General features: G+C 61.6%; 105 protein-coding genes, 3 tRNA genes and 2 rRNA genes. 71 read left to right on the top strand and 39 right to left on the bottom strand.

Features of this window, described 5'->3' with window-relative positions:
- From RID42_10360 to RID42_10415, 12 genes are all read left to right on the top strand, one after another.
- A 23S ribosomal RNA gene (locus RID42_10360) occupies window positions 1-396 on the top strand; the annotation flags it as partial.
- Window positions 397-484: 88 nt separating this feature from the next.
- Window positions 485-599, top strand: a 5S ribosomal RNA gene (rrf, locus tag RID42_10365).
- A gap of 81 nt (window positions 600-680) precedes the next feature.
- Window positions 681-757, top strand: a tRNA-Met gene (locus RID42_10370).
- Between the two features lie 310 nt (window positions 758-1,067).
- Window positions 1,068-1,352, top strand: a complete 285-nt coding sequence (locus RID42_10375; protein ID MEQ8248070.1) for a hypothetical protein — start codon at window positions 1,068-1,070, stop codon at window positions 1,350-1,352.
- A gap of 106 nt (window positions 1,353-1,458) precedes the next feature.
- Window positions 1,459-2,517, top strand: coding sequence for an ABC transporter substrate-binding protein (locus RID42_10380; protein MEQ8248071.1), 1,059 nt, complete (start codon window positions 1,459-1,461; stop codon window positions 2,515-2,517).
- Between the two features lie 101 nt (window positions 2,518-2,618).
- Complete coding sequence (locus tag RID42_10385; protein MEQ8248072.1) at window positions 2,619-3,962, top strand: isochorismatase family cysteine hydrolase; 1,344 nt, start codon at window positions 2,619-2,621, stop codon at window positions 3,960-3,962.
- Between the two features lie 4 nt (window positions 3,963-3,966).
- Window positions 3,967-4,833 carry an ABC transporter permease gene (locus RID42_10390; protein ID MEQ8248073.1) on the top strand — a complete coding sequence of 289 codons (867 nt, stop codon included), beginning with the start codon at window positions 3,967-3,969 and terminating at the stop codon, window positions 4,831-4,833.
- Complete coding sequence (locus RID42_10395; protein MEQ8248074.1) at window positions 4,830-5,609, top strand: ABC transporter permease; 780 nt, start codon at window positions 4,830-4,832, stop codon at window positions 5,607-5,609. Before RID42_10390 ends, RID42_10395 begins: the two co-directional genes overlap by 4 nt.
- A 3-nt stretch (window positions 5,610-5,612) precedes the next feature.
- The gene (locus tag RID42_10400; GenBank protein ID MEQ8248075.1) at window positions 5,613-6,695 is read left to right on the top strand and encodes an ABC transporter ATP-binding protein; all 1,083 of its coding nucleotides are present in this window, start codon (window positions 5,613-5,615) and stop codon (window positions 6,693-6,695) included.
- Window positions 6,696-6,732: 37 nt separating this feature from the next.
- Window positions 6,733-7,797 (top strand): ABC transporter substrate-binding protein, encoded by a 1,065-nt coding sequence (locus RID42_10405; GenBank protein ID MEQ8248076.1) that lies wholly within the window; start codon window positions 6,733-6,735, stop codon window positions 7,795-7,797.
- 66 nt (window positions 7,798-7,863) lie between these two features.
- Complete coding sequence (locus RID42_10410) at window positions 7,864-8,997, top strand: serine hydrolase domain-containing protein (protein MEQ8248077.1); 1,134 nt, start codon at window positions 7,864-7,866, stop codon at window positions 8,995-8,997.
- 1 nt (window position 8,998) lies between these two features.
- The gene (locus RID42_10415; GenBank protein ID MEQ8248078.1) at window positions 8,999-10,141 is read left to right on the top strand and encodes a serine hydrolase domain-containing protein; all 1,143 of its coding nucleotides are present in this window, start codon (window positions 8,999-9,001) and stop codon (window positions 10,139-10,141) included.
- Window positions 10,142-10,183: 42 nt separating this feature from the next.
- Here RID42_10415 and RID42_10420 read toward each other — a convergent pair whose 3' ends face one another.
- Both RID42_10420 and RID42_10425 read right to left on the bottom strand, forming a co-directional pair.
- Complete coding sequence (locus tag RID42_10420) at window positions 10,184-10,612, bottom strand: nuclear transport factor 2 family protein (protein ID MEQ8248079.1); 429 nt, start codon at window positions 10,610-10,612, stop codon at window positions 10,184-10,186.
- Window positions 10,613-10,925: 313 nt separating this feature from the next.
- A complete protein-coding gene (locus tag RID42_10425) occupies window positions 10,926-11,621 on the bottom strand; it encodes a cyclic nucleotide-binding domain-containing protein (protein ID MEQ8248080.1) in 696 nt (231 codons plus the stop codon).
- Window positions 11,622-11,858: 237 nt separating this feature from the next.
- On the opposite strand from RID42_10425, the gene RID42_10430 reads away from it, so the two are divergent.
- The 6 genes from RID42_10430 (at window position 11,859) to RID42_10455 (ending at window position 22,108) form a co-directional block, all read left to right on the top strand.
- A complete protein-coding gene (locus RID42_10430) occupies window positions 11,859-14,597 on the top strand; it encodes an MFS transporter (GenBank protein MEQ8248081.1) in 2,739 nt (912 codons plus the stop codon).
- Between the two features lie 2 nt (window positions 14,598-14,599).
- A complete protein-coding gene (locus tag RID42_10435; GenBank protein MEQ8248082.1) occupies window positions 14,600-18,355 on the top strand; it encodes a nitrate reductase subunit alpha in 3,756 nt (1,251 codons plus the stop codon).
- Window positions 18,352-19,872: a nitrate reductase subunit beta gene (gene narH / locus RID42_10440; GenBank protein MEQ8248083.1), complete on the top strand. Its 1,521-nt coding sequence runs from the start codon at window positions 18,352-18,354 to the stop codon at window positions 19,870-19,872. The genes RID42_10435 and narH overlap by 4 nt, the downstream gene beginning before the upstream one ends.
- Window positions 19,869-20,594: a nitrate reductase molybdenum cofactor assembly chaperone gene (gene narJ / locus RID42_10445; protein ID MEQ8248084.1), complete on the top strand. Its 726-nt coding sequence runs from the start codon at window positions 19,869-19,871 to the stop codon at window positions 20,592-20,594. Before narH ends, narJ begins: the two co-directional genes overlap by 4 nt.
- A complete protein-coding gene (narI, locus tag RID42_10450; protein MEQ8248085.1) occupies window positions 20,587-21,306 on the top strand; it encodes a respiratory nitrate reductase subunit gamma in 720 nt (239 codons plus the stop codon). Before narJ ends, narI begins: the two co-directional genes overlap by 8 nt.
- 217 nt (window positions 21,307-21,523) lie before the next feature.
- A complete protein-coding gene (locus tag RID42_10455; GenBank protein ID MEQ8248086.1) occupies window positions 21,524-22,108 on the top strand; it encodes a hemerythrin domain-containing protein in 585 nt (194 codons plus the stop codon).
- Between the two features lie 71 nt (window positions 22,109-22,179).
- On the opposite strand, the gene RID42_10460 is transcribed toward RID42_10455, so the two are convergent.
- The 5 genes from RID42_10460 to RID42_10480 form a co-directional block, all read right to left on the bottom strand.
- Complete coding sequence (locus tag RID42_10460) at window positions 22,180-23,214, bottom strand: universal stress protein (GenBank protein ID MEQ8248087.1); 1,035 nt, start codon at window positions 23,212-23,214, stop codon at window positions 22,180-22,182.
- On the bottom strand, window positions 23,211-24,929 hold the full coding sequence (locus RID42_10465) for a cation:proton antiporter (protein MEQ8248088.1): 1,719 nt from the start codon (window positions 24,927-24,929) through the stop codon (window positions 23,211-23,213). Before RID42_10465 ends, RID42_10460 begins: the two co-directional genes overlap by 4 nt.
- Before the next feature lie 223 nt (window positions 24,930-25,152).
- Window positions 25,153-25,338, bottom strand: a complete 186-nt coding sequence (locus RID42_10470) for a helix-turn-helix domain-containing protein (protein ID MEQ8248089.1) — start codon at window positions 25,336-25,338, stop codon at window positions 25,153-25,155.
- Window positions 25,339-25,589: 251 nt separating this feature from the next.
- Window positions 25,590-26,744, bottom strand: a complete 1,155-nt coding sequence (locus tag RID42_10475) for a M14-type cytosolic carboxypeptidase (GenBank protein ID MEQ8248090.1) — start codon at window positions 26,742-26,744, stop codon at window positions 25,590-25,592.
- A 14-nt stretch (window positions 26,745-26,758) separates the two neighbouring features.
- A complete protein-coding gene (locus RID42_10480; protein MEQ8248091.1) occupies window positions 26,759-27,595 on the bottom strand; it encodes an alpha/beta hydrolase in 837 nt (278 codons plus the stop codon).
- Between the two features lie 144 nt (window positions 27,596-27,739).
- On the opposite strand from RID42_10480, the gene RID42_10485 reads away from it, so the two are divergent.
- The 7 genes from RID42_10485 to RID42_10515 are packed head-to-tail and all read left to right on the top strand — an operon-like array spanning window position 27,740 to window position 38,619.
- Window positions 27,740-29,371, top strand: coding sequence for an ABC transporter substrate-binding protein (locus tag RID42_10485; protein MEQ8248092.1), 1,632 nt, complete (start codon window positions 27,740-27,742; stop codon window positions 29,369-29,371).
- Between the two features lie 18 nt (window positions 29,372-29,389).
- Entirely contained in the window at window positions 29,390-30,400 is a 1,011-nt protein-coding gene (locus tag RID42_10490; GenBank protein ID MEQ8248093.1) for an ABC transporter permease, read from the top strand.
- A gap of 3 nt (window positions 30,401-30,403) precedes the next feature.
- Complete coding sequence (locus tag RID42_10495; protein MEQ8248094.1) at window positions 30,404-31,270, top strand: ABC transporter permease; 867 nt, start codon at window positions 30,404-30,406, stop codon at window positions 31,268-31,270.
- Complete coding sequence (locus tag RID42_10500; GenBank protein ID MEQ8248095.1) at window positions 31,267-33,243, top strand: ABC transporter ATP-binding protein; 1,977 nt, start codon at window positions 31,267-31,269, stop codon at window positions 33,241-33,243. The genes RID42_10495 and RID42_10500 overlap by 4 nt, the downstream gene beginning before the upstream one ends.
- Window positions 33,244-33,245: 2 nt before the next feature.
- Window positions 33,246-35,291: a hydantoinase/oxoprolinase family protein gene (locus RID42_10505; protein ID MEQ8248096.1), complete on the top strand. Its 2,046-nt coding sequence runs from the start codon at window positions 33,246-33,248 to the stop codon at window positions 35,289-35,291.
- A 9-nt stretch (window positions 35,292-35,300) separates the two neighbouring features.
- The gene (locus tag RID42_10510; GenBank protein MEQ8248097.1) at window positions 35,301-36,965 is read left to right on the top strand and encodes a hydantoinase B/oxoprolinase family protein; all 1,665 of its coding nucleotides are present in this window, start codon (window positions 35,301-35,303) and stop codon (window positions 36,963-36,965) included.
- On the top strand, window positions 36,952-38,619 hold the full coding sequence (locus RID42_10515) for a hydantoinase B/oxoprolinase family protein (GenBank protein ID MEQ8248098.1): 1,668 nt from the start codon (window positions 36,952-36,954) through the stop codon (window positions 38,617-38,619). Before RID42_10510 ends, RID42_10515 begins: the two co-directional genes overlap by 14 nt.
- Window positions 38,620-38,623: 4 nt before the next feature.
- Here the strand turns inward: RID42_10515 and RID42_10520 are convergent, their stop codons facing one another.
- Window positions 38,624-40,045, bottom strand: a complete 1,422-nt coding sequence (locus RID42_10520; protein ID MEQ8248099.1) for a M20/M25/M40 family metallo-hydrolase — start codon at window positions 40,043-40,045, stop codon at window positions 38,624-38,626.
- A gap of 150 nt (window positions 40,046-40,195) precedes the next feature.
- Here RID42_10520 and dctP point away from each other — a divergent pair, with 150 nt between their 5' ends.
- The 4 genes from dctP to RID42_10540 all read left to right on the top strand — a co-directional run bounded on the left by dctP (window position 40,196) and on the right by RID42_10540 (window position 44,507).
- Window positions 40,196-41,314 (top strand): TRAP transporter substrate-binding protein DctP, encoded by a 1,119-nt coding sequence (dctP, locus tag RID42_10525; protein MEQ8248100.1) that lies wholly within the window; start codon window positions 40,196-40,198, stop codon window positions 41,312-41,314.
- Window positions 41,315-41,378: 64 nt separating this feature from the next.
- Entirely contained in the window at window positions 41,379-41,939 is a 561-nt protein-coding gene (locus RID42_10530; GenBank protein MEQ8248101.1) for a TRAP transporter small permease, read from the top strand.
- Window positions 41,940-41,996: 57 nt separating this feature from the next.
- On the top strand, window positions 41,997-43,289 hold the full coding sequence (locus RID42_10535) for a TRAP transporter large permease (GenBank protein MEQ8248102.1): 1,293 nt from the start codon (window positions 41,997-41,999) through the stop codon (window positions 43,287-43,289).
- Between the two features lie 75 nt (window positions 43,290-43,364).
- Window positions 43,365-44,507 (top strand): class I SAM-dependent methyltransferase, encoded by a 1,143-nt coding sequence (locus RID42_10540; protein ID MEQ8248103.1) that lies wholly within the window; start codon window positions 43,365-43,367, stop codon window positions 44,505-44,507.
- 34 nt (window positions 44,508-44,541) lie between these two features.
- On the opposite strand, the gene RID42_10545 is transcribed toward RID42_10540, so the two are convergent.
- Complete coding sequence (locus tag RID42_10545; GenBank protein MEQ8248104.1) at window positions 44,542-45,726, bottom strand: class I SAM-dependent methyltransferase; 1,185 nt, start codon at window positions 45,724-45,726, stop codon at window positions 44,542-44,544.
- A 103-nt stretch (window positions 45,727-45,829) separates the two neighbouring features.
- On the opposite strand from RID42_10545, the gene RID42_10550 reads away from it, so the two are divergent.
- Together RID42_10550 and RID42_10555 are read left to right on the top strand one after the other, a co-directional pair.
- A complete protein-coding gene (locus RID42_10550) occupies window positions 45,830-47,437 on the top strand; it encodes a choline dehydrogenase (protein MEQ8248105.1) in 1,608 nt (535 codons plus the stop codon).
- Window positions 47,438-48,042: 605 nt separating this feature from the next.
- Window positions 48,043-49,449 carry a DEAD/DEAH box helicase gene (locus tag RID42_10555; GenBank protein ID MEQ8248106.1) on the top strand — a complete coding sequence of 469 codons (1,407 nt, stop codon included), beginning with the start codon at window positions 48,043-48,045 and terminating at the stop codon, window positions 49,447-49,449.
- Between the two features lie 181 nt (window positions 49,450-49,630).
- On the opposite strand, the gene RID42_10560 is transcribed toward RID42_10555, so the two are convergent.
- Window positions 49,631-50,455: an acetoacetate decarboxylase family protein gene (locus RID42_10560; protein MEQ8248107.1), complete on the bottom strand. Its 825-nt coding sequence runs from the start codon at window positions 50,453-50,455 to the stop codon at window positions 49,631-49,633.
- A 107-nt stretch (window positions 50,456-50,562) separates the two neighbouring features.
- Between RID42_10560 and RID42_10565 the strand changes: the two genes are divergently transcribed.
- The 11 genes from RID42_10565 to RID42_10615 all read left to right on the top strand — a co-directional run bounded on the left by RID42_10565 (window position 50,563) and on the right by RID42_10615 (window position 63,869).
- The gene (locus RID42_10565; protein MEQ8248108.1) at window positions 50,563-52,533 is read left to right on the top strand and encodes an FAD-dependent oxidoreductase; all 1,971 of its coding nucleotides are present in this window, start codon (window positions 50,563-50,565) and stop codon (window positions 52,531-52,533) included.
- Window positions 52,530-54,149, top strand: a complete 1,620-nt coding sequence (locus RID42_10570; protein MEQ8248109.1) for a choline dehydrogenase — start codon at window positions 52,530-52,532, stop codon at window positions 54,147-54,149. The genes RID42_10565 and RID42_10570 overlap by 4 nt, the downstream gene beginning before the upstream one ends.
- A 4-nt stretch (window positions 54,150-54,153) precedes the next feature.
- Window positions 54,154-55,194 (top strand): TauD/TfdA family dioxygenase, encoded by a 1,041-nt coding sequence (locus RID42_10575; protein ID MEQ8248110.1) that lies wholly within the window; start codon window positions 54,154-54,156, stop codon window positions 55,192-55,194.
- Complete coding sequence (locus RID42_10580) at window positions 55,191-55,907, top strand: DUF2848 family protein (protein MEQ8248111.1); 717 nt, start codon at window positions 55,191-55,193, stop codon at window positions 55,905-55,907. Before RID42_10575 ends, RID42_10580 begins: the two co-directional genes overlap by 4 nt.
- A gap of 22 nt (window positions 55,908-55,929) precedes the next feature.
- On the top strand, window positions 55,930-56,538 hold the full coding sequence (locus tag RID42_10585) for a hypothetical protein (GenBank protein MEQ8248112.1): 609 nt from the start codon (window positions 55,930-55,932) through the stop codon (window positions 56,536-56,538).
- 96 nt (window positions 56,539-56,634) lie between these two features.
- Entirely contained in the window at window positions 56,635-58,197 is a 1,563-nt protein-coding gene (locus RID42_10590; GenBank protein MEQ8248113.1) for an ABC transporter substrate-binding protein, read from the top strand.
- A gap of 82 nt (window positions 58,198-58,279) precedes the next feature.
- Entirely contained in the window at window positions 58,280-59,293 is a 1,014-nt protein-coding gene (locus tag RID42_10595) for an ABC transporter permease (protein ID MEQ8248114.1), read from the top strand.
- A complete protein-coding gene (locus tag RID42_10600; GenBank protein ID MEQ8248115.1) occupies window positions 59,293-60,192 on the top strand; it encodes an ABC transporter permease in 900 nt (299 codons plus the stop codon). The genes RID42_10595 and RID42_10600 overlap by 1 nt, the downstream gene beginning before the upstream one ends.
- Window positions 60,189-61,184, top strand: coding sequence for an ABC transporter ATP-binding protein (locus tag RID42_10605; protein MEQ8248116.1), 996 nt, complete (start codon window positions 60,189-60,191; stop codon window positions 61,182-61,184). The genes RID42_10600 and RID42_10605 overlap by 4 nt, the downstream gene beginning before the upstream one ends.
- On the top strand, window positions 61,181-62,161 hold the full coding sequence (locus tag RID42_10610) for an ABC transporter ATP-binding protein (GenBank protein MEQ8248117.1): 981 nt from the start codon (window positions 61,181-61,183) through the stop codon (window positions 62,159-62,161). Before RID42_10605 ends, RID42_10610 begins: the two co-directional genes overlap by 4 nt.
- Before the next feature lie 118 nt (window positions 62,162-62,279).
- Entirely contained in the window at window positions 62,280-63,869 is a 1,590-nt protein-coding gene (locus RID42_10615) for an FAD-binding oxidoreductase (protein ID MEQ8248118.1), read from the top strand.
- 40 nt (window positions 63,870-63,909) lie between these two features.
- Here RID42_10615 and RID42_10620 read toward each other — a convergent pair whose 3' ends face one another.
- Window positions 63,910-64,527 (bottom strand): glutathione S-transferase family protein, encoded by a 618-nt coding sequence (locus RID42_10620; GenBank protein MEQ8248119.1) that lies wholly within the window; start codon window positions 64,525-64,527, stop codon window positions 63,910-63,912.
- Window positions 64,528-64,634: 107 nt separating this feature from the next.
- Window positions 64,635-66,296, bottom strand: a complete 1,662-nt coding sequence (locus RID42_10625) for a thiamine pyrophosphate-binding protein (protein MEQ8248120.1) — start codon at window positions 66,294-66,296, stop codon at window positions 64,635-64,637.
- A gap of 227 nt (window positions 66,297-66,523) precedes the next feature.
- Here RID42_10625 and ccoN point away from each other — a divergent pair, with 227 nt between their 5' ends.
- From ccoN to ccoS, 8 genes are read left to right on the top strand one after another with little or no spacing between them, the layout of a single operon-like run.
- A complete protein-coding gene (ccoN, locus tag RID42_10630; protein MEQ8248121.1) occupies window positions 66,524-68,089 on the top strand; it encodes a cytochrome-c oxidase, cbb3-type subunit I in 1,566 nt (521 codons plus the stop codon).
- 9 nt (window positions 68,090-68,098) lie between these two features.
- The gene (ccoO, locus tag RID42_10635; GenBank protein MEQ8248122.1) at window positions 68,099-68,830 is read left to right on the top strand and encodes a cytochrome-c oxidase, cbb3-type subunit II; all 732 of its coding nucleotides are present in this window, start codon (window positions 68,099-68,101) and stop codon (window positions 68,828-68,830) included.
- A gap of 7 nt (window positions 68,831-68,837) precedes the next feature.
- On the top strand, window positions 68,838-68,993 hold the full coding sequence (locus tag RID42_10640) for a cbb3-type cytochrome c oxidase subunit 3 (GenBank protein MEQ8248123.1): 156 nt from the start codon (window positions 68,838-68,840) through the stop codon (window positions 68,991-68,993).
- Window positions 68,994-68,995: 2 nt separating this feature from the next.
- Window positions 68,996-69,856 carry a cytochrome-c oxidase, cbb3-type subunit III gene (gene ccoP / locus RID42_10645; protein MEQ8248124.1) on the top strand — a complete coding sequence of 287 codons (861 nt, stop codon included), beginning with the start codon at window positions 68,996-68,998 and terminating at the stop codon, window positions 69,854-69,856.
- A 9-nt stretch (window positions 69,857-69,865) separates the two neighbouring features.
- Window positions 69,866-71,371: a cytochrome c oxidase accessory protein CcoG gene (gene ccoG / locus RID42_10650; GenBank protein ID MEQ8248125.1), complete on the top strand. Its 1,506-nt coding sequence runs from the start codon at window positions 69,866-69,868 to the stop codon at window positions 71,369-71,371.
- Window positions 71,372-71,381: 10 nt separating this feature from the next.
- Window positions 71,382-71,846 carry a FixH family protein gene (locus RID42_10655; GenBank protein ID MEQ8248126.1) on the top strand — a complete coding sequence of 155 codons (465 nt, stop codon included), beginning with the start codon at window positions 71,382-71,384 and terminating at the stop codon, window positions 71,844-71,846.
- The gene (locus tag RID42_10660) at window positions 71,846-74,062 is read left to right on the top strand and encodes a heavy metal translocating P-type ATPase (GenBank protein ID MEQ8248127.1); all 2,217 of its coding nucleotides are present in this window, start codon (window positions 71,846-71,848) and stop codon (window positions 74,060-74,062) included. Before RID42_10655 ends, RID42_10660 begins: the two co-directional genes overlap by 1 nt.
- Window positions 74,059-74,217, top strand: a complete 159-nt coding sequence (gene ccoS / locus RID42_10665) for a cbb3-type cytochrome oxidase assembly protein CcoS (GenBank protein ID MEQ8248128.1) — start codon at window positions 74,059-74,061, stop codon at window positions 74,215-74,217. The genes RID42_10660 and ccoS overlap by 4 nt, the downstream gene beginning before the upstream one ends.
- On the opposite strand, the gene RID42_10670 is transcribed toward ccoS, so the two are convergent.
- A complete protein-coding gene (locus tag RID42_10670; GenBank protein ID MEQ8248129.1) occupies window positions 74,214-74,984 on the bottom strand; it encodes a DUF2189 domain-containing protein in 771 nt (256 codons plus the stop codon). The genes ccoS and RID42_10670 overlap by 4 nt on opposite strands.
- Before the next feature lie 118 nt (window positions 74,985-75,102).
- Between RID42_10670 and RID42_10675 the strand changes: the two genes are divergently transcribed.
- On the top strand, window positions 75,103-75,765 hold the full coding sequence (locus RID42_10675) for a glutathione S-transferase N-terminal domain-containing protein (protein MEQ8248130.1): 663 nt from the start codon (window positions 75,103-75,105) through the stop codon (window positions 75,763-75,765).
- Here RID42_10675 and RID42_10680 read toward each other — a convergent pair.
- Entirely contained in the window at window positions 75,762-76,940 is a 1,179-nt protein-coding gene (locus tag RID42_10680) for an alanine--glyoxylate aminotransferase family protein (GenBank protein ID MEQ8248131.1), read from the bottom strand. The two genes, RID42_10675 and RID42_10680, sit on opposite strands and share 4 nt — an antisense overlap.
- Window positions 76,941-77,234: 294 nt before the next feature.
- On the opposite strand from RID42_10680, the gene RID42_10685 reads away from it, so the two are divergent.
- Window positions 77,235-78,089, top strand: a complete 855-nt coding sequence (locus RID42_10685) for an alpha/beta hydrolase (GenBank protein MEQ8248132.1) — start codon at window positions 77,235-77,237, stop codon at window positions 78,087-78,089.
- A 27-nt stretch (window positions 78,090-78,116) separates the two neighbouring features.
- Here RID42_10685 and RID42_10690 read toward each other — a convergent pair whose 3' ends face one another.
- The 4 genes from RID42_10690 to RID42_10705 form a co-directional block, all read right to left on the bottom strand.
- Window positions 78,117-78,956, bottom strand: a complete 840-nt coding sequence (locus RID42_10690) for a DUF4437 domain-containing protein (GenBank protein MEQ8248133.1) — start codon at window positions 78,954-78,956, stop codon at window positions 78,117-78,119.
- Entirely contained in the window at window positions 78,953-79,786 is an 834-nt protein-coding gene (locus RID42_10695; GenBank protein MEQ8248134.1) for a DUF4437 domain-containing protein, read from the bottom strand. The genes RID42_10690 and RID42_10695 overlap by 4 nt, the downstream gene beginning before the upstream one ends.
- A gap of 96 nt (window positions 79,787-79,882) precedes the next feature.
- Window positions 79,883-80,074: a hypothetical protein gene (locus RID42_10700; GenBank protein ID MEQ8248135.1), complete on the bottom strand. Its 192-nt coding sequence runs from the start codon at window positions 80,072-80,074 to the stop codon at window positions 79,883-79,885.
- The gene (locus RID42_10705; protein ID MEQ8248136.1) at window positions 80,059-80,715 is read right to left on the bottom strand and encodes an alpha/beta fold hydrolase; all 657 of its coding nucleotides are present in this window, start codon (window positions 80,713-80,715) and stop codon (window positions 80,059-80,061) included. Before RID42_10705 ends, RID42_10700 begins: the two co-directional genes overlap by 16 nt.
- A 92-nt stretch (window positions 80,716-80,807) precedes the next feature.
- On the opposite strand from RID42_10705, the gene RID42_10710 reads away from it, so the two are divergent.
- Window positions 80,808-80,884 (top strand) — tRNA-Pro (locus RID42_10710).
- A gap of 71 nt (window positions 80,885-80,955) precedes the next feature.
- Here the strand turns inward: RID42_10710 and RID42_10715 are convergent.
- Genes RID42_10715 through RID42_10730 form a run of 4 tightly spaced genes read right to left on the bottom strand, consistent with a single transcriptional unit; the run spans window position 80,956 to window position 84,657 of the window.
- Window positions 80,956-81,303: a hypothetical protein gene (locus RID42_10715; GenBank protein ID MEQ8248137.1), complete on the bottom strand. Its 348-nt coding sequence runs from the start codon at window positions 81,301-81,303 to the stop codon at window positions 80,956-80,958.
- A 23-nt stretch (window positions 81,304-81,326) separates the two neighbouring features.
- Window positions 81,327-81,944 (bottom strand): hypothetical protein, encoded by a 618-nt coding sequence (locus tag RID42_10720; GenBank protein ID MEQ8248138.1) that lies wholly within the window; start codon window positions 81,942-81,944, stop codon window positions 81,327-81,329.
- 8 nt (window positions 81,945-81,952) lie between these two features.
- The gene (locus tag RID42_10725; GenBank protein ID MEQ8248139.1) at window positions 81,953-84,196 is read right to left on the bottom strand and encodes a molybdopterin-dependent oxidoreductase; all 2,244 of its coding nucleotides are present in this window, start codon (window positions 84,194-84,196) and stop codon (window positions 81,953-81,955) included.
- 2 nt (window positions 84,197-84,198) lie between these two features.
- Window positions 84,199-84,657 (bottom strand): (2Fe-2S)-binding protein, encoded by a 459-nt coding sequence (locus RID42_10730; GenBank protein MEQ8248140.1) that lies wholly within the window; start codon window positions 84,655-84,657, stop codon window positions 84,199-84,201.
- Between the two features lie 210 nt (window positions 84,658-84,867).
- Between RID42_10730 and RID42_10735 the strand changes: the two genes are divergently transcribed.
- Window positions 84,868-85,881 (top strand): AraC family transcriptional regulator ligand-binding domain-containing protein, encoded by a 1,014-nt coding sequence (locus RID42_10735; GenBank protein ID MEQ8248141.1) that lies wholly within the window; start codon window positions 84,868-84,870, stop codon window positions 85,879-85,881.
- On the opposite strand, the gene RID42_10740 is transcribed toward RID42_10735, so the two are convergent.
- Window positions 85,865-85,987 carry a hypothetical protein gene (locus RID42_10740; protein ID MEQ8248142.1) on the bottom strand — a complete coding sequence of 41 codons (123 nt, stop codon included), beginning with the start codon at window positions 85,985-85,987 and terminating at the stop codon, window positions 85,865-85,867. The two genes, RID42_10735 and RID42_10740, sit on opposite strands and share 17 nt — an antisense overlap.
- A 156-nt stretch (window positions 85,988-86,143) precedes the next feature.
- On the opposite strand from RID42_10740, the gene RID42_10745 reads away from it, so the two are divergent.
- Together RID42_10745 and RID42_10750 are read left to right on the top strand one after the other, a co-directional pair.
- Entirely contained in the window at window positions 86,144-87,913 is a 1,770-nt protein-coding gene (locus RID42_10745) for a gamma-glutamyltransferase family protein (GenBank protein ID MEQ8248143.1), read from the top strand.
- A 112-nt stretch (window positions 87,914-88,025) separates the two neighbouring features.
- On the top strand, window positions 88,026-88,442 hold the full coding sequence (locus RID42_10750) for a VOC family protein (GenBank protein MEQ8248144.1): 417 nt from the start codon (window positions 88,026-88,028) through the stop codon (window positions 88,440-88,442).
- Here the strand turns inward: RID42_10750 and RID42_10755 are convergent.
- Together RID42_10755 and RID42_10760 are read right to left on the bottom strand one after the other, a co-directional pair.
- Window positions 88,439-89,221, bottom strand: coding sequence for an SDR family oxidoreductase (locus tag RID42_10755; protein ID MEQ8248145.1), 783 nt, complete (start codon window positions 89,219-89,221; stop codon window positions 88,439-88,441). The two genes, RID42_10750 and RID42_10755, sit on opposite strands and share 4 nt — an antisense overlap.
- A gap of 100 nt (window positions 89,222-89,321) precedes the next feature.
- The gene (locus RID42_10760) at window positions 89,322-89,588 is read right to left on the bottom strand and encodes a hypothetical protein (protein ID MEQ8248146.1); all 267 of its coding nucleotides are present in this window, start codon (window positions 89,586-89,588) and stop codon (window positions 89,322-89,324) included.
- 122 nt (window positions 89,589-89,710) lie between these two features.
- Here RID42_10760 and RID42_10765 point away from each other — a divergent pair, with 122 nt between their 5' ends.
- From RID42_10765 to RID42_10785, 5 genes are all read left to right on the top strand, one after another.
- Window positions 89,711-90,004 carry an ETC complex I subunit gene (locus tag RID42_10765; protein MEQ8248147.1) on the top strand — a complete coding sequence of 98 codons (294 nt, stop codon included), beginning with the start codon at window positions 89,711-89,713 and terminating at the stop codon, window positions 90,002-90,004.
- A gap of 104 nt (window positions 90,005-90,108) precedes the next feature.
- Complete coding sequence (locus RID42_10770) at window positions 90,109-91,242, top strand: class I SAM-dependent methyltransferase (protein MEQ8248148.1); 1,134 nt, start codon at window positions 90,109-90,111, stop codon at window positions 91,240-91,242.
- Window positions 91,243-91,484: 242 nt separating this feature from the next.
- Window positions 91,485-91,561 (top strand) — tRNA-Arg (locus tag RID42_10775).
- Between the two features lie 310 nt (window positions 91,562-91,871).
- On the top strand, window positions 91,872-92,852 hold the full coding sequence (locus tag RID42_10780; GenBank protein ID MEQ8248149.1) for a sensor domain-containing diguanylate cyclase: 981 nt from the start codon (window positions 91,872-91,874) through the stop codon (window positions 92,850-92,852).
- A gap of 73 nt (window positions 92,853-92,925) precedes the next feature.
- Window positions 92,926-93,687 carry an N-acyl homoserine lactonase family protein gene (locus RID42_10785; protein MEQ8248150.1) on the top strand — a complete coding sequence of 254 codons (762 nt, stop codon included), beginning with the start codon at window positions 92,926-92,928 and terminating at the stop codon, window positions 93,685-93,687.
- Between the two features lie 208 nt (window positions 93,688-93,895).
- Here the strand turns inward: RID42_10785 and RID42_10790 are convergent, their stop codons facing one another.
- From RID42_10790 to RID42_10805, 4 genes are all read right to left on the bottom strand, one after another.
- Window positions 93,896-94,561, bottom strand: coding sequence for a glutathione S-transferase family protein (locus RID42_10790; protein ID MEQ8248151.1), 666 nt, complete (start codon window positions 94,559-94,561; stop codon window positions 93,896-93,898).
- 18 nt (window positions 94,562-94,579) lie between these two features.
- Entirely contained in the window at window positions 94,580-95,446 is an 867-nt protein-coding gene (locus RID42_10795) for a TauD/TfdA family dioxygenase (protein MEQ8248152.1), read from the bottom strand.
- Between the two features lie 193 nt (window positions 95,447-95,639).
- Window positions 95,640-96,119 (bottom strand): hypothetical protein, encoded by a 480-nt coding sequence (locus RID42_10800; GenBank protein ID MEQ8248153.1) that lies wholly within the window; start codon window positions 96,117-96,119, stop codon window positions 95,640-95,642.
- 167 nt (window positions 96,120-96,286) lie between these two features.
- The gene (locus RID42_10805; protein MEQ8248154.1) at window positions 96,287-97,468 is read right to left on the bottom strand and encodes a class I SAM-dependent methyltransferase; all 1,182 of its coding nucleotides are present in this window, start codon (window positions 97,466-97,468) and stop codon (window positions 96,287-96,289) included.
- Window positions 97,469-97,744: 276 nt separating this feature from the next.
- On the opposite strand from RID42_10805, the gene RID42_10810 reads away from it, so the two are divergent.
- On the top strand, window positions 97,745-98,149 hold the full coding sequence (locus RID42_10810) for a GFA family protein (GenBank protein MEQ8248155.1): 405 nt from the start codon (window positions 97,745-97,747) through the stop codon (window positions 98,147-98,149).
- Window positions 98,150-98,158: 9 nt separating this feature from the next.
- Here RID42_10810 and gss read toward each other — a convergent pair whose 3' ends face one another.
- The 5 genes from gss to RID42_10835 form a co-directional block, all read right to left on the bottom strand.
- Window positions 98,159-100,066, bottom strand: coding sequence for a bifunctional glutathionylspermidine amidase/synthase (gene gss / locus RID42_10815; GenBank protein MEQ8248156.1), 1,908 nt, complete (start codon window positions 100,064-100,066; stop codon window positions 98,159-98,161).
- 105 nt (window positions 100,067-100,171) lie between these two features.
- Window positions 100,172-101,029: a hypothetical protein gene (locus tag RID42_10820; GenBank protein ID MEQ8248157.1), complete on the bottom strand. Its 858-nt coding sequence runs from the start codon at window positions 101,027-101,029 to the stop codon at window positions 100,172-100,174.
- A gap of 180 nt (window positions 101,030-101,209) precedes the next feature.
- Complete coding sequence (locus RID42_10825; protein ID MEQ8248158.1) at window positions 101,210-101,935, bottom strand: hypothetical protein; 726 nt, start codon at window positions 101,933-101,935, stop codon at window positions 101,210-101,212.
- A 5-nt stretch (window positions 101,936-101,940) separates the two neighbouring features.
- Window positions 101,941-102,552, bottom strand: a complete 612-nt coding sequence (locus tag RID42_10830; GenBank protein ID MEQ8248159.1) for a pyridoxamine 5'-phosphate oxidase family protein — start codon at window positions 102,550-102,552, stop codon at window positions 101,941-101,943.
- 15 nt (window positions 102,553-102,567) lie between these two features.
- Window positions 102,568-103,452 carry an NAD(P)-dependent oxidoreductase gene (locus tag RID42_10835; protein ID MEQ8248160.1) on the bottom strand — a complete coding sequence of 295 codons (885 nt, stop codon included), beginning with the start codon at window positions 103,450-103,452 and terminating at the stop codon, window positions 102,568-102,570.
- Window positions 103,453-103,543: 91 nt separating this feature from the next.
- Here RID42_10835 and RID42_10840 point away from each other — a divergent pair, with 91 nt between their 5' ends.
- Both RID42_10840 and RID42_10845 read left to right on the top strand, forming a co-directional pair.
- Window positions 103,544-104,485, top strand: coding sequence for an alpha/beta hydrolase (locus RID42_10840; GenBank protein ID MEQ8248161.1), 942 nt, complete (start codon window positions 103,544-103,546; stop codon window positions 104,483-104,485).
- Complete coding sequence (locus RID42_10845) at window positions 104,482-104,625, top strand: hypothetical protein (protein ID MEQ8248162.1); 144 nt, start codon at window positions 104,482-104,484, stop codon at window positions 104,623-104,625. The genes RID42_10840 and RID42_10845 overlap by 4 nt, the downstream gene beginning before the upstream one ends.
- Here RID42_10845 and RID42_10850 read toward each other — a convergent pair whose 3' ends face one another.
- Entirely contained in the window at window positions 104,626-105,687 is a 1,062-nt protein-coding gene (locus RID42_10850; GenBank protein MEQ8248163.1) for a CDGSH iron-sulfur domain-containing protein, read from the bottom strand. It lies immediately after the preceding gene.
- A 52-nt stretch (window positions 105,688-105,739) separates the two neighbouring features.
- On the opposite strand from RID42_10850, the gene RID42_10855 reads away from it, so the two are divergent.
- The 3 genes from RID42_10855 (at window position 105,740) to RID42_10865 (ending at window position 108,277) form a co-directional block, all read left to right on the top strand.
- A complete protein-coding gene (locus tag RID42_10855; protein ID MEQ8248164.1) occupies window positions 105,740-106,570 on the top strand; it encodes a DUF4197 domain-containing protein in 831 nt (276 codons plus the stop codon).
- Window positions 106,571-106,676: 106 nt separating this feature from the next.
- Window positions 106,677-107,393, top strand: coding sequence for a tetratricopeptide repeat protein (locus tag RID42_10860; GenBank protein MEQ8248165.1), 717 nt, complete (start codon window positions 106,677-106,679; stop codon window positions 107,391-107,393).
- A 101-nt stretch (window positions 107,394-107,494) separates the two neighbouring features.
- Window positions 107,495-108,277, top strand: coding sequence for a class II aldolase/adducin family protein (locus RID42_10865; GenBank protein ID MEQ8248166.1), 783 nt, complete (start codon window positions 107,495-107,497; stop codon window positions 108,275-108,277).
- A 72-nt stretch (window positions 108,278-108,349) separates the two neighbouring features.
- Here the strand turns inward: RID42_10865 and RID42_10870 are convergent, their stop codons facing one another.
- From RID42_10870 to RID42_10885, 4 genes are all read right to left on the bottom strand, one after another.
- Window positions 108,350-109,696, bottom strand: coding sequence for an amidase (locus tag RID42_10870; protein ID MEQ8248167.1), 1,347 nt, complete (start codon window positions 109,694-109,696; stop codon window positions 108,350-108,352).
- A 4-nt stretch (window positions 109,697-109,700) separates the two neighbouring features.
- Window positions 109,701-110,486, bottom strand: a complete 786-nt coding sequence (locus RID42_10875; protein ID MEQ8248168.1) for an enoyl-CoA hydratase — start codon at window positions 110,484-110,486, stop codon at window positions 109,701-109,703.
- A gap of 2 nt (window positions 110,487-110,488) precedes the next feature.
- A complete protein-coding gene (locus tag RID42_10880; protein ID MEQ8248169.1) occupies window positions 110,489-111,676 on the bottom strand; it encodes a CaiB/BaiF CoA-transferase family protein in 1,188 nt (395 codons plus the stop codon).
- A 76-nt stretch (window positions 111,677-111,752) separates the two neighbouring features.
- Window positions 111,753-112,544: a hypothetical protein gene (locus RID42_10885; protein MEQ8248170.1), complete on the bottom strand. Its 792-nt coding sequence runs from the start codon at window positions 112,542-112,544 to the stop codon at window positions 111,753-111,755.
- 695 nt (window positions 112,545-113,239) lie between these two features.
- On the opposite strand from RID42_10885, the gene RID42_10890 reads away from it, so the two are divergent.
- From RID42_10890 to RID42_10905, 4 genes are all read left to right on the top strand, one after another.
- Window positions 113,240-113,395, top strand: coding sequence for a hypothetical protein (locus RID42_10890; protein MEQ8248171.1), 156 nt, complete (start codon window positions 113,240-113,242; stop codon window positions 113,393-113,395).
- A gap of 42 nt (window positions 113,396-113,437) precedes the next feature.
- Complete coding sequence (locus RID42_10895; GenBank protein MEQ8248172.1) at window positions 113,438-114,016, top strand: hypothetical protein; 579 nt, start codon at window positions 113,438-113,440, stop codon at window positions 114,014-114,016.
- Window positions 114,017-114,135: 119 nt separating this feature from the next.
- Window positions 114,136-114,723, top strand: coding sequence for a hypothetical protein (locus RID42_10900; GenBank protein ID MEQ8248173.1), 588 nt, complete (start codon window positions 114,136-114,138; stop codon window positions 114,721-114,723).
- A 132-nt stretch (window positions 114,724-114,855) separates the two neighbouring features.
- Window positions 114,856-115,335, top strand: a complete 480-nt coding sequence (locus RID42_10905; protein MEQ8248174.1) for a hypothetical protein — start codon at window positions 114,856-114,858, stop codon at window positions 115,333-115,335.
- The last annotated feature ends 8 nt before the right edge of the window (window positions 115,336-115,343 follow it).

Below are 115,343 nucleotides of genomic sequence, written 5' to 3' on the forward strand. Positions count from 1 at the left end.
TTGGCACCTCGATGTCGGCTCATCACATCCTGGGGCTGGAGCAGGTCCCAAGGGTTCGGCTGTTCGCCGATTAAAGTGGTACGTGAGCTGGGTTTAGAACGTCGTGAGACAGTTCGGTCCCTATCTGCCGTGGGTGTAGGAGAATTGAGAGGAGCTGCCCCTAGTACGAGAGGACCGGGGTGGACGTACCTCTGGTGGACCGGTTGTGGCGCCAGCTGCATTGCCGGGTAGCTAAGTACGGAAAGGATAACCGCTGAAAGCATCTAAGCGGGAAACCTGCCTCAAAACTAGTTCTCCCTTGAGAGCCGTGGAAGACGACCACGTTGATAGGCCGGGTGTGGAAGTGCGGCAACGCATGAAGCTTACCGGTACTAATCGCTCGATTGATTTGATTTTCGCGAAACCGCATGTGCAGTGATTAACTCGAACGCACTTGCAGACGCACAAAACTAGTGTCGCATCACAAATTTCCGGTTTTTGTTGGCTTGGTGGTTATTGCGGAGAGCTCCCACCCGATCCCATCCCGAACTCGGTCGTGAAACTTTCCAGCGCCGATGGTACTTTGTCTTAAGGCACGGAAGAGTAGGTCGCCGCCAGGCCAACAAAAACCGGAACTTCCTCATACGATGGCAAACGGCCGTCACGCGCGCCGGCCCAACCGGCGCCGTTTTTCCTTTTGACGCGGGGTGGAGCAGCCCGGTAGCTCGTCAGGCTCATAACCTGAAGGTCGCAGGTTCAAATCCTGCCCCCGCAACCAAAAATTAGCCCGCTAGGCCAATGCCTTAGCGGGTTTTTTTTGGCTTTCTTGCTGCGCTCTTCCCGAGGTTCCTGACCGAATGGTCCGCGGTCATTCTTTTGGGATGACGGCTTCAGGCTTATCCTTTTGGGACTATTGTGTGCTGTCAAATCTCGGTAATTCTCGGGTTCGCCCAAGAGTTCGGTGCCGGTTGGTGAGATGGCGCAGCGCGGTTATTGTCTTAGCTGATCTACGGTCCAGTCGTTCCTCTATGTACGCAATCGATATCTATGCCGAGGTTCGCCATGCAATCCTTGTTGAAAGGCGGAGCATGCGTGAAACCGCGCGGCTTCTCGGGATCGACCGCAAGACCGTGCGCAAGATCATGGATCACGACGCACCTCCAGGATATCAGCGGGTCTCAGCACCTCGGCGTCCCAAACTAGGTCCTCACGTGCGTGCGATCGACAGGATGTTAAAGAACGATACGTCCAAACCACCCGCCGAGCGCCGTACCGCCCGCCAAATCTTCGAGTATCTCGTCGAGAAGCGCGGATTTTCCGGCGGGCTAACGACGGTCAAAGACTATGTCAGGGCTCGCCAACGGCAGGCGTGAGGCGCAGCTTACCGACGGGACAGCGCTTCTGGCCCACTTTTGCGCCGCCTTGACTCCTACGGATAAGTAGGCAGAGACTGCTCCCACAACCCAGGGGAGGGAATTTATGTCACGCCGCATTTCAAAGGACGGAGTGTCCCGTCGCACGGTACTTGCCGGGGCCGCAGCAGGGGCCGCGGTTTTGTCGTTTCCGGGCATCGTTCGAGCCAAGAACGAAGAGGTCGTCATCAACGTGCCGGGCGGCATCTACGAACAGAACTTCCGCAAACACGTTACCGACCCGTTCGAAGCTAAGACCGGCAAGAAGATTATCTTGCGCTACAAGCCGGCTTCCGAAGTCCTCACCAACATGATGGTGCAAAGCGACGCGCCTGAATACGACATCGCCTACCTGTCCTATCCGGTCGCCATGAAGGCCATCAAGACCGAGGGCATTTTCGAGGACATGCCGGCCAGCAAGGTGCCGAACGCCAAAGAGTTGGATCCGATCTTCTACGATCTGTACGAACAGCGCGCCGCCGGCTTCAACTTCGCGCCCTACGGTCTTGGATATAATACGGCTAACGTGTCGCCTGCACCGACTTCGTGGCAAGACCTGTGGCGCGAAGACGTGGCAGGCCACATTACGCTGCCCGATATTTCCGGCGGCTGGGTTTTCGAAACCGTCGCGTTGGCGGCCATTATCAATGGCGGCGACATCGAGAACCTCGATCCGGGTTTCGAGGCGATCAAGAAAATCAAAAAGAATGTCCATCGATTCTACAAGAGTTCGCCCGAATCGGTGCAGCTATTCGAGCGCAGCGAGGCATGGATCGGTGGGATCGCGAGTTCCCGCATGTACGCCCTCAAGGACCAAGGGTTACCGATTGACTGGGTGGCCCCCAAAGAAGGTGCGCCCATTGGCGTTCTGTCCTTTCATGTCGCCAAGAACACGCCCAACAAAGACCTCGCGTTCGAGTTTGTGAATTTCGCGCTCGGCAAAGAGCCCCAAGAAGGGTTCGCCAACGGCATCGAGTTCGGTCCCTGCAACAGCAAGGCGGAACTAAAGGGTCGGGCTAAGGAGCGGGTTCCCGGTTTCGATCAGTTAATGCGTCTGGATTGGCGCAAAATCGAGCCGCAAATGGGCGCGATTGCCGAACGCTGGCAGCGCGAAATCGTCGGCTAGGTGAGGGTCGGAGAGATGCCCTTTGGGCGTCTCTCCATCGCTCTAGGACCGCAGCGTTCAAGGCGGTCCGAATTCGATCGAAAACGCATCATGGGAAGACCATGACCAGACTCAATAAAGGGCGAACGGTGCCGTTTGCCGAAAAGGTTGCGCCCGATAGCACGGCGTTGATCGTGGTGGATGTGCAGAACGACTTTTGCCACCCGGACGGGTACCACGCCAAAGCCGGTGCCGACATGTCGATGATGCCGGGAATGGCTAGAAACATGCGGGCTCTTGTTGCCGCGGCGCGCCAGGCTGGCACACTTATCGTTTGGGTCCGCGCGACCTACGACGATATTTTCCAAGGGGCGCCTCTCGGAGAGCAGATGACCAAGGGCGGCAGCGCGTTGGAACGCTGCCTCGAGGGTTCCTGGGGCGCCGACTGGTTTGACGATCTAAAGCCTTGCGAAGCGCCCAACGAACTTGTGGTTACCAAGCACCGATATAGCGCTTTCTGGGATACAGAAATCGACCTGTATCTGCGCAGCAACGGGATCGGCACGGTCGTCGTCGCCGGTGTCATTACGAGCGGGTGCGTCGAATCGACGGCGCGAGATGCGTTCTTCCGCAACTACTACGTCGTGCTACCCGGTGATGCATCGGGGTCCTATGCGCGCGATCGTCATGATGCTTCACTTCGCAAAATGGGCATGACGATGGCGGTGGTCACGGCGACCGCTGACGTCGCTGGGGTATGGCAGAAAAGCGCGCCGGGTTCGCGCGGTTGGCAGCTCGAGGCAAAGAAGGCGCAGCGGTTGACCGGCTTGGCCGAACTCGTCGATCCGGCGCACACGGCGTTCCTGATCGTCGACCTCCAGAACGACTTCTGCCATGGCGACGGTTTGATGGGCCGTCGCAACGAGGGTCTGGAACATAATCGCTCGATTCTCCCGGCAGTGCACGAGACGCTCGGCGCGGCGCGGCGTGCAGGCGCGATGATCGTTCATATCCAAGCCCAGTACGGACCCACGAGCGGTACCTCAAGCTGGCTATTCGGGCGGGAGCAGTCGAGCGTTGCACTCGATATCTGTTTGCCCGGTTCGTGGGGCGCCGAGCAGGTCGAAGAGCTTGCGCCGCGCCCTGGTGAAGCTGTCATTATCAAGCACCGCTACAGCGCGTTCTTGGATACCGCGCTTGATAGCTTACTGCGGTCGAACGGCATTCGCAGCGTCGTGGTCGTCGGCACCGCAACCCAGGCTTGCGTGGAGTCCACTGTCCGGGACGCCAAGATGCGCGACTATTACGTGGTGGTACTAAGCGATTGCGTCGCCGCTCGGGACCGAATGCGGCACCTGCACGATGCCTCGCTGGAGGTCATGGGTGCCTTTTTTGCAACCGTTGTACCGTCTGCCGACGTCAAAGAAGTTTGGCGGACCCGCGCGAACGCCGAGGCGGCGCAATAGATCGATGAAGCGACCGACGCTCGCCTTTGCGCTTCTAACGCCCGCAACCGTCATCATGGTGGCGTTGTTGGTGCTGCCGGTCGGCTACTTGATTCGATTTAGCCTGTTCGAAGGCCAAGGAAGCATTCAACAACTAGGCGGCTTCACCCTCGACAACTACATCAAGTTGTTCAGCGACACTTTCTACGTCGGAATTCTCGGTAAGACGGTTTGGCTCTCGTTCTTGACAACAGTCATCTCTGCGTTCACGGGCTACCTCCTCGCGCACTTCATGTGGCGGGCGCCTAAGGAATGGCGCGGCGCTCTGACGATCCTGGTGCTCTCGCCGCTGCTCGTCAGTATTGTCGTCAGCAGTTATGGATGGATCGTCGTTCTCGGCAACAACGGTGTCATCAACGACTTCCTGCAGTGGATCGGGCTGACCAATGCGCCGATCAAGATCATGTTTACCGACGCCGCGATCGTGATCGGACTGGTCCACATCGTCATGCCGTTCATGGTTTTGTCGATCCTCGCGGCACTGGAGCGGATCGACCCGATGTTGGTCGAAGCTGCGGCGACGCTCGGTGCTAACCGGTTTCGAGCCATATTTCACGTGGTCTTGCCGCTTGCCCTGCCGGGCATCGGGGCGGGGACGACGATCGTCTTTAGTCTCGCGATCTCTGCCTATGTGACGCCAGCCGTTCTCGGCGGGAGCGGACCGAACTTTATCACCACCCTGGTGTTCCACCAGTTCGTGACGTTGTTCAACTGGCCGTTCGGCGCGACGGTTGCGGCGCTGCTTCTCGCGGTCGCCCTCGGCATCGTCTTTCTTTACGTCCGAGTCCTGTCGCGCCTTGGGGCGCTCGGGACCCGCAAAGAGGCAACATGACCCGTATCTTCCATGCTGCAATCGCGATGCTCGTGCTGTTCATTCTGGCGCCGATCGTGGTCGTGGTCGTGGCGTCGTTTAGCGCTAAGGCAATTCCTGAGTTTCCGCCGTCCGAGTGGTCCTTCAAGTGGTACGCCCACGCCTTATCGCAACCGATCTTTACCGACTCGGCCAAGAACAGCGCCTGGCTCGCCTTGGTCTCGACCGCGCTAGCGACGCCGATTGCGATGGGTGTGGCGTACGCAATCGTACGCTTCGATTTTCGCGGCAAGGACGCCCTCCAGACCTTCATGTTGTCGCCGCTGATCGTTCCGTCGATCGTTATCGGTCTGGCGATATTGCTCGCGTTCGCGACGCTGGGCATCCGGGGCGTTGGTCTCCGTTTAGTCGGTGCCCACGTTCTGATCACCTTTCCCTATCTGGTCCGTACCATTATGGCGAGCATGGCACGGGTCGATATGACGGTGGAGGAAGCAGCGAGAACCCTCGGCGCCAGCGGTTTACGCACGTTCTGGCACATCACACTGCCGTTGGTTCGCCCGGGGATCATCGCGGGGATGATCTTCTCGTTTATCGTTTCGTTCGACAATGTCTCTGTCTCTCTGTTCCTGAGTAGCGCCCGAACCAACACTCTGCCGCTCGCGATCCTGAACTATGTCGAATACAACTTCGACCCGTCGGTCGCCGCGATTTCAACCATGCTGATCGTCTTTTCCTTGGCGGCGGCGGTGCTGCTCGAACGCGTCGTCGGCCTTCGTCGTGTAGTGGGTTTCTAGTCAATGGCCGAAGTAAGAATCGAAAACATCACCAAAACCTATGGAACCACTCGCGCGGTCGATAGCGTTACGTTGTCTGTCGCGAGCGGCGAGTTTGTCACGTTGCTCGGGCCTAGCGGTTGCGGAAAAACCACAACGTTGCGTGTCGTCGCTGGGCTTGTCGAGGGGAGTAGCGGTCGCATTTCCATCGCCGGTCGAGACGTCACCGATGTTCCGACTCACAAGCGTAATATCGGCATGGCGTTCCAAAGCCATGCTCTTTTTCCGCACATGACGGTGGCCGACAACGTGGCCTTCGGGCTGAAAATGAGGGGCCTTGCAAGTGGCAGTAGGGCTGGCAGGGTTGCCGAAGCGCTCGATATGGTCCGGCTCTCCGGCTTCGACGCGCGCTACCCGGCCCAGTTGTCCGGCGGCCAGCAGCAGCGCGTTGCCCTGGCTCGCGCGCTGGTGATCAGCCCAGACGTTTTGTTGCTAGACGAACCATTTGGAGCGCTTGACCGCAAGCTGCGCGAGACGATGCAGGAAGAGTTGCGCGACCTCACACGGCGAATCGGTATCACCGCGATGTTTGTTACCCACGATCAGGAAGAGGCGCTAATCCTGAGCGACCGGATCGCGGTCATGAATGCCGGACGGATCGAGCAGGTGGGGAGCCCATCCGAAGTCTTTGAGCTTCCGGCTACGCGCTTCGTCGCCGATTTCATGGGGTTCGCCAATCTTCTGTCGGCAAAGGTAGCGGCGGTTTCAGGCGGGCGGATCACCCTCGACTCCGGCATGCTGCGACTTGATGCCGCCGCGAGCGGCGAAGCGCCCTCGGTTGGTAGTACCGTCGATGCCGCGATCCGGGCCGAACGAATTATGATCGCGGCGGGAAACTCGTTAGCCGGGCCCAATGGTGCTTGCGGGCGTATTCAATCTGCAGTGTACCAAGGTAACCAAACAACCTACGTGATCGATGTCCGCGGCCAGACGTTGACCGCACGGGAATCGAGCCAGAATTCGAACGGCAACGGCCCCCGGCTCAAGGTCGGTGACGCCGCCGTTCTTTCGTGGGAGGCGGCGGCGGTGCGCATCCTTCAGCACTAAAGCCGTACGGATTGAACAAAGAGAAAAGGACTTTGCCATGACCAAGAAGACACTTAATAAAGGCCCGATGCCAACGCGACGCGCCGTTTTGGCGGGTGCTGCTGCGGTCGGTGTTATTGCCGGGTTTCCCGGCATCGTTCGCGCTCAATCGAAGACGATCGTTACGACTCTGTTCGGCGGCATCTATGAGGAGAGATACCGCAAGCATGTCCTCGCGCCGTTCGAAGAGAAACACGGCGTGCAATTCGTCATCAAGTACGGATCGCCCAGCGAGTGGCTAACTAATGCCATGGTGAACCGGGACGAGCCCGAGATTGACCTGCCGTTCCTGTCGTTGCCGATCGCGATGAAAGCGATCAAAACCGAAGGGCTCTTTATCGATCTCAACCCGAGCGACATTCCAAGCCTCAACGACGTCGACCCGATTTTCTATGACCTCTTCGAGCGCAAGGCAGTTGCGTTCAACTATGTCGACAACGGCCTGATGTACCGCACCGACACCGTCAATCCGGCACCGACGGCGTGGGCCGATATGTGGGACCCTCGGTTCAAGAACCAGTTGATGCTGCCTGACGTATCGGGCGGGTTCTTCCATGAGATGATCGTGATTGCCGCTCTCATCCATGGCGGCAGTCTAGATAATCTCGATCCGGGCTTTGATGCGCTGAAGAAGTTGAAGCCGAATGTCTTCCGCTTCTTCAAGACTCCGAACGAAGTGCCGGCCATCATCCAGCGTGGCGAGGCCTCGGTCGCAAGTTACGCAGCGTCGCGCGCCTTTGCCATCAAAGACGGCGGCCAGCCGGTCGATTATGTCGTGCCGAAGGAAGGTGCGCCGATTGGAACGTTGTCCTACCACATTCCGGAAAAAGCGCGGAATCGCGATCTCCTGATTGAGTTTGTGAACTGGGCGATGAGCGTTGGTCCGCAAACCGGTTTTGGCAACGAAATGCAGGTTGGCATGGCTAACCGGAACGTGAAACTCGATGCCGCTGTCGCGGCCCGTGTGGCACCGCATGACAAGTTGCTGCGGATCGACTGGCCGAAACTCGAACCGATGATGACGCCAATGGCCGAGCGCTTCCAGCGCGAGATCACGGCCTAGTCTTCGTTCCGCCCGGGTCGCCACCGGTTGGCGGCCCGGGCTCCTTCCGGCCGAGGAGCAGCCTGCGTGATCGACGAAGACCCCTCTTGGATTTGTGAACCCGGCTTCCAGCCCATTCGCGACGCCTTTCTCAACAACTTCGCCCGCCACAGCGAGCGCGGCGCGGCCGTTGCGGTCTATAGCGGTGGCCGCAAGGTCGTCGACCTCTGGGGCGGCACGGCGGGAGCTGACGGAAGGCCCTGGGCTCGCGACACCATGGTCTGCATGATGTCGGTCTCGAAGGGGATATTGGGCCTGTGCATGGCGATGCTGTACGACCGCGGTTTGCTCGATATCGAAGCGCCAGTGGCACAGTACTGGCCCGAGTTCGCCCAAGCCGGCAAGGCGGGCGTGACGGTCGCTACTGCGCTGAGCCACCGTGCCGGCATTCCGGTCGCCGATGCCGCCGGTCCAGGCGATCTCTACGATTGGGAAAAGATGACCGCCGCGCTTGCCGCGCAGGAACCGGTTTGGCCGCCGGGTAGTACGCTATTCTATCACTCGGCAACGATTGGGCACATTGCCGGTGAAATTCTGCGCCGGATTACCGGCATGACGATCGGTGCGTTCGTCCGTGAGGAAATAGCAAGGCCCTTAGGCGTTGATTATTTTTTCGGACTCAATGATGCCGAGGTCGCGCGGTGCGCCGATATGATCGCGTCGGCCGGTAACGTTGTGAACGCTGCCAAGGCGCCCGGTGCGCCGCCGGTCCAGGAACGGTCGTGGCGACCGTTACCGGCCGAGGAGGACTTCAATTCCCGGGCATGGCGCCAATCCCAGATACCGTCGGTCAACGGTCATGGAACCCCGCACGCCATTGCTCGGATCTACGGTGCCTTGGCATTGGGCGGCGAGATCGACGGCGTTCGCCTCTTGCGGTCCGAAAGCCTCGCGGTTTTCACCGCCGAACGGGGTGTCGGCACGTCGCAAGGGTCGGGCCTCGATCTGCGCTCGGGCCTTTGTTTTATGCTTTCCTCGCCCGGCCGCCCGATGGGCGGGGACCGCGCTTTCGGACACTCTGGCGCTGGCGGCGCCCAGAGCTTCGCCGATCCGGATCGCGGGATTGGTTTTTGTTACGCCGCAAACCGTATGCATGACGGCACGGACGTCGGCCCGCGCGCCGGGGCTTTGCTCGACGCATTGGCGAATAGTCGGTCCTGACGTGCCAACTGCCGCGTCGGTCGACGGCACCTGCACCAGCCAGTTCGCGCCGCTCCGCGAGGCTTTTGAGCGAAACGTCAGCGAGCGTAACGAGCTCGGCGCCAGCGTAGCTGTAACGCTGCACGGCGAGGCGGTTGTCGACCTGTGGGGCGGCTTCGCTGATGCTGCCGGGCGTAAGCCATGGCAACGTCATACCGTTGTCTGCATGATGAGCGTCGCGAAGGCGGTCTCTGCCGTTTGCGTCCACATTCTGTCCGACCGCGGCGCGATTGATCTCGACGCCCATGTTTCCCGTTATTGGCCGGAATTCAGTCAGGCTGGTAAGGCCGAAATTCCCGTTTCGTGGGCGTTGTGCCACCTCGCTTCCGTCCCCGTCGCCGACGCGGCGCCGCGGGGCACCCTCTACGATTGGGATGTGATGACCGCTGCCATCGCGGCCCAAGAGCCTTTGTGGCCGCCCGGCAGCATGCCGTGCTACCACACGGCGACCCAGGGCTTCATCCTGGGCGAATTGGTGCGACGAGTGGACGGGCGAAGCATCGGCACCTTCTTTCGGGACGAGGTCGCCGAACCGCTCGGACTGGATTACCACATCGGTCTCCCCGCCGAAGCAGAGGCGCGCTGTGCCGAGATGGTCCCTTCCAAGGGCAACGTCCTGAGCGCGGCGCAAACCGGTGACACCAAGAGTTTGTTGGCGCGCGGTTGGGCGCAGCTTCCGCTCCGCGAAGACTTCAACTCGCCGCGCTGGCGGCGGGCAGAGGTGCCCTCCGCGAACGGTCATGGTACAGCGCGTGCGATCGCCCGCCTTTACGGGTGTCTTGCGCAGGGCGGGGCAATAGACGGAATTCGCTTACTAAGTAGTGCCGCGCTCGTTCGCGCCCGCACCGAACAATGGGCGGGCAGGGACGCCATGTCCGGGCTCGACTTCCGGATCGCACTCGGATTCTATTTGAACTCCCCACCCGATCGGCCCATGGGTCCAAACCCCGATACCTTCGGGCATTCCGGCGCGGGGGGCGCCCAAAGCTTTGGCGATCCGGCGGCAGGTCTAGGATTTTGTTACGCCCCCAACCGAATGCATGCGGGGATCGATATCGGCCCGCGCGCGACGACGCTCATCGAGGCTCTATACGCCTGCCTATAGGCGGGCTCCGCTGCAACGCACCGGACCGGTGCACGTTGTGGGCTAGGCGAGGTCACGTTCGAATACCCGCACCGCGCGGCGTTGCTTGAACCGCCATCCTTCCGATGTGCGCGCGAACGTGTCGTGATAGTCAACGATCATTTCCAGCGGCGGCAAGGGTTGGGGCAGACCGGCCGCGCCGAAATTGCGGTACAACATCATGGTCGACACACCCGAAGCGGAAGCATCATCCAGGACGTCGATCACGACGTTCGTGGAGATATGCCGGACCGCCGCGTCCGGTCGCCGCCGATTGAACGCCGCAAGGATCGCAGGGCGTCCGACTGCGTCGCCCTCACCGCGATTGAGAATAGCATCTTCGGCAAATAGAGCAGATACCGCCTCGGGCGCGTAATTGTCAGCATGCATCGCGTACAACATGATCAATCGTTCGCAGGCCCGTTCGATCAACATTCGTTCAAGGTCGGTCATGGCACTCTCCGGTGGAAACGTGGTCGCGCCGTATCGAAAACCCCGTAGCTATTTTGTTCCGTCGAGGACACGCTGATTGAATGCGCTGTGCGGCAAAAATCTTCATGCGGAGAATCACGCATATCACCTCTCTACTTGAGAGGTCGGTCTCCACATTTTCATTCATCCTCGGCTGGTATCGACAAGAGAAAAACGCTCGATCTCCATGTTGACCCGAGTCGCTCACAAATGGTTTAGCTGGAGTTAGCCGGTAAGGCGGCGTCATTGATCAGCATCCCCACAGCATGACGCATCCCAGAAACGGAATCGCTCCCTAAATAAGCGGGTCATCGATAAACGGCGTCGGCTTGGCGAGCGTTGTCAGATCTTTTTCGTTGCTGAGCGTCACTTTGTTACCGTCGACGTCGACGCCGTAGGCCTTCAGCGTGCCAAACGCCCGAGACAGGCTTTCCGGCGTCATACCCAAAAGCGACGCCAGGAGCTGTTTCTCAATCGGCAGCTCGAACGCTTGGCTTCCTTCCATGTTCCTACAGGCCAGCAGGTAGTTGGCGAGGCGTTCAACCGCGGTACGTAGTTTCTGATTCTTGACGGTCTTAACCATAAACCGGAACGACCCGGCAAGTTCGTCGATCATCGCCTGGGCAAAGGCTTGATCCTCACCGATACAGGCGCGGATATTGCGCGATGGGATCATGAGAATGCGTGACGGCATTAGAGTGCGTCCCGACATCAGTTGGGGCGCGTCGCGCACCGCTGCCGCCAAAATGAAGGTCGTAACCGGGCGAATAATCGCAACCGCCGTCTCGCGGCCGTTGGATTGAGCAAACAGCTCGACCGCTCCTTCCAGAACGATATGGAGGAAGTCCGCCGGATCACCTTCGTGAATAATCGTTACGCCCGCGGGAAACTTCTGCAGAAATGAAGCGGGCGTTAGGCGATCGAAGCACGCCGCCGCCATGGTCGCGAATAGGGGCAAGTTGCGAACGCTTTGCCTTTCGTCGTCGCGCATTAGTCCTCCCTGATCTCTGGCCCATCCTTGGTGCTGGCTAACATTTGTCAAGCGATGTCATGACGCATGTCAGGATCGCCGAGGGCGAACGCCACGACCTCACGAGGAAAAGGATTCGGGGGCCCTTGTTTCTGCTTCGACATCGCGCCGTCTTGACCTGCGTCAATCGTGTCCCGGTATGCCGAGCGTTGACTGATGTCACCGATTCCTTTGGCGTATCAGGAGGCCACGAGGACCATGACGCAAGCGTCCACCGCTCAAACCGGCCCGCAAACCCGCGCTCTCTCGCTGAGTACCTTCTCCTTCGCCGTCTGTTTCGCGGCATGGACGATGTTCTCGATCATCGGCGTCCAGATCAAACAGGATCTCGGGCTGAACGACACCCAGTTCGGTTTGCTGGTCGCCACGCCGATCTTGACCGGGTCGTTGAGCCGAATTTTTCTCGGCATTTGGTCCGATCAGTTTGGCGGGCGCCGGGTGTTTGCACTGGTGATGTTGGCGTCGGCGCTCGCTGCGTTCCTGCTATCCACGGTCTCAAGCTACCCGCTTCTTCTCGTCGCCGCTCTCGGCGTTGGTATCGCCGGTGGGTCGTTTGCGGTCGGCGTCGCCTACGTTTCGCGGTGGTATCCGTCGAACAAGCAGGGGACCGCGCTCGGTATCTTCGGCGTCGGCAATATTGGTGCCGCCGTCACGAACTTCGGCGCGCCGTTTCTCCTTATCGCCGTAGGGTGGCAATCGACCGCGCAAGTCTATGCGGTCGTCCTTGCCGTGGTCGCGGTGCTCTTTTTTATGCTGTCGAAAGAGGATCCGGCGATCGTGGCGCGGCGGCAGAGCGCCCAACCACGGCGCAGCACCTATGCGGAACTCGACCCCTTGAAGAAACTTCAGGTCTGGCGGTTCTCTCTTTACTACTTCTTCGTCTTCGGCGCGTTCGTCGCGTTGGCGCTTTGGCTGCCGCGCTACCTTGTCGGCGTCTACGAACTAGATATCAGAAGTGCGGGCATGTTAGCCGCGGCCTATTCGGTGCCCGCCAGTCTTTTCCGCGCCTATGGCGGGCATCTCTCCGACAAGTTCGGTGCGCGCAAGATCATGTACTGGACACTAGGCGTCTCGGTGGTCTGTGCCTTCATGCTGTCGTATCCGGATACCGACTACATCATTCACGGGATTGAGGGACCGATCGCGTTCTCGACCAAGATGGGTCTGGTCCCCTTTGTAGTCGTGATCTTCATCCTCGGCTTCTTCATGTCGCTTGGAAAGGCAGCGGTCTACAAACACATCCCGGTCTACTACCCCGACCACGTCGGTTCGGTTGGTGGGCTTGTCGGCATGGTTGGCGGTCTCGGCGGCTTCATTTTGCCGATTACCTTCGGCGTGATGAACGACCTGACGGGTGTGTGGACCAGTTGCTTCATGCTGCTCTTTGCGATCGCCGCCGTGGCGCTGATCTGGATGCACTTCGCGATCCGTCGTATGGAACAGGGTGTCCTCGAAAAGGAACTCGGGGCACTGCCGCAGCTTCCGGAAATGCAGGAGTTCCATCAACCCGGCGGAACGGCTGTCGCCGCGCCTCCGGGCGGCGCTATTCAAGACTGGCGGCCGGACGACGAAGAGTTCTGGAGTACGACGGGCCGTCGAATCGCCCGGCGTAATCTCTGGATATCGATCCCGAATCTTCTGCTCGCGTTCTCGGTCTGGATGGTGTGGAGCGTTGTCGTCGCAAAACTCCCGGCCATCGGCTTTGAATATACGACCGATCAGCTCTTCTGGTTGGCGGCGTTGCCGGGCCTATCGGGCGCGACGTTGCGGATATTCTATTCGTTCATGATCCCGATATTCGGCGGGCGACTGTGGACGACGATGACGACGGCGTCGTTGCTACTTCCTGCCTTCGGGATCGGCTATGCCGTCCAAGATCCGGAAACGCCTTATCTGATCTTCTTGGTCCTAGCGCTCTTGTGCGGCTTGGGCGGCGGGAACTTTGCGTCATCGATGGCGAACATCAGCTTCTTCTTCCCCAAGAAGCAGAAGGGCAACGCGCTCGCCCTGAACGCCGGTCTCGGCAACGCCGGGGTCAGCGTCATGCAGTTCGCTGTACCGTTGGTCATCACCGCGAGCGTGTTTGGAATCATGGGCGGCGAACCGCAGGTAACCGCCCACGGAACCCAATTGTGGCTCCAGAACGCTGGATTCATTTGGGTGCCGTTCCTAATCGTCTCGGCGATCGCGGCATGGTTCGGGATGAACGATATCGCCTCGGCCAAGGCTTCGTTCCGCGATCAATCGGTCATTTTTTCCCGCGCCCACAATTGGATCATGTGCTGGCTCTACACCGGTACGTTCGGATCGTTCATTGGCTATTCCGCGGGGTTCCCGCTCTTGGCCAAGACGCAGTTCCCGGATGTCGATTCGCTTAAATACGTCTTCCTCGGCCCGCTTGTCGGCGCGTTGTCCCGGGCGGCGACCGGGTGGATGGCCGATCGCTTCGGCGGCGGCCGGGTCACATTCTGGACGTTCCTATTGATGATCGCGGCGGTCGGGGGCGTGCTCTATTTCATCGCGACCAAAGACGAACCCGGTGCATTCTGGGGCTTCTTCGCAATGTTCATGATCCTGTTCCTTGCAACCGGTGTGGGCAATGCCTCGACCTTCCAAATGATCCCCGTGATCATGCGCAAGGAGGTCGATCGGCTGATGCCTCAAGTTAGCCCGACCGATCGTGTCCGGCAGGGCGAGAAAGAGGGGGCCGCTATCATCGGCTTTACCTCGGCGGTCGCAGCATACGGTGCGTTCTTCATTCCCAAGTCCTACGGCTCGTCGATCATTCTGACCGGCGGCCCGTCTGCGGCGCTCTGGGGTTTTCTCATTTTCTATGTGACCTGCGCGGTATTGACGTGGGCGGTCTACACGCGGCGCGGCGGCGTGCTCTACGACATCGAGCGCGGCCTGTCCCCGTCGACAAGCGCGAGGAGTTAACCGTGAGTAACCTTATCGATCGACTGAATTTTTTCTCGCGCAAACATGTCGGCACGTTTTCCGACGGTCACGGGGTCACTAGCGGCGAAGACCGGAGTTGGGAAGACGCCTACCGAAAGCGGTGGCAGCACGACAAGATCGTTCGTTCCACCCATGGCGTGAACTGCACCGGGTCGTGTTCTTGGAAGATTTACGTCAAAGGCGGGATCGTCACCTGGGAAACCCAGCAAACGGATTATCCGCGGACTCGCCCGGACTTACCCAACCACGAACCGCGCGGGTGCGCCCGCGGGGCCAGCTACAGTTGGTACATGTACTCGGCCAATCGGGTGAAGTACCCGCTGGTCCGCGCACGGCTCCTAAAGCTGTGGCGCGAAGCGCGGGTCGGCCAGGCACCGGTTGCCGCTTGGGCGTCGATTGTCGAGAACCCTGAAAAGCGATCGTCCTACACGCGCAAGCGCGGCATGGGCGGCTTCGTGCGCGCCGGATGGGACGAGGTAAACGAGATCGTCGCCGCCGCCAACGCCTATACCGCCAAAACCTATGGACCGGACCGTGTGATCGGCTTCTCGCCGATTCCAGCCATGTCGATGGTTTCCTACGCCGCGGGGTCGCGCTATCTCTCCTTACTCGGCGGTACCTGCATGTCGTTCTACGACTGGTATTGCGACCTGCCGCCGGCGTCGCCGCAAACCTGGGGCGAGCAGACCGACGTGCCCGAGTCCGCCGATTGGTACAACAGCAGCTTTTTGATGCTGTGGGGCTCCAACGTGCCGCAAACGCGGACCCCCGATGCGCACTTCTACACGGAGGTTCGCTACAAAGGCGCCAAGTCGGTCGTTGTGTCGCCCGACTATTCCGAGGCGGCCAAGTTCGCGGACCTGTGGCTCAACCCGAAACAAGGGACTGACTCCGCACTATCGATGGCGATGGGGCACGTCGTTCTGCGTGAGTTCCACCTCGACCGGCAGGCGGACTACTTCGAGGATTATTGCCGCCGCTACACCGACATGCCGATGTTGGTCCGTCTCGTCAAAAAGAACGGCCACTTCATCCCCGACCGGCTCCTGCGGGCGTCGGATTTGGCCGACGACCTTGGCGAATCGAACAATCCGGAGTGGAAGACCATTGCCTTCGACCGGACCTCGCAGTCGCTGGTGTGCCCGCGCGGCGGGATCGGCTTTCGCTGGGGCGAAAAGGGAAAATGGAACCTCGAGGCCCGCGATAGCGCAGGGAACGAGACCGACCTGGAAATGAGCTTCCTTCTGGAAGAACGCCACGACGAAATTCTCGATGTCGGGTTCCCCTATTTCGGCAACCGCGAGCACGATCACTTCGCGGGCACCGATCACCCCGACGTTCTGGTCCGTCGCCTGCCGGCAAAGCGCCTTGCGACTAAAGAAGGCGACACCTTCGTCGCCACGGTATTCGATTTGCTCGTTGCCAACTACGGCCTCGACCGCGGCCTTGGCGGGGCCCACGTCGCCACCGGCTTTGACGATGACACGCCCTATACGCCCGCTTGGGCGGAGCACATCACGGGTGTGCCGCGCGATCAGATCGTCGCGACGGCGCGTGCCTTTGCCGACAATGCGGAAAAGACCCACGGCAAGTCCATGGTCATCTTGGGTGCCGGGCTGAACCACTGGTACCACATGGACATGAACTACCGCGGCATCATCAATCTTCTGGTGATGTGCGGCTGTGTCGGTCAATCCGGCGGTGGCTGGTCGCACTATGTGGGGCAGGAGAAGCTCCGGCCCCAGACCGGCTGGTTGCCGGTGGCCTTCGCACTGGACTGGTATCGCCCGCCTCGCCAGATGAACTCAACGTCGTTCTGGTATGCCCACACCGATCAATGGCGCTACGAAACCCTCGCGCTCGACGAGATCATTTCGCCAACGGCGCCGGAGGGGCCTTGGAGCGGGGCCCTCATCGACTACAACGTGCGGGCCGAGCGGATGGGCTGGTTGCCTTCCGCGCCCCAACTCAAAGCCAATCCGCTTGGGATTGCGGCGGCCGCAGAGAAAGCCGGCAAAGAGCCCAAAGACTACGTGGTCGAGGGGTTGCTTTCCGGCGATCTGGAGATGTCCTGCCAAGACCCGGACGATCCGGCGAACTGGCCGCGCAATTTGTTTGTGTGGCGCTCCAACTTGTTGGGATCGTCGGGTAAAGGCCACGAGTACTTTCTCAAGCACCTCCTCGGCACGTCGCACGGCGTTCAGGGGAAGGAGCTAGGTAGCGAGGGGATCAGGCCCGATGAAGTCAAATGGCATGAGGACGCGCCGGAAGGAAAGCTCGACCTCCTCGTAACCCTCGATTTCCGCATGTCCACGACGTGCGTGTACTCCGACATCGTGCTGCCGACGGCCACGTGGTACGAGAAGAACGACCTCAACACCTCGGACATGCATCCCTTCATCCACCCGCTGACCGCGGCGGTAGACCCGGTTTGGGAGTCGCGGACCGACTGGGACATCTACAAAGGCATTGCCAAGGCTTTCTCGGAGGTATCCCAAGAGGTTCTCGGTGTCGAGCAGGACGTGGTGCTGACGCCGATCATGCACGACACCCCGGCCGAAATCGCGCAGGCGATCGAGGTGAAGGATTGGAAGCGCGGCGAGACCGTCCCAATCCCGGGCAAGACTATGCCCCAGATTGCGGTGATCGAACGAGACTATCCGAATCTGTACAAGCGCTTCACGTCGGTCGGCCCCCTTTTGGAAAAACTCGGCAACGGCGGCAAGGGAATCTCGTGGAACACCGACCACGAGGTCGAGAACCTCAAAAACTTGAACGGTCTTGTGCGGGGCGATGGCGCAACCAAGGACCACGCCAAGTTGGAGACCGATATCGACGCCGCGGAAGCCATCTTGATGTTGGCGCCCGAGACCAACGGCGAAGTCGCGGTCAAGGCATGGCAGGCGCTGTCGGCCATCACCGGCATCGATCACACCCATCTGGCACGGCCCAAGGAGGACGAGAAGATCCGCTTCCGCGATGTCGTCGCGCAACCCCGGAAGATCATTTCCTCGCCCACATGGTCGGGGCTTGAATCGGAGAAGGTCTGCTACAACGCCTGCTACACGAATGTTCATGAGTTGATCCCCTGGCGAACCCTGTCGGGGCGTCAGCAGCTCTACCAGGATCACCTGTGGATGCGGGCGTTCGGCGAAGGGTTATGCGTCTATCGTCCGCCGATCGACACCAAGTCGGTCAAACCGATCATTGACGCAAAGCCGAACGGCAATCCGCAGGTCGTTCTGAACTTCATTACGCCGCACCAGAAGTGGGGCATCCACTCAACCTACACCGACAACTTGATCATGCTGACGTTGTCTCGGGGCGGCCCGATCGTGTGGATTTCGGAAACCGACGCTGCACGCGCCGGCATCGTCGATAACGATTGGGTTGAGGCCTACAACACGAACGGGGCCTTGGTGGCTCGCGCGGTGGTATCGCAGCGCATCAAGGAAGGCACGCTCTTCATGTACCACGCCCAGGAAAAGATCGTGAATGTCCCGGGTTCGGAGCTTACGGGACACCGGGGCGGCATTCACAATTCGGTCACCCGCGCGGTCGTCAAACCGACCCATATGATCGGCGGCTATGCCCAACTGTCCTATGGCTTCAACTATTACGGCACCGTCGGATCCAACCGCGATGAGTTCGTGATCGTACGGCGCATGGACAACATCGATTGGTTGGACGGGACGCCCATCCAAAGATCCACCCCCAAGCGGGAGGTCGCGGCATGAAGATTCGTGCGCAAATCGGCAAGGTGCTCAACCTAGATAAATGCATCGGCTGTCACACCTGTTCGGTCACCTGCAAGAACGTCTGGACCAGCCGGGAAGGGGTGGAATACGCGTGGTTCAACAACGTCGAAACCAAGCCCGGCATCGGGTACCCCAAGGACTGGGAAAACCAGGGCCATTGGAACGGCGGGTGGGAACGTACCTCACGCGGCAAGCTGCGGCCCAAGATGGGGGCGAAGTGGCGCATCCTGTCCAACATCTTCGCCAATCCCGATCTTCCCGAGATCGACGACTACTACGAACCCTTTACCTTCGACTACGATTTCCTCCAGACCGCGCCCGAATCCGATGTCCAGCCGGTCGCGCGTCCGCGGTCGCTGATCACCGGCGAGCGCATGGAGAAGATCGAGTGGGGACCGAACTGGGAAGAGATTCTCGGGGGTGAGTTCGTCAAGCGGTCGAAGGATTCTAATTTCGAAGATATTCAGAAGGACATCTACGGGCAGTTCGAAAACACCTTCATGATGTATTTGCCCAGGTTGTGCGAGCATTGCCTCAACCCGACCTGTGCCGCGGTGTGCCCGTCCGGCGCTATTTACAAGCGCGAAGAAGACGGCATCGTCCTGATCGATCAGGAGAAATGCCGGGGTTGGCGGATGTGCGTGTCGGGCTGCCCCTACAAGAAGATCTACTACAACTGGAACACGGGTAAGTCCGAGAAATGCACGTTCTGCTACCCGCGGATCGAGGCCGGGCAGCCGACCGTCTGTTCGGAAACCTGCGTCGGTCGCATTCGTTATCTTGGCGTCATCCTTTACGACGCGGATCGGATCGAAGAGGCCGCTTCGTCCGCCGATGAAAAGGACCTCTACGAGTCGCAACTTTCGGTCTTCTTGGATCCCAACGATCCGGGTGTGATCGCCCAGGCGAAGCGCGACGGCGTGCCCGATGCATGGCTTGAGGCGGCAAAGCATTCGCCCGTTTACAAGATGGCGATTGATTGGCGCGTCGCGTTTCCGCTCCATCCCGAATACCGGACGTTGCCGATGGTGTGGTACGTCCCACCGTTGTCGCCGATCCAATCGGCTGCCGAGTCCGGCAACATGGGCTTGGACGGCGAAATCCCGGACGTTCGCAGCCTCCGTATCCCGGTTCGCTATCTGTCCAACATGCTGACGGCGGGCGACGATGCGCCGGTCGTTCAAGGGCTGGAACGGATGTTGGCGATGCGCGCCTTCATGCGGGGGCGCACCGTCGACAAGGAAGATCGTCCGCAAATCGCCGAACGTGTCGGCCTGAATGTGGCGCAGATCGAAGAAATGTACCGTTACATGGCCATCGCCAACTACGAAGACCGCTTTGTCATCCCGACGAGCCACAGGGAAACCGGCGAAGATGCCTTCGACCTGCGCGGTTCGTGCGGTTTTTCCTTCGGCAACGGCTGCTCGGAGGGCAACTCCGCCCCCAACTTGTTTGGCAGCAAGCGCCAAACAAAAATCCCGGAGGCCACGTCATGACGAAAACCTTCAAGGTATTGTCGATCCTGCTGTCCTATCCGGCGCAAGAGTGGTTGAGCGCGATCCCCGACTTCGAGGGCGTCCTGCGCGCGGAGGGTGTTTTGCCGCCGGAGGCGTTGGCGGAAGTGGCGGCATTCTTAGAAGATCTTCGGACTGTCGATCCGATCGAGGCCCAATCCCGCTACGTCCGCCTTTTCGACCAAACGCGGGCGCTTTCGCTGCACCTGTTCGAGCATGTCCATGGGGACAGCCGCGAGCGGGGTCAGGCGATGGTCGACCTCCTCAAGATGTATGAGGACAAAGGCCTCTACATCGGCACGAAGGAACTCCCGGACCACGTACCCTTATTTCTGGAGTTCCTGTCCGAAATGCCGCTGGCCGAAGCCCGCGAGACGCTGGCGCAACCGATCCACATCTTTGCTGCCCTTGCCGAACGCCTGCGGCGGCGAGACAGCGGTTATGCCGCGGTCATGGCGGCAATCGTTGCCGCAGCGCAGGCTACCGTCGACCCCGACGAGGTTGCGCCGCTCCTATCCATGCCGGAGGACGATCCGGACGATCTCGAAGCGCTCGACGAAATCTGGGAAGAGGAAGCGGTCACGTTCGGCGGCGGTGCCGGCGACGACAGTTGCGGACCCGACCGTCTCCAACGGCAAGTGCGTGCAGCCAATCGCGTGGCGCCGACCGTTGAGACCAACAAACCCGAGGTGCGTCATGGCTGAGTACGTCAATTTCGTTCTGTTCGGCGTCTACCCTTACATTGCCCTCGCGGTGCTCGCGGTGGGCTCGATCATCCGTTATGACCGCGAGCCCTTTACATGGCGTTCCGGGTCCAGCCAACTCCTTCGGCGGCGTCAACTGGTGTGGGGGTCGGTGCTTTTCCATGTCGGCGTTTTGGCAATTTTCGCCGGTCATTTAGTCGGCCTCCTCACACCAATATGGATCTTCGATGCGATGGGGATTTCGCACGGTGCCAAGCAATTGCTTGCCATCGGCCTGGGCGGGGGCGCTGGTTTGATGGCGCTCGTCGGGGGTGGATTGCTTCTGCATCGCCGCCTGTTCGATGCCCGGATTCGGCGTACTTCCAGTCCGACCGATATCCTCATCCTGTTGATGCTCTATGCCCAACTGGTTCTTGGCCTCATTTCTATCCGGGCGTCGCTGAATCACTTGGACGGCGGCGAGATGCTCAAATTTATGGGTTGGGCGCAGGGCATCTTTACGCTGCGGCCCGGTGCGGCGGCGTTGGTGGCCGATACCGATCCGATCTTCAAAGCGCATATCGTTCTCGGTCTAACGATCTTCGTCCTGTTTCCGTTCACCCGTTTGGTCCACATGTTGAGCGTTCCGCTCCGCTACCTCTGGCGGCCGGGCTATCAGGTGGTGCGGGCCCGCCAACGTTCTCGAAGCGCCCGGATGGGCGGCGGTGCCTAGGGGCGCATTGAACGTGTTGAATAGGTGGCAAGGCAAAAGGTCTTGCCGGGCGCCGCTTATCGCGTGCGGGGGCGAACCGAACCGGGCGGCCGAAGGTCACACGCATCGGAATGCTCGCCAGGTGGACGGAATTGAAGAAGGCGGCGATGCGGTTGGGCCAGATCAACTCGCCGGTTAGGCCGCCCGCGTAACGTGGTTCCAGTAGAGGAGAGAAAAGATGACCCTAGCAATCGCATCGATTCAGAAGGACCACCAACGCTTCAACGCATTGCTGACATGTTTTGAAGCAATCCTTGTGAGCCCAAACGAAGGCCCTCCACCGGTCAGGAAAGAGTTGCTCCACGCCATCCTCGATTACATCGGATCGTTCATGGACGTCTTCCATCACCCAAAGGAAGATGAGTATCTGTTCCGCGTCATGCGGCGGCGTCTGCCGGAAATGGAAACCGTGCTGAACGATCTGCGCGAAGAACACTACCAAGGGCGGCGCCGGCTCGACGACGTAAAGCAGGCATTGGAGGTTTTCGAACGGGACGGAGCGTCCGCCCTAGGCGACCTTCAGAAAGCGGTTGCGGAATATGCGGCGTTCGAACGTCAGCATATCAGCAAGGAGGAGCGTTTGATCTTGCCGGCCGCGCGCACGAACCTTTCCCACGAAGACTGGGTCGAGATCAACGCGGCGTTCAGCGAGAACGAAGACCCGCTGTTCAGCGAGAAGCGGCAGCGACGGTTCGAGTTGCTGTTCAACACGATCGAACACATCGCACCGCCACCCTTCGGTCGCGGCGAAGCCTATGCGTAACTAAGTGTGTCCTGCGCCGGCATGGTGCAGGACACACCGGATCGCTCCACGATTAACGCGCGCGACTATGTCTAGCGATCGTCAACGTGCAAGGGGCTCACGTAGTCCGGCGGCTTCACGGTCGCCACCGAGCAATCGACGCTGTTGAGGATGTCCTCGGCCGTATTGCCGATAATGAATCCAGGTACGCCAGAACGGGCGATGGTACCCATGACCAGAGTGTCCGCCTTAAGTGTATCTACGTGTGCGGGGATGATGTCTCTGGCTTCGCCGCGTTCCAGAAGCGGGACAAATTTTACGCGCTTCGAGATGTCTGGTCCTGCCCAAGTACGGGCGTGTTCAACAAGCCGGTCAAGTGCGCGCCAATGCGCCGATTGGACTTCGTCGACATAGGCTGTGGCTGCCTTATGCGCACCGGCCGCACCGGACCATGTGCGGATGAGGCCTTCGCCGGGCGCATCCCAAGCATGTAGCACACAGACACGAGATTCGTCGTCTCCGCTGGCTGCAATCCGTGTCGCTGTTTCCAAAATCCGCCGGTTCAAACCAGTGAGCGTTTCTGGTTCCGCAGCTGCTGCGACGTCGACATCGACGGCTGCCAAGATCGTCCTGACCGAATCTAGGCCGCCGCGACGCCGTAACCAGACCGGGCAAGGGCATTTGCGCAACAGGTGCTGGTCGGTGCTTGCAAACAGATGCCGATGAAGGCCGTGCAGTTCCTCCGCAGACTTTATGACTATATCGATGTCGTGATCGAGAACGTACCGAACGATTTCGATGAAGGGTTTGCCGATTCGAACGTCGATCGTGGGTCGAATTTCCGGCCCCGTACGACCGAGGGTTGCGAGGGTCTCGGTCCGGTGGTCGTTCATTATTCGGCTCAAAATTTCCTCACGCGAGGCGCCGGTAGCTCGAGAAATCCGATTGATGTCCGGCAGTGGCTCGATCACCGCGAGTACCGAAACACTAGCACCCCATGTCTTGGCGAGTGCCGTTGCGGCGGTGAACGTCTCTTCGTTGTCTTTGTCCGGGACGCACACGACGAGCAACTTTCGATAAGGACGAAACTCGGCTAGTCCCTCGTCCGCCTGCGTCGCGTCATTCATATGGTGAACTCCTTCTGCCCCTCCGGGTCGATCGTCTTCACTTCCGACGGTGGCGCGTCTTTCGTGATTAGGGCGGCGGCGTGCGCGGCAGCGTCGCGAAACGGCAAAAGTACGAGGTCAGCGCCAACGGTGCGGAGTGCCTGTGACGTGTCTTCTTCATGCGCCGCCACGGCGATCCGCGCTGGGAGCTTTAAATCCCTCAGCGAACGGATCAACGAGCGGCGCGGGTCGTCATGAGATACTCCTGTGTCATGCTCGGGCACTGCCGATACGATCCATGTCGCGCCTTTGAGTGGCAAGTGGGCTAGAAACTCTGGATCCGTCGCATCGCCGAACACCACGTCGAAGCCGTGCGCCCGCGCAAAACGTACGGCAACGGGGCTGAAGTCGACGCCGAGAACCCGCCGGCCCGCTACCTGGAGTTCCTGAGCAATTCCGAGCCCATAGCGGCCCAGGCCGAATATGACGATGTCGTGGGCGCTGTCGGTGGTCGGCACAACGTCTTCCATACGACCGGCCGACCGCGATTCGAATAGACCGAGCAGCGGCCCGACCTTGCCGTAGAGCTGGTGGGAATAGGTGATCATATAGGTTGAGGCAGCGATCGTGATGAGCCCCACGAGGGTGACGAGGCCCAGGTCTTCCGCCGAAACATGCCCGATCGAAACGCCCATCGCCATGAATATTAGGGAGAACTCGCTGATCTGCGCCACCGTCAGGCCGGCGAGGAACCCCGTTCGCTTGCGATAGCCCATGGCGCCCATGATCGCCAAAACGATAAGCGGGTTTCCGATCAGAACGAAAAGCGAAAAGACGATGGCGGCAACGACGCTTGCGCCCAGGATCGACAAGTCGAGCGAAGCACCTAGCGCGATGAAGAAAAACAACAAGAAGAAATCGCGCAGGGAGGCGAGCCGCGCGGCGATCGCCTCGCGGAATGGGGTGGAGGCCAGGGAGACGCCGGCGAGCAGTCCCCCCAATTCTTTGCCAAAGCCGAGATAGTGCCCGAGCGCCGCGAGTAGAACCGCCCAGCCTATGGCGAAGGAGATCAAGAGTTCGGGTGCATTGGACAACCGTTCGACCAGCGGGTTTGCCAGGAACCGGACGAACAGGCCCACGCCCATGAGCATCGCGCCGCTAAAGCCGAACACGAGAAGAATGTCCGCCACAGGGTTGTCGCCTGCGGTGCCGACCCCGATTGCAGACAGGACGATCATGGCGAGTACGACAACAAGATCTTGGACGATGAGGAACCCAAGCGCGATCCGCCCATGCAGCGAGTCGATCTCACGCTTGTCGGACAGAAGCTTCACAATGATAATTGTCGATGAAAACGTAAGGGCGATCGCCACGTAGAGGCTTGTCACGGTGCCGAGGCCTAGTGCGAGACCGATCAGAAACCCAAACATTGTCGTAAAGGCGACTTGCCCGAGTCCCGTCATCAGCGCGACTGGGCCCAATGTACGGACCAGTTTCAAGTCGAGTTTCAACCCGACAAGAAAAAGAAGGACGGCGATGCCAAGTTCCGCCAGTAGGTCGATGTGCTCGTCAGAGCGCGCGATGTCGAGGGCCGATGGGCCGGCGAGAATGCCGACGGCGATAAAGCTCACAATCAGAGGCTGACGCAGCAACAATCCGACAAAACCGACGGCGACAGCAAGCACGAGGAGCGCTGCGATCTCGTAGAAGATATAGGCGCCGATCGCCTCCGTCATAATACGATTGCCCGGTCGTGCCTGGTTCTCGCTTTGCAATCGCACCGGCTACAGCGAAGCGCCCAAAGGCGCGCTCGTCTCGCGGGTTCCAAGGCCGAAAAATACGCAACCCGGATCGTGCGTGGCGGCTGATCGCTTTTTGTCTTTGCTGTCGGTTGTGGCATTCCGTGTTCAAACTATGGGCGTTGCGATAGGGGAGCGGTCACATTTCTATCGACGCAGATCAACTCGGTGCTCGGGTCGCGCGTTCGTTCACGAAGGTCTCCAGGTCTTTGACGGCGACCCGGAATTCTCGGCCCAATTTTACTGCGCGCAATTCCTGGCCATGGATCCAGGACCTAACGGTTGGCTCGCGGACCTTAAGGAGCTCGGCGATTTCGTTTGTCGTCATGAACGGTTTGCTGAGCACAGCGGAGTCCTTTCAGGGAATATTACCCGATTCCTGCCCCTTCCAAAACACTTCAAAATATCTCAAAGTGCTTATAAGTTCCTCAAAGTATTTTAAGTTACCTGAACGGGCGCTATTTCGGTTTGACGGGCGAACTAAGAGCGTTGATCGGACGTCGCGCCGTCAACTAGTGGGCCGCCAAAGCGCCGGAAAAGAAACGGTTACGATAACTGCGGGTCCCTCCGTTTTGGGAGCGACTATCGCGGGCGACCTTAGAGACTGGGCAGGACCGCGTTCAGTGCGACCAGGCTCGCGGCGCCTAGCCGCTTGGCGCGTTCCGGCGAGTAACCCTTCTCCGCGTCCAGGGCGTGTTCGCAATCTTTGAAGGGTTGCTCCACCAAGATGCTGAGGCATTTGAAGGTTTCGCCGATATAGTTCCACGCCATTTGCAGGTTCGCCGTCTCGGGCCGCTTGCCCGGATAGGCGTAACCCGTTTTGTAGTCGGGGTTGGCCTGTTGTAGTGCCGCTTCGAAGGCGTAGAAATTCTCCCGCATCGCCGGCGTGAGCGCGGGCACCTCGAGCGGTCCGCCAAGGAAGACGTAGGGCAACTCTTCGTCGCCGTGCACGTCCATATAGAAGTCGACCCCGGTCCGGTGCATCAGGTTGCGGACGTGGAACACTTCGGGGCTCCGCGTCGCCGACGGGTCCACCCATTCGCGGTTGAGGTCCACGTTGCCGCCGTTGCGCCGGGTCTTGCCCTGCCGGGCGCCGTCCGGGTTCATGCACGGAACGATGTAGAAGACGCAGTCCCTCAGAAGCTTGCGGCTTAGAAAGTCGTCCGGATCGATCAGACGTTCGATCAAGCCTTCGGCGAACCAAGCGGCCATGGTTTCGGAGGGGTGCTGGCGGGCGGTGATCCAGCAGATCTTCTTCCCTTGGCCGCCGGCCCCGATCTGCAACAGATCGATCGCATTGCCATCCGGTGAACTGCCTAACATCGCCGCCGTCACGTGGGGTGCCGTGGCGGCCTTGGCAATTAGGCCGCAGTGCCGCTCAAAACTGTAAGGGGCAAAGCTGGCGAGATAGAACGTGTCGCTGTCGGGCGTCACGGTGATGACGAGGGCCCCGTCTTCGAACGCCGTCGGTACACGGCACCAAGTCGCGCGATCGTCCGAGCCGCACGCGCGGTAGTCCTGATAGGGGCCGGGGATGTCGGTTGCTTTGCGTTCGGCGAGGCGGAAGGCGCCGCCCGCGTTCTCGATCACCAACCGGCAGGTTTGGCCGCGCGCGCCGGAGATGCGAAAGAAAAACCAATAGCTTTCTTCGGCGTTCTCGTCGGTCTTGAGATTCAATCGTACGTTCCCGGCATCGCTGGCGTCGCGCACGGCGATACTGCCGCCTTCGAAATTGCTGTCGATCGCGATCATCGGGGCTCCGTGCTTCAGGGATACTGGCGCAGCAGGTCGGCCACGGCTCGGTACCACACGCTCGTTGTATCGCCATGGCAGAGGTTGGCAGTGTAGTGGTCCAGCCCGGCCAATTCGTCGACCCGCAGCGCGATCCCGGTGCGGCCAAGGGCGGCGATGAAATCGCAATTCTCCTCGACAATGCGGGCGTAGTCTTTTTCGCCGTAGGAAACGTAGAACGGCATGTCCGCTTGGGCGGCCCAATGCATCGGACTGGCCTCGTCGTGGTCCTTGGCGGCGGTCGGGTCGGTGTCTAAGACGCGAAAAAGACCGCTCACGGGGATGCACGCCTTGATGGCACCGGGGGGAACGCCGTGCGCGGTCCGCAAATCCGGGCGCAAGGCGATTGTCGCGGCAATGTGGCCGCCGACCGAATGGCCGCCGATATAGACCCGGTCGGGGTCGGCGCCGTAGGTCGCCGCTTGATTGCGCACAAACGCGAGCGCGCGCAGGCAATCCTCGATCGGTGTCGGGTGGGTATGGTCGGGGGCGAGGCCGTAGTTGGGGCTGACAAAGATCGCCGGCAGCGCCGCGATCGCGGGTGCCATGAACGACATCCAGCCTTTGTTCCCGTGGGTCCAACCGCCGCCGTGTATGTAGATAAAGAGGGGAAGGGCGCTGCCTTGGCTGTCTGGCGGGGCGAATACGTCGAGCAGCTGGTGAGCCGCCCCGCCATAAGACACATCGCGCCATACCTTTTGTTTCGACCGCTCTGCTGCGGCGGCGCGGCGGGCGGTTTCAGCAACGTAGCGAGCCGCCTCGGGTGGCATCGCCGGGTCTGCGCTTGGATCTTTCGCGGTGCCATCGTTCAAGAGTTTTCTTCCCTAGTGCCAAATACTTAGCGGCCCATCGCCTTGACTAGGCGACATGGGCCGCCCATCCTAGCCCGCCCTTAGGGGGCAGGAGAACCGTACGCTATTCCGCGCTGCCATAGCGCGCATTCTAGGGAGGAAAACGTGGCAGACAAAAACCTACAAGACACGTCGGCAGCCGCCGTCGAGCGCACCGGACCGACGCGCCGCCAGCTCCTTGAGCTCGGCGCCGGCCTTGGTTTGATGCTGACGCTCACCCCGACCGGCACCTTCGCGCAGGGCAAGAGCGAACTCACCATCGCCATCCCCGCCGATCTTGGCGGCTGGGATCACGACTATTTGGCGTTCGACCTCGTCGGTCTAGCGGTGATGAAGAATTGTTACCCGTTCATGCTCGAATATGGGGTCAAAGATCAAGACGGCGCGGCCGTTATGGACACCGAAAACATCGTGCCGGTATTCGCGGAGTCCTGGGAAGGCGATGCGGAAGGAAAGGTATGGACCCTCAAGATCCGCAAAGGGGTCACCTTTCCGAGCGGCAATCCGCTTACCGCGAAGGACGTCAAGTGGTCGAAGGACCGGGCGTTCGCCGCTAAGGCGAACGTCGCAGGGGTCTACCGCTTGATCGGCTTGACCGAGGCGAGCCAGGTCGAAGTTGTCGACGATTACACGGTGCGCTTTACCCAGTCGCAACCCAGCGATCTGTCCAGCCACATCCAGATTATTTCCCTGTACGTCTTCGACTCCGAGGAACTTAAGAAGCACGCGACGGCCGACGATCCATGGGCCAAGGACTGGACCACGAAGAATCCTCAAAGTGGCGGGGCCTACAACGTCGTGGACTACAAGCCTGGGCAAGAGATCGTCCTCGAATCCAACCCGTCTTTCCCGAGCGCTCAACCGCGTGTGAAGCGGGTCAAGCTGCAGGTTATTCCGGCACCGGCAAACCGCCGCTTACTGTTGGAAAAGGGCGAGGTCGACATCGCCCTCGGGCTGTCCCGTCGCGACATCAACGACATGCGCGGCGCCAAGGGTATCAAGGTTATTTCCAGCCCCAGCAACGAGTTTGTGTTCATGCCGATGGCGATGGGCACCGCACCGTTCGACAACCCGAAGGTGCGCCAGGCGATGGCGCATGTGGTGCCCTACGATGCGATCGTCTCCAATGTCTATAGCGGCAATGCGCGGCGTTCGACGAGTCCGGTCCCACTCGATATGCCTGGCCATTCGGCGAAGGGTTACCCGTTCGGTTTCGATATCGACAAGGCCAAAGCGCTGCTCGCCGAAGCCGGCATGGCGGGCGGATTCGAGTCCGAAATCGCCATTTTGGCCGGCGACGTCGCGCAGGAGCGTGCGGCCGTCCTCGTGTCTAGCGCGGCCCGGCTTGCGGGGATCGACCTGAAGATCACGCCGCTCGACCCCGGTACGCTGTTCCAGCGCCGTCGTGAAAAAACCCTGCCGTTGCAGATTGCCAGCGGGCAGATGTGGGTCAACGATATCGAGTACCTGCTGGCCACCAGTCTGACGCCCGGTGGCTTTTTGAACTACGCCGGGTACGACAGCGCACGGATCGTCGAAATTTTCCAGACGCTTAACAAGACGTCCGACATGGCGACCCGCAACCGGTTGTTCGACGAGGTTCAAACCATCTTGGCGCGCGATGTGCCATGGCTCGTCCTCGCACAACCGCACTTCGACTTGCCGGTGGCCGCGAGTGTGTCCGGTTGGGTCCAGCCTGTGGATGGCCTCTTCCGCCTGCGCTACCTCGACGCCTGAGGCCGTGGCACCTGTCAGGTGCGGCTTGGTCTCTACATAACGCGAAGACTATTGATGCTGGCGCCCGTTCTTGTGGGCGTCAGCATCTTTTGTTTTCTGTTGATCCGGGTGCTTCCCGGCGACCCAATACTGTCGATCGTTCCGGAAACCGCCACCCAGGAAGACATCGACCGGACCCGTGCCCAGTACGGCCTCGACCGGCCGCTGGTCGAGCAATACGGCGCTTACATGGCGGGGGTGGTACGGGGCGATTTCGGCGATTCTATTCAAACAAACCGCGCTGTCGTCGACCAAATCGCCGAACGCTTACCCCGGACCCTGGAACTCGTGGTGCTGGGCTTCCTCCTGGCACTCGTCATGGCCATCGTTCTCGGCCTCTTCGCCGCGCTCCACGCCGGCAGGGTCGGAGATCACATCGCCCGAGTGGGCGCGCTGGTCGCAAATTCCTTGCCCGAATTTTGGCTCGGCTTGGTGCTAATCCTCGTCTTCTTTGCCGCTCTTGGCATTGCCCCGGGCCCGACCGGACGGATCTCGACCGGCATCGATTTCGAGGTCGTTACCGGCTCGCTGATTATCGATTCCATACTTACCGGCAATATGCCGGCGCTGGTATCGGCCCTGCATCACTTGATGCTGCCGGTCCTAACCCTCGGTGTCATCGTCGTTGCGCCGATGATGCGCAGTGTCCGTGCGTCGGCGCTCCAGGTGATGCAATCCGAAAGCTACCGCTGTGCGGCGGCACACGGGCTGCGGCCGAAAACACTGTTGTTCGGCTATCTCCTGCGGGAAACCATGGTGCGGGTGCCCACCCTCGCAGCACTCGTACTCGGCAACTTGATCGGTGGAAGTGTGCTTGTCGAGTTCGTGTTCTCTTGGCAGGGCTTCGGACAATGGGCGTTGCGGGGTCTGTTGTTGCGGGACTACCCGGTGATCCAGGCGTACGTCCTGGTGACGGCATCTTTTTACGTCGTGGCTTTTCTTGTGGCCGACGTTGTCCAAGCGGCGCTCGATCCGCGGATCAAGGTCTAGGTCATGACGCTCGTCGAAACCATCTCCGGCGGTAAGTCCGCATGGCATCGTCGCCGCCCGCGCGCGGAAATCAGTCGTCCCTTGATCCTTTCGGGCGCCGCGATTCTGTCTGTGGTGATTGCCGGCGGGATATTCGCGCCGCTGCTGTCGCCGTGGGGCCCCGAGGAGATTGATTTCGCGGCGTTCCTGGTCCCGCCCTCGGCAGCCCACCCGCTCGGAACCGACGGCAACGGCATGGACATTTGGAGCCGCGTGCTCTTTGCCGCGCGCATCGATGTCGGTGTCTCGCTTGCCGCCGTCACCCTCGCCGTCGTGGTCGGCAGTCTGATCGGCGGCTTCGTCGGCTACATCGGGGGATGGGTCGATGAAATCGCGATGCGATTGACCGACATCGTTCAAGCTTTTCCCGCGTTCATCCTGGCGCTCACAGTCTCGGCGATGTTCGGCGGCGGACTGTTCAATTTAACCGTCGCGATCGGTTTGATCTTTGCCCCGGCTTACGTGCGCATCATGCGCAGCGAAATTCGAGCCCTGCGTGTCCGCGGTTTCGTCGAGGCCGCTGAATGCGCGGGCAACAGCAGGGGGTCGATCCTTTTTCGTCACCTCTTTCCCAACGCGTTGATGCCGGTTCTGGTGATCGCACCGCTTAATTGCGGCTGGGCGATGCTTACTTTGGCGGGGCTATCATTCCTCGGTCTTGGCGTCCCGGTGCCGCAGGCCGAGTGGGGGGCGATGATCAGTGCGGGTGCGGCCGATGTCGTGGGCGGGCGTTGGTGGACGTCGATTTTTCCCGGGATCGCGCTTTTCCTTAGCGTATTCGGCTTCAACTTGATCGGCGAAGGCTTCCTCGAACGCTCGGAGCAACAGTGACGCAAGCGTTGCTGGATATGCAGGGCGTCTACGTTTCGCTGCCGACCCGGGGTGGTACCGTTGCCGCGCTCAACGACGTCACTCTCAAGGTCGCGAAGGGGGAGGTGCTTGGCCTCGTCGGCGAAAGCGGCGGTGGCAAAAGCATGATGGCACGGGTGATCGCCGGCTTATTGCCCGACGGCGCCAATCTCGCCGGTGCTGTGACCGTTGCCGGTCGTAACATTGTCGAGAGCAGCGAAGCCGATATGGCGTTGCATCGGGGTAGCGGCGCGGCCATGTGTTTTCAGAACCCGCGCGGTGCCCTTAGCCCAACACGTCGTGTCGGCCAGCAACTGGTCGATCGACTCATGCGGTGGCAGAGCATGGGTAAAGAACAGGCCTGGGCAGCGGCGCGCGATCGCTTCGCCGAAGTAGGGATTCGCGATCCCGAACGGCGCCTGCGCGCCTTCCCCCATGAACTCTCCGGCGGGATGTGCCAGCGCGTGATGATCGCGCTTGCGTTGGCCTGCAAGCCGCGCCTCCTTCTCGCCGACGAACCGACCACCGGGCTGGATCCGACGCTCACTAAGGATATTCTTAAGCTCTTCCGTGACGCAGCGCAGCGCAACGACTGTGGGGTCATCGTCATTTCGCACGACGTTGCGTCGATCGCCGGTGTGTGCGACCGGATTGCTGTCCTCTATGCCGGTCTTCTGGTCGAAATCGGCGATACACCGGCCGTCGTGAGAGACCCGCTCCATCCCTACACGCGTTCCTTGCTGGCGGCAGTCCCCGATCTTGACGGCCGGCTGTCGGTCCCGCTCGCTGGCACCATGCCGCGCCTCAGCGTTCCGCCGTCGGCCTGTCCGTTTGAGACGCGCTGCAGCTTGGCCGAGGATCGATGTCGCATGGACGTGCCGCCGCCGACGGAAAGCGACGATGGACGGATCGTTAGATGTTTCCGTGCCGGCCAGCCGCAGTCGTTCCCCAGCGTCGCTCCCGCGGCAACTCATACGCGACAGGGTACGGCACAGGTTCCCGTCGTGACGTTGCACGATGTCGAGGTTCGCTACGCTAGCCAGTTTGGGCAGCGCGGCCCGCGGGCGCTACGTGGGGTGTCGCTGGCCCTGGCCCCCGGCGAAACGTTGGGCATCGTCGGTGAAAGCGGGTGCGGCAAGAGTACGCTGGCACGGGTGATCATGGGGCTGGTCCGGCCGACAGACGGGCGGGCGGTCGTGAACGGTCTCGACTACGGAAACGCGACACGCGCCGACATTCGCCGCCTGCGCCGCGATATTCAGATGGTGTTCCAGGATCCGGTCGATTCGCTTAGTCCACGCATGACGGTCGAGCAGAATGTCAGCGATCCCTTACGGAATGCGGATACCGCGCCCTCAGATATGGATGGACAAATCGACCGCGCGCTGACTCAGGTCGGCCTTGGGCCGGAGTTCCGAAAACTCTACCCGCGACGCCTGTCCGGTGGCCAAGCCCAGCGCGTCGCACTGGCGCGGGCGCTCATCGTCGACCCCCGCGTCATCGTGTTCGATGAACCGACGTCGGCCCTCGACGTCACGGTGCAGGCGCAGATCCTCGATTTGCTTCGCGGGTTGATGGCCGACGGCACGCGCTCGTACGTTTTCGTGTCGCACGATTTGGCCACGGTACACGGTCTTTGTGATCGGGTTGCCGTGCTTTATCTCGGCCGCATCGTCGAGCAGGGGCCCGCCGAGACGGTGTTGAAACAACCCCGTCACCCGTACACTCAGGCATTGGTCGAGGCTGTACCGGCGCTTTCCGGCGACCGAGTCGTGGCGCCATCGAAACTCCGGCGCGACCTGGATGAAGCGTACGAAGCACCTGGGTGCGGGCTGTCGCCGCGGTGTCCTTACGCCGAGGCAGCCTGTGACGACCCGCAGGCACTGCGCAATTTGACGAATGGCCACCAGGTTGCATGCTGGAAGGCCGAACGATTGACGATGGTGGAGGCTTAGCGTTGTCGGAAAAACACTTGCGCCTGGCGGTCGATATCGGCGGAACCTTTGTCGACGCGATCGAGCTGGACACAACAACAGGGGCGTTTCGATTTCAGAAGGCCTCGACCACGCCGCGCAATCCCTCGGAGGGCGTGCTCAACGCCATCGCGGCGCTGGAAACGCCGCTCGACCGGACGGCGCTCTTCACGCACGGCACCACGCTTGGTCTGAACGCCGTACTGGAACGCCGTGGCGCGAAGGTCGGCATCGTTACCAACGAAGGTTTCCGCGATATCTTCCTGATTGGGCGCGCCAATGTTCCAGACGCCCACATGTACGACTTCACCTACGCCCGTCCCGAGCCGTTGGTTCGGCGTCGGTGCATCGCCGGCGTCAAAGGCCGGCTCGACTACAAGGGACGCGTCGTCGATGAACTCGACGAAGACGGTGTCGTTGCCGCCGCCCGCCATTTGATCGACGAGCATCGGGTCGAAGCGATTGCGATCTGCTTTCTCTTCTCGTTTATCGACCCAGCATCCGAACGCCGCGCCAAAACGTTGATCCTCGAAGCGTTTCCGGAGATGCGCGTCTCGATCTCCAGCGATATTGCCCGCGAGCACCGCGAATACGAACGTACCAGCACGACAGTGTTGGACGCTTATATTCGACCGATATTTGAACGCTACATTGACGAACTCGAGGCGCGGATGCGCGCGCAAGCCTTTGACGGCCGCTTCTTGATCATGCGCTCCGGCGGCGGGGCGATGACTGCCGAAGCTGCCAAGCGCTCGCCAACGAACACCGTGCTTTCTGGACCGGCGGGCGGCATCGCTGGGGGGGCTTTCCTGGGCCAGGCGTTGGAACGGCACGACCTCATCACCTTCGATGTGGGCGGTACCTCGCTCGACGTGTGCTTGATCGAGGATGGCCGCGCCGCTGCCGCCTTCGAGGCGTCGCTCGAAAACCATCCCTTGCTTATTCCGATTTACGATATCCGCACCATTGGGGCCGGCGGCGGTTCGATTGCCTGGCTTGACGCGGGTCTCCTTAACGTCGGGCCGCAGAGCGCTGGCGCCGAGCCGGGGCCAATCTGCTATGGCCGCGGCGGTACGCAGCCGACGGTGACGGACGCGTGTCTCGTTCTGGGCTACATCGACCCGGACGCGTTTCTTGGCGGTACCATGCGTCTCGACGACGCGGCGGCCGGACAGGGTCTTGCGGCATCGATCGCCCAGCCGATGGCGGTGACGCCGGAGGCTGCCGCAGCGGGCATCCTCGATATTCTCATGGCAAAGACCGTGGGCGCGGTGCGCCAGATCACGGTCGAGCGTGGCCGCGACCCCCGCGAGTCCGCCTTGCTCGCCTTTGGTGGCGCCGGGCCCCTGTTCGGCCCGATGTGTGGCCACGAAATGGATCTCAAGGAAGTCATCGTTCCGAACGCGCCGTCGGGATTCTCGGCATGGGGGATGCTGAGCGCCGACGTAGTCGACGATTTTTCGCGAACCCATATTGCTCTGATCGACGAAGTCTCGCCCGAAGCGCTCGGCGCGATTTTCGCCGAGATCGAACGAGAGGCGGTAGAATCGTTACGCCAACAGGGCGTTCGAGACGGCCAAGCGATGCTGCTGCGGCAGCTTGAGTTGCGCTACCTAGGCCAGGAGCATGCCTTGCCTCTCGATCTCGGGGTCGCCATCGCCATCGATGCCATCGTGAAAAGCTTCGGCGATCAACACGAGGCCCGCTATGGCCACCGGATGGAGGCGCCGGTGCAGATATTGAACATCCGTATCCGCGCGGTCGGCAATACCGCGAAACCGACATTGCCGGAACTGCCGGCGCGGCCCGCAGGGAAGGCCGGGCCCAAGTCCGGTGTGCGTCGCGCCTATTGCTTCACGACCAGGCAAATGACCGACTTCGCCACCTACACCCGCGCAGACCTTGCGCCGGGGGATACGATCGCTGGTCCCGCGCTGATCGACGAAGGTACCTCCGTGACGGTCATGCACACTGGCCAGACCCTATCTGTCGACCGCTACGGCCACCTGATCGTTGCGATGGCGGGGTAGGGGGCGAAGATGAGCAAAGAAATCGACGGCGCCACCGCCGAGGTTGTCCGCAGTTACCTTCTTGCAGCGGCCCAGGAAATGAAGGCTACCCTCGTTCGGACCGCGTTCAATCCCGTGATCTACGAGGTCTTGGACTTCGGTATTTCGATGTATGACCGCAATCTCGACCTCATCGCCGAGGCGCCGGGGCTTACCATGTTCTTGGGTGCGAACGACTACAGTGTCCGCAAAGTTGTCGAGTATTTGGGCGTCGCGGCGTTCGAGGACGGCGACATCGTTATTTCGAACTATCCCTACTGGAACGCCGCGCACACCTACGATGCCAGTTTGATCGCGCCGGTTTTTATCCCCGGTTTTGACGGCCCGTTCGGCTTTCTCTGCGTACGGGCGCACTGGGCGGACCTCGGCGCAAAGGATCCGGGTTACGTCCTCGATTCCACTGACATGCACCAAGAGGGCATCGTCTTTCCTGGAACCAAAATCTACAAACGGGGCAAACCCGACAACGAGATCGTCGAGTTGATCCGTTTTAACTCGCGCATGCCCGACATTGTTGTCGGGGACTTCAATGCGATGGTGGCGGCCCTGCGTACCGGCGAACGCCGCCTCCAAGAAATCGCGGAAAAGTTCGGGCGAGAGACGGTCGACGCGGCGATCGCTGCGATTCTCGACCACGGCGAACAGACGACCGCGCGCGCATTGGCAGACCTTCCAAAAGGGACTTGGTCGGCCGAAGACATCATCGACGACGACGGAATCTCCGACGACCCGATCACCATGAAGGCGACGTTGACGATCACCGACCAAGCGTTCACGGTCGACTTCACTGGATCCGCCGGAACCCAAAAGGGACCGGTCAACATGCCGTTCGGCTCGACCTTGGCAATGTGCAAGGTAGTGTTCAAGGCCCTGACGACGCCGGAGACCCCGTCCAACGCCGGCCATTCCCGCGCGCTCGACGTGATTGCCGAGCCGGGCAATCTGTTTCACGCCGTCTACCCCGCGCCAACCTTCACACTGTGGACCGGCATCGTGGGATTGGAGCTTCTGTTTAAGGCGCTCGCCCAGGCCATGCCGGAGCGGTTCTCTGCATCCTCCGGGGGCGACGTCCCCGGATTCATGATGTTGGGCATCCACCCCGATACCGGCAAGTTTTTCGCGCTGAGCAACAACGATCCCGTCGGATGGGGTGCCGCGCCGCAGCACGACGGTGCCAACGCGTTGTTGCACCTGTCGGAAAGCATCGTCCGCAACACGCCCCTCGAAGTACTCGAAACCAACACCACGATGTTTTTCGAGCGGTATGAATTGCGTCAAGATTCCGGTGGCCCCGGCAAGCACCGTGGCGGCCTTGGGTTGCGGCGCGACATCCGTTTCCTGTCCGACGGCGAGTTCATGACGGTGATGAAAAAAACCAAAAGCCGTCCTTGGGCGCTTGCCGGCGGCTTGGAGCCGGAGGCCAATACAGTGATTGCCTTTCCGGGCACCGAAAAAGAAATGCGCATGAGTACCAAACGTATCCCGGTCAAAGCCGGTGAGCGCATCACCGTCTTGACCGCGGGCGGGGGCGGTCACGGTGTGCCGCACGACCGCGATCCTTCGCGCATTGCCGAGGACCTGCGTGACGGGTTTGTCTCCGAGGCTGCGGCACGGCGGGACTATGGACACAACTGAACCCGCCGCCGCAACCGCCGACGCGGCACTCACCGAGGTTATCCGACACTATTTTCTGAGCGCCGCAGAGGAAATGCGGGCGACCCTCGTGCGTACGGCGTTCAGCCCGGTGATCTACGAGGTGCGGGACTTTGGTATCTCGATCTACGATTCGCGCCTCGACCTCGTGGCCGAGGCTACCGGGCTGACGCGGTTTCTCGGGGCCAACGACTATGCGGTGCGCAAGGTCATGGAGTACGTCGGTGTCGCCAACCTGCGCCCCGGCGATATCGTTCTCTCAAACTATCCCTATTGGAACGCCGCCCACGTCTCCGATGCAACCCTAACAGCGCCGGTCTTTGACCCGGATTCCGATAAGCCGTTTGCCTATCTTTGCGTGCGCGCGCACTGGGCCGATCTTGGCGCAAAGGATCCTGGTTACGTCATCGATTCGACGGATATGCACCAGGAAGGGCTTGTTTTCCCGGGCACCCATGTCTTCCGCGCGGGCGCGGCGGTGCGCGAAATCCACGAATTGCTCCGCTACAACTCGCGGATGCCCGACATCGTGCTCGGTGATCTTGACGCGCAGGTTGCTTCGATCCGCACCGGTACCCGGCGCCTCAAGGGTATTCTCGCCAAGTTCGACGCCGCCACCGTCGATGCCGCGCTGCGCCGCCTGCTCGACCACGGAGAGGCGACGGCGCGCGCCGCGCTCGCAACGCTACCCGAAGGGTCGTGGGCGGCCGAAGATATTCTCGACGACGACGGCATTTCCGACGACCCGATCACGATGAAGGTGCGGGTAACCCACCGCGCAGGAAAATTCGAGATCGATTTCGCCGGGTCGCCGCCATGCGTTCCCGGGCCCGTCAACTTGCCCTTCGGGTCGACCCTTGCGACCTGCAAAGTCGCCTTCAAGGCGTTGACCACGCCTGAGGTTGCATCGAATGGCGGACATATGCGCCCGCTCTTCGTGCATGCCGACCCTGGGACGTTGTTCAACGCGAGCTATCCCGCACCGACGTTTACCCAATGGACCGGGATTGTGCTTCTCGAACTGATCTTCAAGGCGCTCGCACCGGTCCTGCCGCACCGTCTTGCGGCATCCTCCGGCGGCGACGTTCCGGGTTTCATGATGATTGGGCAACACCCCGACACCGGCGCTACCTATGCGATCAGCAACAACGATGCGGTGGGCTGGGGCGCGACCGCCGCGCACGACGGTGCGGACACGCGCAACCATCCCTGCCAGAGCATCGTCCGCAACACCCCGATCGAAGTGATGGAGACGCGGACGCCGATGTTCTTTGAGCGGGTTGAGATGGTGCCGGGCTCGGGCGGCCCCGGCCAATACCGCGGCGGTCTCGGGCTGCGGCGCGACATCCGCTTCCTGGCTTCCGGTGAATTCCTGACGGTGATGAAAAAGACCAAGAGCCGCCCGTGGTCTCTGGTCGGTGCAGGGCAACCCGCCTCGACCCGCACAATTTTGTTCCCCGGCACCGACCGGGAACGCAAGGTGGGTACCGCGCGGACACGGGTTGAAGCCGGCGACCGCGTCAGGATCATGACCGCCGGTGGCGGTGGCTACGGCGATCCAACCGCTCGAGATCCCGCCTTGATCGAGCAAGACCGCATAGACGGACTGGCCGCCTCCGTTCCCGAGGGCGGCTGACTCGCTAATCTTTGCGATCCGGTTCCGCCTCTGAAAGCCGCCACATAAGCCGGACGATGAAATCTATCGCGTCGCGATACCCTTTGACCTGTAGATACTCGTTCGCAGCGTGCTTGTTGCCCGAATGCCCCAAGGTGGTTGCGATCCACGGAATGCCGACGGTCTCGATGAAAAGGTGGCTCGCAATCGCGGTCGACGTTCGCGGCCAAACCTCGGGGTCCAGTCCCCCCTCCTTGTAAGTGTCCAGGAGCGCCTGTACCGCCCAGTTCGACGGCGGCATGGCACCGCCCGAATAACCGCTCACGACCTCTATTTCGACTTCCGGAAAGCCGGTACTGTCGAAGTGACGGCGCAGACAAGCCACGATGTGCTCGACACTCATGCCGTCCAAGGGACGGATGTCGAGGGCGGCCACGGCCGAGTCGGGCAACTCGGTCTTGTGACCGTGCTCCATCACGATGCCGCCCTGGATGCCCGACACGTTGATCTCCGTTCTGAAGCAATAGGCGCGCAACGCATCGAGCAGCGTGTCGTACTTGAATCGTTTAGCGTGCGCTTCCTTCAACAGAGATTCGGGGTCGACCCGGCGTGCCAGGTCGGCCACGAGCGCTTCCTCTTCGGCACTTGGCGGTCGCACGGGATCATAGAATCCGTCGAGCAAGATTTCTCTTTCGTCCGCCGATTTGAGACTGGCCAGAGCGGTTACAAGTCGAAAGACCGGGTTCGCAACCCAAATGCCGTGCAGCCCGTGGGCCTCGCCGCCGACTGGGCCACCCCAATCTCCTGCACGCACCCGGAGTCTAAGCATCATATTGCCCTTGACGCCGAGCCACGCAACAGGCGTGCCGTTGGCGCGCTGGGTATGCCAGGGCCAGTAGGCCACATCTGCCTTGCGCAGTTCTGGAAGGTGGGACTCGACAAAGGCGGGCAGCGACGCACTCGCCATCTCCGACGCCTCGAAGACCAGAATGAGATTGACCGGCAACGGGACGCCCGCCGCGCGATGGGCGGCGATCATTGATAACACCGAAGCGAGGGGCCCTTTGGTATCCTCCGCGCCCCGCCCAACGATACATTCGCCGAGATCGCCGAAGGTCATGCGCCGCGCCTCGAACGGCGGCGCGACCCAGCCCTCGCTCTTTGCCGGAACGGTATCGTACATGCCGTGGATCAGGACGGTGCGTTTGGCGCCGGATTCAAATCGCGCATAGACGATAGGAAAATCGACACCGTCGACGATATCCGCCGTGCCGCCCAAAGACCGCAACTCGTCGGCGAACATCGTGACCGTCTCCGTGATACCGTCGTTGTAGGCGGAGACCGAGGGTTGGCGGATATAGCGTTGGAGGCGCGACACGTGCGCCTCCAAATCGCTATCGAGAGAAGCTAGGACATCGTCCCGTTCGGAGCTGTTGCGGGTATTCATTGCTTTTCTTGACCTACTGCGAGGCGTTATTCCTTTGACCCCTTAACGGGGTTGTCGATACTCTCATTATGCCCGAACTCGCTTTGTGAGGAATGGGCGACAAATGCGCGCCGTCTAGAAAGCGGCGAGACATCTCTAGGGGGGAGTTCTATGCCAAATTTACTTAGATACGTACTCGCGTTTTCCGCTTGTTTGGTTGTTGCGTCTTTTGCTGGCGGCACGGTGCAGGCACAGGACGGGCTGCAGCGCGTCACCATCCGCGTTTCAGCGGACCTACCGCCGCCGCCGCATCCAACGGCGATCGCGATGGAATGGTTCAAGGAGCGCGTCGAGGCGACGTTCCCTGCGGGCAGCGAGGTACGGAACTTCTACGCGGGTGCCCTCTATAAGGACGCCGACGCAATGGTGGCAATGGGGCAGGGTAACCTCGAGATGGGGTGGCTCCTGGCGGGCAAGACGGCTTCGGTCGATCCTTGGCTTGGAATTGTTGTCCAACCTGGCGTTCTCACCACCGTCGCCGCCGTTCACGAGCTTGAAAACCTAGAAACCGGCAAGATGCTTCTCGAGCGCCTGAGAACGCGCCACGGCATCGAACCGTTTGGGTTCGCCGACCTAAGTTTTGCGCTGGGTGTGGCGGGCAAAGAGCGGCTCCTGACCCTTGATTCGGTTCGTGGCAAAAAGATCAGGACGTTTGCCGCTGCGATCAACCCGGTTATGGATTCCTGGGGAGCCAACCCCGTCGTCATGGGATTCGGCGACGTACCCAGCGCGCTTGAATCCGGCGTACTTGATGGCGTCATTACCTCGATCGGCGGCTGGCGCTCGATCACCGAACAGACGCCGTACTACACGATAGCCGGCGTCGGCACGATCACCTTTGACTCCTATTGGGTTGGTGCGAGCCAAGACTGGTGGGAAGGCCTTAACAAAGCGACGCAGGACAAGGTGCGCGAGCTGATGCTGCAGGCCATGCAGCGCCAGGACGAGGCGAGCTGGTGCAACGACCAGTTTGCAATTCAGGAGTTCGAGGCTAAGTCGCCTTCCGATCCGGGCGTCTACCAAGCGTCGGCGTCTCAAGCAGCTCCACTGCAGAGTGCGATCGGCACCAGCGTTGCCGACTTCCTCAAGAAGGATCTGCCAGACGATGCCGATAAATGGGTCGACCGCTACCTGAGCGAGGGCCGGGCGGCTTCGTCCAGCAACGGTCCAGGTACGGACCCCCTCGAGAGCCTCGATTGCGGGCCGTATCGCGCGCTGCTCAAGGGCTAGAGTTCCAGGTGCGGGTGCCGACCGTGCGTAAGCATGGTCGCGCCCGCACCGGAAACGGTCTGCTGTGCGTAGGGCCTACATCATCTGGCGATCGTTCCAGGATCGCTTCCTTCAGTATGTTGCTGCGCTGCTTCTACTCGGTCCCACGCTGCTTGCCCTCCTAGAGGTCGTGCGGCGTTATGTGTTTGGCCAATCTTTCTCTTGGCAGCAGGATGCCGTGACCTACGGCATCCTGTCCGGCGTCTTCCTGTTCTTCGCAATCACGCAAAGTCGAGACCTGCACCTGCGGGTTAGCCTCGTGCCGTCGCTGCTTGCCCAAGGCGGCGAGACGGGGCGTCTCGTCGCAAGGCTTCTCGCAATTTTTAGCGCGATCCTCGGGCTTGTGTTCTGCGCCTACCTCGTGTGGCGTGGTATTCCGGTCGCCGAGCGCATGGTGGAGCGCAACAGAATGACGGAGAGTCTCGTTCTTCCGCTTTGGCCGTTCTTCATCACGTTTCTAGCGGGCATGGGGATGATGGCGGTTAGCTTTCTTTTTCAAGCCTACGCCGGTGTTCTTGTGCTCCTCGGGAGGGAGAGCGAGTGGCCGCAGATCGCGAGCGAGGGTGACGGTGAACCGATCCTCTAGCGCGTCGCTTAGGTCGAGCGCACGGCAGGAGTTTTTCCCTCTTTCCGGAGTAGGGTCATTCCTACCTTCTTTCTAGCGGCGTTCGCTTTTCTCGGTTCGGGTGTGACGATCGGCGTCGCGCTGGGTGGGGCGAGCATGTTGTTCATCCTGTTCGACCCGCTGCTCGATGCGCGCGCCGTCGGGCAGAGTTTCTTCTCGTTTCTCAGCAGCTACAGCCTGATGGCGGTCCCGCTGTTCATCTTCGCGGGATTCCTCATGGAACGGACTGGGATGGTGACCCAGTTGTTTCGCTTTGCCGAGGCATTGATAAGCTGGGTCGTCGGCGGATTTGCTCTGGCGACCGTCGCAACCTGTGTCCTCTTCTCGGCCATTTCGGGCTCGAGCGTCGCCGTCGCCTCGGCCATGAGCTTGATCGCGATTCCGGAGATGCGCGCACGGAACTATCCGGACTGGTTGTCGGCCGGTATCGTTTCTTCAGGCGGCGGCATAGGCCTGCTGATTCCGCCAAGCCTGTCTCTGATCATTTACGGCATCGCGACTGAGACATCGATCGTTCGGCTGTTCATGGCTGGGATCATTCCCGGCCTGTTGCTCGCCCTTGGCATGTCGATTCTCATCATTGTCGCGGCTTGGCGGACGCCCGGTCTTGAGTCGGGGCGTTTTGTCCCGGCGCAGGTGTTGGAAAGTACCCTTGCGGCGCTCCCTGCTTTGACCTTGCCGCTTGTCGTTCTTGGCGGACTCTACGGCGGGGTGTTCACGCCGACCGAGGCTGCGGCCGTGGCCTGCGGCTATGCGCTGCTCTATGGGTTCGTTTCACGTCGCGGCGCATTTCTGCGCGAACTCCTTCCGGTCACGGCCCGCGCGGTAAATCTCACCGCGATCGTCTTCTTCCTTATGGGCAGCGTCGGCATCTTTCAGTTCGTGGCGGCGAATCAGGCGTGGCCGCAACACATGGCCGAGGCCGTCATTGCAATGAATCTCGGCCCGCTTGGATTCCTCTTCGGCTATATGGCGGTGCTTCTGATTCTCGGCATGTTCGTCGACGGCATCGCGATGATTCTGTTGACGGTGCCGGTGGTTTTTCCAGTCGCCACGACCTTGGGCATCGATCCAGTGCACCTGGGGATCGTCGTCACCATGGGCGTGGAACTCAGCGTGATAACCCCGCCAGTGGGCTTCAACCTTTTCGCTGTAAGCGGTATTTCCAAGATACCGCTCAAAACGGTTCTGCGCGGTGCCATGATTTTCTTTGTTTCGGACTTGATCGTTACCGGTCTGATTATCGTCTTCCCGTCGCTTTCAACGTGGTTGCCGTCGATCATGCTCGCAAGTTCGCCGTTTGGTGGTTGACGGGAACGGTGTCTGTGTCGGATTGACGGCTGCATGAAGTATGGAGCCAAGGTGGTCGCATAGGAGGGCCGCACGATGGGGATTCAACCGATTCACTCGATGATGCCAAGGGCGAGTCATGACGAGGGGCGTCGCCAGGATTTCGTGGTGGCGCTGAAAACGCATGTTTCAAGCGACATTACGCCGGGCAACCGTGCCGAAATGGAAGGCCGCGTGATCCCGGCGTTGCGCCGGGCCGGGCGCCCCCTGCCGCCGACACGGCAGGAACTCCGCGCGGCGATGGAGCGCGCGCCCTACCATCAGCTTTGGGGCTCGCTGATGCGGCTTGGGCAGGAGCTCATGTGGGAATCGGTCGGCGATACCGTCGATCGCCAACTTGGTGCGCTGGAGAAGCGCGCCAGCGTCTTCGCCAGAAAAAAGGGGTCTTTGACGCTGTCGGAAGACTTCGTGCCGCCGCGCTACGTCAAAGCTGTCGACGTGCATACGATGCCCGGCGGTTACTGCGACGACTCGAGCGGGACGGATCTGCGGGCGGGGGCGATCTACGATCGCGGCGCCTACATGTACCATCACGGAAAGCGTGGGATGGACGACAACGGGCGTCTCATCGTTGCGTTCCTCAAGACCCGTTACCCTGACATCAAACCGCGGCGCATCCTCGATCTAGGATGCTCGGTCGGTCATGCGACGACCGCGCTCGTCGACTTCTTTCCAGAGGCCGAGATCTGCGCCATTGATGTCGGCGCGCCGATGCTGCGCTATGCCCATGCCCGCGCCGAGGCGATGGGCCGGGCAATCCACTTCAAACTCGCAAATGCCGAAGCGACGGGATATCCCGACAACCACTTTGACTTTGTGGTCTCCAGCAACATGATGCACGAGACATCGCGGGCCGCGGCGCAACAGATTCTGGCCGAGTGCCGACGAATTCTGAGGCCGGGCGGCGCCATGTGTCACATGGAGGTGCCGGTTCGTTACAAGGACATGGCGCCCTACGATCAAGTCATGCGCGGGTGGCAGACCTACTACAACGGCGAACCGTTCTGGAATGCGGTGTGTTCGTTGGACTTTGTCGAGTTATCTGTCGCGGCCGGGTTGCGCGACGTTGCGGACGGTTACCTCGAACGCACCGGCGACCCCGACCGCGATCGCCGCGACTTGCTGCAAACGCCCAACCAGGGCAACAATTACCGTTACATGCTCACCGCACGGAAGTAGGTCTCACCGCACGGAAGTAGGTCGCGTATCGCGATCAGGCTTTGCGAGCACCGAACAGAGTCGAGCCCACGATTTTGCCGCCGGTATCGGTAACCGGCGCATACTCGGTCGTACCGTCCGCGCGGGGCAGTGGCCAAACTTCGCGGATGGTCGATCGGAGAAATCCCGCGTCGGCAAGCAGGTCGCGCGCGTCGGTGTGGTGCAAGGTGCCCCAGAACGGCTCGGCGTTGTAATGCGTGTCCCAGTCCCAATAGTAGGCGTCGAGATCGTCTAGGCCGCGCGCGAACTGGGTGTCAACGTGGATCGTCACGCCGCCTTTGCGCAACACCCGATGGCATTCGGCTAGGATGCGCGGCGTTGCCTTGGCCGAAGTTTCATGGAACAGGCCGTGCGAAACCACGAGGTCGAAGGATTCATCGCCAAAGGACAGCGCTTCGGCGTTTTCCTGGCGAAAGTGAACCCGCGCACCGAGGCCCTCGGCGCGAGCATGGCCGTACCGCAATTGCGGTGCAGCGACGTCGATGCCATATACCTCGGCGTCGGGAAATTCTTCAGCATAGGGCACCGTCGTTCCGCCCATGGCGCAGCCGAGATCGAGGATGCGCTTCGGTGCGAAGTCCGGGTAGGTCTCTCGCAGAAAGCCGATGGTCGTGTAGCCGGGCGCCGCGCGCTGCATCCGCGCGCGGGTATCGACGTAGTCGAGCGCCGCCGAGCCGCGAATCGCCAGACCGTAGTAATAGGCGCCACGGTCGAACATTGCCCCGGCGAAGACGTCGTCCTCGGCGATTTCCGAGTGATAGCCGCCGGGCATGCAATGGATGTCGATGGCCGTGTTGTAGCGCGGCACCTCGATATCGGGGTCAAGGTGCAGGGAGCCCCTCGGATTGGCGATTTTGCTCTTCGTTAGAAGCGTCGGCAATTCGTGCCATACGATTTCGCTCACCGTATCCCAATGCATCTCCTGGATGCTGCGTGCGATCGAACTCCATGACTGAACGAAGGGGTCCGCCTCCATCGCGTGCCGCCATTCCGTCCGCGATTGGGGGGCGCGGCCATGTTCGGCTTTGAAACGGGGCAACACACGGGTCATGCCGACCTTTCGATCCGCCGGATACACGTGGTCCTCCATGTGCATCTTCAGACCGGCGATGAAACTCTGGCGGCTGCGCTCGTCGCTTGCGGCGCGCGGCAGCATGGCGTGGGCATAGGGTTCTCTCATCGTTCGGCTCCGTGGGTTCCCTTGGGGCGCATGTCAGCCTATGGATTGTAGCCGAAATTTGGCGCGCGTCACGACACCGGTACACCGGGAGGGGAGGGCAAGGTTGGATACGTTCGACTTCATCGTCGTCGGGGCGGGATCCGCCGGCTGCGCCGTCGCCCATCGATTGTCGGAGGATCCGCGCAACACCGTGCTGTTGCTGGAAGCCGGCCGTTCCGACCGCCATCCGTTCGTGCCGATCCCCTTCATGACCCGGCTTTTGTTCACGATGCCGTCGCTCAACTGGGGTTACGGCACCGAACCCGAGGCCGGTCTTGGCGGGCGGCCCATTCACTGGCCGCGGGGCAAGTTGCTGGGCGGCTCGTCCTCGATCAACGGGATGACCTTCGTGCGGGGCCATCCCACCGACTACGACGGCTGGCGCCAACGTGGGGCGGCGGGGTGGTCCTACCGGGAGGTATTGCCCTACTTCAAGCGGATGGAACGCCACGACACCAAGCGTTCGCCCTATCGCGGCGACGCGGGGCCGTTGCACATTACCCAGGCGCAGCGCGAAGGCGCGTTGAACGAGGCCTTTCTAGCCGCCGGAGCCGAGGCTGGGTATCGCGAAACCGAGGACTTCAACGGACGCGAGCAGGAAGGGTTCGGTATCCACGATTTTGCCATCGCCGATGCGCGGCGGCAGAGCGCAGCGGTTGCCTACCTGCACCCCATTCGGGGGCGCCAGAACCTGACAATAAAAACCAACGCGACGGCGCGCCGCGTCGAATTCGAGGGACACCGGGCGCGCGGCGTCGCGTTCGATGTCGCCGGTGAAACGAACACTGCGTTTGCGCGGCGTGAGGTGATCCTCTGCGGCGGCGCGGTCAACTCGCCGATGCTGTTGATGCATTCGGGCATTGGTCCGGCCGCTCATCTGCAAGGTTTCGGAATCGCGCCGTTGGTGGATGCGCCGGAGGTCGGCGCCAATCTGCAGGATCATTTGGGCGCCTACACGGCCTTCCACTGCCTGCAACCGGTCAGCCTCAACCACTTGATGCGGCCCGATCATGCCGCGGCTGCCTATTTGAAAGCCGTTCTCTTTCGCCGTGGCCCCGGTGCGCAAATCCCCATCCAGGGCTGCGCCTTCCTCAGGACGCGCGACGATTTGGCCGCGCCCGATGTGCAAGTCACGTTAGTGCCGGGACTGCTCAATCGGATCGTTGCGTTTAGGCCCACCCATGGGTTTCTCATCCACGTCTATCAACTGCGCCCCGCAAGCCGCGGCAGCATTACGCTGAGCTCGGCCAATCCGATGGACAAACCGGTCATCGCGGCGAACTACCTGTCCGACCCTGAAGACCTCGTCACCCTGCGGCGCGGAGTACGTCTCGCTCGGTCGCTGGCCCACCGGCCCAGTTTCGATCCCTATCGCGGCGCCGAGATCGCGCCCGGCCGGAACATCGAGGCCGACGACGAACTCGACACTTGGATTCGGGCCAATGCCACCACGGCCTATCACCCCGTCGGAACGTGCCGCATGGGCGGCGATGCACGCGCGGTGGTCGACCCGGAACTGCGCGTGCAAGGCGTTACCGGTTTGCGCGTCGCCGATGCCTCGATCATGCCGGCGATCACCAGCGGCAACACCAACGCTCCGGCGATCATGATCGGCGAAAAAGCCGCCGATCTCATCCTGGGCCGCTCGCCGCTTCCCGCCGAAACGCCCTAGGGTCCAACACGCATCGGATAGGGCCGATCACAATTGCGGTCCCGCCCCAGCACATTCTCGGTCCCGCCCTTGCCGCGCCGTATTTCTATGGCCAACTATCGCCAACCGTTGCCCGGTCGGAAGGGGCGGCGGAGCGCAGGGCTAAGCTATTGTTAAAAAAAAGAGTTTGGCTTCGTTCGTTGGGCGGAAAATGTTAAGTCTCTGAAAAATATTAGAAAATTTGGGTTCGTTTGGTATTTTTTGATGTCGTTGGCGAGGCGATTATTCCTAACTCAAGGAAAACTGCGGGTGTTGGCTTTGTTTCGGCGTTTGGTGGGTGAGGGGGCATCGCGCCGGTCTCTAAACCAAGGGGCTAGGCGATTTCCTTTGCTATTCCCCCTGGGGTGTGGTTCATAGCGCCATCTCCTGCCGCGCGTAGATGACGAACTCGTCGTTGGCGGCAAGTGTTTCTTGCGGTAGCCACCTCATACGAGCCGCCAATCAAGAGTGCCGTTAAGGCACATGACCCCGGTAGCTGGTCTACGCGAGCTTCCCCCATAGGAACGAAACGTCGAATCGCGCTCAGGACGAGTCCGGGCGCGCGGCGGAACTTTGAAAGTTTACAATTGACACAATTTAGCGACCTCGGCCTCGCCGAGGGTCTCCTTCGGGCCCTTTCGGGCGAAGGCTACACCACCCCCACACCCATTCAGATGCGCGTGATCCCGGCGATCCTGGCAGGGAACGACGTTCTCGGCACGGCCCAAACCGGCACCGGCAAGACCGCGGCGTTCGTCCTCCCCATCCTCCAGCAAATGATCGATCAACCGTCGTCGTTCAACAAGAAGGGATGCCGTGCGCTGATCCTCGCGCCCACCCGTGAACTTGCGACGCAGATCGCCGATAGCATTCGCACCTACGGACGCAACAACCAGACGACCGTTGCCGTCGTGGTCGGGGGTGTTCGGCCCGGCCCGCAGATCAAAGCGGTCGCGCCCGGGATCGACTTCATCGTTGCCACCCCCGGCCGTCTGCTGGATCACCTTTCCGCCGGCGCCATTCAACTAAATGGGACGACGACCGTCGTACTCGACGAAGCCGATCAAATGCTCGATCTTGGCTTCATCCCGGCAATTCGTAAGATTTTGGCAAAGGTCCCTGAGGGCCGGCAGACCATGCTGTTGTCGGCGACCATGCCGAAACAAATTCGCCGCCTCGCAAGCGACTTTCTGCGCAATCCGACCGAGGTCGCGGTCGCGCCGGAATCGCGGCCGATCGAGAAGATCGATCAGAAGGTGATGTTTATCGACGCCGCTTCCAAACGGCGCGCGCTTGTCGGCATTCTGAACGGCGCCGAAGTCGAGCGGGCCATTGTCTTTACCCGTACCAAGCGCGGCGCGGACAAGGTCAATCAGCATCTCGAAAAAGCGGGAATCACTGCTTCGGCAATCCACGGCAACAAAAGCCAGCGCGAACGCGAACGATCGTTGGAGGCTTTCCGCAGCGGGCGGGTCAAGGTCATGGTTGCCACCGATATTGCGGCGCGCGGGATCGATGTCGATAACATTTCCCACGTGGTCAATTTCGAACTGCCCCACGTGCCGGAATCCTATGTCCACCGGATCGGGCGGACGGCGCGAGCTGGGAAGAGCGGTATCGCGATTTCCCTGTGCGACCGCGAGGAACGCGGCCAACTGCGCGACATCGAACGCCTCGTCGGCTACGGCTTAGCCACGCTGGCCAATCCGTTCGGCGAAGACGCGCGGGGAGAACGCCAGGAGCGCGGCGACCGGCCGGAGCGATCCGACCGGAAACCTGCCCCGACAACGCCGCGTAAGCCGAACCGGCGCCGCCCGGCGCAAAGCCGAAAGGCCCAAGAGAATCGGAAGAAAGCAGGCGGCACCCAGGGTAAGCGGCGCAACGACAAAAACGTCGGCGAAGCCCGCGCAGGCGACTCCAACACTGCCGGTCTCGCGCGTGTCCTCGGCAAGGTCGGCGTCAGCGCCGCCGGCGAAAACTACCTGCGCCGCTAGGCTGCGTTGCGGCTCGCATGAACAGGGGCGGCCGGGCGGTATAGTACCCCCGGCCCCTCGATCGGTGCTGCGCGCCCGGAACAAGCGACCGGGTCACCGGAATTAAGTTGCGAGACACACCTAGCATCGAACCCACTTGCGGGCCGATGGTCGTGCGCCGTTATCGGTTCTGCCTCGGTGGTCAGGGCGTTCCAACGTCGTGTCGGCTCTCGCGGACCAGCCGGTTTGCCCACGGCTTGCGCCAGGATAGTTCGTGCCAACGTCCTCCAAGGACTTTTGCTCCCTTGAGGAAGGCCAACTCAGGTGCGTGCGCATGAAACGTCGCGGCACCCGACCAAAGGTTCGTCACCGCGACGTCGTCCATCGAACTGCACACCATCCGCCGGGTCGCCACTCTCGAAACGGGATCGACCAGAACGGTCTCGGTGTAATGGTGGTTGGTGGCGGCCGGATCCAGCGCGATATCGTGGCCGTCGATGGTTGGCGGTAGGTCGCCCTCACGGTCGAGGGAGACCGCGATATCGAATACAGACCGTCGCCCGCGCGAGACCAATCCGGTGGCGGAATCGCCGGCCCGCCACGACCGGCGCAACGGCGGTCGTGTCAAACACATATCGCCCAACCGCTGCTGCCAGCCGTAGAGTTCTCGGCCGACGGCCAGTTCCGCATCGGAGGTGCACCAAAGAAACGGTGCCCAGTGTCCTGTGACGCCGTCGCATTCCACCATGAAGCCAGCGACCGCTTCGCCAAAATGAGCCTGATCCGGTTCCTCCTGCATGAACCGCTCGCCCAGTCCGTAGTCGCATACCATATCGTGGAGGCTCAACCGGCAGACCGGGCTCCCTGTTAGCTTCAGCGGCGCTGGAATCAGGTCGGCAACGGTCTCTGGGTCGAAGGTCAACAGAACCGACGCGCTGTACCCTTCGAAGTACCATGGCGGCGGGCCGTAAGGCGCGAACCGGCCCCCGTTCGCGGTCGGTATCGTCGTTGGGCTGCCGTCCGTCATACGTGGTCCTCGCAATTTCTTCATTCGGTGTCGCGCGCTTTCTGCGTCCAAGCATTGAACTGTTCGCGCGAATTGGCAACCATGCATCTGTCCGTACAGAGATCGGAGTGCCGTTGCCCCATCCCGCCTATCCCCACGTCTTCAACCCGCTGAAACTCGGCGGCCTCACGCTGCGCAATCGGATATTCGTGCCGGCCCACACTACCAATTTCGGTGTGGACAATCTGCCGAGCCCGCAACATGTCGCCTACCACCGTGCCCGCGCAAAGGGCGGGGCGGCGATGATTATCTTCGAGGGTATTCGGGTCCACCGCAGTTCGTTGGGGCGAAGCCAAGGGGTAAACGGGTACGATCCCGCGTGCATACCCAAGTTCGCGGCCGTGGCCGATGCGGTCAAGGCCGAGGGCGCGCACCTTTTGGGTCAGGTGATTCATTTGGGTCGACATATCGACGGTAACTTCGCGCGAATGCCGTCATGGAGTGCGTCGGCGATTCCCTGGAGCGCGACGGCACCGCCGCCGCACCCGATGACGATCGGCGAGATCGAAGAGGTCGTTCACGCCCACGCGTTTGTCGCCGCGAACCTAGTCGAGGCGGGCCTGGCGGGCGTCGAAGTACAGATGGCCCACGGCCATTTGCTCCAACAATTTATGTCGCCCGCGAGCAATCGACGGACCGACGCCTACGGTGGCGACGAAACGAATCGTCTGCGGTTCGCGACAGAAACCCTGCGTGCGGTCAGGGAAGCAGTTGGGCCCGACATTGTCGTCGGCGTTCGGCTTAGCGGCGACGAGTTCCTTCCTGGAGGCCTCACCATCGACGACATGTGTCGGATCGTGCCGCAGATCGCCGCTGCGGCGAAGATTGACTTCGTCAACATCAGTCATTCCGCCTACCACGGGAGCTATACTGTTTCGACACAGATGGCCGACATGAGCTTTCCGGTGGGCTCGTTCCGCAACGTCACGCGGCGGATTCGTACGGCGCTTGAAGGATTAGCAGTGCCCCCGGTCGTGATGACCGTGTGTCAGTACCGCGACATCGCGGAAGCCGAGGCGGTTCTCGCCGAAGGGATGACCGACATGGTCGGGATGGCGCGCGCCCACATTGCCGACTCCGAAATCGTTCGCAAGGCGGAAACCGGCCGCGAGCGCGAGACCACACCGTGTATCGCCTGCAACCAAGGGTGCGCGGGCATGCTCGCGCTCAATTTGCCAATAACCTGTCTTGCAAACCCCCAGACCGGGCGCGAAGGTCAGGCTCCGCAGATTTCCGTACAGGCGCCGCGCCGCATCTTGGTTATCGGTGGCGGACCGGCAGGGATGAAGGCTGCCGAGGTTGCGGCTGCGCGGGGCCACCGGGTCGCCTTGTGGGAGCGCTCGGCCCGGCTCGGCGGCCGTTTGAACACAGCCCGGGCGATGCCACTACGCCAGGAGTTCGCCAAACTTTTGGACCACCTTGAGCATGGGTGCCGCGCCCGGGGTGTCGATGTCGTCCTGAACAAGTCCGCTGACGAGGCCGCCGTTCAAGGGTTCGGTGCGGACGACGTGATCCTGGCGACAGGCGCCCGCCAGCCCGGGATGACCTTTGAGGGCGGGGGCGCCGGCTTGTCGCTCGATCAAGCCGTTGCCGACCCCGGCGCGCTCGGCGACCGTGTCGTTCTGGTCGATACGCTGGGCACGTGGACCACCGCCTCGGTTGCGGAATACATCGCGGATCTCGGCAAACAGGTCGTGTTGATGGTGCCTACCGGGGTGCCGGCGTGGACGATCAGCATGTACAGCGTCTACGCTCTGACCAAACGGCTGCGGGACAAAAGGGTTCAAGTGCTGGGCCAGCACCGGCCAGAGTCGTTTGTCGACGGCCGCTTCCTAGCCCGCGATCTGAGCACCGACGAGGTGCGGGACATCGGCAAAGTCGATTCGGTCGTTGCGCCGACAACCGGGCAGCCCAACGACGACCTCGCCCATCGCCTGCGACAGAATACCGCCCGGCTTCATGTCATCGGCGATGCGATGTCGCCGCGGACGGCCCTAGAAGCGATCTTCGAGGGCGACGAACTCGCTCGGTCGCTATGAGCTTCGATTTCATTATCGTTGGCGCCGGATCGGCCGGTTGCGTTCTGGCGAATCGCTTGAGCGAAAATCCACGCAACCGGGTTCTGCTGTTGGAGGCCGGCGGCGCCGACCGAAACCCAATGATCGGCATCCCGCTCTTGACGCGGATTCTTTACACCATGCCGTCGTTGAACTGGGGTTACGACACCGAACCGCAAACCCAATTGAAGGGCCGCCGGATACATTGGCCGCGCGGCAAAGTCCTTGGCGGGTCGTCGACCATAAACGGGATGGTCTACATCCGTGGACAGGCAGCGGATTTCGACGGTTGGCGGCAGGACGGCTGTGACGGCTGGTCGTACGAGGACGTTCTGCCCTACTTCAAGCGATCGGAGAACCACGTCGAGTTCGGCGCGCCCTTTCACGGCGAGGGCGGCCCGTTGTCCATCGAGCGGGCGGCGCCGGGTAGCATTCTCGAAGAGGCCTATGTCGATGCCTGCCGCGCCGCAGGTATCCAACCGACGGACGATTTCAACGGGGCACAGTTCGAAGGGGTTGGCGTCCACGACTTCACGATGCACCGCGGTCGCCGGCACAGCACGTCAGCCGCATTCCTAAAGCCGGCTCTGAAGCGGTCTAATCTCAGTGTCGTCACCGGGGCCACGGCGACAAAACTGTTGTTTGAGGGCCGCAAGGCAGTGGGCGTCGCCTATCGTTGGGGCGAAATCACGATGCACGCTTATGCGGCATCGAGCGTCGTTCTATGCGGCGGGGCGGTGAATAGCCCGGCGTTGCTTCTGCGCTCAGGGGTGGGCAGCGGCGCGGACCTCGCTGCTCTCGGAATCGAAGCGGTCCACGACCTGCCTGGCGTTGGCAGAAACCTCCAGGATCATCTTGGGGTCTATGCCGCCTATGAATGTTCCCAGCCGGTGAGCCTACGGCGCGTGCTCCGGCCGGACCGTGCGGCCCTCGCGGTCGCGCGCGCCTATCTTTTCGGGACCGGCGTTGGGTCGGCGGTGCCGCTCCGATGCTGCACCATCACACGATCGGATGCCGCGCTCGATGTGCCCGACCTGAAGATGACGATGATCCCGAGTTTGGTAGTTGAGAATCCGTGGCGCCGGGCCGGAAAGGAAGGTTTCTCCATTCACGCCTATCGCCTTCGGCCCGAAAGCCGGGGGCGCCTGTGGCTGCGTTCGCCCGATCCCGAGGACAAACCGGCCATCGACCCAATGTACCTGTCCGCTGAAAGCGACCGTTTGGCGTTGCGCCGGGCGCTGGCGCGCATTCGGGAAATCGCCGCCCAAGCGCCGTTCGACGCGTACCGATCGGACGAGATCGCGCCGGGGAACGCGGTCACTCGCGAGTCGGACATCGACGATTGGATCGCCGCCAACGCCACGACATCGTTCCATCCGGTCGGTACCTGTAAAATGGGCCGCGGTGCGGACAGCGTTGTCGGTCCCGATTTGCGGGTCCATGGACTCGAGAATCTCTTTGTTGCCGATGCGTCGATCATGCCCTCGATCACCAGCGGCAATACCAATGCGCCAACGATCATGATTGCCGAAAAAGCAGCCGACTTTATCTTGGGCCGGGGCGCGCCGGGCGATTACCGCCAACAACAACGGGGATGAATCCGTGACACTTCTGGCACGTAATATGGATGCAAAGGACTGGCCGATTGCCCCTGTATTCTCGGGGCGTCCGGGGACGGACTGGCTCGATCGACAGACATCTGAGTCGGCGTACATTGTTACGGTTCCATCTGCGGTTCGGGAGCAAGCCGAGGCGGCACTGGTCACAATCCGGCGCAACGGTATGGGAATTGACGACGTTGAGCAGGAGGATATTCGCCTTCCGGCACTCATCGACGTCGTCGCCGACGTTCACGCACGGCTGGACCGCGGCCCCGGATTTGTCATCCTGCGCGGGCTGGCTTTCGACTCGTTCACGGAAGCGGACTGCGAGATCGCGACGTGGGGTGTAGGGAACTACTTCGGCCGCCCGGTGCGCCAAGGGCTCAAGAAAGATCGCCGTTTGTTCACGGTGACGAACCATCAGGGAGCGTACCAGGATCCCACGCGGATCGGTGCGACAACCCAGTTATCCCATCCCCATACCGACAACGGATGCCTCGAACCGCGCCCGCCCGACTACGTCCTCCTGGCCTGCCACCGCCAAGCCAAAAGCGGTGGAGAGAGTACGATCGTATCGGCCTATGCGCTTCATGAAGCCTTTGCGCGGCGGCGCCCCGACCTGTTGCCGCTGCTTTATCGACCGTTTCATTTCTTGCCACCGAAACTCCATGCGTGGCCATCCGGACCGAACACGATCGTAAAGCCGATCTTCGAAACCGATGGATCGACGCTCCACGTGCACTACGCGCGCGTGATGGTGGAACCCGGTATGGAGCTCGCGGGCACACCGCTGACATCCGATCAACGCGCCGCGCTGGACCTATTGGATGAACTCCTCACCGATCCGGCGTTGGTGTCGACCTGCCGCATGCAAACCGGCGATGCGCTGATCAACAACAATCGGTCGACCTTACACGGTCGGCTCGCCTACCAGGACGATCCGCAAAGTCCCCGCAACCTCAAACGATTGTGGTTGTGGCAGCGCCATCGCGGTGCGGGTACCGATCCTATTGCGCTCGACCGCGTCGAGTTCAACGCATGACGCTGACGATCGAGATCGAGTATACCGATGGCCGCTTGGTGCAGCGGGCCGTGCGGCTCGACCGGATGTACAATTTCGGGTCCGCCACGCGCAATGCGGACGATGCTGTGGCCCACCAGGAGGAGGTAGCCAAGGCAGGTATCGGGATCGCGTTCGATATTCCGGCGCCGCGGGTCTATCCGATCTCACCACACAATGTCGTCACCGACGAAGAAGTTTGTGTGCACAACGCCGAGACCTCCGGCGAAGTTGAGATTGTGCTGCTCAACGACGGCACAGAGCTGTTTGTCGGTGTTGGGAGCGATCACACCGACCGAGCGTTGGAGCGGACGAGCATCGTCTGGAGTAAGCAGGCCTATCCCAACGTCGTCGCACCGCGGTTTTGGCCATTCGCGGATGTGCGCGGCCACTGGGATGAACTTGTCCTCGAAAGCTGGGTCGATGGACGCCCCTATCAGAACGTTGGTGTCGCGACATTCTTGCACCCAGAGGACATGATTGTCGCATTGCGTCAACGCGTGCCTGCGCTGCCGGCCCGGTTCATGCTGTTCTCGGGCACCTATGTCAGCGTCGATAAGTCACTTGGATTCGGTGACCGGTGGCGAATCAAGATGTCCGATCCGAAACGGGCGCGCAGTCTCGACCACACCTATGTGCTGACCAACATCCTCGGCGAAATCGCCGCCCCACACCGCGTCCCGTTGGACCGTTGAACGCGCGAGGGGAGGGGGGCCAATGAGTGACGCGGACTACAGGACGATGGTCCTCCTGACCTACACGCCTGGAACCGATGTCGAGCGCCTCGGCTATGACGAATGGTTGCGCGAAATCGACAACCCGTTCTTCAATACGATCCCCGGCATCGCGCATTACTCGAACTGGAAGGTGCTTGAGGGAGGCGATGATCTCCCCTTCACCCACTTCGACTTGCTCGGGCTGGACGGACCGGAAGCCGTGGAGCCGGTCTGGTTCAACCAGGAACTCGACCGCTTTCGCTCGGGTTGGGTGGCCAAATGGGGCTACGGCGGCAGCGCGCCGCCGACCGCCTCGAACGGCTATGGTCTGTTGGCTACCCGCCAACGTGCTGGGGCGCCGTTTAATCGCTACGCGCGCGTCGCATTTGACCGGGACTTGGCCGAGGGCGCGCACTGGACCATCGATGCTGCGCTGCACAAACATTGGGCGTTAGGGCAGCTGCCTCCTGGTACCGATTGGCGTTTACCGGTCAGTATGAGTCCCTTTGGTGCCTCCATCGGACTGGACTTCAGCGACAATCGTCCGGCCGGCACTGACGACGCCTTTGTTGGCACCTGTATCGCAGCGCCGCACATGCCTCGGCGATAAATGCCGATCGAACTGCCGCACGCGTAGCCCTTCAATCGCTGCGCCGACAGTGCTAAAAGGTTCGGACAAAGAATAGAAAACAGGGAGCTCGTCATCATGAACTATCGAAAATCTCTATTGGGTGTCGTCGCCGCGGCAGCGCTGACGGCGCTGGCAGGCGGCGCCGCTATGGCGGAAACGCTCGTGCTGGCCGCACCCGGAACGCCGGAGGGTTTTGACGGCGACGCATTGCGTCCGTTTACCCAGCACGTTGTCGTCCAGACATACGAAGGGCTGACCAAGTACCCCAAAATGATGCGCGATGGTCGCCCGGTGCTTGATGCGAGTAAGATCGAAGGCCATTACGCCGAGAGCTGGACGGTATCGGACGGCGGTAAGACCGTCACGATGAAACTCCGCGAAGGAATCAAGAGTTCGGCAGGGAACGAGCTCACGGCCGCCGACGTCGAGTGGAGCTGGGCCAAGTCGTTCGCGCAGAAGCGAACGGGGAACTTCATCGCCAGGGTGTCCAATGTCACCGGCGTCGCCGCCAAATCGAAGTATGAAGTCGATTTTACGCTCGGTGCGCCTAGCGCCATTTTCCTCAGCGCGATCACGTTGTACGTGCCGGGCATCTACGATTCGACCGTCCTGAAGGAACAGGCCACGACGGAAGACCCATGGGGTCTCAAGTACCTTGAGACCAACACGGCCGGTTTCGGCGCCTATAAGCTGGAAAGCCTGCGCGCAGGCGAACAGGCGATCTTTGTCGCCAACCCGAACTACCACTGGGACAAGCCATTCTTCGACCGCGTTGTATGGCGCGCCGTGCCTTCCGAGGCGAGCCGCGTCACGCTATTGAAGGCGGGTCAGGTCCAGTGGATCGACCGACCGGGCATCCAGCAGGTCGTTGAACTGCAGAAGGATCCGAAAGTTAAGGTCGAAGGCGCGCAGGGCCGTGCGATTGCGAGCATCCGCATGAACCCGACGATCGCACCGTTCACCGACGTTCGGGTCCGCCGCGCGCTCAACTACGGTCTCGATAAAGAAGCGATCAAGAAGGGTGTCTTCCTTGGTACTGGTACAATTGCCAAGTCGATTGTTCCGCCGATCGTGGACGGCTACGACCCGAGCTTCTTCCGCTACGATTACGATCCCGCGATGGCGAAAAAACTGCTTGCCGAAGCTGGCGCGGAGAACATGGAGGCTGAACTGCTCTACGCCGGTATCTTCCCGTGGATGGAGACGATGGCGATTCAGGTTGCCGATCAACTCAATCAGCTTGGGATCAAGATCACCGCTACACGCATCACCGACTCAGATCTGAGATCGCGCGGTGCTCCGGCGGTGCAGGATATGCCGTTCTTCACGATGGAAGACGGCCCGATCGTCCTCGATCCGGTCTACACGCTGTCGCTTATCGCGCAGTCTTCGGGCGTGTCCAACCGCGCCAAGTACAAGAACGACGAACTGGATCGAATCGTCGATGAGGCCAAGGAAGAGCTTGATCGCGATAAGCGCATCGCGCTCATGAAGCAGGCCCAGAAGATCTGGCTCGACGATGCTCCTTGGTTGATGACGGTCTATCCCGATTCGTTCGAGGCGATGGCGCCGAAGATCGTCGGGTGGACGCACTATCCGGACGAGCATGAGCGCTGGTCCGACCTGCGCTACGAGTAGAAGCCCGCTGCGATGGAGTCCCGGATACGACCGGGGCTCCATGGCTTCCGAAGCAATCCATGTCTTTTGACAAGGTAATCACGTGACCTTGCGAGTGATGCTCGTTCGGCGGATGCTTTTGGCATTGCCGTTGCTGATAGGCATCCTTTTCTTCACGTTCATGCTGATCCGCATCGGCGGCCAAGATCCGGTGGGCCTATTGGCCGGTCCGACGGCAACAGCCGAGGAAATGGAGCTAATCCGTGGTGAGCTGGGGCTCGACAAACCCTTGTTTACCCAGTTTGCGATCTATCTTGGCAACGTCGTGCGCGGCGATATCGGCGAATCGTGGATCAGCAACCGATCCGTCCTGAACGATATTCTCGAACGCATCCCGGTGACGCTAGAACTGCTCCTTTGGGGCGTCGCGCTCGGATCGCTGGTCGGCGTGCCTGTCGGTTTGCGCGCCGCGTTTCGGCACGACAAATGGTTTGACCAGATCAGTCGCGGCATTTCGTTGCTGGGCTTTTCAATCCCGACCTATTTTCTTGCCCTGCTAATGCTCTTTGTTTTCTTCTTCCTGCTCGGATGGGCGCCGCCTGGAATGGGGCGAATCAGCTTGTTGATATCACCGCCGCCGACGATTACCGGCAGCTATCTCATCGACGGGTTGCTTGCAGGAGATTTGGAAGCGGCCGGTTCCGCGTTGGGGCAACTTGTCTTACCCGTGATTGCGGTGGCGATCATTTCCGCCGCGCCGATTGTTAAACACACCCGAGCCATCGCGTTAGAAATCATCGGCAGCGATTTCGTCCGGTTCGCCCGAGCTTCCGGTCTGCCGACCGAACGGGTGCGCCGTATTGTGCTCAAGAACAGCGCTACACCCGTGACGACCTTCATCGGAATCGAACTTACCGGTTTGGTGGGCAGCGTCTCGTTGATCGAGTTCGTGTTTGCTTGGGGCGGGGTTGGACAATACGGCCTCAACGCGATCATTCGGGGCGATTTTGCGGCGGTGCAGGGCTACGTGTTGTTTCTGGCGCTGTTCTCGCTCGTGGTCTTCATAATTGTCGACTTGCTCGTGTTGGTCTTCGAACCCCGCGCGGGAGCAGAATAGTGGTTGAAATTGCGATCCAACCCAGATCCGCACCGCGCAGTAGCCTTGCCAAGGCGTGGGGAAAAGTGGTCGGGGTCAGCCGTCGTAGCCCGACATCAGTCATCGGGCTAGTAATCATTCTCTTCTTCGGCATCATGGCTTTATTCGCCCCTCTGTTGATGCCTTACAACCCGGTCTCGGCAAATCCGGATGCAATACTCCAGGGCCCATCGGCCGCCTATTGGTTCGGCACCGATGGAAACGGCATGGATGTGTTGTCTCGCGTCATCTACGGGTCGCGCTTCGCATTCGGGATTGCCATCCCTGTCGTGATCGTGGCCCTGTCGATCGGGATCCCGATCGGTCTTTATTCGGGGTACAAGGGCGGGAATATCGACGAAGCGATCATGCGCGTGGTCGATGCCTTCCGGGTCTTTCCCTCGATCATCTTGGCCCTTGCAGTTGTCGCCGCGGCGGGACCGTCGTTGCTCAACGTTGTCTTGGTCATAGGCATTCTCGATGCGCCGATCTTCGTTCGTGTCGTCCGCGCCGAAGTCTTGGCGTTGCGGTCGAGTTCCTTCGTTGAATCCGGCGTCATCGTCGGCAACCCGACATGGCGAATACTGTTCGTGCACCTATTGCCGAATGCGATCCAAGGCGCAATGGCCCAGACGGCTGTCCGGGCGGCCTGGGCGGTGCGCATTAGTGCGACTCTGGCCTTCCTCGGAATCGGTATTCAGCCGCCGACACCGGAGTGGGGCGCGATGATCCGGCAGGGTGCGGAGTTCATGGTGAACGGGCAATGGTGGGTCGGGATTTTCCCGGGCGTCGCGCTCATTATCATGGTGCTCGGCCTCAATATGTTGGGTGACGGTCTCCAAGATTTGTTGGATCCCAAGCGCCGGGGCGCGAGCAAGTGAACCTGCTCGAGGTTCGCGATCTTCATACGCACTTCATTTCCCGAAATCTCGACAATGAGATTCGGGTAGCGAAGGCGTTGAACGGCGTTTCGTTCGAGGTATCCCGCGGCGAAGTGCTGGGGTTGGTCGGCGAGACCGGCGCCGGCAAGTCATTAACCGCCTATTCCGTAATGAACTTACTCAAACCACCGGCGCGCGTTGTCGGCGGCAACCTGAAGTTCGATGGCAAAAACCTGCGCGCGCTCGATACCGACGCGATGAACAAGCTGCGTGGCGGTGAAATTGCAATGGTCGTGCAGAATCCGCGTTCTTCTCTCGATCCTCTAGCGCGGATCGGCGAACAGCTCGTGCGCGTTCACATGGCGCACACTGAGTCTAGCGAAAGTGCCGCGCGTGCGCGTGCCGTCGAAATACTAGCGGCGGTTGGTATACCGGCGCCCGAGCAACGCATGCGGGCGTGGCCGCACGAACTGTCCGGTGGCATGGCGCAGCGCGTGCTAATTGCGATGGCGTTGATGAACGAGCCTAAGTTGATCATCGCCGACGAGCCGACAACCGGACTCGACGTCACCGTCCAAGCTCAAATCCTCGACTTGCTGCGCGACCTCGTGGACACCCGCAACGTCGCGGCGATGGTCATCACCCACGACCTCGGTATTGTCGCGCACTATTGTGACCGGATGGCGGTGATGTTTGCCGGTCGAATCGTCGAGAGCGGCACCGTGGAAACGGTCTTCGAATCGCCGGCGCATCCCTACACTCGAACGCTCATCGCGTCGACGCCGGAACGTTTGCGGAACGGCCGCCAGGCGATCCTTGGCGGCGGGGCGCCGCCAAACCTCTACGACCTGCCGCCCGGCTGCCATTACGTCGACCGGTGCCGTTTCAAAGAAGACCAGTGCAACGCCATGCCGGGCTGGGAACAGGTCGGAGACCAGCATTTTGCGCTTTGCGCACGGGTCGAGGCCGTTCGCGCTTCGGGCGCGCTATGACCGAGCCGCTGCTTCGCGCCGCCGGGCTGACCAAACACTTCGTCACCGCGCGAACGGGTCAAGTCGTGCGCGCGGTGAACGGCGTCGGTTTCGAGATGTTTGCGGGGCAGACGGTCGGCATGGTCGGCGAAAGCGGCTCCGGAAAATCCACGGTAGGACGCATGGTCGTCCGGTTGTTGCGGCCGACCGAGGGCGTGGTGACGTTCCGCAACCGAGAAATTGCGAATCTTCGCGGCCGTGCTGTGCGTTCTCTTCGCTCGGATCTGCAGATGGTATTTCAGGATCCGTGGAGTTCATTGAACCCCCGGATGCGGGTCAGCCGATTGATCGAAGAACCGTTGCTGCTTCATTCGCCGTTGTCGCGCAAAGAGCGTTCGGAGCGTGCCGAGGACATCGCCCGGAGCGTTCGCCTGAATACCGACCTCCTGTCGCGTTTTCCAGGTGAACTATCCGGCGGGCAATTGCAGCGTGTCTGCATCGCCCGCGCCATCGCTACCGACCCCGGCCTCATCGTCCTCGACGAACCAACGAGCTCGCTTGATCTGTCGGTTCGCGCCGGGATTCTCGATCTATTGCAGGAACTTCGGGAAAAGACCGGCGCGGCGATGCTGTTTATCTCACACGACCTTGGCACCGTTAGACTAGTCAGCGATCACATCCTCGTTCTGTATCTAGGCCACATTGTCGAGTCCGGGCCGATGGCCAAGGTTTTCGATGAACCGGCGCATCCCTATACCCAAACGCTTTTGTCGGCCCATCTTCCGGCCGACCCGAAAATCGAACTTCATCGCCACCTGTTGAAGGGCGAAATCCCTAGCCCGATCGATATGCCTCCCGGTTGCCCGTTCTCCACAAGATGCCCGCTTGTCAGGGACGAATGCCGCACAGCCCTACCGAAAATGATCGATATCGGCGACGGTACCCAGCGCGCGGCGTGCATTAGAATTCCCGAAGGAACCAACCAAATTCCGCTCTAGTTCAGGAGTGGAGCTATACAACGTTTCCGACGCCACTCGAGGCGCACCGCACTCGTCCAAGTGGCCCGCGATCTGGTAGGATCATCCGTAGAGCGTACAAGAATCGGGAGAGGGCGGTATGAATGTCGATGGGCGCGGCCGGAACGACCGGCTGGTTGAGACCCTGACCGGAATCCTCGGTGAGGATAAGGTCGTGACCGATCTTGCGGAGCGCGAGTTCTATTCATCCGATGTGTACGCCGCCGGTGCGACGTGCGCAGCTGCGATTCGGCCCACGGATTCGGAATCTTTGGCAAAGGCTGTCGCGGCGACGACGAAGGCCGGCTATGCCTTGATCGCCCGCGGTGGAGGCATGTCCTACACGCGGGGTTACGCGCCGGTGCGCGAGGACACGATCGTTCTGGATGCCGCGGGCCTCAACCGCATCGTCGAGATCAACGAAGACGACATGTACATCACAGTTGAAGCCGGTGTGACCTGGAAGCAGATCTACGATGCCCTGAAGCCCAAGGGGCTCCGTCTGCCGTTTTTCGGCACGTTTTCCGGCATCCGCGCGACTGTGGGCGGCGGACTATCTCAGGGCGCGCTGTTCATGGGCACAGCGCGCTACGGTCAAGCTGCCGACATTGTGCTGGGCCTCGAAGTGGTTCTCGCCGATGGAACGGTCGTGAAGACCGGGCAGGGTGGCTTTCGCAATGCCAAACCGTTCTATCGGACCTACGGACCCGATCTGACGGGAATTTTCATCCATGACGGCGGCGCGCTGGGCATCAAGACGCGGGCGACGTTCAAAATGATCCAGGCGCCCGCGGAAAGCGGTTTTGCCTCCTTTGTCTTCCCGGGGATCGAGGCGGCGGCCGCGGCGCTTTCGGGCGTCGCCCGTTCCGGCGCCGCGGAGGACGCTTACGTCTTCGATCCGGAGTCGACGGACAAGAACCTCGCAAGCCCGGACATCGTCCAGGACATCAAGACCCTCGCCGGAGTGGTTCAGGGGCAGTCGTCTTGGCGCAAAGGTTTGGTCGAAGGCGCCAAGCTCATTCTCTCCGGTCGCAGCTTTGCGAAGGAAGGCATGTTCTCGCTCCACGTCGTCTGTGCCGGCCGGAGTGCTGCGGCTGTCGAAGCGGATATCGAGGCAGTGCGTACGATCGCGACGAAACATGGCGGCGAGGAAATCGCCAATTCGATCCCGAAGGCCGTTCGCGCTATTCCTTTCAAACCGCTGAACGGCGTTCTCGGGCCGAAGGGAGACCGGTGGGCTGCAATGAATGCCAAGGTGCCGCATTCGGAAGCCAAGCGCGTCATCGCTGCTGCCGACAAGATCTTTGCCGAATATCGGGACCGTATGACTGAGTCAGGGGTCACGATTTCGCGCCTCTTGATCGGGATTGATACCTTTGCATTCAGCTTCGAGCCCGTCCTCCATTGGTACGATTCATGGTTGCCGGTCCATCGCCGGGTCCCTGAACCCGAGCACCTGAAGAAACTCAAGGAACCGCCGGCAAACCCCACGGCGGCAGCGCTTGTCGAAGAGATTCGGTTGCGCTTGGCGGACCTCTTCGCAGAATTCGGCGCGTCCTCCAACCAGATCGGGAAGACCTATCCCTACTTCGACATGCTGGATGCGAATACCGGCAAGTTGCTAAAGGCCATCAAGGCCTACGCCGACCCCGACGGACAGTTCAATCCGGGTGTTCTTGGCCTCAGCTAAGCGAGATGTTCCGTCCTGGAGAAACGACGCAGCCCGCGTCTCAGCCAGGGTTCGCGGCGAGTCCGTCCTTGAAGGAGGGGCGTTCGACGATGGCTTCGAGCCATGCGGCGAGGCTCTCGCGCCCGGGGCGCCAGTCCACCTGATTGCCGCGGTTGTGGCGCTGCCAGTCGAACCACAGCAGGGCGCCGGCGATCGAGACCATGCCGATGTGGAAGCCTTTGAACGCCCGCGACTCCACCTCGAGTCGGTCGAGGCAACGGTCGACGGCGCGCTGATACCGTTCAATCCAGAATGTCGATTTTTCGCCCTCCGGTCGGCGAAGTTCGACAACCCGAAGGTCGGCCGCATCGAACATACCCTCGGAGAGTCCGAACAGGCGCAACGCATCCCAGCGTTCGCCCGCGTCCCGTGGAAACAGTTTCGGACCGTCGTGCAGCGAGTCTAAATACTCGTAAATAACCGGCCCACCGAACATCGGGACGCCGTCGTCGCGGACGAGCGTCGGCACCTTGCTCAACGGGTTGGCGGCAACCAGATCCTCGGGACTCTCGAAGGGGTTGGTTGGGACGAGGGTCAAAGAGTTCCACACGCCGGCCTCGCGACCAACGATTTCGACGCGGTGCACATAACCGGCCAGTGGCGTGTAAAAGAGCTTCACGGGGATCTCCGGATCGTCAAAGCGAGAAGCAATACTTAGCACGCAATGGGTCGTGCTTCACCGTGCGGGAGCGCGGAAAGCACCTGATGCTTCTGGGCATTGCCGGATCATGCGGATTGTGCCGCGGCGCGAACCTGGGAAAGCGTTGCGCGGGGCGAAATTGCTTCCGGGTCCAGCATGATCTCGATGAGCGCCGGTCCGTCCTCCCGAAACGCAGCGGCGAGCGCCGGTTCGAATTGGTCGGTCCGCTCGACCCGGTGGGCCGGAAGCCCAAACGCGCGTGCCATCGCGGTGAAGTCGGGATTGGTCAGATCGGTGCCGCTGACCCGGCCGGGGAAATGACGCTCCTGGTGGCCCCGAATGGTCCCGAACATACCGTTGTTCACTACGACAAACGTGACGCCCACATCGTAGCGCCGCGCAGTGGCGAGCTCGCTTGCTGTCATCATGAAGCCACCGTCGCCGGCAAAGGCAACCACGTGACGTTCGGGCGCGTGCAAACCGGCTGCGATTCCGGCTGGCACGCCGTAACCCATCGCGCCGCCGCAGGGAGCGATTTGCGTGCCCAAGCGCCGAAACGCATAGAACCGCTGAATCCACTGGGCGAAGTTCCCGGCGTCCGTCACGACGATATCGTCCGCCGTGAGCGCTTCGCGTAGGACGGCGACGACGGCGTTCATGTCGACGGCGCCGGGGTTCGGGCCTGGAGCGATGGACTTGGCGTAGGAATCGCACCTTTCGGTGCTCCAGTCGTGCCATGCGGGGTTCGGTGGCGGGGTCTGCTCCTCCAAAACGGCGGCAAAGGGACCAGGGTCGCTCAAGACCGCCACGTCGGGGACAAAAACGCGCCCGAGTTCCTTCGCATCTGGAAAAACATGAATCAGTTTTTGCGTCGGGTGGGGCGGGGTCAGCAGGCTGTAGCCCTTGGTGGCAAGGTCGCCGAGCCTCGTGCCCAAGGCCACGATGACGTCGGCGTCGCGGACGGTGGCCTCCAGCGCTGGATCGATTGCAAACGCCAAGTCGCCAACATAGCAGGGGCTGGTGTTGTCGAAGCGGTCCTGACGCCGGAAGCTGACGCATACCGGGATTTGCCAGCGGCGGGCCCACCGTTCCAGCGCCTCGCACTCGGATTGGCGCCACCCCGTGCCGCCGGCGATCACCAACGGCTTCGTCGCGCGGCGCAGGAGGGCGACAGCCGCCTCGACGTCTGTCGGGGCCGGACGGACCGATACGCGATCGACCCGGTTCGATGCCGTCGGGTCGGCCATGTCCGACAGAATGTCTTCGGGGAGCGCGACCACAACCGGGCCCGGCCGTCCGGCCATGGCCTCGACAAACGCCCGCGCAACGATTTCTGGAAGCTCATCGGCGCTTTGGACGGTCGTCGACCACTTGGTCGTCCAGCCGAACATCGCCTCGATATCGACCTCCTGGAACGCCTCGCGGCCGAGGAAGGGCCAGTCGACTTGACCAACGAAAATTATCATCGGAGTGGAATCCTGCTTTGCCGTATGGACGCCGACGCTGGCATGACAGGCGCCGGGGCCGCGCGTGACAAAGACGATGCCCGGCCTGCCGGTCAGTTTCCCCCAGGTTTCCGCCATATTCGCGGCCCCCGATTCGTGCCGGCAGGTGACGGTCTGAATTGTCGGCGCATCGTGCAGCGCGTCGAGAACCGGCAAGAAGCTCTCTCCAGGGACCTGGAAGACCGTGGTGACGCCCTGGGTGTGCAGGGCATCGACCAGAATTCGCCCACCGTGTCTCATCATCGCGTCTCTCTCCTTGATCGGCGGCGGCCATTCGGCGCCGGGTGCGGCATTCTGCCACTGTTTTAAGTTGACGTGAGTCAATGTTCACTGGACGGCAGGCAGCAACAGTGGCCGCCGGTACGCAAACCGCGAGGGTTCACGTGAGCGCACAATCGGCATCTATGGCGCGATTTGAGAATTGGTTCTGGCTATTGATCGTTGTGGCGGTTGCCCTCGTCGGTCTGGTAATGGCGAGCGGGGGCAAGGATGCTGCCTTTTCGTTCCATGGTGTGGTGTTTTTCGCCGCTGCGGCGATCGCTCTCATGGTGGTGGCGACGGGGTCGTATGACCGGGCCGCGGGCCACGTTAAACGGGATGACGATGGGTATAACGATCTGATCCTCAAGTGGGGCGTCGGTCTGGCCGTCTTCTGGGGTCTTGCCGGCTTTCTCGTCGGCCTCGTGATTGCACTACAACTGGCGATTCCGGCCCTCAACCTAGATATGCCCTGGACTGCTTTCGGTCGGCTCCGCCCACTGCACACCTCGGCGGTGATTTTCGCCTTTGGCGGGACCGTTCTGATGACCACGTCGTTTCATGTCGTGCAGCGCACCTCTGGAGTGCGCTTGGCCGGTCGGTGGGCGCCGTGGTTCGTTCTCTGGGGCTACCAGCTTTTTATCGTTGTCGCCGCAACCGGCTATATCCTTGGCGTTACCCAGTCAAAGGAATACGCCGAGCCGGAATGGTATGCCGATTTGTGGCTAACCATCGTTTGGGTCGCCTATTTGCTTGTGTTTCTCGAAACGCTACGGCGCCGCAAGGAACCGCACATTTATGTCGCCAACTGGTTCTTCTTAGCGTTCATCGTCACTGTCGCACTGCTGCACGTCGTGAACGGGTTGAGCGTCCCGGTGTCGTTCCTGGGTTCGAAGAGCTACTCGTTGTTCGCGGGCGTGCAAGATGCGATGACACAGTGGTGGTACGGCCACAACGCGGTGGGGTTCTTCCTGACAGCGGGCTTCCTTGGCATCATGTACTATTACGTGCCGAAGCGGGCCCAAAGGCCGGTCTATTCCTACCGGTTGTCGATCGTCCACTTTTGGTCGCTGATCTTTCTCTATATCTGGGCCGGGCCCCATCATTTGCACTACACCGCGTTGCCCGATTGGGCGCAAACGCTCGGGATGACGTTCTCGATCATGCTGTGGATGCCCTCGTGGGGCGGCATGATCAACGGCCTGATGACGTTGTCTGGAGCGTGGGACAAGCTGCGCACGGATCCTGTCTTGCGTATGCTCGTGGTGTCGGTCGCGTTCTACGGGATGAGTACGTTCGAAGGACCGCTCATGTCGATCAAGGCGGTCAACGCTCTCAGCCACTACACCGACTGGACCATCGGGCACGTGCACTCCGGTGCCTTGGGGTGGGTTGGGTTCGTCAGCTTCGGCGCGCTGTATCACCTCGTGCCGGTACTCTGGAAGCGTCAGCGCCTCTATTCGGTTCGCTTAGTCGAATGGCATTTTTGGGTGTCGTCGATTGGGATCGTTTTCTACATCACCGCGATGTGGGTATCTGGAATCCTGCAGGGATTGATGTGGCGGGCCTACGATGCGGTCGGCTTCCTGGAGTTTTCGTTTGCGGAAACGGTTGACGCCATGATGCCCTTCTACGCAATCCGGGCACTGGGCGGATTCCTCTACGCTGCCGGCGCATTCGTGATGGCCTATAACCTCTACCGGACCGCCCGCGGCGATCTGCGCGCAGAGGAGCCGTTGGGATCGACGGCGCCCGCCTCTTCGGCAGCAACGGCCTAGGAGGGCAACATGGCAAACCGGCACGAAAAGGTCGAAAAAAACTCGATCCTCATGGTGATCCTGGTGCTGATCGTGGTCTCGATCGGCGGCATCGTCGAAATTGCGCCGCTCTTCTACCTCGAGAGCACGATCGAAGAGGTCGAGGGCGTGCGTCCTTACTCTCCGCTGGAGCTGTCGGGACGCAATATCTATGTTCGCGAGGGATGCTATCTGTGCCACAGCCAGATGATCCGGTCGCTGCGTGACGAGGTCGACCGCTACGGTCACTACAGCCTCGCTGCGGAAAGCATGTACGACCATCCGTTCCAATGGGGCTCGAAACGTACAGGACCGGATTTGGCGCGAGTCGGTGGACGTTATTCCGACGAGTGGCATGCCGTGCACTTGGCCGATCCACGAAGCATTGTGCCCGAGTCGGTCATGCCACCCTATGCCCATCTTGCCCGCCGCGAGTTGGATTTCGGTCAAATTGAAGGAGAACTCCGCGCGAACCGAATTGTCGGCGTGCCTTATTCCGACGAGATGATCGCCAAAGCGGAAGCCGACCTTCGAATCCAGGTCGATAGCGAGTCAGCGGACGTTGACGCTTTTCTCGCGCGCTATCCAAAGGCTCAGGTTCGCGACTTCGATGGGAATCCGGATCGAATATCCGAACTCGATGCGCTGATCGCCTACCTTCAGATGCTGGGGACACTCGTCAATTTCGATGTATTCCGGGCTGAAGGCAGCAACCTGAGGTGAAGACACGATGACCTATAGTGCGATGGCACATCTCGCCGAGACGTGGGGGCTTGCCTACCTCTTTGCTCTTTTCTTGCTAGTCCTGGTTTATGCCTTCTGGCCCCGCAACAAATCGAAATTCAATGCCGCGGCTCAAATTCCGCTGCGCGATGGGGAGGAATAGTCTTGCCGACGAAGGGTGAAAAGGACGAATTCTCCGGTATTGAGACGACCGGGCACGAGTGGGACGGCATTCGCGAACTAGACAATCCGTTGCCGCGTTGGTGGGTGTGGGTCTGGGCGATCTCTATCGTTTGGGCCATTGCCTACTGGATCGTTATGCCGGCTTGGCCGGGATTGACCGGGCATACGAGCGGGGTCATTGGATATTCGCAGCGGGCCATTGTTGCTCAGAGGATCGACGACGCCAAAACGGCGCGCGGTCCAATCGCCGCCCGGGTTGCGGCAGCGCCACTGGATCAGATTGAACGAGATCCGGAGCTTCTCACCTTTGCGCTTGCCGCGGGCGCATCCGCCTTTTCGGTCAATTGCGTTCAATGTCATGGCAGCGGTGGGATCGGCGCCAAAGGTTTCCCCGCATTGGTGGACGACGCTTGGATCTGGGGCGGGACGCTCAATGAAATTGAGCGCACGTTGAAGGTCGGAATTCGCGCTAATCACCCCGAGACCCACGACAACCAAATGCCAGCCTTCTTGACCGACGAGCTCTTAACCGAAGCCGAGATCAGGGATGTTGCGCGCTTTGTTCAGTCACTGTCGGATGGCACCAAACCGCGAGGTGACGGCGCAGCCCTCTATGCCGACAATTGCGCTGTCTGCCATGGTGAGACGGGGCAGGGTAATACCGAACTCGGGGCGCCCCGATTGTCGGATTCGATCTGGCTGTATGGAGGCGATCTTGCCTCCATCATTGAAACGATTTCACGTAGCCGCGCCGGGGTGATGCCGGCTTGGGAAGATCGCCTTGACACGGCGACGCTCCGGTCGCTGACGGTCTATGTCCACGCGCTCGGCGGCGGTTTGTAGGCTAGTCGTATGGATCAAGCCGCGGGTCTGAACGTGGCGCCTGCCCAAGCGGCGAATGGCGTCGAACGGATCGACGCCCGCGCGGTGAACTCGCCCCAGCAGCGGTCTCTCTATAAGAGCCGTGACAAGGTCTACCCCAAGCTGGCCCACGGTACCTTCCGCCGCCTCAAGTGGCTGGTGATGCTGGTATCCCTATCGATCTACTACCTTACGCCATGGATCCGTTGGGAGCGTGGCCCGGATCTCCCGAACCAAGCCGTTCTACTCGATTTTCCCGGACGGAGATTCTATTTCTTCTTCATCGAGATTTGGCCCCAAGAAGTCTACTACCTGACTGGGCTCTTGATTCTCGCATCGCTCATTCTGTTCCTTGTCACCAGTCTCGCTGGGCGAGTGTGGTGTGGCTATGCGTGCCCGCAGACGGTCTGGACAGATTTGTTCGTGGCCGTCGAGCGCTTCGTCGAAGGCGATCGGAACGCTCGGATCAAGCTCGACCGCTCAAAAATGAATGCATCCAAACTCGCGAGAAAATCGGTCAAACATCTCATTTGGATTCTAATCGCGGCTGCGACCGGCGGAGCATGGGTTTTCTATTTCGACAATGCGCCGACCCTTGCCCGAGACTTGCTGACCCTGGACGCACCATTCGTTGCCTATCTATTCATCGGCATTTTCTCGGCCACGACCTACACGCTAGGTGCGCTGGCAAGGGAACAGGTTTGCACCTACATGTGCCCGTGGCCACGCATACAAGCTGCGCTCCAGGATGAGCATTCGTTGGTCGTCTCTTACCATCCCGAACGGGGCGAGCCCCGAGGCCCGCATAAGAAAAACGAGCCGTGGCAGGGGCGTGGCCATTGTGTGGATTGCAACCAATGCGTGGCCGTATGTCCTGCGGGGATCGATATTCGAGACGGGCAACAACTGGAGTGCATCTCATGCGCGCTCTGTATCGACGCGTGTAACGGTGTGATGAAGAAGGTGGGCCTCCCGGCCAACTTGATTTCCTACGACACGTTGGCGGGAATCGAGGCGAAGGCGGATGCAGAGGCCGTTCGCTACCGCTTCGTGCGACCTCGGACGGTGATCTATGCTGTCTTAATTGTCGTTGTGGGGCTCGTGATGGCAGGGGCTTTAGTGTCCCGATCAGACCTCGACTTGACCATCCAACGGGATCGCTCACCGTTATACGTCGCCCTCTCGGACGGATCGATCCGAAATGGTTATACGCTCAAAGTATTGAACAAGAACCACGAGGCCAAATCCTTTGCGCTCCGTCTTGAAGGTTTGCCCGGCGCATCACTCCAAGTTATAGGCGCTCAATCCCTGGAGCAGAATGCGACGGCAGTACTCGATGTGCCGGCAGACAAACTGAGAAGCTTCCGGGTTTATGTGACTGCGCCGCCTTCTTCCGTTCCGTCCGGGTTGGCGCAGATGACCTTTACTATTGAGGACAACGACGGCGACTCAACGGCGTCTTACCGCGGGACCTTTCGTGGCCCAGGTCGAGAGTAGGAATAAGGGCATGATCAAAGGTCGACATGTTCTGTTTGGGCTCTTGGGGGGATTTGGGGTCATCCTGATTGCAAATGGCGCTTTCGTGTTTTTTGCGACAACGACATTTCCCGGGAACGAAGTAGACGACCCCTACCGGCGCGGACTTGCCTATAACGAGACCCTTCAGGCCGACCGCGATCAACGGCTTGGCGGGTGGCGGGCGACGGTAGCCGCGAACCACACAGGCATCGAGATCGACCTCGAAGTTCCAAACGACCTTGCTCTGACCGGGTTCCTCCTGACCGGCGCTGTCCGGCGTCCTGGCCGGCCCGATCTCGACCGCGACGTCGTATTCGAAATGGGCGCGAATGGGCGGTATCGGAGTGCCATCGATCTAGCACCGGGTCGGTGGGAGGTTCAGGCGAGCGTAACCGATGCAAATGGGAACGAACTCTTACGCTTGCGCGAAACGTTCGGCGTTCGGAGCCGCTGATGTCGCTTACGGCAGTTGTTGATCCTTTGGTACAGCCAACAACCGTTACGCTTGCGCCGGACTCCCATGATTCGTTCGTTGTTGTCCAGGACGACGGGAGCCGATCGCTCTCCGCGTTCGTGCGCAACATCGTCTGCGCTGCATGCGTTCAGCGTATCGAGCGGGTGCTTCATCGGGCGCCCGGGGTGGTCGAGGCGCGCGTCAACATGACAACCCACCGCCTTCATCTCCGCTGGGATCCTTCGGTGACGGGTACTCAGTCGTTGCTCGACAAACTGGAAAGGGCAGGGTACCCGGCGGTACCTTTGCTGGAAGATTTGCGCGCCGACGGTGCGCGCGCAGATCGGCGCCTACTGCGCTGCCTAGCGGTTGCCGGTTTTGCGGCCGCCAACGTCATGCTTCTCTCGGTGGGCGTCTGGGCCGGTTTCGACATGGGCCCCGCCACCAAGTCGCTTTTGCATTGGGTTTCCGCGATGATCGCGATGCCCGCTGTCGCCTATGCTGGCCGCCCGTTCTTCTATTCGGCGGTGACGGCTTTGAAGGCTCGGCGCCTCAACATGGACGTGCCGATCAGCCTCGCGATTCTGTTGGCCGTGGGTCTCAGTGTCGTTCAGACCCTAGCGGGCGGCGACCAGGTCTATTTTGACGCGTCGGTCTCGTTGCTTTTCTTCCTATTAATCGGGCGGTATCTCGACGGTCGCGCGCGCAGCAAAGCACGGCAGGTCGGCGAGCAGTTGTTGGCGCTCTCGGCGACATCGGCGACGGTCATTGAGGACAACGGCGCGCGACGGGTTCTACCTGTGGCACACATCGAAAAGGGGATGCGCGTCGAGGTTTTGCCAGGGGACCAGATACCGGTCGACGGTAGCGTTCTCTCCGGACGATCGGACGTCGATCTCTCGGTGGTAAACGGCGAAACGGTCCCGCGAGCCGTCGGGCCGGGCTCGGAGGTTTTCGCGGGGACGGTAAACCGAACGGGTTCGCTTGTCGTTGCAGTGAGCGGCGCAGGCGAGAACACGTTGCTCCAAGAAATTGTTCGCCTCATGGAGGCGGCGCAGCAGACCCGTTCCGGGTATGTCAGGCTTGCCGACCGCGCCGCTGCGGTCTACGCGCCGCTGGTCCATGCGTTGGCGCTCGTTGCGTTTGTGCTCTGGGCCTTTCCGTTGGGATTTGGCGCCGAGAGAGGGCTGCTCATCGCCATCTCGGTCCTCATCATTACCTGCCCGTGCGCGCTCGGCCTTGCGGTTCCGGTGGTCCAGGTCGTCGCCAGCGGTGCGCTGTTTCGGCGCGGCATTTTGCTCAAAGAGGGCGACGCGCTCGAACGGTTGGCGCAGGTCGATACCGTTGTTTTCGACAAGACCGGTACTTTGACCACGGGCGATCTCAAGTTAGCAAACGCCGATTTAATACCCCACGAGGATCTGGTTCTTGCGGCGCGGCTTGGTGCCGGGAGCCGGCATCCGTTAGCCCGTGCGATCGCGCGGTTTGCCGAGAACCGGGAACCGTTGGAGGTCCGAGAGGAGCCCGGTATGGGCGTCGAGCATACCGGCATGGCAGGAACAGTTCGTCTCGGTAGCCGGATCTGGTGCGAAGTGGACCTCGCGGTTGTTCCATCCGGCCCGGAGCTATGGCTTCGGCGAGACGACGGTAGGCTCACGCAGTTTTGTTTTCACGACACGCTCCGCGAGGACGCCGTCCAGGCACTGCAAGAGTTGCGCAAGGCCGGGCTCGACCTTTCGATCCTGTCTGGCGACACAGCGCCAGCGGTTGAGATCGCGGCCCATGCGTTGGGGGTGAGCGACTGGCAGGCCGGTTGCCGGCCTGACGAAAAAATTCGTGTGCTTCAGGAACTTGCGGCCGAGGGTCGCAAGGTATTGATGGTTGGCGATGGCCTCAACGACGCACCGTCGTTGCGGACCGCATATGTCTCGATGTCGCCGGCGTCGGCGATGTACTTGAGTCAGACCGCGGCCGATCTCGTGTTTCAGGGTGACGGGTTGGCCGCAGTTCCCGTCGCTATCCGCGTGGCCCGCCAATCGCGACGCCTGATCCTTCAGAATTTTTCACTGGCCGCGCTGTACAATGCGATTGCGGTGCCGTTGGCTGTTGCCGGTCTGGTTACACCGCTGGTCGCCGCCGTGGCGATGTCGTCGTCGTCGATCGTCGTGACAGTCAATGCGTTGCGGTTGCGGACGAGAAACGGGCATGCGAAATGACCGTTTTGTTGATCCTTATTCCTGCGGCGTTGTTCCTGGGCCTTCTCGGTCTAGTCGGGTTCCTATGGGCGTTGAATTCAGGCCAGTTCGACGATCTCGACCGGGCCGCGCATAGCATCCTCATGGAAGACGACGACGCACCGACGGAGGGCTAGTCGGCGACCAGCGAGCGGTAGGCATGCCATGTGGCGTGGCCGATCAGCGGGAAGACGAAGACGAGACCGACATAGAACACTACCATCCCCGATACGGTCAGCACGACGATCAACCAAGCCCAGAGCATCATGGGGGCAAAGTTCGTCCGTACCGCTTTGATGCTCAATAGCATTGCGCTGACGGCATCGGCGTCCCGGTCCAAAAGGTAGGGAACGGCTATGGCGCTGATCGCAAACACGGTAAAGGCTAGGACCGCGCCGACCGCCGTGCCGATCGCGAGGAACGCAATACCGCGCACGGTGAGAAGCAGGCTGGGGATGAACTCCTCAAGCGGCGGGGCCTCGAGTCCGTAGAAAACCGCGAAGAGGAAAAACGCGAGATAGATCCACGCCATCAGGAAGAACGTCAGGGCAAAGCCGAAGTAGGCTAACTGCAACGGCGACCGCGGTCGCACAACATAGGTTGTGATCGACCCCACATCGAGACCCGCCTCCCGGCGGCGGCTGGCCTCATAAAGACCGATTGCGAGAATTGGCGCGAGTTGCATAAAGCCGGCGGCAAAGGGGATCACCAGGAACAGGGTGTCGAAGAAGATCAGGCCCGCACTCAGCGCGTAACTAAGCATCAGCACCACGAAGCCGTAACCGAGGCTAATACCTGGATTTGCTCTCAGATCTTGCCAGCCCGCGGCAAGCCACTGCCATGGCTCGGTCATAGCGATTTTTTTGACCTGCGGCATAGAACTAGTGTGAGCGACGTCGACCATCGGCACCTCCCTGGTGCGGCATCATAGCGGCCCAGGGGGGACAACCGGTTGACTCAAGTCAAGGGGCTGGTGTGCCGGCCCCCGGCTGGGCAAAGATGGAACCCTTCCAGGAGGATGCATGAAGCTATTCTATACGCCTATCCCAAATATGATCCACAAGGTCCAAGTCGTTGCCATAGAGGCGGGCGTTTACGACCGGATCGAGCGGATCCCGACGAATCCGTTCGACCGCGATCCGGCGCACATCGCCGCGAACCCGCTGGGTAAGGTACCGACGTTGCTCCGCGACGATGGGTCGCCGTTGTACGGCGGTCCGGCGATCTACGAGTATCTCGATTCGCTCCACGAAGGGCCAAAAATGTTCCCGCCGCACGGGGAAGCCCGGTGGACGGCGTTGCGGAATCTCGCCCTTGGCGATGGGTTGTTCGATACGGCGGTATTGCGCGTGGTAGAGCTGAATCGCCCTAAGGAATACGTCCTCAAGGCATCGTTGGACAACCATGCGGCGACGATGGCCCGTTGCCTCGATACACTCGAGGCGGAAGTGCCGTCATTCGCGGGCTTCACCGTAGGGTTAATTTCCATCGCTTGCGCCTTCATCTACCTCGACCGTCAACGGGCAACGGGTGTGCTCGACATCGATTGGCGTACAGGGCGTCCAAGCCTCGCCGCATGGTTCAAAGGGTTCATTGAGCGGCCATCGTTTCGATTCCACGACGACGGTTTTCGCGAGGCCTGGAACGCCGGCGACAAATCCTCGCGTACAGGCTTTCCCGGCTAGGCGGACGCCGCGGCTTCAACGCCGCTTGCCGGGATGGGGCGGCCCGCCGCGCGCATCAGTTTTTCGAGAGCGGCGAGCAGGACCAGGACATTGTTGATGCGGCTCGACTCGCCCATCAATCCGATGCGCCAGATCTTACCGGCAAAGGGACCGAGCCCCGCGCCGATCTCGATCCCATAGTCGCGGAGAAGCGCGCCGCGCGTCGCGGCATCGTCAAGGCCTTCGGGAATGAATACGGTGTTGAGCTGCGGCAACCGGTAGGCAGGGTCAACCAGGAACGCGATGCCCATGGCTTCCAATCCGGCGCGCAGGGCGTTGTGGGTGCGGGCATGGCGCGCCCAGGCCTGTTCGAGGCCTTCTTCCTCGACCATCGCCAGCGCTTCGTTCAAGCCATACAACGCGTTGACCGGCGCGGTGTGATGGTACGAACGGCCGCCGTCGCCGTCCCAGTAGGCCAGCACGAGGTTGAGGTCGAGAAACCAGCTTTGCACTTTGGTCTTGCGCGCTTTGACAGCCGCGATGGCACGGTCACTGAAGGTGACGGGCGACAAGCCGGGCGGGCAGGAGAGGCATTTCTGGGTCCCCGAATACACAGCGTCTGCGCCCCACGCATCGACCTCCAACGGTATGCCGGCCAGCGAGGTGACGGCGTCCATGATGACTATGCATCCCGCATCGCGCGCGATCTTAGCCAACAATGCGGCGTCCGAGGCAACCCCGGTCGAGGTCTCAGCATGGACGAAGGCCACAACTTTGGTTGCGGGATGTGCCTTGAGTGCAGCCCGCAGTTTGTCGGGGTCGACCGGTTTACCCATGTCGTCGTCGACCGCGACGACGGTCCCGCCGCATCGTGCGACGTTCTCTTTCATGCGGCCGCCGAACACGCCGTTCTGGCACACGATGACGGTATCCCCAGGTTCGACCAAATTAACGAAGCATGCCTCCATGCCGACCGACCCCGGACCCGACACCGGAAAGGTGACGGCATTTTGGGTGCGAAAGACGCGCTTCAATTGGCCTTTGATCCCGTCCATCAGAATCTGAAATTCCGGATCGAGGTGACCGATCGTTGGGCGAGCGCCAGCGGCGAGGACGCGCGGGCTGACATCGGAGGGGCCGGGGCCCATCAGGATGCGGGGCGGCAGGAGCGGGGCGTTGTGGCGAGTGCCGGTCATGGGGTCGAACCTCGTGGAAAGATGGGGTGAAACGTGCCGTTTAGCTGCGGTCTTGTCTACCCGACGCCAAATCCACCCAAGCAAGGCAGAGGGCAGCAAAGGATGGCTTGGACCGGAAACCTTTGCCGGCGATCTCAGGCGACTGGGCTTCCGTCCGCAGGTCGCGCGACGCATCGTCTTTCCCTGACAGCGCCAGCTGCGCTCGCCTAGACTACGCGCTTGCGGTGGCGCCGAATAGGTGCCCGCGACGGAGGCGCGCCGCGCCTTCGCAGATCGAACGGAAATGGTGACGAGATGGGTGCACACGACATCGCCTATAACTTGGGCGGCAAGTTCGAGGAACGCCAAGCTGGCCTTGCAACAGGGCCGCTGAAATACTTCGTGGGCGGCTCGGGCCCGGCACTCGTTCATCTGCACGGCGGGGGCGGACTGCGGGTTAGCAGCGCGCTGCAAACCCTCACCGAAACGTTTACCGTCTATATGCCGGTTACGCCGGGCTTCGATGGCACCGCGTTCCACGACCAAGTGAATTCCTTTCCGGAACTGGCGGAAGTCATGTGGCGGTTCGTTGACGATGTCGTCGGCGCACCGTGCGACATAAGCGGTCACGCCTTCGGCGGGCGCCTGGCGCTGTGGCTGGCCGCGCTGCACGGCCCCAAGCTCGGTCAGTTCATTGTCCAATGCCCGTCGGGATTTCGCGACGGCGGCCCGAACGAGTTGGACCCGAAAGCCTACGCCAAGGCCCTCGTCACGTTCCCGGACCGTGTCCCCGACGAGAAGAAATCCGATGCGATCAAAGGCGCGAACCGCACGGCAGGCCATTGCTACAATGCGCCGGGCAAAGGGGTGGTGGACGACTCGGTGTTCCGCGACCAGGACTTGATTGGGCGGCTCCCCGACATCACCAACCTAACTCTCCTTCTGCAGGGAACGCTCGACGGCGTGCTGCCCCACGACACCGTGCAGTTCCTAAAGGAGAAGCTGCCCCGATCCTATTTGGTCTACATCTACAACGCCGGTCATCTCATGGACATGGACGAACCGGTGCGCTGGACCGAACTAGTGCGCGACTTTTTGATCCGTGGCGATGCTTTCTTGGTCAACCAGGGCGCCGCCAATGATTCCGGGCGACCGCAACAGGTTCTTTAGCCCTGCCTGGACCGTCGCGCCGGGCTCTCAATACCGATCAGCAGGTCGCTTCGGCTGGGCGTAGACAGCAACCTCTTCCGGGACCATGACTCGGTGAGGCGGGTCGTGCCGGAACGGCTCGTCGAGATCGTAATAGTCGACTGTCAAGCTGCCGCCTTCGGTGCGGCTGAGAATGATCGCACCGGTCTTCGTCCCGTACGGGCCGTGCAGGACCTCCGGGGGCCTCCAAAAATAGGAGCCGGTGACTAACAAGCCGGTGTTTCCCGACATTTCGCCCCACACCATGTAGCACTCCTGGACGACCGGGTGGCTTTCGACGCGTTTCTCGCGGTAGGACGGAATAACGCCCATGAGCCAAGTCTGATCGCCCGTAATTGGGTCGGTGCGCAGCAATTTCTTGCGCGAACCCGAACCGGCGATTTCCGGACTGTTAACCCCCGCATAGTCGACGTCCCACCCGTCGCCGTAGAGCGACTGACGCGGCACATGGGCGCGGGCATCGTAGTCGATCGCGCCGTCGAGCGCGTCGGGTTGGGCCGAGAAAAACGTTAGCGCTACGGCGCCGTCGGCGGCCGCTGCGGTTTGCCGGGGGAAACCCTTAGGCAGGCAGGTGTAGTCGCCGGGGCCGTAGGTCTCATCGTTGATTGTGATGCTGCCGTCGAGGACGAAGATCTCCTCTTCCGCCGCCAAACGTTCGAGCGCGTCGCGCCGCCACCCTTTGGGATACTGAACCAGCAGGCTCACAGCCCCGGTTCTGCCGTCGCGGCTGAGCAATTTATGGGCGACGTCCGCTCGGGCGCCCGACAGCGGTGCAGGATCCCACGGCATGTCCGGGGCGTGGATGAATTCGACAAGCGGGCGGCTCATGCGGTGGCCTTTGCATAGGGCCCGTCGATCAGGCGCGCAGCGAGGTCGGGCGGGATCAAACAATCGGGTGCGGCGACCAAGTCCGCGGTGCCGCTGCCGGTTGCCTCGAAGGCGAGTGCGCCGTCGTGGCTGCGGATCAAAAAGACGCTGCCGGTCCGCGCTGCCATGGGAACGCGCGGCGCCCCTTTTGGGCGCCAAATGTACGCACCCGGTCTCATCGTCCCGCGACCGCTGAGCACGCATTCGCCGGCGAGCAGGTAGAATTCGGCATCGACGGTTTGGGTTTCGATGGTCGAGGCATGCCACACCGGCGGATAACCGGCGATCAGCGTTTGTGCGCCGCTTGCAGGGTCGGTCGCGAGCACCCGCGCCCTTGCCCGGTGTGCGGCGAGATCGAGGCCGTGCGCCGGTTCGGCCGGCGGCCAAATCGCCGAGAACACATCCGTGCGGGGTACCCAGCGTTTGTGCTCGAAGCCGTCTGCCGGCGATACTTCGGCTGCGGTGTAGAACGCCAAGGCAACGCAACCTTGGGCCGCGGTCGCGCGGTGCCGCGGAAAGCCCGCCGGAAGGCATCCGTAATAGTCGGCCGGAAAGGAAACGCCGTTAAAGTTCACCGCACCGTCGAGTACATAGATTTCTTCATGCAGGGTGCACGGGGGTAGGTCGTTTGCGACCCAGCCTGCTGGAAAGCGCAGTAAGGCCGTGACACAACCGGTCTCGTCGTCACGGCTGAGAACGCGATGAGTCACGCCCTTTAGGTGTGGGAAAAGGGTGTCGGTCTGCCAGGGCAGCCACTGCGTCTGGATGAATTCGGTGTGGGCGCGGGTCATGGTGTTGCTCGGTCCTTCGTAGTCTAACAGACGAACGGATCGTTGTTCGAGAGGCGTGGTGCGCGATGCTGGTGGGCGTGACTCAACTGACTGCTTTCAATCTCGGTCGAGAAATCCTCGCGTCATATCGGCCAAGTCGGCAGGAATGACGTCGAACATGCCGTGCCCCTGATCGGGCAGGTCGATCCACTCGACCGGCGCTATCAGGTCCTTGGCGCGTAGCATCGTGTCCCACAAATCGTCGCGTGGCCGGACCGCGAGAATCGGTTGCGTCAGGCGGGGCAACACAGCACGCGTGTCGTGGCGAAAGACCGCGCGGGCGCCCCACCACGCGCGTTCGCCCGCACGTTGTTTTTCGCTAAAAAAGCGACGGAGCGTGGCCAATTCGACCCCAGGGCCGCGCCAATGAAGAAGGCGGTTCCATTCCTCGACCAAGCTGGAGCCATCCTCTTTGAACGGAACCGGCCACGGCGTTTTTCAAACGCCGCGCGCTCCTCGGCGCTGAAGACGGGGATCCCGATCAGGATCAGGCGACGAACCTGGTCGGGCCGCAGCAAGGCGAGTTCTGCGGCAATCAACACGCCTGTGTGGTAGCCCAGAAGATCGACCGGGCCGTCCAACCCTAGCGCATCGATGACATCGCCCATCGCGTCGGCATAGTCCGCAATTTCCGGCGGCGCGGCGGGGGCATCGGATTCGCCAAAGCCCGGCGTGTCCGGCGCGACCGCTAGGCGATCGCGGCCCATCTCGCCCAGGAACCGCGTGAAGTTGCTGCCCGCGTTGGGGCTTTGGTGGAAACACAATAGGGGCGGGCGCTGCGTCCCCGGATCGACCGGGCCCGCTTTTCGTAGGTGAATCTGCCCAAAATGCCCGTCAACAAAGGCGCGGCGCACGGATGCGGCGGGGGCGTTGGCGATCGTCGCGCTCATTGCCGAAATCATAAGCCGCCGTCGCCGCAGGCGGCAGACCCAACGCGATTTTTATTGCCGCCCGGTTGGCCGTTGCCTAGGTATAGGGCCGTCGGGGAGTAGCGCAGTCTGGTAGCGCATCTGCTTTGGGAGCAGAGGGTCGCTGGTTCGAATCCAGTCTCCCCGACCATTCTTCGACACCCAGTTGCACGCTGCACGGCTGTCCGCAAGCTCCATTCCCCCGCTGGGCCGTTGGCGGGTTTAGTCAGTCGCGGGTTCCGCGCTGCGCCAGAGCTGGGCTAATAGCCACACGGCGGCCAGCCCATCGACAATCACGATGCCCCACTGGATGGTACTACCGAGGGACGCCCCCTGCGCTGCGATTGCCAGCGAGACTATTCCGCCGATGAGGGCCACCAGGAAACCTACATAGGTAAACCAACGCCATCCGCGCAGGAGGCCGATTCCGGCCACAACATGGACTGCAATGCCCAAAACGCTGCCTGCGATGGCGGGGCCACTCGGGATCACCGCTGCAGCGAAGTGCAAAACCGCTGCCACCGTCATCAGCGCTGCAGGAATGCGATAGGGTCCGGACACACTCAACATATCGTCAATCCTTTTGCCTCGGCTCATTGGGTTGGGCACGGCATGCCAGCGACTCCCCAGGCCAGCACGTCGTTAACATGGTCCTGGAGACTATAGGGCGCAGGCTCTCGGCCACCCCCGGGGTTCCAGGCCCATTGCAAGATGACATCGTGATCGAGATGGTTCGCGATTTCGAGGAAGGTGCGGCCACCGTTTCGTTCAGGGTCGCGCAACTGGTTACACACCTGTGCGCTTGTTTTGCCGAACCATTCAGCCTCTACGGGCGCCAACTGCCACTCCATAGCAACTTGCGGCGGGGCGTGTGGCTTGGGATCGGGGGCGCCCGATCGCGGTGCGTGACACGTCACACATGTAAGTGTTTCTGCGCCGAAGCGGCTTTCTCCGGCGTTGATATTCATGCCGTGCGGTCGGGTTCGTCCGTAGCTCGCTCCCGACCACATCGGTCGATTGTCGGCGCCGACATGGCAGTTCGAGCAGCGCGGGTGCGAGGTGACCTCATAGATCCGCGCCCACGCGTCCAAACCCTGAGCTTTGCTAACCGAACCGGCTTTTGGTGGCACGATCGTCACGACTTCGTCGGCGCCAAAGGCGAGCGTGGACAGGCAGGCAGCGAGCGCCGCCGCGAAAAAAAAGCCTTTCATTTGCCGGTTCAAACGAAATCGATGTGTTTGTTCATCGGCATTTCGCGAATCCGGATGCCCGTGGCGGCGAAGATCGCGTTAGCCAGCGCGGGCGCCGCCGGCGGGACGGGTGGCTCGCCGATACCGCGCACATTGCGGGCGGTCTCCAACCCACGCACAAGGATTTCCGGGCACTGATAGAGCCGCATGCCCTCGTGGGCGTGATAGTTGGATTGCTCGGCTATTCCGTCGGCATAGGTAATTTCGCAGTTGATCGCATGGCCGAGCCCCCAGACCACGCCGCCCTTGACGTTGTTGTCGAAATTGATTGGGTCCACAATCGTCCCGACGTCGGCCGCGACATAAACCTTATCGACCTTGATTCCTTTGTCGGTGTTGGTGACCTCGATTACCTCCGCGCAGGCTACGCCGAAACTTTCCACGATCGCGATGCCGCGCCCGCGGTTCGGCTCCAGAGCCGTCCCCCAGTTGGACATCTCCGCTACCGCCTCAAGAACGCCCCGGGCAATATCGTGGTTGCATAGCCGCAACCGTTCTTCCATGGGATCGGCGTTGGCGGCGTGAATCAGCTCGTCGAGAAAGCCCTCGGCAAAGAAGCCTGCGGTTGAAGCGCCCACCGACCGCCAGGAACTGGTCGGGGCCAGTTCTGGCACGCGGTAGCCCCGGACCCGGAGATTCTCTATCGCGTAGGGCATGTTCCAGGCACCCGCGGGGATCTGCGTGTCCGGCCCCGGAACGGTTTGGCCCAGGCGCAGGCTTTGGGAGGTGGCTGCGGACACTGTTGCAATCGAGATATCCGCGGTGCGCACGCGGCCGTCGGCCACGGCGCCGGCCATTCGGGCCATGCCGATCTGACGCGGAAAATCGTGGGCGAAATCCTCTTCACGCGAATAGGTCAGTTTGACCGGCGTCCCCTTCATTTGACGTGCAATCTCGGCCGCGTAGCGGACGTTCTCGAATTCCAGCCGATGGCCGAAGCTCCCGCCGACATACTGGTTGTGGAGATGGACGTTTCCCGCCGGAAGCCCAACGATATCGGCCACAATATCTTGCGCGAACCGTGGCAGTTGGTGCCCGACCCAGATGTCGGCGCGGTTGTCGGTCACCAATACGAGCGCGCCGATCGGCTCAAGCGGCGCATGGGCCACGTAGGGCGCACGGTACTCGGCCTCGACCGTATCGGCGGCGGACGCGAGTGCCCCAGGAACGTCGCCGTCGTGACGCCATTCCTTGTCGAGTCGCGCTTCGGTGAATGAGGCGGCAACCGACGCCCAATGATCCGATTGCTCGGCGGGATAGGGGGCGGGACCCCAGTCGAATTCGATCGCTTCGGCGGCCTGGAACGCGTTCCACGTGTTGTCGGCGAGGACGGCGACCCCGTTGGTCACGGGCACGATCTTCTGAACACCCGGCATAGCTGCCGCTGCTGTGGCGTCGTAACTGTTGAGGGTACCGCCCTGGCGCGAGTTCACTTTGACAGTGGCGTTGACCATGCCGTCCATCGTGAGATCGATCCCGAAGATCAGGGTCCCGGTCGATTTCGCGACGATATCCAGCCGCTCCATCGGCTTGCCGATGAGGCGCCACGTTGACGGATCGCGCAGTTGCACATCCGTAACCGGTTCGATGAGCGCCGCTTCCGCTGCCAGATCGGTGTAGGGGATGCTGGCACCGTCGGGCAGGCGCACATGGCCGCTTTCGGTGCTGAGCAGGTTCACCGATAGCCCTTCGCGGCGTGCGGCGGCAAGTTTCAGAGTCTCGCGGGCGACCGCGCCGGCCATACGAAGTTTGTCAAAGCTGTCTGCCATTGTGGTCGAGCCGCCAGTTCCTTGGATACCCATGACTTTCACGACGGCACCAAGGGCCGAGCGCACGGTTTCGGCCTGGAAACTCCGATCGCTTGACATAAACGGCGCACCTTCGGCGGCGAAGGCGCCATTGAAGTAGGCTGGGGAGGGTATGCCGGGGTCGGTTTCAAACTGACCGAACTCAAGGTCCAGTTCTTCGGCGATCAACGCTGCCTGGGAGGAGCGAACACCCTGCCCGAGGTCGGTATGCGGACCGATCAACGTGATCTTTTCTTTGCTGATCTTGACCCAGGGATTGAAGGTGGCCTCGTCCGGGCCCAGATCGACTGCAAGCGGATTGTCGTGGGGCTTGGCAATCATATAGGTACCAAACGCGACGCCACCGGCAATTGCCACCGACCCAATGAGGAATGTGCGGCGGGTAACGGTGCGCAGTTTCCCCATCGCTAGGCTCCCACTTTTTGTGATGCGAGGTGGATCGCCTCGCGGATGCGGGGATACGTGCCGCAGCGGCAGAGATTGCCCGACATGGCCTCGTCGATATCGGTGTCGCTCGGTTCTGGGTTGACCTCCAATAGCGCGACGGCCTGCATGATCTGTCCCGATTGACAGTAACCACATTGCGCCACTTGCTTTTCGATCCAAGCGGCCTGGACCGCGTGGAGCGTTTCGGGTGTGCCGAGCCCCTCGATGGTGGTGACGTCGACGCCTTCCAGGTCCGCCGCCCTAAACTGGCAGGATCGCATCGCGATGCCGTCGAGGAGGACCGTGCAGGCGCCGCATTGGGCGATGCCGCATCCGTACTTGGTGCCGGTCAATCGTAGTTCGTCGCGTAGAACCCACAGAAGCGGCATGTCCTCGGGAACATCGACCTCGTGGGGTGTCTGATTCACGGTGAAACGAATTTTCATCGACTATTACCCTCGGTTTTGTCGCGTCCTGCGGGACGTTCGGAGACAGCCACCCGGCGACGTCCGCACTTGAGGAGATAGGTTGGGAGCTGATAGCGTTCCATCAACTTGCAGATTGCGCCAACTCTATAACAATTTGCGCCATAGGCTCCCACAACCTAGCGCACCCGTGGCCGGAGATTGCAGTGCGGTGAGAGGAACCCAATGACGCAGACCCTGTACCGCCGCTATCCCATCGCGGCCGCAATTAGGCGGGCCTGTAGCGTGTTGCAGGTATCCGAGGCCCGTGTGCTCGCCAGGGCGGGACTGAGTCCCAAGTTCCTAGGGGACGAGGGCCGCGGAGTTGACGGTCGTACCTTCTATGCCATTTGGCGCGCGTTCGAAGCCGAGGCGGACCGACCGGACTTTCCTCTCCTCATGGCGCGCGGTGCGGTCCAGGGACCGTTCACGCCGGCGCTGATTGCGTTTTCTTGCAGCCCCAATCTGGTAGTCGGGGTCCAACGACTTGCGGTTTTCAAACCGATTATCGCGCCGGTCGCGCTGGACATTCGGCGAGATGGCGATTGCGTCACGGTCGACATCGGGTCGAGCGAACCCAATGCACCGATGCCGGCTTCGATGTCGACCTTCGAGGCCGCCTTTTTTGTTGAGTGTGCGCGAGTCTTCACCGGGGTCAATGTCGTTCCTGTGCGTGTCGATCTGTCTGACACTGGATTTGCGACGGACGCGCTCCGGGCGTTCGTGGGCGGCCCGATCGCGCACCACGAGCACGCCCGACTTGTATTTGCTTCAGAGGATGCTTCCAGGCCCTTCATCTCAGAAGACACTGCTTTTTGGGAGGTCATGGAGGGCGAACTAATGCGCCGCTTGATCGACGGGCAAGAAGGCGGTGCAATTGTTACGCGCGTTCGCAACGTTCTCATGGCGACGCTGGCGTCGGGCGAATCGTCGATCGACATGGTTTGCGGGCGGCTGAACACGAGCCGGCGAACTTTGCAACGCCAATTGCAGCAAGAAGGGTACAATTATCAAACGATCCTCGATGAGACGCGGATCGAACTGTCGCGCACCTACATCCAACGCGGCGACGTGAGCGCGGAGGAGATCAGCCATCTACTGGCCTTTCGAGACCCGAATTCGTTCTACCGGGCTTTCCGCAGTTGGACGGGGATGACGCCTGCCGAGGCGCGCAATGCGGCCCTCAGTGCGGAACCTTGAACCCGTGGCCGAGTTCGCGCTTTCCGACGGTCCAATCGGGGGATTCGCATGCCGTGACCGCGAACGCGCCAAGAACCAGAAAAAGCGTAAGACGAAGAATGCGCATACGCGATCCTAGCAACTTGGGGTCGGGACACAAGACGGCACTGGGCGTGGCGCTGCGGGGCAGCGCCGGGCAAGGCTCTAACGCACACCGGGTTGGCGCGGGTTAGGGCGGCGTGGTACCACGGCAGGGTCTTTTCAGCCCAAGGGGGTGGGGCCCATGTTCACAACTCGTCCGGAGATCCAAGGCACCTTTGGCGCGGTTGCGTCGACCCATTGGCTCGCGTCGTCTGCGGCGATGGCGATGTTGGAGCGCGGTGGCAATGCCTTCGATGCGGCGGTGGCCGGCGGGCTGGTGCTGCAGGTCGCCGAGCCGCACCTAAACGGGCCGGGCGGCGAGGTGCCGATCATCCTGTACAGCGCCAAGGAAAAGCGGGCGCGGGTGATTTGCGGTCAGGGCGTCGCGCCGGAGGCCGCGACCATCGAGCGTTTTCAGTCGCTCGGACTCGACATGGTGCCCGGTACCGGGCTGTTGTCGGCGGTGGTTCCCGGCGCATTCGATGCCTGGATGACGTTGTTGCGCGACCACGGCACCATGACCTTGGCCGAGGTGTTCGAAATCGCGCTGGGCTATGCCGAGCACGGCGTCCCGGTCCATGGAATGGTCACAGGCACCATCGATTCGGTTGCCGAACTTTTCACCACTGAATGGAAAAGTTCGGCCGATACCTTCATGCCGGGCGGGAAGACGCCGCAACCCGGTACGCTCTTTGCCAACAAAGGTATCGCCAAGACGTGGGCGCGGCTGTTGCGCGAGGCCCACAGCGCGGGCGCCGGTCGCGACGCGCAGATTGACGCGGCGCGCCGGGCATGGTCGCAAGGGTTCGTTGCCGAGGCGATCGACGAGTACTGCCGCAACACTGAGGCCATGGATACCTCGGGCGAACGGCACGGCGGGTTGTTGACCGCAGACGACATGGCGGGCTGGCAGGCAACCTACGAAGACCCGGTCGCCTACGACTACCACGGCTACACCGTGCTCAAGACCGGTCCCTGGGCGCAGGCGCCGGTGTTCTTGCAGCAATTGGCCTTGCTGAAAGGGTTCGATATCGCAGCGATGGACCCGGTCGGCGCCGACTTCGTCCATACCGTCGTCGAATGCGCCAAACTCGCCTTCGCTGACCGCGAGGCCTATTACGGCGATCCCCATTTCGCCGACGTGCCGATGACCGGGTTGTTGTCGGATGGCTACAACGACGGCCGCCGTAAGCTGGTCGACGGCGAGGCATCGATGGAACTGCGCCCGGGGTCGGTCGATGGCCGTAATGTACGGGTAGGGCAGGCGGCTGCGACAGCGGCTGGTGCGCCTGGTGCGGGTGAACCGACGGTGGCCAAGCTTGGCGAGAAGCGCGGCGACACGGTGCACATCGACGTGGTCGACCGTTGGGGCAACATGGTAACGGCGACCCCGTCGGGGGGCTGGCTCCAAAGTTCGCCGGTGATTCCGGCGTTGGGATTCCCGCTAACCTCGCGTGCCCAGATGTTCTGGATCGAAGATGGGCTACCCGGAAGCCTCGCGCCGAAAAAACGCCCCCGCACCACGTTGACGCCGACGATGGTGATGCGCGGCGACGATCCGTACCTCGCCTTTGGCACACCGGGCGGCGATCAACAGGACCAATGGCAGCTCATTGCCTTTCTGCGCCACGTGCACCATGGCATGAACCTGCAGGAGATGATCGACCTGCCGTCGTTCCATACCGAACACTTCCCAAGTTCTTTCTACCCGCGCGCGGCAACGCCGGGGCGGGTGGTGCTGGAAGACCGCTTTTCCAAAGCGACGCTGGATGAACTTACACGGCGCGGCCACCTGATCGAGGCGGGCGATGCCTGGTCCGAGGGCCGCCTATCGGCGGTGTCCCGGCGCGATGGGATGATCCGCGCCGGCGCCAACCCGCGCGGCATGCAAGGGTACGCAGTCGGACGCTAAACCGTCGCCGCGCCGTCGCGCCACGAGGGCAAAATGATGGCATGAAAGGTGGCCGCCTTGGCCGCTTTTCGCGCTAGGTTCCCTCGATCAATCGTGCCCGAAGGAGGTCTCCATGGCAGACGACAATCCCAGCATTTTGTCCCACGTGTCGGTCGGTTCGGACGACGTCGATCGTGCAGCGGCGTTTTACGACAAGGTTCTTGCCCCGCTGGGCTGCAAGCGGGTCATGGCTTTCCCCGGTGCGGTTGCCTACGGCAAGGCGTTCCCGGAATTCTGGGTGCAAACCCCCTTTGACGGCGGCAAACCGGAAACGGCCAACGGCGTGCATATCGCGTTTGTGGCGCCGGACAAGGCGGCAGTCGATGCGTTTTACGCCGTGGCGATGGAACTGGGTGCCCGCGACGACGGCAAACCCGGCCCGCGACCGCAGTACAGCGACGCCTACTACGCTGCCTTCGTGCGCGATCTCGACGGCCACAAGATCGAAACCTTGTGGTGGGATGAGACCAAAGCCCAGCCTACGGACTAGGGCTGCACCAGGCCGCCTGAAAGCTGCAACACCTGGGCGGTCATATAGGCCGAGGCGGGCCCGGCCAGGAACAGCGCCGCCGGTACGATGTCCTCGGGGTCGGCAAAGCGGCCCAGCGGGATGCCTGCCGTGGTCACACCGGTGCGCAGACCGTGCGGGCCGATGACCTCGCCGTCGACGATCTTGACCTTGTTGGTGACGCCGCCCGGTGCGATGACGTTACAGCGCACGGTCGGCGCGTTCTCCACCGCTAGGGTCTTGGTCATGCTGATTAGCCCGCCCTTGGCGGCGGCGTAAGAGCCGACGCCCTTAACGCCGCGATAGGCGACCCCCGAAGCCGTGTTGACAACCGCGCCGTCGCCGCTGGCGTGCAGCAGGGGCATGGTGTGTTTGCAAAGGAGAAACGCCGAGCGCAGGTTGCGGCTGATCACCTCGTCCCAGCTCCAGGCTTCCAGTTCGGTCAGCGGCGCCGGTCCGTTGCCGGCCCCCACTAAGTTGATCAGCGCGTCCAGCGCGCCCCCGGTCTTTGCCGCGATTTGATCGACGGCGGCTTGGACCGAATCCTCCTCGTGGGCGTCCATCGCCACGAAGGTGACGCCGGGCGGACAGGGTTTGGCGTCGTAGGTCGCCTGCATGTCCAGCACGTAGGTCTCAAGGTTGGTGGCGACGCACCCTTCGACGATCGCCGAGCCGATCCCGCCGCAACCGCCGGCGACGACAACCTTGGCGCCCTCCGGCGGGCCAAGCCGGGCGTAATCGTAGGTTCGCGCTGCGCACATCGTTTCCTCCCCAGGGTTCGTTTTGTCGACTGTAGCGCTGCGGCTCGGCCGCCGCGCGGACACCTCGGTGCGCGACCGGTGTGCGGGCAGGGCACGCGCCTTAGAATTCGCGGATGTAGGTCGCGGGCGATGTCGAAAGATAGGCGGCAACGCAAATCGCGACGTTGAGCCGGGGTCGCCGGTCCTGGAACAACAACGCGGTGGCCTGCACGCTTTCGCCGCGCGCCTCCGCGCCGCGCAACAGGTCCTGGCGCAGCATTTCGCACGGATCGAAACTCGCATAGCGAAACCCGATCAGGGTGGCGATCACGATGACGATGCCGAGGGCGATCAGGCCATAGGTGGCTTGGCGGGAAAGGGCGACCACAGGGCGTCAGATCCGGTTAAACATTCCCAGATTGGTACAATGCCCGGGGCGGTGTGGCCAGCCTTGCCGCTTGAATTCCCGGCGATCTAGGGCTTTATTGCGGCGTCCATTGAGGTGAGAGCATGAAAGCCCGCATTTTCCAGCCACCCAAGAACGCCATGCAATCCGGCCGTGCCAATACGCGGCGCTGGCGCCTGGAATTCGAGCCCGGCAGCGCCCGCGAAATCGAGCCTCTTATGGGGTGGACCAGTTCCGCCGATATGACCCAGCAGGTCTCGCTCTCCTTCGACACCAAGGAAGAGGCGGTCGCCTTCGCCAAGAAACATGGCCTGACCTACCAGGTGACGGAACCAAAGACCCGGACCGTCCGGCCCAAGAGCTACGCCGACAACTTCAAGGCCAACCGGGTCGCCTGACCCCCGGCCGTCCTCCAAGCGCCGATCCCCCGGGGTGACACCGGGCTTGCGCCGCCCAAGCCCCTAGGTCTAGCCTTCTGTCCTTACTTGGACAGGAGGGGCCCATGCCGGTCAACGCCACCCACGCGATGTTCCCGGACGCATGGCACGACGAACAGTCGCGCCAGCATTTTATCCGCAGTCTAAAGGTTCATATCGCGCAAGACGTGATGCCGGGGAACAAGACGCTGTTCGACGGCCCGGTCAAATCGCGCTTTCGCAAGACCCACGGCCGCGACATCCAAACCCGCAAGGAAATGCGCGAGGAGCTCGGCAAGGAACCCTACAACATGCTGTGGAGCGCGATGCTGCGCACCAGCCAAGAAATGCTCTACGACACGGTGCGTCCCAGCATCGAACGCCAGTTGCCGGAACTGAATCAAAAGGCGAAAAAGTTCTCGGGCAAACACGGCTCGCTGCGTCTCGATCCGGATCTCGCGATGCCGCGCTACCACACTGCCGTCGACATCCACTCCAAACCCGGCGCGTACCATACCAACGTGACCGAGGAGGGCGACGTCGTCGCCGGCGCGGAATACGACCGCACCATTCACCTCTATTTCATGGGCCAGGCTGGGCCCAACAACGACGATACGGGCGTGTCGACCGGCAAGTGGCTCAAGCAGCGCTTTCCGAACTTCAAGCCCAAGCGCATCCTCGACATGGGCTGCACCATCGGCCACGCCAGCGTGCCCTACGTCGATCACTTCCCGGAGGCCGAGGTCCATGCCATCGATGTCGCCGGCCCGTGCGTGCGCTACGGCCACCACCGCGCCGACGCGTTGGGCAAGGCGGTCCATTTCAGCCAGCAGAACGCCGAGCACACCGACTTCCCCGACGGCCATTTCGATCTGATCACCAGCCACCTGATGTTCCACGAAACCTCGGTGAAGGCCTCGCGGGCGATCATCAAGGAATGCTACCGCCTGCTCAGCAAAGGCGGGATCATGCTGCACGCCGATGCGCTCGGCCGCGGCGAGCTATACAGCAAGTACTTCGTCGAATGGAACGCCCACTTCAACGCCGAGCCCTATCTCGGCACGATGCAAGACGAAGACTGGAAGGCAATTTCGGTGGCCGCTGGCTTCGATCCCAAAACCTACTTCGAAGACAGCGCCCCCAGCGCCTACGTCTCGCGCGCCGACCGCGGCGAAGGCAAGGGCTTCGGCCAATACAACGTCTTCGGCGCGGTAAAGTAGCCCGCTCCCGACCGACGAGATAAACGGGCGGCCCCAGTGCCGCCCGTTTTCACGCCTAGCGCCCCTAGCGCCGCCGCACTCCCACAACCCCGCCCACGTCATCCTGAGCCGGGCCGCCGCGCGGCCCGAGTCGAAGGGCCGGAGCAGAAGGGCCGTCGTCCTGAGCTGGGCAGCACAGCGACCCAAGTCGAAGGGCCAACCGTTTTGGCGGTCGCCGCCGGTTCGTGGTAATTGAAGACCGGGCGCCCTTAGCTCAGCTGGATAGAGCAACGGCCTTCTAAGCCGTAGGTCATAGGTTCGAATCCTATAGGGCGCGCCAATCTTTTCAGTGACTTAGGCTCTTCGCGGGGTCTTTTTTCATGTTGGGTGTGGTTAGCGAAGTTTTTGCTGTTTTCTAACGAATTCCAAGAGCTGTCAGCGTCTCCACGCGACATCGATGCAACATACGTTGCTGCAACGCTCGCAATTTTGGGGGAGTCCTCGGGAGTATAGGGCGGAGCCCCTCCTGCAGGAATCTGCAACCGCTCGTGAGTCTCCACCCAAAGGGTAAAACCCGTATATATCCTGGGTGAGGGTGCCACTGATCATTAGCACTAGCTCTTCAAGGTTGTTTCCGTCTAGCGTTCGGAATGCGGAAGCCACCGGTCCCGGAGAACGAAGCAAACCGACTACGCGACCTTGAGCGTCATGCCGTTCTCGATACCGCCCCAGAGGCCGATTTCGATCGCATCACGCGAATCGCGAGCAAGGTTGTCGGGACCCCGATCGCCCTAGTGTCGCTGGTCGATGAGAGGCGTCAATGGTTCAAGTCACGAGTGGGCTTGGACGCAACGGAGACCCCTCGTGAGGTTGCATTTTGCGCACATGCAATCGCTGGCACTGAGACTTTTGTCGTAGGAGACGCCCTTAGCGACGAACGGTTTGAGGACAATCCGCTCGTCACTGGCGATCCCAATGTCCGCTTCTACGCAGGCGCGTTGTTGACCTCATCGAATGGAAACAATCTCGGTACGCTGTGCGTGATCGATCGCGAACCGCGGACCCTGACTGAAGATCAGCGACAGATACTCGAAGACCTAGCCCATCTTGTGGTTCGCGAGCTGGAGCTGCGAAAGGCCGCTTCAATGGACCATCTGACCGGTGCTGCCAACCGCCGGATGTTCCTGGAAACTGCACAAGGAGAGTTCGTTCGTGCACGACGCTACGGTCGGAACCTGTCAGCGATTATTTACGATCTCGACCATTTCAAGCTGGTCAACGATAAGCATGGTCACATATCAGGCGATGAAGCCCTGAAGGTGTTCGCGGGCGTTTGCCAGGACCAGATTAGAGAGCAAGACTACTTTGGACGCCTCGGGGGCGAGGAGTTCGGCCTCTTGCTGGTAGAGACCGCTGGCGAGCAAGCGCTAACTGTCGTCAACCGCATGCTCCGTGAGCTCAGCGCTGTTTCGATCAGAGCAGAAGACCGGACCTTTTCGATTACAGCGAGTGCAGGTGTTGCTTCTCTGCGCGACCAAGACGAAACACTGGGCGACCTTATGATCCGAGCGGACAAGGCACTTTATGATGCCAAAGAGAAGGGCCGCAATCAGGCGGCCCTAGACTCCTAGATCGCTCTATTGCCCCGTCAACGACCGATTCCATTGCGATCATTGAGGCTAACAGGCGACCGAGGGATCATCGATGAAGATGCATGTTCTTTCTGGTGGCCGCGTTCGGATGTACAAGCACATCTATGTGCCGTCCTCATCGCCCGAAGAGACGGTCGAACTCCCGGTGGCCTGTTACCTGTTTCGCCATGCGCACGCCAATGTGTTGTTCGATACTGGATGCCACCCAAACGTCGCCGCCAACCCGGAAGCGCGGTGGGGGGAGATGGCGCGGGACATCGTGCCGGTAATGCCTGTCGGCGATCACCTTCTCAACGAACTCGGCGCCATGGACCTAGGTCCGGAGGACATCGATGTTGTCGTGAATTCCCACCTTCATTGCGATCATTGCGGTTGCAATGAGTTTTTCACGCGCGCCGCGTTCTACGTACATGCGGACGAACTAGAAGCGGTGCGCCAACCAAGGTCGGAAGGTCGGGGCTACTTCAGAGCCGATTGGGATCATCCAATGCCGGTCAACGAGCTCACCGGCGAAACCGACCTGTTAGGCGACGGGTGCCTGACGCTCCTGCCGCTACCGGGCCACACGCCCGGCCAAATCGGTCTGCTCGCGGAGCTTCCGACCAGCGGCGCCTACCTTCTCGCGTCAGATGCTCTGCCGATGGCGATCAACCTGGATCCAAGTATCGTGCCCAAGAACAATTGGAATGCCGAACGCTACTTGCACTCGTTGTCGGAGATTGCCCGTATTGGAAAATCCGGCGCAACGGTACTCTTCGGGCACGACGAGAAGCAGTGGGGCGAGTTGCGCGGGAACGGTGGCACGTTTGAATAGGCGGGTCGCTAGCAAGGCGACGAGGCTAAACGTGCTGTAGCGCGAGTGGGCCGGTTCATTGACTAAAGGTCGAGTGCGATGTCGAGGCGAAAGGGAAATCCATGGCGCCTAGTTTTGAGCAGGCCAATGTAAGCCACCTCTTTCGCTACCCAGTAGAGAGCCTAGGGGCGGAAGTTCTGACCTCGGCCTCTCTCGCGCGGGCAGGGCGCTAGAAGTTCCCGGGCGCGTACCCCTTGGGGTAGGTGCGGTGCACCCAGTCGATCACGCCGGGGTCGTTGTTCACCTGGCGGCAGAGCTTTCGCAATTTCGGAAAGGGCGCGAGCAGGTCGGTCGGCAGATGATCGATGGTGCCCGACGTCAGCCAGCCGAACAGGCGCCACGCGGCGATGTCGGCGATGGTCAGGCTGTCGCCGACGAACCAATCGCCGGTGTTCCGCCCGAGCTGTTCTTCGAGGAAGCCGATCTTCCGGGGCAATGGGCCGGCGGCCAGGTCCAACCGCATCTGCTTTTTCTTCGCGTCGTCCTGCTCCGCGTTGGCCGGGCCGAGCAGCACGGTGATATCGGTCGCCATGTCGATCACCTGGTCGACCAGCGCGGCGGCGACCATATCGGTCGGGTAAAGGCCTGCGAGCTTGCCGCAAATCCGGCTGATGCCGCCGGTCTGGGCGATGCTTTGGCCGTCCACGACTAGGCAAGGGATCTGCCGGAAGGGGATGATCGTGCCGTCGCGCAATCTCCCCGTTTCCTTGGCTTCAAGAAATTCGTCGCGGCTGATGCGCCGGTCGACGAAATCGACCTTGCCGAGATGCAGGGCGATCCGGCCGATTTCGGCGCGCCAGAACGGTAAGTCGACATAGATGAACGTCAATACCACGTGAGCTCTCTCCCTTTGTTAACGCAACCGCCCGCCGCCGATCGTCACCCGGTGCATCACGCGCTTGAACCCGTGGTAGTCGTTGATCGGGTTGTGCTGGCTGGCGTAGTTGTCCCAGAACGCGAGCGCGCCCGGCGTCCACCCGAAGCGGCAGGTAAATTCGGGGCGCGCGAGATGCCGGAATAGGAACTGCAGAAGCGGGTCGCTCTCCTCGGGCGTCAGTTCCTTGAACCGTTCGGTATGCGCCGAATTGACGTAGAGCGCCTTGCGCCCGGTACGCGGATGGACGATGACCGCCGGGTGTTCGGCGACGAACTGGGTGGGCGCGCCGCCCTGGCCTTTGACACTGTCTTCGCGGGTCTTCGTCACCTCGGCCTTGGCCGAGTTCTGCACGACGGTGAGCGTCTCCAAATAGGTTTGCAGGCTCGGCGACAACGTCTCATAGGCGAGGTGCATATTGGCGAACAACGTGTCGCCGCCGTAGGGCGGCAGGGCGACGGCATAGAGCAGTGCTCCCATGGGCGGCTCTTCGAGGTAGGTTGTGTCGGCGTGCCACAGCCCGCCGAAGTTCACGCGTTCGTCCGGGTTCTTGACGACGGGGACGACCGCGTCCGTGCCGCCCAGCCCCTTGACCATCGGATACGGAATGAGCGGCCCGAACCGTGCCGCGAAGGCCGCCTGACGTTGGGGTGTCAAATCCTGGCCGCGGAAAAAGAGGACATGGTGCTCGTTCAACGCGCCGGTGATCTCAGCGATCGCCGCGTCCGAAACGTCGGTCGAAAGATCGACACCGGAAACCTCGGCCCCCAGCGCCCCGGCGATGCGTTTGACCTGTATGTGCGTGTACGCCGAAAACGACTTCGGCGGTTCCCAATCGCTCAACATAACCGGGTCGTCGCTCCCACATCGGGGTTTTGCAAAGCGGTGCACACTTACTATTGGCGCCAGCGCATCATCCAGGCGCCGCTTTCTAAGCTAATGGAGGCGGGGGGCCATCGTAAAGCCGGGGCTCCGCTCAGGCGAACGCCTTCACCCCGGTCGAAGTCGTGGATCCGCGTGCCCCTGTGCGGTCTTGTCGCTAGCGCCGCGCCTTCTTGCGCGCGGCGGACTTCGTAGCCGGCTTTTTCTTGGCGGCGCGCTTCGGCTGCGTCTTCTTCGCCGCCGTCTTGCGGGCGGGCTTCTTCGCCGGCGTGCGCTTGGCCTTGGCGGCCTTTTTCGTGGCCTTCTTCGCCGGGCCCCGGATGTACTTCCGCATTGCGGGATCGTCGGTGGCGCCGAGAATGGCGCCGCGGTCGTCGGCGACGTAGGAAACGCTGTCCGCCCGCGTCGACTTGCCCATCGTCTCCGCGAGCTGGGCTTGCTCCTCCAGGATTTGGAAGACCCGGGCGATGAGGTCGTCGCGCCGGGCAACGCGCTCGGCAGCGACCTCATCGCTGGCGCGGTAGGCTTCGACCTTCTTGCGCGCGACCAGGCCCGCTTCGTCGAGCAAGCGCTCGAGCGTGTCGTGACGTTCGATTGCGACGGACAGTTCGCCGGTCAGTGCGATGATCATCGCCATCAAGTGGTCGATGGCGGGATCGCTGAAGAACTGCGGTTTCGGTCCGCGCGACCGGCGCGGTAATTTGACCGGATCAGCCATGTCATGGGTCCTTGTGGCAAGCGGGTGGCGTCAGGGCGGGCGCGCCGGCGCTGGGCCGGTCCGCCCGGTCGTTCAGGAACGTGCGTCTATTTCCAGGCGCCGAAGGAGAACCAGGCCTGGCCGTTCGATACCTCCGGCGGGACCTTGTCGCCGCGCACGCAGGCCTCGAACAGCGCGTCCGGCCAGGTGCCATAGTTCGGGGCACGGAACTGGATGTAGTTGCCTTTCTTGAAGCCGCAATCGGTGAATAGCTTCTCGAGGTTCTGGTGGCGGAACTGCCAGTAGTAGGGCTCGTTGTTGTAGTAGGCGTCCCAGTCGACAACGAAATCCTCGTACGGACCGCTAACCTCCGAGACCGGCGGTAGTTCCTGGTTGATCATCAGGCCGCCCGGCTTAAGAACGCGTAGGGTCTCCTTGAGGATGTTCCTGGACGATTTCACGCTGATCTCGTGGAAGAAGAAGCTCGAGGTCACGAGATCGAAGGTGTTGTCCGGGAAGTCGAGCGTCTCGGCATTCTGCTGGCTGAAGTGCACCTTGCGTCCCGTTGCCTCGGCGCGCGCATGGCCATAGCGCACCATCGGCGCGCCGACATCGATCGCATGGGCTTCGGCCTCCGGATAGACGTCCATCACCGAAAACAGCTGGCCGCCGGTCGAGCAGCCGAGATCGAGGTAGGTCTTCGGGTGAAAGTCAGGATACTTGATGCGCAGCGCGCGCGCCGCGGTCGCGCCCCAGCCGCCCTTGGAGCGGTGGGCAAGGCCGCCCGAAAACACGCCGACGCCATGGTGCAGAACGGCACCTTGGGCGACGTCGTCCTTGGTGTGCTCCTCATGGAAGCAACCCGGCATGAGATGAACGTCGAGCTCGCTCACGGTTTTGGGAATATCGACATTGGGGTTGAGGCGCAGCGATCCGCCCGACGGCGTTGAGGCGGCGGCGTCCTTGGCGGTTTGGATCAGCTCGGGGAGCTTGCGCTCGACCGAGGGCTGAACGCTCCACCAGGTCATGAGCTGGGCGTTATGGCGGAGCGCGCTCCACTCCTGGAAGATAGGTTCGCCGAGCATTTCCTTGCGAATCTCGTTGCCGGTCTTGGGCTTGCGACCGTTCTTTTTCTCGAAGCGCGGCTCGACGGCGTGGTCGTAGACCGTCTTCATGTCCTTGGCGTAGTCGAGCAGGATCCGCTTGCGCAGCGTGGACACGTAACCCTGGCGCGCGAGTTCGTCATGGGTCGGTTCGACCATATCGTCGATGTTGGGCAAATTGGACATGGGGGCCTCCTCGGCGGGTTCCTGAGGGCGCTGATAACGTGGCTCACTATACCATGACGCGACGCGCCCGTTGAAATGAACCGCTGCGGCTCTGGCCGTAGAGTGGATGCGGTGCGGTTGAGATGCGTTTGCGCCGGGGTGGCCCGAGGCAACGCGCCCGGAACCGATCGGAAAAATGCCGGCCGGGCGAACTCTCCTGACAGGATGGTGTCAGGAGGGGGGCGCTAGGATGTGCTCCTTCGGTCCCTTGCGGGTCGCCAAACGTCAGGAGCACTCATGTTGAAGACCTATCATGGAAGCTGTCACTGCGGCACCGTGCGTTATGAGGCCGACATCGACCTCGCCGCCGGCACCGGCAAATGTAACTGCTCGATCTGCACCAAAATTCGGAATTGGGCTGTCACTCTCAAGCCGACGGCCTTTCGGTTGCTTGCGGGCGATGCCGCTCTGAGCGGTTACCAATTCGCGACCAAGAGCGGCTATTACCACTTTTGCAGCCGGTGCGGCACGCAGGTTTTCAGCAAGGCTCACGTTCCCGAACTTGGCGGCGACGTCGTGTCGGTTCGCGTCGCTACTCTCGACGACGCAACCCCGGAGGAACTGACCGCGGGTCCGGTGACCTATGCCAACGGTCGCGACAACCTTTGGTGGGAGGCGCCGGCGGAAACCCGGCACCTGTAGCGGGCGGACTCAGTCGTCCTGCATCGCCTCGAGTTGGTCGTCGGGGACGACGCGGAGCGGCAAAACGTCGGAGTCCTTCGTGATGATGGCCGCCGGGTCGGCGCGGACGCAGGCGCCGGCAAAGGTCCCGCCGGCGGTGAAGGTGCAGACCTGTACGTTGTCGCCGCCGATGTTGGGCAACGGGAACAACTCCTGGAAGATTTGATCCCGTTCCTCGAAGTTGCCCGATGTTTCCTCAACGAGGTCGTTGTTGCGATCGTAAAGCGCGATGTTGGCACCGCAGCGGCCGACGATCGGCTTGGCCGCGTAACCGGTCTTGAGCAGTGCGTCATCGAGGTCATAGCGGGTGTTGAGCAGATAGGCGTGACCTGGGAACATTTCGTTCATCACCGGCAAGATCGCCTTGTTGCTCGGAATCAGCGTCCACAACGGCTCGAAGATCATGACCTCAGGGCGTAGCAGGACATCGACGAGGCGCGGCGGCGTGGTGCTGCGGTCGATGGTCCGGTGCAGGCGAATATTCTCGTCGTCGTCCGACAATTGATCGCGGATGTCGTCGAGCGCGGTTTCCCACGACCACGTCTTCCACACCCACAGCACGGGCTGGCCGTCGGCGTCGAGGACTTCGCCCTCATGGCCCCACTGCAGCCCATCAAGACCCATGATCAACTTGGTTGGGATGCCGGCTGCCTCAATGGCATGCTGCATGTATTGGGCGTGATAAATCTCTTCGGGGTCGTTGTCGTGCATGATGTGCAACAGGCCGCCGGTCTCGCTGTCGCGCCACGCGCGGATCAGGTTCGCGGTCAGCGCGTCGCCCGGACAGCGTCCTTCTTGGCAACCGAAGTGGGCGGCCCACAGGCTCTGCACCTTGCCGGTTTCCATATGGCAGGAAGCAGAGTCGCAGTTGTACTCGTAGACCTTGATGCCGCGGCGCGACATCGAGAAATCGAACCGCCCGGTGATCATCTGGTTGCGCCGGTTGTCCCACGACTGATGGATACGTGGCCACAGGGCCGGCGGCAGGTTGAACTTGCGCAGGCGCTCGTCGTCGGCGAGGACAAAGTTTGTGGCGTGCATGAACAGCGCATGGAGCTCGTTGGTCGCGCGCTTAAGCTCCTTGAGGGCGGTTTCGCCCATACGGAAATAGGTGTGCTGTTTTTCGTCGCTGGTGCTGAGGCGGCTACCGCCCATCACGTCGCTGAATGTGGCTTCGTCGGGAACCTGGGGGTTCAAGAAATTGACGCGTTCCTGGCCGCGCTTTTCCACCTCGCGCACCTCTAGGTCGAACAGACGGGGATCGGCGTCGAGGATGGTTTCCGCGTGGGTGGGGTCATCTGTCTGGATCACCCAGCCAAGGATGTCGGCGTTGTCGTAGGTGCAGTCGATCCAATAGCCGCCGTCGGCCAGAACGGTGGCCGCTAGCTCGCGCGACCAGGTTTGGCCGGGCGCCCACAGCTTGTCCTCGACGTTCTGCTCGATGCAACGGATCTTGTCGTCGAAGACTTCGGTGACGATGGCGACATGGCCGGTGATCTCGAACTCACCCCCCTCGTTCCAGATCAGCATGCAGCCCACCTCGGGACGGCGCTTGGCGCCGTTGCGGAAGGACTTAAGCGCTAGTCGACTGTTGTCGTCGACCCGGCGGACTTCGCGTAGCCGAAAAATGTCGTAGGCCATCGCGATGTCGTCGAAGACATAGCCGTAATTTTTCAACAGGTAGCGGCGGGCGAGTTCAACGCACTGCCATTTATAGCCGGTGAAGATACCGCCGACGTCATGACGGTACGCTTGCCGGTTGGGCAGTTCGTTCTTATCCGCGCTGGGGTAGTCCGAGGAATAGACGGCAACGTCGCCGGGGCCGACACCGAGGAGGGTGCCGAACTTGGCCTTGTGCGACCGATCGAGGGGGCTCATGGGTTGACCTACAATACCGGAACGACATCCGGCGCTCGACGCGATATAGGGCCGGTCCGGGTTTTGCGCAAGATGGTCTTGCACCGCGAGCGCCGCAGGCCGGTCTCAGGCGGTCGCCAGCAGCGCGATCCCGCCCACGATCGCGACCGCCCAGACTAGTCGTCGCCCGGGCGAAGGTTCGCCGAGTAGGAAGGTGCCCATCAGCACGGTGAGCAGCACGCTGACCTCGCGCGCCGGCGCGACATAGATGACCGGGGTGAAGGTGAACGCGACCAGCACCAAGATGTAGGCAAGGGGGCTGATCACGGCGATGGTGACGACGGCGCGGCGGTGCGTGTCCCATAGGATACGGACCTTGGACCAGCGCCGCACCGCGACGGGCGCAAGCAAGACGCTGCGCGCCACGGCGGTGGCGTAGTCGAGGATCACTGGCGGCACGGCCAGTGCGGTCACGGTGTAGGCGTCCCACACGGTGTAGCTGCCGATTAGGGCGCCGGTTGCCAGCCCGAACGCGAGCGACACGGTCAGGTGCCTGGCGCGGCGGCGCAGCCCGCCGGTGAGGAAGAACACGCCGCCGATTACCGCCGCGGCGCCGGCCGCGACCTGGGGCGTCAGGATCTCGCCCAGGACGATTACCGCGAAGATCGATGACAGGAACGGCCCAGTCGCGCGCGCCGTCGGGTAGACCAGCGATAGGTCGCCGCGGCGGTAGCCCTGTTGCAACAACAGGAAATAGGCGAGATGGATCAGCGCGCTGCCGGCGATGAAGGCACCCGCGACCAGGTCGATCTGCGGCTTCTCTAGAAGCCAAACGACGACCACGACCGGTCCGTAGATCGCCACCGTGACGGCCGAGATCAGCCAGATCAACTCGGGCCCGGCATTGATCTTCTTGACGAGGAAGTTCCAGCCCGCATGACAACAGGCGGCGGTGAGAACGAGGGCAAGAGCGAGGACGGACATGACACCTCCAAAGACGACAGGGCGTGCAAACGCACACCCGTCCATCCCCCCTAGCGTTTTCGTCTTTTAGGTGTCTGCCGTTACCGGCGTTTCGTGGCGCTCGGTCCAGACCCGGCGCACCGGCGGAACCCTAGCCACACATGGATGGGTAGCGGAGGGTAGCACGGACGCGTCTGGTGTTCACCGTCTTCGATGTTGGAGCGCGGTGGCCACTGCAACGGACATTGTTCCAGTTGCGGTCCAGTCTCGTGTCGTCCAGTAGACCGTACTATCCGCAATCACTATGGCAAGAATCTCCAAGTTCGCTCGTGCCATAGGAATACCGGACACAGATCTCTGGCGAAGTCTTTTTAGAAAGCGCTGCGTCTGGCCTCGTCGGCTTGATGTTTTTTCCGCTTGCAGCGATTCGAGCACTTCCTGGCCTGCGGCGATCCTGTTGCAAAGCAGTTCCACGACAGGGTTCGCTAGTCCAAGTTTGTGAAATAAGCGACGCTCCATTTCGGCAAAATGATCGAAAGGCATGACGCTTGCCGACGTTCCGCGAGAGACGTTCAGGAACCTTCCAATACGGATCTGGAAGTCAGACCATTGTATGGTTGCCATTGCCCTGGTATGGCCAAAATTCTTGCGGCCTCTTAGGAAAATTTCTCGCGCTAGTTTTTCATTAGGATCTTTGGCGAACAGTTCATCGGTGAGTTGAACCTTTTCCAGGAATTCTCGATTCTCGAGCAATTGTGAGATCAGGAATGATAGCTCGTCTGCTTCATCATCAGAAAGAGCTAACCGGTCATGGGGAAGGTTCGATTTGGTGCCAGCAGCAGATGTCTCGACAAGGAGTTTGCCGAGAAGTTGGAGAATTTTCTTCTCCCTGATGGAGAATCGAGGTTCGGGCGAGTAGATCCCCATTGCGGTCAGTACAAGTTCGTCTTCTGGTCTTCGATCACCAGGGCGTCGAGTTCTACGGCGGAATCGTTCGGGCGGCGCTGGTCGCGGATGACTTCGCCGGGGGTAGGGAAGGCATCGCGCGGGACTTGGGCGCTTGCCTCCCACAAGCGCGAACGCTTGAGCGCCTTGGCGCAGTGAAAAAAGACGCGTTCAACGTCGATGCGCAGCGCGAGTTTCGGCGCTTTGCCCTGGACCGCCATGTCCGCGAGGAGCGCCGCGTCGTCGATCACTGCGGCTTGGCCCGAGACGCGCAGCGTTTCCTCGATGCCGGGGACGAAGAAAATTAAGCCGACCACAGGGTTCTTCATCACGTTGAGCATGGTATCGGCGCGGCGGTTGCCCGGACGTTCGGGGATCACCAGCGTCGTATCGTCGATCACCCTGACGAAGCCCGGCGGGTCGCCGCGGGGGCTAACATCGGCTATTCCCTCGCCGTTTGTCGTGCCCAGACACAGGAACGGCGAAAGCGAAATGAAATGCCGCGCGTGTTTGTCGAGGCGATCCATTTCCTTGTCCACCGTGATCGGGTGCGCGGTCCCGATGATGGTGCGCAGCTCGGCCTCGGTAGCGATGGTCATGGGAACTCTCCAAGCTCAGTCGGTGGCGAAGGGTTCGTCAGTATAGAGCCGAATCAGGCCAGCCTGTCCGCCTTCGCCGGTCTCGGCATGGACCCTGCGGTAGAGCTCGGCCACCAGCGCCGTTACCGGCATGTCGCACCCGACGCTGTGGGCGATGTCGAGGGCGGCATCCATGTCCTTTTGCATCAGACCGGCGCCGACCGTGTCGGGGGCCAGGTGCGCCATCCGCTTTGCATGATCCCGGGCTACCGCCGAATCGGCCCAGCCGCCGGCCAAGCAATCCGGCAAGTCACCCGCGTTGACGCCGAAGCGATGGGCGAAATTGAGGGCCTCGGCCCATACCGCGACGGTCGCGCCGATGACGATCTGGTTGCACACCTTGCTCGCTTGTCCGGCGCCCACCGGGCCTATGTGGGTCAGGCGCCGGGCATAGGCGTTGGCGATTCCGTGCGCACGGGCAATGTCGGCGGGAGCACCGCCGGCCATAACGATCAAAGTGCCGGCGAGTGCGCCCTTGACCCCGCCCGACACCGGCGCGTCGACCCATCCCATCCCGGTTTCCGCCTTCAGCCGCGCCGCCATCTCGCGGGTGCGCGCGGGGTGCGTCGTGGTGTGGTCGATCAGGAGTTTGTGGTCGTTCGCGCCTGTCGCGATGCCGTCCGGGCCGAAAACGATGCCCTCGACCGACGCCGCGTCGAACAGGCACAGCAGAACCACATCGCTCCAGGCGGCAACGTCGCAGGGTTTGGCCTGGGATGTCGCACCGGCCGCGATCAGGTCTGCGATCTTCTCCGGCGACCGCGCCCAGACATTGACGGTATAGCCCCGGCGCAACAAATGCTGTGCCATGGGTGCGCCCATGGCGCCCAAACCGATAAAGCCGAGCCGTGGTCTGGTCATCTCTCAAGCCTCCGTGGAGCCGATTCGTTTTGGGGTCGGTCGTGTCGTCGGCTAGGGTACCCGCTGAATACGCGCCGGTCAGGAGTATCCCGTGTCCCAGGTCCATCCCCAAGCCCAAGCGATCCTCGATGCCGCCAGCGAAGCTGGCGGTGCGCCCTTGAACGAAATGCCGGTCGCCGATGCCCGCGCCGCGCTCGACGAAATCCCCAAGAATTTCGGGGTGCCCTTGGCGGATGTCGCCCGGATCGACCGGATCGCGATTCCCGGGCCGAACGGTGCGATGGACGCCCGCATGATCGTCCCCCACGACGCCGGTTCGGGGCCGCTCCCGTTGCTGATCTACTACCACGGCGGGGGCTGGGTGCTGGGGCACGTCGAGAGCCATTTGCGCGAGGCGTGCTACTACGCCGCCGGTGCCGGATGTGCGGTGTTGGTACCCGATTACCGTCTCGCCCCCGAGCACCGTTTTCCCGCGGCCTCCGACGATTGCTATGCCGCCCTACAATGGGCTTACGACAATGCCGCCACCCTGAATGTCGATCCTGCGCGGATCGCCGTTGGCGGGGATTCCGCCGGTGGGCACCTCGCGGCGGTGACGACCCAGCGGGCGCGCGACGGCGGGCCGCCGATTGCCTTCCAGGTGTTGGTCTATCCGGTAACCGACACGTATCAAGACACCGCCAGTTACGCCTCGCGGGCCGACGGGTATTTCCTGACCCGCGATCTGATGAAGTGGTTCATCGATTCGTACTTGAACGATTCGGGCGAGCGCGACGATCCGCGTGCGTCGCCGCTCCGCGCAGCCCGCTTCGACGGTCTGCCGCCGGCGATCGTTTGCACCGCCGGCTTCGACCCCCTGCACGACGAGGGGGCGGCCTATGCGGAAAAGCTCGCGGCGGCCGGCGTCGCGGTCGACTACACCGACTACCCCGGCCAGATCCACGGTTTCGTCTCGATGGCGGGGGCGATCGACGAGGGGCGCGCCTTCATGGACCGGGCCTGCGCTGCTCTGAAACGCGCCTTCGGGTCGTGAGCGATCGCGGTAATAGCATCGCTGCAATCCTCAAGCGCAACGGGTTGGTGTTCGTCTATGCCGTTGTCTTCGGGATGATCGCCTACGGCGTTGTGAAGGGGTTGATCTTCGTCGCCGACAAACTAGGCCTACCATTCTGACTAGTAGTTGACCGACGGATTGTCGCCCGGAAAGATCACGCCCGCCACAAACATGCCGCCCGGATCGGTACATTCAAGGCTGTGGATTTGTTTGCGCGGTAAAAAAATCACGTCGCCCGTGCTAACGGCGGCCTTGCCGTTTTCGGTCCACATAAACCCCTTACCTTTGATGACGACGAGGGATTCCTCATAGAGGTGCCGGTGAGGGACCGCTTTCGAGCGCGGGATTTCGCCGATGAACTGGGTAACGAGGTCCGACCCGACCGACTTGTCGACCAGCATTTGGAAGAACCGGTCGGCCATCGACTGGCGCTTGTTCTCGTCGATGCCCACCGTTCGCTCAGGGTGATCGCCGTCGAACGTGTCGTCCATCGCGGCATGCCATTCTGGCCCGTCAGCGAGCGGGCCGGTGGACGCGCAGGCGGCGATTTCGGAGTCGGCATGGAACCGAAACAATTCACCCGGTCGCACGTAAACCCCCGTATTTGGCGCCACGGAAAACCGGCGCCCGCCGATGTCGATGTCGCCGCTACCGGCCGTCACTAGAAGAACGACATGGCGGTCGCCGAATCCGAGGACGGGCGAAGTGCCGGGCGCGGCCTTGAACAGGAATTGCGCCTGATGCTTGGCGCCGTCGGCGCGCGTGATGATGGGTCCCCAGGCGAGCGTTCCCTCTTGGGCGGTCGCGACCTGCGGTAGAGAACAGACGAAACACCCGCCGTCGAGCCGGGCTTTGGCGTCGGCCCCTGCCGGGATCACCGGGATATCGGCGTATTCGGGCGCGTTCGGATCGTCCGTGTCGTAGGTCCCTTTCAGGTTGTTGTGGGCGCCGTCGCAGAACGGCTTTTCCGCGCTGTGTTTGCAACCGCAGAACAGCACCTCTTCGCCGTCTGCCTTGGCTTTGTATTTGACCGGTAGAATGCCTGTGCCACGGTGAGAGCCGTCGCAAAACGGCTGGGTTTGACTGCGCCCGCAGGCGCACCACAGATATGTTTTGCCGCCCACCAGTTCTTCGTAGTAGGGCTTGTATCGGGCGACTACGGGGCTCGGAGAGTCGCTCACGGCGGCACCTCAGGTTCGATTCGTTCGGACGAGTATAGTAGGAGAACGCACCATGGCGCGAAAACGGCCCTCATACCGCGGTCCCGGGCGTAAATTTCCGGCGGGGCATGTCCTGCAGACGATCTGCCTTTGTACCGCGCTAGCCGTGACTCTGGCGCCGCTGGGAGCGCAGGCCCAGGGCTCGGATTTGCTCAAACGTGGCCGCGGCGCGCTCGAAACAATTACCAAATCGGTTCCAGCCCTGTCTGGCGACGGCCAGACCAGCGCTACGGCATTGTCCGTTGCCGAGATTGCCGAGGGATTGCGCGACGCGCTCAAGGTGGGCAGCGAGCGGGTCGTTGCCCAAGTCGGCACGCAGGACGGTTTCAACGCCGATCCGGAAATCCACATCCCTTTGCCCGAGAATATGCAGCGGGTGCAGCGAACATTGTCGCGAATCGGGTTGGCGTCGATGGTCGACGATTTGGAGTTGAAGCTGAACCGCGCGGCTGAAGCGGCGGCACCGCAGGCGAAACAGCTCTTTTGGGATGCCATCGCCCAAATGACATTGGAAGACGTACAGGCGATCTATAAAGGCCCCAACGATGCCGCGACCCAGTACTTCCGCCGGACGATGTCCGATCCGCTACGCACGACTATGCGCCCGGTGGTTGACGATACCCTGCAGCAAGTTGGCGCGATCCAGGCCTACGACCGGACCATCGCGCGCTACAAGGACATCCCCTTCGTGCCGGACGTGAAGGCCGATTTGAGCAATCACGTACTGGACCGCGCGCTGGACGGGCTTTTCTTGTATTTGGCGCGGGAAGAGGCGGCGATTCGCGATCAACCCGTCAAACGCACCACGGATATTCTGAAAAAGGTATTTGGTGCAGCAAGTTAGGCGTATTCCGACGGTTTCGGCCTGTCCTCCCTGCGGCCACTTTAAGGGACCGTTAACCATGAGCCTCCAGACTGCCCGCGTGAGGGTAATCTCTGGGAGGGGATTCATGGTCGACATTAGAGTTCTTAAGACAATCGTTCTCACCGCGGCGCTCGCCATCGCGCTTGCACTGGCCTTTGCGTTTCCCGCCGCGGCGGGGTTCGCCGAGGGTCAAGCGGCGTTCGATCGCGGCGCCTACACCGAAGCTGCCGATATTTGGCGCCCGCTCGCCGAAGGCGGTGATGTCTGGGCGCAACACTCGCTGGGCTATCTCTACGAAAAGGGCTGGGGCGTCGAACAGAACGTGGCGCAGGCGCGCGACTGGTACCGCACAGCAGCAGAACGCGGCAATCCCAACTCGATGGTGAACCTGGGTGCGCTCTATGTGAACGGCGAAGGAGCGGACCGCGATCTCGCGCGGGGCTATACATGGTTTCGCCTTGCCGCCCTCCAGGGCCAGCCCCTGGCGGTTTTCAACATGACCTCTATCGAAATGAAATTGACCGAGGCCGACCGCCTTCGCTCGAACCATTTGGCGATGTCGATTCTGCCGCGTCTGGCCGCCAATATGACCGACGACGAAAAAGCGCAGTTGCGCGAGCGAATTGGCGAGTTCCTCGGGTCAGGCAACGGGCGGCGCACTGTTGCCTACCTCAACTCCGCTCGCCGTAAGAGCCAGTATTACGAGGGCGAGCGCAACGCGCGCGGGACGTTGCCCACGCTCACCGCGATCGACACGGTCGGCTCCGTCAGGCCGGACGACGACGCCATCCAGCCGAACTGACCGCACCCGCTTGCTCGCACTGGGGGCAGCGCGCGCGGGACGGTGACGAGGGGGCGGTCGTCCCGCTATGATCCCGGTCTGCGACAACCCGGGAGGATACCGTGACCGTTTCAACCGCCGCCGATGTCTACGCGCGTGCCCGCCGCAACGACTATTCGCCCGAAGTCTGGAAGGCCCGGGTCGATCTGGCCGCTTGCTACCAGCTCTTTGACAAGAAGGGGTGGACGGACGGCATCAACACCCATTTGTCGGCGCGGGTGCCCGGAACGGATGGACATTTTTTCTTGAAGCCCGACCGGTTGCTCTTCAACCGGGTCACTGCGTCGTCGCTCGTCGAAGTGGACAAGAACGGCGAGCGCATCGACCCCGACGACGACCCCGTGAACCCGGCTGGATCGATTATCCACAGTGCCGTGCTGGAGGGCCGCCCCGATGTCGGGTGCGTACTGCACCATCACACCGACGCGGGCATTGCCGTGTCGTCCTTGAAGGTCGGCCTGTTGCCCATGAGCCAGCACGCCCTGCAGTTCCATAACCGCATCGGCTATCACGAGTACGAAGGCGTCGCGCTGGACGATGCGGAGAAGGAGGGCCTCAAGCGCGACCTTGGGCCCCACAACGCGATGATGTTGCGCAATCACGGCGTCCTGGTGGCGGGCGCGACCGTCGGGACGGCCTTCGCGATTTGCGACAATCTCGAGGTGGCCTGCCGCTCCCAACTCCTGGCGATGCAAACCGGGGCCGAGATCCATTTGCCCACCGAAGAAGTCCAGGAGTTTACCGCCCAGCAGTTTGCCGGCTTCCCAACCTCGCGCAACGACACGATGGAGTGGGACGCCCTGCTGGGATGGCTCGACGACCTGGGCGCCGAATACGCGGTCTAGGCGGAGGGGGACCGCGCTTCTTCTTCTGGCGGCTCGCGCTAAGTTGACCGGTCCCTAGACGCAGACGATTGCTCACCCCAAGACGGTTTCGGTCGTCCAGCGTGCGATGGCGGCGAGGTCGGCCGTGCGCGTCTCATACCCCATCACTTGGAGGCCGACCGGAAGGCCATTTGCCGCGAGGACGGGCAACGTGAAGCAGGGATATCCGAGGTACGACCAGGGCACCTGATAGTGACGGCTCCCGGTTTCCTCGTGGCCGACCGGCGCGGGTCCGGTACAGGCCAGGGTAATGAACGCATCGAACCGGTGCGCGAAGTCTTGGGTCAACGCCCGCAGCGCATCGCGGTGCGCGAGGGCTGCGTGGTAACGCTTTTCGCCCACCGCCCGGCCGCGGGCCAGCAAATCGTTTAGACGCGGGTTGAGTTTTTCGGCGGGATAGGCCGCGAACGGCCACTGCATTTCGTACCCGAAGATATCGAACGAATCGGCGTCAATGATCGACAGGAGTTTGTCCTGCAGCGCGGCGAGGGGGCGGTCGTCGTCGGGCGTCACGATCTCGCATCCGGCGGCGCGCAGCGCCGTCAACGCGGACTCGGTCGCGGCAAGTGTCGCCGGTCCGGCGTCGTTCCATTCGGCAAGCGGCAGCAGTGCAAGACGCCGGGGTACCCTCGCGGGCGGCAGGTCGGGTGCGCCGGGTAACGCGCGGTGACCGGTCACGCCACCTGGCAGCGCCGCCATGATGTGCGCGGCGGCCCAGACGTCATCTAGGGCAGCGCCGATGATCCCGACATGGTCGAGGGTTGGAGAAAGCGGATGGACGCCGCCGGTGTGGATCGAGGTAAGGTTCGGTTTGAACCCAACCGCCCCGTTGAACGCCGCCGGCCGGATCACGCTCCCGCGGGTTTGCGTGCCCAGCGCCAGCGGGATCATGCCTGCGCCGACGGCGGCGCCGGATCCCGATGACGATCCACCCGGGGTGCGTTCGAGATCGAAGGGGTTGCGGGTTTCGTTGGTGTGACCGGCGGCAAATTCAGTCGTCACTGTTTTTCCAACCAGAACCGCGCCCGCCGCGCGCAGAGCGTGGACGCACGCAGCATCCACCGGTGCGCGCCAGTCCTTGTAGAGCGGGCTGCCCATCTGCGTCGGTAGGTCGGCGGTATAGATCATGTCTTTGACCGCGAGCGGGCAGCCGTCGAGCAGCGAGCGTGGATTGCCTTCCTTATAGCGCTGGGTTGCGGCATCGGCGCTCGCCCGCGCGGCGGCGAAGTCGGTGACGACGAACGCCCTGACGTCGGTATCGCGCGAATCGATCACGGCGAGGCCGCGTTCGAGAAAGTCGCGCGGCGTATCGCGCCCGGCAAGGAAATTTGCCCGTGCCGCGATGAATCCGGGGTGGGGCGTCTTTGGTGAATAGGTCATCGCACTAGCGCCCTTCGAAAGCCGGTTTGCGTTTTTCCATGAAGGCGCGGCGGCCCTCGACATAATCTTGGCTCTCGAAACATGCCTTCACTGCGTCGCGGGTGCGGTCCAAGTCGCGGTCTGCCGGATCCTTCGCGTGTTCCAGTGCGTTGATCTTGAAGGCGCGCACGGTCAGCGGCGCGTTGGCGGCGATGGTGTCGGTCATCTTGGCAACGGCGTCGTCCAGTCCCGACTTCGGGACCATCCGCGTGATAAGACCCATCTGATAGGCCCGGAGCGCGCCGATACGTTCGCCGGTATAGGTAATTTCCCGCGCGTGGGCGAGACCGACGACATCGGCGAGCCGGCGAAAGTTCTTGTAGACGTATCCGAGGCCGAGCTTGGCCGCGGGAATGCCGAACTGCGAATCCTCACTCGCGATGCGGAGGTCGCAACACAGTGCAACGTTCAACCCGCCCCCCAGGCAATACCCGTCGATTCGCGCGAGCGTTGGTTTCTCGATTGTCGCCAGCGCCTCGACGAAGCCAGTCGATACCTGGTCGTATTTCTTGACCGCTTCGGCTTGCGCGCGTTCGTCTTCGAACTTGGAAATGTCCGCGCCCGAGATGAACGCCTTGTCGCCGGCGCCGGTGATGCCGATCAACCGGATTGCCGGGTCGGATTTGAACCCGGCGAGGGCATCGAACGCGCCTTGCCACATGTCGAGCGACACCGCGTTGTGGCGTTCGGGGTTGTTGAACACGATCCAGGCGACGGCACCGTTCCGCTTGGTGAGAATTTTGTTGGTCATAGCTAAATCACTTCCTTGGTGCGGAGCGCGGCAATCTCGTCCGCGGCGTAGCCGAACGCTTCGAGGATGGTGTCGGTATCTTCGCCGTGGCGACGTGGTGCGCTCTGAACGTGGCTCGGCGTGCGCGACATGCGGATGGCCTGACCGACCAGTGTCACAGGGTCGCCGTTTGCGGGTTCTTGCGCAATGCCAAGATGCCGCACCTGGGGGTCCGCAAAGACTTGATCGATGGTATTGATCGGCCCGCTTGGCACACCCGCGGCATTCAGTGTCGCGACCCAGTGGGCGACCGTGTTGCCAGCCAGTTTGGCGTTGATCTCGTCACGTAACACGTCACGCCGCTGCCAGCGTTCTGCGGACGAGCGAAAACGCGGGTCGTCGACCAATCCCGGTGCGTCGATCGCCGCACAAAACCGCTCCCAGATTAGCCGCCCGGTGACCCCGATGTTGAGGTGGCCGTCGGCAGCGGTGAACACACCCATCGGGGCGTGGGTCGGGTGATCGTTACCGGCTTGCGCGGGGACGTCCTCCGCGATCAGCCAACGGGCCGCTTGGAAATCGAGCATGTGGATCATCGCTTCCAGCAGCGACGTGTTGACCCACTGGCCTTCGCCCGACACTTCGCGTTCATGCAACGCCGCGAGGACGCCGTAGGCTAGGAGAATACCGGCGCAAAGGTCGGAAATCGGAATGCCGACTCGAACCGGGCCTTGTCCGGGTAGCCCGGTGATCGACATCAAGCCGCCCATCCCTTGTGCGATTTGATCGACGCCGGGACGATCGCTGTAGGGACCGTCCTGACCAAACCCTGAGATCGAGCCGTAGACGAGGCGTGGGTTGAGAGGCCGGAGATCGTCGTAAGCGATGCCGAGCCGGTCCTTCACGGCGGGGCGGTAGTTTTCCAGCACGACATCGGCGCTGGCCGCGAGGCGTTTAAAGACGGCAACGCCTTCAGGCTTCTTAAGGTCGAGGGTGATATTGCGTTTGTTGCGATGAAGGTTCGTGAAGTCGGGATCGCGGCGATCTTCGGCCATCGGGTCGCGCGCACCGGCGGTGAATGGCGCCTCGATTTTGATCACGTCGGCGCCCCAGTCAGCCAGCATCCGCGCTGCCGTTGGGCCGGCCCGGGCGCGCGTGAGATCGAGCACGGTGAAGCGTTTCAGGGCGTCAGAGGCTGGTATACGGGGCATACTGGTTCAGCTTGCAACGGCGGTGGAGCGGCGACGTTACGCCAAATTGCAGTTCCAATTAAGTCCGGCAAGCTGGCTAGAATCCCAATAGCCAGCCCACCGCGTAACCCGCCGACACCATGACGACAATCACCGCGGCCATGACTGCGATATAGGCAAACCAAGCGAATCCAGCACCGGTCAGGACCACCAACAGTACAACCGGGCCTTTCAATATGACGAAAAACAGGTCGTAGATCGCCCAACCAAGATGGAAGCGGCGCCGCGGTGGCTTAACCGGGGTGAGCGGCGGGGTTCCGATACGGTCGTGCGCGGCAAAGACCTCGTCGCGCAGTTCGCTCATCAAGACCCAGGTACGGTCGGTGAAGTAGAAGGGGAAACCGGCCGGCGTGAAGCCGGTTTCGGCATAGGCAAATCCCCGTTCCAGCAGTTTTTGGACCACGGGGTCTGCCGCATCGCGCGCGAATCCATTGCGGTCGCGGATCAAGCATTGCGACATCAAGCGCAGTTCTTCGGCACTTTGCTGCTGAATCTGGCGTAGGAATCCGACCGCATGTTGGGTCACCGTCGCCCGTCGAGCCAAAGCCTGATCGCGCCGTCGGCGTTCGCGACCGGCATAGTCAATAAGTTCTCCCACCGGGTCGGCGCAGCCCACAATTGCCGGCCCAAGCGCGAGCAGCGTCATGCCCAGGAAATAAGTCCAATGTTGCCAGGTCACGAGGCCGATCATCCACGCCGTCCCGAGGGGGATCAAATACGTCCAGCGCTGGAGCGAAGCGGCGAGGGTTCGGACGGGTTGCATTGCAACCGTACAGTAATGAAACAGAATTTCTGTGCCAATCCGGTTCGCCCCTCCGGAATCAAGCAACACGGTACTCTGTTCATCGACGAACTAACGACAATCGCCGAAAATTTGAATGAAGGTTTCGTTGAAGAGAAATACCTATCGCGATACTTGCTCCTACGCGTTCGTAACGGTTCGGTACCAATCGGCGGCGCGAAAAGCCTGTGCTAGGTAATAACGCACCATGACAATTGTAAAAAAACGCCACCGAGCACCTGATTTTCGTGGTCCCGGGCAGAAAAGGCCCTGCCGGGTGCATCTGCGGCAAATATTGCCGGGTAAAAGATGCCGGGGGTGGGAATGACTTACCGCGCATCTTGTTATTAACCAAGAGGGGCATCCACGGGGACACGTTGAAATTCAAAGATAATTCGAATTTTAACAACTATTACGAGCAATATTTCGAGGACTTCGAGTTGGCCCGGAACTTGCTAATTAGTTACCGGGAGTGTGGTGCCCGGAAAGCCAACGACATCGAAGCCGCTGAAATAGCGGATTTGATGACGGTCCGGTTGGAAGGGACGCCACCAAAGTTGGCGGTGAAGTTGCCGGAGTGTGATCGTTGACACATCTACCGGCGGTAGAACTGTCGTAAGAGGATGTTGGACGCTTAGGTAGGGAAATGGAATTGAAATTGCCCTCTCGACGCAACAACCCTGTTAACGCCGATCGCTTTCAACAGCGGCCGGAAGTTTCGCAGGACCTCTAAGGGGCGGTCGATGGTTGTCGGTCGCATAAGAGGGCGCGCCATTACAGGAACGCCTGAGAAGAAATTCTCACCGGTAACGGAGCTTAGTCAGAACGACGGGTTCCAGGCCCAAGCCGCCCGCCAGGTGGTGAAGGTGACGATCGGGAGAGAATCCCTCGAACTATAGGCAGCCTAAACGAGGAACCACTTCAAAGTAGGGATGAGTAAAATGAAACTTTTCAAACTTCACCATGTTGCGTTTGCCGCTGTTGCGGCGCTCGCTGTCGTGGCTTTTGGCGCGCAGGATGCGAAGGCCCAAAGCCAGACCGTTAACTACACCGCTTCGGTTACCGTTCAGAACACCTTTACCGTCGCCAACACGACCCCGCTGTCGTTCGGTACGGTGGCCGCTGTTTCGGACACCACGCTCGGCACCAGCCAGGCGCAAATTGTGTTGCAGGCCAACTCGGGCACGGCAGCTGTCACGCAGGGCGTGGGTAACACCTCTCGTCTGCTCAGCATCGTTGCGCCGACCCCTGGCGTGATCAGTATCTCGGCCGCACCGCCGAGCACGGCTCTGACGATCACCAACGGCGCGCAGATCTCATTGACGAACCCGGCCGATGGGACTGCGCCTGGGTTCTTCTTCACGCCGTCCGCGGTTGGGGCTGGCTTCAGCAGCACCACCAGTGCGACCGGTACGTTGACGGTCAATGTGGGCGGGACGCTGACGACCAAGCAGCAGGTGTCGGGCGCCTATTCCGACGGCACGTACACCGGGACGTACGCCGTAACGTTCGCGTTCTAGGACGTTGTAGGCTCTTTGTTTTCGTAGGCCGGTTCGGTCCGGCCTACGAAAATGCACTTCTCAAATAATTGGTCCGCGTTGGACGCCGACGTCTTCTGCGGACAGGCTAGGTAGATAACATGTTCAATAGATTAATAAGCAAACTCAGTGCCTTGGCGGTTGTCGCTCTTGCGGGTGTTGCGTTCGCTGGGATGACCGGTACGGCCCTTGCACAGAGCCAGACGGTCAACTACACGGCTTCCGTCACGGTTCAGAACACCTTCAACGTCGGGATGACGACCCCGCTGACGTTCGGGACCGTTGCGGCAGTATCGGATACGACGACTGTTGGCACCCAGGCTCAGATCGTGCTCCAAGCGAACTCGGGTACCACAGCCGTCACCCAAGGGGCGGGTGGCAACGCCTCCCGGCTCTTGAGCATCGTCGCGCCGACCCCCGGTGTGATCGCTATTGACTCGGCTCCGCCGAGCACGGCGATTACCATCACCAATGGGTCGCAAATTTCGCTAAGCAACCCGGCCGACGCTAACGCCCCGGGCTTCTTCTTCACGCCTTCCGCTGTGGCTGCGGGCTTCAACAACACCACAAGTGCCGCTGGCGCTCTGACGGTCAACGTTGGTGGAACGCTGACGACCAAACAGCAAGTCACCAATGCGTACTCCGACGGCACTTATACGGGATCGTTCTCCGTTACCTTTGCGTTCTAAGGTTTCGTAAAACCGTCGATCCAAGAGACAAGGCCCCGCGGATAGTTCGCTATCTGCGGGGTTTTTGTTTGTTTACGGCGCGTCAAGGTTTACCAATTACGATCGCGTCACTGTCGAAACGGAGTCAATGAATTGAGCGCTGGATATCGCCTCTCGACGATGCGCCTAATTCTCTTCGTGATCGCGCTCGTCGTCGGTCCAGCGCAGGGGTGGGCGCAGACGACAACGCTCCTGCAGCCGTTCTCGTTCGGGACGATCGCGATTCGAAGCAACGCGGCGGTCGAACGGTTGGTCCTCAACCTCAACGGGACCTACACGACAACATCGAACATCATTGCAATCGCGCCGCCGCAAAGGGCAGAGTTTCTCGCGACCGGCTTCCAGGCCTCTACGGCCTTGAACCTGAGCATCGCGAATATCGTCCTTTCCGAGGACGGCAACGGGTCGGGCAAAACGTTTAACGTCGCCTTTGTCTACCTTTCCGATATTTCGACAGACGCAACCGGGAGCGCGACGATTTTTGTTGCCGGCACCTTGGTCACGTCGGGGAACGGCGTTCCCTACGACGACCGGCCCTATTTTGGCATGGCCTCGCTGATCGTGAACTACTAGGGCGCCGG

The organism is Alphaproteobacteria bacterium (assembly GCA_040216735.1).
Lineage (GTDB): Bacteria > Pseudomonadota > Alphaproteobacteria > SHVP01 > SHVP01 > CALJDF01.

Excerpts from the sequence above, each read along its gene's own strand:
- RID42_10735 (MEQ8248141.1), top strand. The coding sequence starts at position 84,868 with ATGACGCAGACCCTGTACCGCCGCTATCCCATCGCGGCCGCAATTAGG.
- RID42_10875 (MEQ8248168.1), bottom strand. The coding sequence starts at position 110,486 with ATGACCAACAAAATTCTCACCAAGCGGAACGGTGCCGTCGCCTGGATC.
- RID42_10475 (MEQ8248090.1), bottom strand. The coding sequence starts at position 26,744 with ATGATCGCGATCGACAGCAATTTCGAAGGCGGCAGTATCGCCGTGCGC.
- RID42_10750 (MEQ8248144.1), top strand. The coding sequence starts at position 88,026 with ATGGCAGACGACAATCCCAGCATTTTGTCCCACGTGTCGGTCGGTTCG.
- RID42_10455 (MEQ8248086.1), top strand. The coding sequence starts at position 21,524 with ATGACCCTAGCAATCGCATCGATTCAGAAGGACCACCAACGCTTCAAC.
- RID42_10570 (MEQ8248109.1), top strand. The coding sequence starts at position 52,530 with ATGAGCTTCGATTTCATTATCGTTGGCGCCGGATCGGCCGGTTGCGTT.
- RID42_10900 (MEQ8248173.1), top strand. The coding sequence starts at position 114,136 with ATGTTCAATAGATTAATAAGCAAACTCAGTGCCTTGGCGGTTGTCGCT.
- RID42_10685 (MEQ8248132.1), top strand. The coding sequence starts at position 77,235 with ATGGGTGCACACGACATCGCCTATAACTTGGGCGGCAAGTTCGAGGAA.
- RID42_10425 (MEQ8248080.1), bottom strand. The coding sequence starts at position 11,621 with ATGCGCGACGACGAAAGGCAAAGCGTTCGCAACTTGCCCCTATTCGCG.
- RID42_10560 (MEQ8248107.1), bottom strand. The coding sequence starts at position 50,455 with ATGACGGACGGCAGCCCAACGACGATACCGACCGCGAACGGGGGCCGG.
- RID42_10395 (MEQ8248074.1), top strand. The coding sequence starts at position 4,830 with ATGACCCGTATCTTCCATGCTGCAATCGCGATGCTCGTGCTGTTCATT.
- narJ (MEQ8248084.1), top strand. The coding sequence starts at position 19,869 with ATGACGAAAACCTTCAAGGTATTGTCGATCCTGCTGTCCTATCCGGCG.
- RID42_10830 (MEQ8248159.1), bottom strand. The coding sequence starts at position 102,552 with ATGACCATCGCTACCGAGGCCGAGCTGCGCACCATCATCGGGACCGCG.
- RID42_10895 (MEQ8248172.1), top strand. The coding sequence starts at position 113,438 with ATGAAACTTTTCAAACTTCACCATGTTGCGTTTGCCGCTGTTGCGGCG.
- RID42_10855 (MEQ8248164.1), top strand. The coding sequence starts at position 105,740 with ATGGCGCGAAAACGGCCCTCATACCGCGGTCCCGGGCGTAAATTTCCG.
- ccoN (MEQ8248121.1), top strand. The coding sequence starts at position 66,524 with ATGGCGAGCGGGGGCAAGGATGCTGCCTTTTCGTTCCATGGTGTGGTG.
- RID42_10725 (MEQ8248139.1), bottom strand. The coding sequence starts at position 84,196 with ATGGGGAAACTGCGCACCGTTACCCGCCGCACATTCCTCATTGGGTCG.
- RID42_10430 (MEQ8248081.1), top strand. The coding sequence starts at position 11,859 with ATGACGCAAGCGTCCACCGCTCAAACCGGCCCGCAAACCCGCGCTCTC.
- narH (MEQ8248083.1), top strand. The coding sequence starts at position 18,352 with ATGAAGATTCGTGCGCAAATCGGCAAGGTGCTCAACCTAGATAAATGC.
- RID42_10670 (MEQ8248129.1), bottom strand. The coding sequence starts at position 74,984 with ATGGTCGACGTCGCTCACACTAGTTCTATGCCGCAGGTCAAAAAAATC.
- RID42_10785 (MEQ8248150.1), top strand. The coding sequence starts at position 92,926 with ATGAAGATGCATGTTCTTTCTGGTGGCCGCGTTCGGATGTACAAGCAC.
- RID42_10820 (MEQ8248157.1), bottom strand. The coding sequence starts at position 101,029 with ATGTCCGTCCTCGCTCTTGCCCTCGTTCTCACCGCCGCCTGTTGTCAT.
- gss (MEQ8248156.1), bottom strand. The coding sequence starts at position 100,066 with ATGAGCCCCCTCGATCGGTCGCACAAGGCCAAGTTCGGCACCCTCCTC.
- RID42_10740 (MEQ8248142.1), bottom strand. The coding sequence starts at position 85,987 with ATGCGCATTCTTCGTCTTACGCTTTTTCTGGTTCTTGGCGCGTTCGCG.
- RID42_10625 (MEQ8248120.1), bottom strand. The coding sequence starts at position 66,296 with ATGATGAGACACGGTGGGCGAATTCTGGTCGATGCCCTGCACACCCAG.
- RID42_10640 (MEQ8248123.1), top strand. The coding sequence starts at position 68,838 with ATGACCTATAGTGCGATGGCACATCTCGCCGAGACGTGGGGGCTTGCC.
- RID42_10870 (MEQ8248167.1), bottom strand. The coding sequence starts at position 109,696 with ATGACCTATTCACCAAAGACGCCCCACCCCGGATTCATCGCGGCACGG.
- ccoO (MEQ8248122.1), top strand. The coding sequence starts at position 68,099 with ATGGCAAACCGGCACGAAAAGGTCGAAAAAAACTCGATCCTCATGGTG.
- dctP (MEQ8248100.1), top strand. The coding sequence starts at position 40,196 with ATGCCAAATTTACTTAGATACGTACTCGCGTTTTCCGCTTGTTTGGTT.
- RID42_10590 (MEQ8248113.1), top strand. The coding sequence starts at position 56,635 with ATGAACTATCGAAAATCTCTATTGGGTGTCGTCGCCGCGGCAGCGCTG.
- RID42_10375 (MEQ8248070.1), top strand. The coding sequence starts at position 1,068 with ATGCGTGAAACCGCGCGGCTTCTCGGGATCGACCGCAAGACCGTGCGC.
- RID42_10800 (MEQ8248153.1), bottom strand. The coding sequence starts at position 96,119 with ATGGCGATGATCATCGCACTGACCGGCGAACTGTCCGTCGCAATCGAA.
- RID42_10405 (MEQ8248076.1), top strand. The coding sequence starts at position 6,733 with ATGACCAAGAAGACACTTAATAAAGGCCCGATGCCAACGCGACGCGCC.
- RID42_10755 (MEQ8248145.1), bottom strand. The coding sequence starts at position 89,221 with ATGTGCGCAGCGCGAACCTACGATTACGCCCGGCTTGGCCCGCCGGAG.
- RID42_10610 (MEQ8248117.1), top strand. The coding sequence starts at position 61,181 with ATGACCGAGCCGCTGCTTCGCGCCGCCGGGCTGACCAAACACTTCGTC.
- RID42_10465 (MEQ8248088.1), bottom strand. The coding sequence starts at position 24,929 with ATGACGGAGGCGATCGGCGCCTATATCTTCTACGAGATCGCAGCGCTC.
- narI (MEQ8248085.1), top strand. The coding sequence starts at position 20,587 with ATGGCTGAGTACGTCAATTTCGTTCTGTTCGGCGTCTACCCTTACATT.
- RID42_10810 (MEQ8248155.1), top strand. The coding sequence starts at position 97,745 with ATGTTGAAGACCTATCATGGAAGCTGTCACTGCGGCACCGTGCGTTAT.
- ccoS (MEQ8248128.1), top strand. The coding sequence starts at position 74,059 with ATGACCGTTTTGTTGATCCTTATTCCTGCGGCGTTGTTCCTGGGCCTT.
- RID42_10695 (MEQ8248134.1), bottom strand. The coding sequence starts at position 79,786 with ATGACCCGCGCCCACACCGAATTCATCCAGACGCAGTGGCTGCCCTGG.
- RID42_10545 (MEQ8248104.1), bottom strand. The coding sequence starts at position 45,726 with ATGAGAGAACCCTATGCCCACGCCATGCTGCCGCGCGCCGCAAGCGAC.
- RID42_10880 (MEQ8248169.1), bottom strand. The coding sequence starts at position 111,676 with ATGCCCCGTATACCAGCCTCTGACGCCCTGAAACGCTTCACCGTGCTC.
- RID42_10795 (MEQ8248152.1), bottom strand. The coding sequence starts at position 95,446 with ATGTTGAGCGATTGGGAACCGCCGAAGTCGTTTTCGGCGTACACGCAC.
- ccoG (MEQ8248125.1), top strand. The coding sequence starts at position 69,866 with ATGGATCAAGCCGCGGGTCTGAACGTGGCGCCTGCCCAAGCGGCGAAT.
- RID42_10420 (MEQ8248079.1), bottom strand. The coding sequence starts at position 10,612 with ATGACCGACCTTGAACGAATGTTGATCGAACGGGCCTGCGAACGATTG.
- RID42_10655 (MEQ8248126.1), top strand. The coding sequence starts at position 71,382 with ATGATCAAAGGTCGACATGTTCTGTTTGGGCTCTTGGGGGGATTTGGG.
- RID42_10585 (MEQ8248112.1), top strand. The coding sequence starts at position 55,930 with ATGAGTGACGCGGACTACAGGACGATGGTCCTCCTGACCTACACGCCT.
- RID42_10805 (MEQ8248154.1), bottom strand. The coding sequence starts at position 97,468 with ATGTCCAATTTGCCCAACATCGACGATATGGTCGAACCGACCCATGAC.
- RID42_10720 (MEQ8248138.1), bottom strand. The coding sequence starts at position 81,944 with ATGAAAGGCTTTTTTTTCGCGGCGGCGCTCGCTGCCTGCCTGTCCACG.
- RID42_10835 (MEQ8248160.1), bottom strand. The coding sequence starts at position 103,452 with ATGACCAGACCACGGCTCGGCTTTATCGGTTTGGGCGCCATGGGCGCA.
- RID42_10780 (MEQ8248149.1), top strand. The coding sequence starts at position 91,872 with ATGCGGAAGCCACCGGTCCCGGAGAACGAAGCAAACCGACTACGCGAC.
- RID42_10690 (MEQ8248133.1), bottom strand. The coding sequence starts at position 78,956 with ATGAGCCGCCCGCTTGTCGAATTCATCCACGCCCCGGACATGCCGTGG.
- RID42_10580 (MEQ8248111.1), top strand. The coding sequence starts at position 55,191 with ATGACGCTGACGATCGAGATCGAGTATACCGATGGCCGCTTGGTGCAG.
- RID42_10510 (MEQ8248097.1), top strand. The coding sequence starts at position 35,301 with ATGAGCAAAGAAATCGACGGCGCCACCGCCGAGGTTGTCCGCAGTTAC.
- RID42_10615 (MEQ8248118.1), top strand. The coding sequence starts at position 62,280 with ATGAATGTCGATGGGCGCGGCCGGAACGACCGGCTGGTTGAGACCCTG.
- RID42_10385 (MEQ8248072.1), top strand. The coding sequence starts at position 2,619 with ATGACCAGACTCAATAAAGGGCGAACGGTGCCGTTTGCCGAAAAGGTT.
- RID42_10520 (MEQ8248099.1), bottom strand. The coding sequence starts at position 40,045 with ATGAATACCCGCAACAGCTCCGAACGGGACGATGTCCTAGCTTCTCTC.
- RID42_10890 (MEQ8248171.1), top strand. The coding sequence starts at position 113,240 with ATGGTTGTCGGTCGCATAAGAGGGCGCGCCATTACAGGAACGCCTGAG.
- RID42_10770 (MEQ8248148.1), top strand. The coding sequence starts at position 90,109 with ATGCCGGTCAACGCCACCCACGCGATGTTCCCGGACGCATGGCACGAC.
- RID42_10675 (MEQ8248130.1), top strand. The coding sequence starts at position 75,103 with ATGAAGCTATTCTATACGCCTATCCCAAATATGATCCACAAGGTCCAA.
- RID42_10460 (MEQ8248087.1), bottom strand. The coding sequence starts at position 23,214 with ATGAATGACGCGACGCAGGCGGACGAGGGACTAGCCGAGTTTCGTCCT.
- RID42_10705 (MEQ8248136.1), bottom strand. The coding sequence starts at position 80,715 with ATGAGCGCGACGATCGCCAACGCCCCCGCCGCATCCGTGCGCCGCGCC.
- RID42_10515 (MEQ8248098.1), top strand. The coding sequence starts at position 36,952 with ATGGACACAACTGAACCCGCCGCCGCAACCGCCGACGCGGCACTCACC.
- RID42_10495 (MEQ8248094.1), top strand. The coding sequence starts at position 30,404 with ATGACGCTCGTCGAAACCATCTCCGGCGGTAAGTCCGCATGGCATCGT.
- RID42_10660 (MEQ8248127.1), top strand. The coding sequence starts at position 71,846 with ATGTCGCTTACGGCAGTTGTTGATCCTTTGGTACAGCCAACAACCGTT.
- RID42_10745 (MEQ8248143.1), top strand. The coding sequence starts at position 86,144 with ATGTTCACAACTCGTCCGGAGATCCAAGGCACCTTTGGCGCGGTTGCG.
- RID42_10390 (MEQ8248073.1), top strand. The coding sequence starts at position 3,967 with ATGAAGCGACCGACGCTCGCCTTTGCGCTTCTAACGCCCGCAACCGTC.
- RID42_10765 (MEQ8248147.1), top strand. The coding sequence starts at position 89,711 with ATGAAAGCCCGCATTTTCCAGCCACCCAAGAACGCCATGCAATCCGGC.
- RID42_10380 (MEQ8248071.1), top strand. The coding sequence starts at position 1,459 with ATGTCACGCCGCATTTCAAAGGACGGAGTGTCCCGTCGCACGGTACTT.
- RID42_10400 (MEQ8248075.1), top strand. The coding sequence starts at position 5,613 with ATGGCCGAAGTAAGAATCGAAAACATCACCAAAACCTATGGAACCACT.
- RID42_10680 (MEQ8248131.1), bottom strand. The coding sequence starts at position 76,940 with ATGACCGGCACTCGCCACAACGCCCCGCTCCTGCCGCCCCGCATCCTG.
- RID42_10540 (MEQ8248103.1), top strand. The coding sequence starts at position 43,365 with ATGGGGATTCAACCGATTCACTCGATGATGCCAAGGGCGAGTCATGAC.
- RID42_10860 (MEQ8248165.1), top strand. The coding sequence starts at position 106,677 with ATGGTCGACATTAGAGTTCTTAAGACAATCGTTCTCACCGCGGCGCTC.
- RID42_10825 (MEQ8248158.1), bottom strand. The coding sequence starts at position 101,935 with ATGGGGATCTACTCGCCCGAACCTCGATTCTCCATCAGGGAGAAGAAA.
- RID42_10715 (MEQ8248137.1), bottom strand. The coding sequence starts at position 81,303 with ATGTTGAGTGTGTCCGGACCCTATCGCATTCCTGCAGCGCTGATGACG.